The sequence below is a fragment of the Amycolatopsis kentuckyensis genome, from assembly GCF_041679295.1.
Taxonomy (GTDB): domain Bacteria; phylum Actinomycetota; class Actinomycetes; order Mycobacteriales; family Pseudonocardiaceae; genus Amycolatopsis; species Amycolatopsis kentuckyensis_A.
Window position 1 is genome coordinate 843,502 of the sequence record NZ_JBGDMD010000004.1, and the last position, 113,056, is coordinate 956,557.

General features: G+C 72.2%; 105 protein-coding genes, 2 tRNA genes and 1 pseudogene (2 of these 108 running past the window's edge). 66 read left to right on the forward strand and 42 right to left on the reverse strand.

All coding sequences use genetic code 11. The annotated features are described in order from the left end of the window. Positions 1-2,239: the 5' portion of a PQQ-dependent sugar dehydrogenase gene (locus ACERZO_RS20490; protein WP_372666307.1), read on the reverse strand. The gene continues 50 nt to the left of window position 1, outside the view; 2,239 of the gene's 2,289 nt are visible here — the first part of the coding sequence; it begins with the start codon at positions 2,237-2,239; its stop codon lies off the left edge, out of view. 95 nt (positions 2,240-2,334) lie between these two features. Beyond that, complete coding sequence (locus tag ACERZO_RS20495) at positions 2,335-2,958, reverse strand: TetR/AcrR family transcriptional regulator (RefSeq protein WP_372666308.1); 624 nt, start codon at positions 2,956-2,958, stop codon at positions 2,335-2,337. 79 nt (positions 2,959-3,037) lie between these two features. Between ACERZO_RS20495 and ACERZO_RS20500 the strand changes: the two genes are divergently transcribed. The 5 genes from ACERZO_RS20500 to ACERZO_RS20520 all read left to right on the forward strand — a co-directional run bounded on the left by ACERZO_RS20500 (position 3,038) and on the right by ACERZO_RS20520 (position 8,535). Continuing rightward, positions 3,038-3,877 carry an NAD(P)H-binding protein gene (locus ACERZO_RS20500; RefSeq protein ID WP_372666309.1) on the forward strand — a complete coding sequence of 280 codons (840 nt, stop codon included), beginning with the start codon at positions 3,038-3,040 and terminating at the stop codon, positions 3,875-3,877. A 43-nt stretch (positions 3,878-3,920) separates the two neighbouring features. Further along, positions 3,921-4,442 carry a PadR family transcriptional regulator gene (locus ACERZO_RS20505; RefSeq protein WP_372666310.1) on the forward strand — a complete coding sequence of 174 codons (522 nt, stop codon included), beginning with the start codon at positions 3,921-3,923 and terminating at the stop codon, positions 4,440-4,442. Then, entirely contained in the window at positions 4,439-5,119 is a 681-nt protein-coding gene (locus ACERZO_RS20510; protein ID WP_372666311.1) for an ABC transporter ATP-binding protein, read from the forward strand. The genes ACERZO_RS20505 and ACERZO_RS20510 overlap by 4 nt, the downstream gene beginning before the upstream one ends. Positions 5,120-5,318: 199 nt before the next feature. Beyond that, the gene (locus tag ACERZO_RS20515; RefSeq protein WP_372666312.1) at positions 5,319-7,544 is read left to right on the forward strand and encodes an FtsX-like permease family protein; all 2,226 of its coding nucleotides are present in this window, start codon (positions 5,319-5,321) and stop codon (positions 7,542-7,544) included. Between the two features lie 172 nt (positions 7,545-7,716). Next, positions 7,717-8,535: a hypothetical protein gene (locus ACERZO_RS20520; protein WP_372666313.1), complete on the forward strand. Its 819-nt coding sequence runs from the start codon at positions 7,717-7,719 to the stop codon at positions 8,533-8,535. A 15-nt stretch (positions 8,536-8,550) separates the two neighbouring features. Here the strand turns inward: ACERZO_RS20520 and ACERZO_RS20525 are convergent, their stop codons facing one another. Next, positions 8,551-9,399 carry an alpha/beta hydrolase fold domain-containing protein gene (locus ACERZO_RS20525; RefSeq protein WP_372666314.1) on the reverse strand — a complete coding sequence of 283 codons (849 nt, stop codon included), beginning with the start codon at positions 9,397-9,399 and terminating at the stop codon, positions 8,551-8,553. A gap of 789 nt (positions 9,400-10,188) precedes the next feature. On the opposite strand from ACERZO_RS20525, the gene ACERZO_RS20530 reads away from it, so the two are divergent. The 13 genes from ACERZO_RS20530 to ACERZO_RS20590 all read left to right on the forward strand — a co-directional run bounded on the left by ACERZO_RS20530 (position 10,189) and on the right by ACERZO_RS20590 (position 24,301). Then, entirely contained in the window at positions 10,189-11,193 is a 1,005-nt protein-coding gene (locus ACERZO_RS20530; RefSeq protein WP_372666315.1) for a LacI family DNA-binding transcriptional regulator, read from the forward strand. Beyond that, positions 11,190-12,134 carry a carbohydrate ABC transporter permease gene (locus tag ACERZO_RS20535; RefSeq protein WP_372666316.1) on the forward strand — a complete coding sequence of 315 codons (945 nt, stop codon included), beginning with the start codon at positions 11,190-11,192 and terminating at the stop codon, positions 12,132-12,134. The genes ACERZO_RS20530 and ACERZO_RS20535 overlap by 4 nt, the downstream gene beginning before the upstream one ends. Further along, positions 12,134-12,961: a carbohydrate ABC transporter permease gene (locus ACERZO_RS20540; RefSeq protein ID WP_372666317.1), complete on the forward strand. Its 828-nt coding sequence runs from the start codon at positions 12,134-12,136 to the stop codon at positions 12,959-12,961. The genes ACERZO_RS20535 and ACERZO_RS20540 overlap by 1 nt, the downstream gene beginning before the upstream one ends. 32 nt (positions 12,962-12,993) lie before the next feature. Continuing rightward, the gene (locus ACERZO_RS20545; RefSeq protein ID WP_372666318.1) at positions 12,994-14,274 is read left to right on the forward strand and encodes an ABC transporter substrate-binding protein; all 1,281 of its coding nucleotides are present in this window, start codon (positions 12,994-12,996) and stop codon (positions 14,272-14,274) included. 13 nt (positions 14,275-14,287) lie between these two features. After that, on the forward strand, positions 14,288-15,442 hold the full coding sequence (locus tag ACERZO_RS20550) for an ADP-ribosylglycohydrolase family protein (protein ID WP_372666319.1): 1,155 nt from the start codon (positions 14,288-14,290) through the stop codon (positions 15,440-15,442). Further along, the gene (locus ACERZO_RS20555) at positions 15,439-16,731 is read left to right on the forward strand and encodes an ADP-ribosylglycohydrolase family protein (RefSeq protein WP_372666320.1); all 1,293 of its coding nucleotides are present in this window, start codon (positions 15,439-15,441) and stop codon (positions 16,729-16,731) included. The genes ACERZO_RS20550 and ACERZO_RS20555 overlap by 4 nt, the downstream gene beginning before the upstream one ends. Then, a complete protein-coding gene (locus tag ACERZO_RS20560; protein ID WP_372666321.1) occupies positions 16,728-17,654 on the forward strand; it encodes a ribokinase in 927 nt (308 codons plus the stop codon). Before ACERZO_RS20555 ends, ACERZO_RS20560 begins: the two co-directional genes overlap by 4 nt. Next, the gene (locus tag ACERZO_RS20565) at positions 17,651-19,498 is read left to right on the forward strand and encodes a formylglycine-generating enzyme family protein (RefSeq protein WP_372666322.1); all 1,848 of its coding nucleotides are present in this window, start codon (positions 17,651-17,653) and stop codon (positions 19,496-19,498) included. The genes ACERZO_RS20560 and ACERZO_RS20565 overlap by 4 nt, the downstream gene beginning before the upstream one ends. Further along, complete coding sequence (locus tag ACERZO_RS20570) at positions 19,495-20,703, forward strand: CaiB/BaiF CoA transferase family protein (RefSeq protein ID WP_372666323.1); 1,209 nt, start codon at positions 19,495-19,497, stop codon at positions 20,701-20,703. Before ACERZO_RS20565 ends, ACERZO_RS20570 begins: the two co-directional genes overlap by 4 nt. After that, complete coding sequence (locus ACERZO_RS20575) at positions 20,700-21,515, forward strand: HpcH/HpaI aldolase/citrate lyase family protein (protein ID WP_372666324.1); 816 nt, start codon at positions 20,700-20,702, stop codon at positions 21,513-21,515. Before ACERZO_RS20570 ends, ACERZO_RS20575 begins: the two co-directional genes overlap by 4 nt. A gap of 42 nt (positions 21,516-21,557) precedes the next feature. Next, entirely contained in the window at positions 21,558-21,980 is a 423-nt protein-coding gene (locus ACERZO_RS20580; protein WP_372666325.1) for a MarR family winged helix-turn-helix transcriptional regulator, read from the forward strand. Between the two features lie 48 nt (positions 21,981-22,028). Continuing rightward, a complete protein-coding gene (locus tag ACERZO_RS20585) occupies positions 22,029-23,012 on the forward strand; it encodes a zinc-binding dehydrogenase (protein WP_372666326.1) in 984 nt (327 codons plus the stop codon). Between the two features lie 62 nt (positions 23,013-23,074). Continuing rightward, the gene (locus ACERZO_RS20590) at positions 23,075-24,301 is read left to right on the forward strand and encodes a hypothetical protein (protein WP_372666327.1); all 1,227 of its coding nucleotides are present in this window, start codon (positions 23,075-23,077) and stop codon (positions 24,299-24,301) included. Here ACERZO_RS20590 and ACERZO_RS20595 read toward each other — a convergent pair. After that, on the reverse strand, positions 24,298-25,269 hold the full coding sequence (locus ACERZO_RS20595; RefSeq protein ID WP_372666328.1) for an ArsR/SmtB family transcription factor: 972 nt from the start codon (positions 25,267-25,269) through the stop codon (positions 24,298-24,300). The genes ACERZO_RS20590 and ACERZO_RS20595 overlap by 4 nt on opposite strands. A 68-nt stretch (positions 25,270-25,337) precedes the next feature. Between ACERZO_RS20595 and ACERZO_RS20600 the strand changes: the two genes are divergently transcribed. After that, positions 25,338-26,525 carry an MFS transporter gene (locus ACERZO_RS20600; RefSeq protein WP_372666329.1) on the forward strand — a complete coding sequence of 396 codons (1,188 nt, stop codon included), beginning with the start codon at positions 25,338-25,340 and terminating at the stop codon, positions 26,523-26,525. Here the strand turns inward: ACERZO_RS20600 and ACERZO_RS20605 are convergent. From ACERZO_RS20605 to ACERZO_RS20615, 3 genes are all read right to left on the reverse strand, one after another. Next, on the reverse strand, positions 26,510-27,820 hold the full coding sequence (locus ACERZO_RS20605) for a jacalin-like lectin (protein WP_372666428.1): 1,311 nt from the start codon (positions 27,818-27,820) through the stop codon (positions 26,510-26,512). The two genes, ACERZO_RS20600 and ACERZO_RS20605, sit on opposite strands and share 16 nt — an antisense overlap. A gap of 105 nt (positions 27,821-27,925) precedes the next feature. Then, positions 27,926-28,126 carry a hypothetical protein gene (locus tag ACERZO_RS20610; RefSeq protein WP_372666330.1) on the reverse strand — a complete coding sequence of 67 codons (201 nt, stop codon included), beginning with the start codon at positions 28,124-28,126 and terminating at the stop codon, positions 27,926-27,928. Further along, entirely contained in the window at positions 28,123-28,545 is a 423-nt protein-coding gene (locus tag ACERZO_RS20615) for a DUF6010 family protein (RefSeq protein ID WP_372666331.1), read from the reverse strand. Before ACERZO_RS20615 ends, ACERZO_RS20610 begins: the two co-directional genes overlap by 4 nt. Before the next feature lie 125 nt (positions 28,546-28,670). Between ACERZO_RS20615 and ACERZO_RS20620 the strand changes: the two genes are divergently transcribed. From ACERZO_RS20620 to ACERZO_RS20680, 13 genes are all read left to right on the forward strand, one after another. Then, the gene (locus tag ACERZO_RS20620; protein WP_372666332.1) at positions 28,671-29,321 is read left to right on the forward strand and encodes a TetR/AcrR family transcriptional regulator; all 651 of its coding nucleotides are present in this window, start codon (positions 28,671-28,673) and stop codon (positions 29,319-29,321) included. Between the two features lie 67 nt (positions 29,322-29,388). Further along, complete coding sequence (locus tag ACERZO_RS20625; protein WP_372666333.1) at positions 29,389-30,861, forward strand: amidohydrolase family protein; 1,473 nt, start codon at positions 29,389-29,391, stop codon at positions 30,859-30,861. Then, entirely contained in the window at positions 30,858-31,979 is a 1,122-nt protein-coding gene (locus ACERZO_RS20630) for a M20 family metallopeptidase (protein WP_372666334.1), read from the forward strand. The genes ACERZO_RS20625 and ACERZO_RS20630 overlap by 4 nt, the downstream gene beginning before the upstream one ends. A 32-nt stretch (positions 31,980-32,011) precedes the next feature. Then, a complete protein-coding gene (locus ACERZO_RS20635; RefSeq protein WP_372666335.1) occupies positions 32,012-32,896 on the forward strand; it encodes a GNAT family N-acetyltransferase in 885 nt (294 codons plus the stop codon). Next, complete coding sequence (menC, locus tag ACERZO_RS20640) at positions 32,893-33,999, forward strand: o-succinylbenzoate synthase (protein WP_372666336.1); 1,107 nt, start codon at positions 32,893-32,895, stop codon at positions 33,997-33,999. The genes ACERZO_RS20635 and menC overlap by 4 nt, the downstream gene beginning before the upstream one ends. Further along, positions 33,996-34,148 (forward strand): hypothetical protein, encoded by a 153-nt coding sequence (locus ACERZO_RS20645; protein WP_372666338.1) that lies wholly within the window; start codon positions 33,996-33,998, stop codon positions 34,146-34,148. The genes menC and ACERZO_RS20645 overlap by 4 nt, the downstream gene beginning before the upstream one ends. 118 nt (positions 34,149-34,266) lie before the next feature. Beyond that, complete coding sequence (locus tag ACERZO_RS20650; protein WP_372666339.1) at positions 34,267-35,646, forward strand: serine hydrolase domain-containing protein; 1,380 nt, start codon at positions 34,267-34,269, stop codon at positions 35,644-35,646. After that, the gene (locus tag ACERZO_RS20655) at positions 35,643-36,533 is read left to right on the forward strand and encodes a serine hydrolase (RefSeq protein ID WP_372666340.1); all 891 of its coding nucleotides are present in this window, start codon (positions 35,643-35,645) and stop codon (positions 36,531-36,533) included. The genes ACERZO_RS20650 and ACERZO_RS20655 overlap by 4 nt, the downstream gene beginning before the upstream one ends. Next, complete coding sequence (locus ACERZO_RS20660; RefSeq protein ID WP_372666341.1) at positions 36,530-38,119, forward strand: ABC transporter substrate-binding protein; 1,590 nt, start codon at positions 36,530-36,532, stop codon at positions 38,117-38,119. The genes ACERZO_RS20655 and ACERZO_RS20660 overlap by 4 nt, the downstream gene beginning before the upstream one ends. Next, entirely contained in the window at positions 38,116-39,096 is a 981-nt protein-coding gene (locus ACERZO_RS20665) for an ABC transporter permease (protein WP_372666342.1), read from the forward strand. The genes ACERZO_RS20660 and ACERZO_RS20665 overlap by 4 nt, the downstream gene beginning before the upstream one ends. 4 nt (positions 39,097-39,100) lie before the next feature. Continuing rightward, complete coding sequence (locus ACERZO_RS20670; RefSeq protein WP_372666343.1) at positions 39,101-40,984, forward strand: dipeptide/oligopeptide/nickel ABC transporter permease/ATP-binding protein; 1,884 nt, start codon at positions 39,101-39,103, stop codon at positions 40,982-40,984. After that, positions 40,981-41,910: an ABC transporter ATP-binding protein gene (locus ACERZO_RS20675; protein ID WP_372666344.1), complete on the forward strand. Its 930-nt coding sequence runs from the start codon at positions 40,981-40,983 to the stop codon at positions 41,908-41,910. The genes ACERZO_RS20670 and ACERZO_RS20675 overlap by 4 nt, the downstream gene beginning before the upstream one ends. Before the next feature lie 26 nt (positions 41,911-41,936). Continuing rightward, complete coding sequence (locus tag ACERZO_RS20680) at positions 41,937-45,284, forward strand: serine hydrolase (RefSeq protein ID WP_372666345.1); 3,348 nt, start codon at positions 41,937-41,939, stop codon at positions 45,282-45,284. Here the strand turns inward: ACERZO_RS20680 and ACERZO_RS20685 are convergent. Beyond that, positions 45,274-46,188 (reverse strand): quinone oxidoreductase family protein, encoded by a 915-nt coding sequence (locus ACERZO_RS20685; protein ID WP_372666346.1) that lies wholly within the window; start codon positions 46,186-46,188, stop codon positions 45,274-45,276. The two genes, ACERZO_RS20680 and ACERZO_RS20685, sit on opposite strands and share 11 nt — an antisense overlap. A gap of 74 nt (positions 46,189-46,262) precedes the next feature. On the opposite strand from ACERZO_RS20685, the gene ACERZO_RS20690 reads away from it, so the two are divergent. Continuing rightward, positions 46,263-46,670, forward strand: coding sequence for a MarR family winged helix-turn-helix transcriptional regulator (locus ACERZO_RS20690; RefSeq protein ID WP_372666347.1), 408 nt, complete (start codon positions 46,263-46,265; stop codon positions 46,668-46,670). A 645-nt stretch (positions 46,671-47,315) separates the two neighbouring features. On the opposite strand, the gene ACERZO_RS20695 is transcribed toward ACERZO_RS20690, so the two are convergent. Continuing rightward, complete coding sequence (locus tag ACERZO_RS20695; protein ID WP_372666348.1) at positions 47,316-48,764, reverse strand: DHA2 family efflux MFS transporter permease subunit; 1,449 nt, start codon at positions 48,762-48,764, stop codon at positions 47,316-47,318. Positions 48,765-48,945: 181 nt separating this feature from the next. On the opposite strand from ACERZO_RS20695, the gene ACERZO_RS20700 reads away from it, so the two are divergent. Together ACERZO_RS20700 and ACERZO_RS20705 are read left to right on the forward strand one after the other, a co-directional pair. After that, positions 48,946-49,020, forward strand: a tRNA-Val gene (locus ACERZO_RS20700). Between the two features lie 38 nt (positions 49,021-49,058). Beyond that, positions 49,059-49,130: transfer RNA gene (locus ACERZO_RS20705), tRNA-Val, on the forward strand. Positions 49,131-49,328: 198 nt separating this feature from the next. Here the strand turns inward: ACERZO_RS20705 and ACERZO_RS20710 are convergent. Further along, positions 49,329-49,928 (reverse strand): TetR/AcrR family transcriptional regulator, encoded by a 600-nt coding sequence (locus ACERZO_RS20710; protein ID WP_372666349.1) that lies wholly within the window; start codon positions 49,926-49,928, stop codon positions 49,329-49,331. Positions 49,929-50,005: 77 nt separating this feature from the next. Here ACERZO_RS20710 and ACERZO_RS20715 point away from each other — a divergent pair, with 77 nt between their 5' ends. Together ACERZO_RS20715 and ACERZO_RS20720 are read left to right on the forward strand one after the other, a co-directional pair. Then, complete coding sequence (locus tag ACERZO_RS20715) at positions 50,006-50,788, forward strand: class I SAM-dependent methyltransferase (protein WP_372666350.1); 783 nt, start codon at positions 50,006-50,008, stop codon at positions 50,786-50,788. 77 nt (positions 50,789-50,865) lie between these two features. Further along, the gene (locus ACERZO_RS20720) at positions 50,866-51,117 is read left to right on the forward strand and encodes a DUF4287 domain-containing protein (RefSeq protein ID WP_372666351.1); all 252 of its coding nucleotides are present in this window, start codon (positions 50,866-50,868) and stop codon (positions 51,115-51,117) included. Positions 51,118-51,497: 380 nt separating this feature from the next. On the opposite strand, the gene ACERZO_RS20725 is transcribed toward ACERZO_RS20720, so the two are convergent. Continuing rightward, on the reverse strand, positions 51,498-52,940 hold the full coding sequence (locus ACERZO_RS20725) for an MFS transporter (RefSeq protein ID WP_372666352.1): 1,443 nt from the start codon (positions 52,938-52,940) through the stop codon (positions 51,498-51,500). Between the two features lie 102 nt (positions 52,941-53,042). Between ACERZO_RS20725 and ACERZO_RS20730 the strand changes: the two genes are divergently transcribed. After that, positions 53,043-54,248, forward strand: coding sequence for a cytochrome P450 (locus ACERZO_RS20730; protein WP_372666353.1), 1,206 nt, complete (start codon positions 53,043-53,045; stop codon positions 54,246-54,248). A 6-nt stretch (positions 54,249-54,254) separates the two neighbouring features. On the opposite strand, the gene lexA is transcribed toward ACERZO_RS20730, so the two are convergent. Further along, the gene (gene lexA, locus ACERZO_RS20735; RefSeq protein ID WP_372666354.1) at positions 54,255-54,908 is read right to left on the reverse strand and encodes a transcriptional repressor LexA; all 654 of its coding nucleotides are present in this window, start codon (positions 54,906-54,908) and stop codon (positions 54,255-54,257) included. Between the two features lie 259 nt (positions 54,909-55,167). Between lexA and ACERZO_RS20740 the strand changes: the two genes are divergently transcribed. From ACERZO_RS20740 to ACERZO_RS20750, 3 genes are all read left to right on the forward strand, one after another. Further along, positions 55,168-55,680 carry a lytic polysaccharide monooxygenase auxiliary activity family 9 protein gene (locus ACERZO_RS20740; RefSeq protein ID WP_372666355.1) on the forward strand — a complete coding sequence of 171 codons (513 nt, stop codon included), beginning with the start codon at positions 55,168-55,170 and terminating at the stop codon, positions 55,678-55,680. 114 nt (positions 55,681-55,794) lie between these two features. Beyond that, on the forward strand, positions 55,795-56,448 hold the full coding sequence (locus ACERZO_RS20745) for a HEAT repeat domain-containing protein (RefSeq protein ID WP_372666356.1): 654 nt from the start codon (positions 55,795-55,797) through the stop codon (positions 56,446-56,448). Next, entirely contained in the window at positions 56,442-57,434 is a 993-nt protein-coding gene (locus tag ACERZO_RS20750) for a HEAT repeat domain-containing protein (protein WP_372666357.1), read from the forward strand. The genes ACERZO_RS20745 and ACERZO_RS20750 overlap by 7 nt, the downstream gene beginning before the upstream one ends. A 4-nt stretch (positions 57,435-57,438) precedes the next feature. Here ACERZO_RS20750 and ACERZO_RS20755 read toward each other — a convergent pair whose 3' ends face one another. After that, complete coding sequence (locus ACERZO_RS20755) at positions 57,439-58,674, reverse strand: serine hydrolase domain-containing protein (protein ID WP_372666358.1); 1,236 nt, start codon at positions 58,672-58,674, stop codon at positions 57,439-57,441. Between the two features lie 382 nt (positions 58,675-59,056). Between ACERZO_RS20755 and ACERZO_RS20760 the strand changes: the two genes are divergently transcribed. Then, a complete protein-coding gene (locus ACERZO_RS20760) occupies positions 59,057-60,328 on the forward strand; it encodes an FAD-dependent oxidoreductase (protein WP_372666359.1) in 1,272 nt (423 codons plus the stop codon). Positions 60,329-60,385: 57 nt separating this feature from the next. Here ACERZO_RS20760 and ACERZO_RS20765 read toward each other — a convergent pair whose 3' ends face one another. Further along, positions 60,386-60,997 carry a TetR/AcrR family transcriptional regulator gene (locus ACERZO_RS20765; protein ID WP_372666360.1) on the reverse strand — a complete coding sequence of 204 codons (612 nt, stop codon included), beginning with the start codon at positions 60,995-60,997 and terminating at the stop codon, positions 60,386-60,388. A 105-nt stretch (positions 60,998-61,102) separates the two neighbouring features. On the opposite strand from ACERZO_RS20765, the gene ACERZO_RS20770 reads away from it, so the two are divergent. The 3 genes from ACERZO_RS20770 to ACERZO_RS20780 are packed head-to-tail and all read left to right on the forward strand — an operon-like array spanning position 61,103 to position 63,225. Beyond that, on the forward strand, positions 61,103-61,699 hold the full coding sequence (locus tag ACERZO_RS20770; protein WP_372666361.1) for an NADPH-dependent F420 reductase: 597 nt from the start codon (positions 61,103-61,105) through the stop codon (positions 61,697-61,699). A 4-nt stretch (positions 61,700-61,703) separates the two neighbouring features. Then, complete coding sequence (locus tag ACERZO_RS20775) at positions 61,704-62,705, forward strand: alcohol dehydrogenase catalytic domain-containing protein (protein ID WP_372666362.1); 1,002 nt, start codon at positions 61,704-61,706, stop codon at positions 62,703-62,705. 58 nt (positions 62,706-62,763) lie between these two features. Beyond that, positions 62,764-63,225: a nitroreductase/quinone reductase family protein gene (locus ACERZO_RS20780; protein ID WP_372666363.1), complete on the forward strand. Its 462-nt coding sequence runs from the start codon at positions 62,764-62,766 to the stop codon at positions 63,223-63,225. Between the two features lie 103 nt (positions 63,226-63,328). On the opposite strand, the gene ACERZO_RS20785 is transcribed toward ACERZO_RS20780, so the two are convergent. The 13 genes from ACERZO_RS20785 to ACERZO_RS20845 all read right to left on the reverse strand — a co-directional run bounded on the left by ACERZO_RS20785 (position 63,329) and on the right by ACERZO_RS20845 (position 73,542). Then, complete coding sequence (locus tag ACERZO_RS20785; RefSeq protein ID WP_372666364.1) at positions 63,329-63,817, reverse strand: flavin reductase family protein; 489 nt, start codon at positions 63,815-63,817, stop codon at positions 63,329-63,331. Continuing rightward, a complete protein-coding gene (locus ACERZO_RS20790; RefSeq protein WP_372666365.1) occupies positions 63,814-64,881 on the reverse strand; it encodes an LLM class flavin-dependent oxidoreductase in 1,068 nt (355 codons plus the stop codon). Before ACERZO_RS20790 ends, ACERZO_RS20785 begins: the two co-directional genes overlap by 4 nt. Then, a complete protein-coding gene (locus tag ACERZO_RS20795) occupies positions 64,878-65,231 on the reverse strand; it encodes a 4Fe-4S binding protein (protein WP_372666366.1) in 354 nt (117 codons plus the stop codon). Before ACERZO_RS20795 ends, ACERZO_RS20790 begins: the two co-directional genes overlap by 4 nt. Further along, positions 65,228-66,688, reverse strand: a complete 1,461-nt coding sequence (locus ACERZO_RS20800) for an FAD-dependent oxidoreductase (protein ID WP_372666367.1) — start codon at positions 66,686-66,688, stop codon at positions 65,228-65,230. The genes ACERZO_RS20795 and ACERZO_RS20800 overlap by 4 nt, the downstream gene beginning before the upstream one ends. Beyond that, positions 66,685-67,383, reverse strand: a complete 699-nt coding sequence (locus tag ACERZO_RS20805) for an ABC transporter ATP-binding protein (RefSeq protein WP_372666368.1) — start codon at positions 67,381-67,383, stop codon at positions 66,685-66,687. Before ACERZO_RS20805 ends, ACERZO_RS20800 begins: the two co-directional genes overlap by 4 nt. Next, positions 67,380-68,348, reverse strand: a complete 969-nt coding sequence (locus ACERZO_RS20810; RefSeq protein ID WP_372666369.1) for an aliphatic sulfonate ABC transporter substrate-binding protein — start codon at positions 68,346-68,348, stop codon at positions 67,380-67,382. Before ACERZO_RS20810 ends, ACERZO_RS20805 begins: the two co-directional genes overlap by 4 nt. Positions 68,349-68,357: 9 nt before the next feature. After that, positions 68,358-69,158 carry an ABC transporter permease subunit gene (locus ACERZO_RS20815; RefSeq protein ID WP_372666370.1) on the reverse strand — a complete coding sequence of 267 codons (801 nt, stop codon included), beginning with the start codon at positions 69,156-69,158 and terminating at the stop codon, positions 68,358-68,360. Further along, positions 69,155-70,132, reverse strand: a complete 978-nt coding sequence (locus tag ACERZO_RS20820; RefSeq protein WP_372666371.1) for an ABC transporter substrate-binding protein — start codon at positions 70,130-70,132, stop codon at positions 69,155-69,157. The genes ACERZO_RS20815 and ACERZO_RS20820 overlap by 4 nt, the downstream gene beginning before the upstream one ends. A gap of 100 nt (positions 70,133-70,232) precedes the next feature. Then, a complete protein-coding gene (locus tag ACERZO_RS20825) occupies positions 70,233-70,955 on the reverse strand; it encodes a DsbA family oxidoreductase (protein ID WP_372666372.1) in 723 nt (240 codons plus the stop codon). 2 nt (positions 70,956-70,957) lie between these two features. Further along, complete coding sequence (locus ACERZO_RS20830) at positions 70,958-71,386, reverse strand: cupin domain-containing protein (protein WP_176170426.1); 429 nt, start codon at positions 71,384-71,386, stop codon at positions 70,958-70,960. A gap of 10 nt (positions 71,387-71,396) precedes the next feature. Then, on the reverse strand, positions 71,397-71,819 hold the full coding sequence (locus ACERZO_RS20835; protein ID WP_372666373.1) for an RrF2 family transcriptional regulator: 423 nt from the start codon (positions 71,817-71,819) through the stop codon (positions 71,397-71,399). 8 nt (positions 71,820-71,827) lie between these two features. Next, positions 71,828-72,436 (reverse strand): alpha/beta hydrolase, encoded by a 609-nt coding sequence (locus tag ACERZO_RS20840; protein ID WP_372666374.1) that lies wholly within the window; start codon positions 72,434-72,436, stop codon positions 71,828-71,830. Next, positions 72,433-73,542: an LLM class flavin-dependent oxidoreductase gene (locus ACERZO_RS20845; RefSeq protein ID WP_372666375.1), complete on the reverse strand. Its 1,110-nt coding sequence runs from the start codon at positions 73,540-73,542 to the stop codon at positions 72,433-72,435. The genes ACERZO_RS20840 and ACERZO_RS20845 overlap by 4 nt, the downstream gene beginning before the upstream one ends. Before the next feature lie 156 nt (positions 73,543-73,698). On the opposite strand from ACERZO_RS20845, the gene ACERZO_RS20850 reads away from it, so the two are divergent. Continuing rightward, the gene (locus ACERZO_RS20850; protein WP_372666376.1) at positions 73,699-74,841 is read left to right on the forward strand and encodes an acyl-CoA dehydrogenase family protein; all 1,143 of its coding nucleotides are present in this window, start codon (positions 73,699-73,701) and stop codon (positions 74,839-74,841) included. Positions 74,842-74,910: 69 nt separating this feature from the next. Here ACERZO_RS20850 and ACERZO_RS20855 read toward each other — a convergent pair whose 3' ends face one another. Then, positions 74,911-75,660, reverse strand: a complete 750-nt coding sequence (locus ACERZO_RS20855; RefSeq protein ID WP_372666377.1) for an SDR family oxidoreductase — start codon at positions 75,658-75,660, stop codon at positions 74,911-74,913. A gap of 129 nt (positions 75,661-75,789) precedes the next feature. Between ACERZO_RS20855 and ACERZO_RS20860 the strand changes: the two genes are divergently transcribed. Beyond that, entirely contained in the window at positions 75,790-76,119 is a 330-nt protein-coding gene (locus ACERZO_RS20860; RefSeq protein WP_372666378.1) for a winged helix-turn-helix transcriptional regulator, read from the forward strand. Here the strand turns inward: ACERZO_RS20860 and ACERZO_RS20865 are convergent. Continuing rightward, positions 76,106-76,735, reverse strand: a complete 630-nt coding sequence (locus ACERZO_RS20865; RefSeq protein ID WP_372666379.1) for a TetR/AcrR family transcriptional regulator — start codon at positions 76,733-76,735, stop codon at positions 76,106-76,108. The two genes, ACERZO_RS20860 and ACERZO_RS20865, sit on opposite strands and share 14 nt — an antisense overlap. A 67-nt stretch (positions 76,736-76,802) precedes the next feature. Here ACERZO_RS20865 and ACERZO_RS20870 point away from each other — a divergent pair, with 67 nt between their 5' ends. Both ACERZO_RS20870 and ACERZO_RS20875 read left to right on the forward strand, forming a co-directional pair. Continuing rightward, positions 76,803-77,189: a Dabb family protein gene (locus ACERZO_RS20870; RefSeq protein ID WP_372666380.1), complete on the forward strand. Its 387-nt coding sequence runs from the start codon at positions 76,803-76,805 to the stop codon at positions 77,187-77,189. A gap of 165 nt (positions 77,190-77,354) precedes the next feature. Continuing rightward, positions 77,355-78,167, forward strand: coding sequence for a hypothetical protein (locus ACERZO_RS20875; protein ID WP_372666381.1), 813 nt, complete (start codon positions 77,355-77,357; stop codon positions 78,165-78,167). Between the two features lie 56 nt (positions 78,168-78,223). Here ACERZO_RS20875 and ACERZO_RS20880 read toward each other — a convergent pair whose 3' ends face one another. The 3 genes from ACERZO_RS20880 to ACERZO_RS20890 all read right to left on the reverse strand — a co-directional run bounded on the left by ACERZO_RS20880 (position 78,224) and on the right by ACERZO_RS20890 (position 81,498). Continuing rightward, on the reverse strand, positions 78,224-79,393 hold the full coding sequence (locus ACERZO_RS20880) for a S8 family peptidase (RefSeq protein WP_372666382.1): 1,170 nt from the start codon (positions 79,391-79,393) through the stop codon (positions 78,224-78,226). Positions 79,394-79,517: 124 nt separating this feature from the next. Next, a complete protein-coding gene (locus ACERZO_RS20885) occupies positions 79,518-80,633 on the reverse strand; it encodes a hypothetical protein (protein ID WP_372666383.1) in 1,116 nt (371 codons plus the stop codon). A gap of 7 nt (positions 80,634-80,640) precedes the next feature. Next, complete coding sequence (locus ACERZO_RS20890) at positions 80,641-81,498, reverse strand: TIGR03620 family F420-dependent LLM class oxidoreductase (RefSeq protein WP_372666384.1); 858 nt, start codon at positions 81,496-81,498, stop codon at positions 80,641-80,643. Between the two features lie 90 nt (positions 81,499-81,588). On the opposite strand from ACERZO_RS20890, the gene ACERZO_RS20895 reads away from it, so the two are divergent. Both ACERZO_RS20895 and ACERZO_RS20900 read left to right on the forward strand, forming a co-directional pair. Continuing rightward, entirely contained in the window at positions 81,589-82,425 is an 837-nt protein-coding gene (locus ACERZO_RS20895) for a LysR family transcriptional regulator (protein WP_372666385.1), read from the forward strand. Further along, positions 82,418-82,906 carry a GNAT family N-acetyltransferase gene (locus ACERZO_RS20900; RefSeq protein ID WP_372666386.1) on the forward strand — a complete coding sequence of 163 codons (489 nt, stop codon included), beginning with the start codon at positions 82,418-82,420 and terminating at the stop codon, positions 82,904-82,906. The genes ACERZO_RS20895 and ACERZO_RS20900 overlap by 8 nt, the downstream gene beginning before the upstream one ends. Here the strand turns inward: ACERZO_RS20900 and ACERZO_RS20905 are convergent. After that, positions 82,893-83,393: a winged helix-turn-helix domain-containing protein gene (locus tag ACERZO_RS20905; protein WP_372666387.1), complete on the reverse strand. Its 501-nt coding sequence runs from the start codon at positions 83,391-83,393 to the stop codon at positions 82,893-82,895. The two genes, ACERZO_RS20900 and ACERZO_RS20905, sit on opposite strands and share 14 nt — an antisense overlap. 140 nt (positions 83,394-83,533) lie before the next feature. Here ACERZO_RS20905 and ACERZO_RS20910 point away from each other — a divergent pair, with 140 nt between their 5' ends. Genes ACERZO_RS20910 through ACERZO_RS20970 form a run of 13 tightly spaced genes read left to right on the forward strand, consistent with a single transcriptional unit; the run spans position 83,534 to position 96,882 of the window. Next, positions 83,534-84,553, forward strand: a complete 1,020-nt coding sequence (locus tag ACERZO_RS20910) for an isopenicillin N synthase family dioxygenase (protein WP_372666388.1) — start codon at positions 83,534-83,536, stop codon at positions 84,551-84,553. Further along, entirely contained in the window at positions 84,550-85,836 is a 1,287-nt protein-coding gene (locus ACERZO_RS20915) for a bifunctional o-acetylhomoserine/o-acetylserine sulfhydrylase (protein ID WP_372666389.1), read from the forward strand. Before ACERZO_RS20910 ends, ACERZO_RS20915 begins: the two co-directional genes overlap by 4 nt. Next, a complete protein-coding gene (locus ACERZO_RS20920; RefSeq protein ID WP_372666390.1) occupies positions 85,829-86,632 on the forward strand; it encodes an alpha/beta fold hydrolase in 804 nt (267 codons plus the stop codon). Before ACERZO_RS20915 ends, ACERZO_RS20920 begins: the two co-directional genes overlap by 8 nt. 28 nt (positions 86,633-86,660) lie before the next feature. Continuing rightward, positions 86,661-88,214 carry an ABC transporter substrate-binding protein gene (locus tag ACERZO_RS20925; RefSeq protein ID WP_372666391.1) on the forward strand — a complete coding sequence of 518 codons (1,554 nt, stop codon included), beginning with the start codon at positions 86,661-86,663 and terminating at the stop codon, positions 88,212-88,214. A 1-nt stretch (position 88,215) separates the two neighbouring features. Continuing rightward, positions 88,216-89,166 (forward strand): ABC transporter permease, encoded by a 951-nt coding sequence (locus ACERZO_RS20930; RefSeq protein ID WP_372666392.1) that lies wholly within the window; start codon positions 88,216-88,218, stop codon positions 89,164-89,166. Further along, a complete protein-coding gene (locus ACERZO_RS20935; protein WP_372666393.1) occupies positions 89,163-90,008 on the forward strand; it encodes an ABC transporter permease in 846 nt (281 codons plus the stop codon). Before ACERZO_RS20930 ends, ACERZO_RS20935 begins: the two co-directional genes overlap by 4 nt. Continuing rightward, positions 90,005-90,802, forward strand: a complete 798-nt coding sequence (locus ACERZO_RS20940) for an ABC transporter ATP-binding protein (protein ID WP_372666394.1) — start codon at positions 90,005-90,007, stop codon at positions 90,800-90,802. Before ACERZO_RS20935 ends, ACERZO_RS20940 begins: the two co-directional genes overlap by 4 nt. Next, a complete protein-coding gene (locus tag ACERZO_RS20945) occupies positions 90,799-91,581 on the forward strand; it encodes an ABC transporter ATP-binding protein (protein ID WP_372666395.1) in 783 nt (260 codons plus the stop codon). The genes ACERZO_RS20940 and ACERZO_RS20945 overlap by 4 nt, the downstream gene beginning before the upstream one ends. Continuing rightward, positions 91,578-92,525, forward strand: coding sequence for an LLM class flavin-dependent oxidoreductase (locus ACERZO_RS20950; RefSeq protein ID WP_372666396.1), 948 nt, complete (start codon positions 91,578-91,580; stop codon positions 92,523-92,525). The genes ACERZO_RS20945 and ACERZO_RS20950 overlap by 4 nt, the downstream gene beginning before the upstream one ends. Next, complete coding sequence (locus ACERZO_RS20955; protein WP_372666397.1) at positions 92,522-93,451, forward strand: LLM class flavin-dependent oxidoreductase; 930 nt, start codon at positions 92,522-92,524, stop codon at positions 93,449-93,451. Before ACERZO_RS20950 ends, ACERZO_RS20955 begins: the two co-directional genes overlap by 4 nt. Continuing rightward, on the forward strand, positions 93,448-94,551 hold the full coding sequence (locus tag ACERZO_RS20960) for an NtaA/DmoA family FMN-dependent monooxygenase (RefSeq protein WP_372666399.1): 1,104 nt from the start codon (positions 93,448-93,450) through the stop codon (positions 94,549-94,551). Before ACERZO_RS20955 ends, ACERZO_RS20960 begins: the two co-directional genes overlap by 4 nt. Beyond that, positions 94,548-95,882, forward strand: a complete 1,335-nt coding sequence (locus tag ACERZO_RS20965) for an LLM class flavin-dependent oxidoreductase (RefSeq protein ID WP_372666400.1) — start codon at positions 94,548-94,550, stop codon at positions 95,880-95,882. Before ACERZO_RS20960 ends, ACERZO_RS20965 begins: the two co-directional genes overlap by 4 nt. Continuing rightward, complete coding sequence (locus ACERZO_RS20970) at positions 95,872-96,882, forward strand: P1 family peptidase (RefSeq protein WP_372666401.1); 1,011 nt, start codon at positions 95,872-95,874, stop codon at positions 96,880-96,882. Before ACERZO_RS20965 ends, ACERZO_RS20970 begins: the two co-directional genes overlap by 11 nt. A gap of 157 nt (positions 96,883-97,039) precedes the next feature. On the opposite strand, the gene ACERZO_RS20975 is transcribed toward ACERZO_RS20970, so the two are convergent. Continuing rightward, positions 97,040-97,588 (reverse strand): YceI family protein, encoded by a 549-nt coding sequence (locus tag ACERZO_RS20975; RefSeq protein ID WP_372666402.1) that lies wholly within the window; start codon positions 97,586-97,588, stop codon positions 97,040-97,042. Positions 97,589-97,670: 82 nt separating this feature from the next. On the opposite strand from ACERZO_RS20975, the gene ACERZO_RS20980 reads away from it, so the two are divergent. Continuing rightward, entirely contained in the window at positions 97,671-98,855 is a 1,185-nt protein-coding gene (locus tag ACERZO_RS20980) for an LLM class flavin-dependent oxidoreductase (protein ID WP_372666403.1), read from the forward strand. Here ACERZO_RS20980 and ACERZO_RS20985 read toward each other — a convergent pair. From ACERZO_RS20985 to ACERZO_RS21020, 8 genes are all read right to left on the reverse strand, one after another. Further along, complete coding sequence (locus tag ACERZO_RS20985) at positions 98,815-100,197, reverse strand: NtaA/DmoA family FMN-dependent monooxygenase (RefSeq protein ID WP_372666404.1); 1,383 nt, start codon at positions 100,195-100,197, stop codon at positions 98,815-98,817. The two genes, ACERZO_RS20980 and ACERZO_RS20985, sit on opposite strands and share 41 nt — an antisense overlap. Before the next feature lie 10 nt (positions 100,198-100,207). Beyond that, the gene (locus ACERZO_RS20990) at positions 100,208-101,380 is read right to left on the reverse strand and encodes an LLM class flavin-dependent oxidoreductase (RefSeq protein ID WP_372666405.1); all 1,173 of its coding nucleotides are present in this window, start codon (positions 101,378-101,380) and stop codon (positions 100,208-100,210) included. 18 nt (positions 101,381-101,398) lie between these two features. Beyond that, the gene (locus ACERZO_RS20995; RefSeq protein ID WP_372666406.1) at positions 101,399-102,517 is read right to left on the reverse strand and encodes an MsnO8 family LLM class oxidoreductase; all 1,119 of its coding nucleotides are present in this window, start codon (positions 102,515-102,517) and stop codon (positions 101,399-101,401) included. Between the two features lie 155 nt (positions 102,518-102,672). Continuing rightward, positions 102,673-103,836 carry a hypothetical protein gene (locus ACERZO_RS21000; RefSeq protein WP_372666407.1) on the reverse strand — a complete coding sequence of 388 codons (1,164 nt, stop codon included), beginning with the start codon at positions 103,834-103,836 and terminating at the stop codon, positions 102,673-102,675. An 874-nt stretch (positions 103,837-104,710) separates the two neighbouring features. Then, positions 104,711-106,195, reverse strand: coding sequence for a radical SAM protein (locus ACERZO_RS21005; RefSeq protein ID WP_372666408.1), 1,485 nt, complete (start codon positions 106,193-106,195; stop codon positions 104,711-104,713). Positions 106,196-106,239: 44 nt separating this feature from the next. Then, positions 106,240-109,104, reverse strand: a complete 2,865-nt coding sequence (locus ACERZO_RS21010) for an ATP-binding protein (protein WP_372666409.1) — start codon at positions 109,102-109,104, stop codon at positions 106,240-106,242. Continuing rightward, the gene (locus ACERZO_RS21015; RefSeq protein ID WP_372666410.1) at positions 109,104-110,951 is read right to left on the reverse strand and encodes a toll/interleukin-1 receptor domain-containing protein; all 1,848 of its coding nucleotides are present in this window, start codon (positions 110,949-110,951) and stop codon (positions 109,104-109,106) included. Before ACERZO_RS21015 ends, ACERZO_RS21010 begins: the two co-directional genes overlap by 1 nt. A gap of 236 nt (positions 110,952-111,187) precedes the next feature. Beyond that, a complete protein-coding gene (locus ACERZO_RS21020) occupies positions 111,188-112,090 on the reverse strand; it encodes a DUF4231 domain-containing protein (protein ID WP_372666411.1) in 903 nt (300 codons plus the stop codon). A gap of 200 nt (positions 112,091-112,290) precedes the next feature. On the opposite strand from ACERZO_RS21020, the pseudogene ACERZO_RS21025 reads away from it, so the two are divergent. Continuing rightward, positions 112,291-113,056: pseudogene (locus ACERZO_RS21025) on the forward strand (IS701 family transposase); it runs 356 nt beyond the window's last position.

The following is a 113,056-nucleotide window of genomic DNA, read 5'->3' on the forward strand; positions in this document are numbered from 1 at the left end:
CGGAAGCCGCCGGGGCGACGATGTTCTGCGTCCGCGGCCCGCCATGCGCCCAGCTCGAGAAGGCGTACTTGAGGTTGAGCGGCGGCAGGTTCTGCGGGCTGTCCGCGCTGATCGAGTTCGTCGAACCGGCGATCACCGTCCGGGAGAACGGTGTCCGCTGCTGCGTCCCGCCGACCGTCAGCAGGGCCTGGTCGGGGGTCGACGTGAAGTTCAGCGTCACCGTCTTCGGCTGCAGGTCGATCGTCTTCGAGCCGGTGCGGCCCGTCGAGTCCGTCGCCGTCACCGTGAGCTGCAGGTACGACGGGTACTCGTGGTCCGGCGCGACGAACGTGCCCGCCGCGACGCCCGGGAAGTCCTGGACGTTGTGCGTGTGGCAGGTGCCGTTGGCGGCGCAGTGCCGGATCGCGAGCCGCCACGACAGCGCCGAAGGCGGCAGCTCGCCGTCCTGGGCGTCGATCGCGCGACCGGAGAAGGCGACGGTCTGGCCCACCGACCAGGTCAGCGCCGCGGTGGGGGCGTCGATGACCGGGACCGGGTCGAGCCCGGCCGGGGTCCCGACCGTCACGCGGACCGTCGTGGTCGCTGTCGCGCCGTGGGAGTCGGTCACGCGCAGCCGGGCGTCGACCGCGGCGGCCGTGGTGTAGGTCCACGTGGGCCGGGCGGCGGCCGAGTCGTCGTACGCGCCGTCGCCGTCGAGGTCCCAGGCGTAGGACAGCACGTCCCCGGCGTCCGGATCGGTCGAGCCGGTGCCGTCGAACTGCACGGTCAGCGGGGCGGGCCCGCTCGACGGCGTCGCCGTGGCGGCCGCGACCGGCGGCCGGTTGGTGCCGCCCGGGTAGCTCACGCGCCGCAGCTCGCCGCTGCCCAGCGCGACGTAGAAGAGGTCACCGCCGGGGCCGGTGAGCACCTGCACCGGCGTGCTCGCCCCGGTCACGAACGGCACCAGCAGGCTCGGGCTGGGCTGGCCGTTCGCCGTCTGCATCGCCCAGATGCAGCCGCGTGAGGAGTCGGCGAAGAACAGCGCGCCGGCGTACGCGGCGGGGTAGTTGCTGCCCGACTCGAAGGCGATCCCGCTGATCGACGAGCCGCCGGTCGGACACGGGTCGCTCGCGACGACCTTGGCGTTGTGGTTGTAGGCGTAGAACGGCGCGGTCTGGCCGCCGGCGGCGTACAGGGGTTCGCAGCGGTCGAGGTTGGCGCCGTCGTAGCCGGCTTGGCGGGCGGTGCCTTCGAAGCACGGCCAGCCGAAGTTCTCCGCCACCGCGTCGCCGGCGTTCGCCACGCGGTTGATCTCCTCCCACGTGTTCCAGCCGACGTCGCCGGCCCACAGCTCGCCGGTCCCCGGCCGGAACCCGAACCGGAACTGGTTGCGCGCGCCGTAGGCGATCACGCGGCGGGCGTTGGCGTCGGCGCTGCCGGCGAAGGGGTTGCCGGGCAAGCCGTCGCCGGTGTCGGGGTCGATCCGCAGCAGCGTGCCGTTGAGCAGGACGGGCTGCCCGGCCGCGCGGCGTGGGGACTGCGACCGCAGCGCGCCGCCTTCGGCGGCCGGCGGGGTGAGGTTCGTCCCGGCGGGGGACGGCGGGTCGGCGCAGGGGTTGCCGGTCTGGCCGTAGTCGGCGTAGTTGAAGCTGGCGCCGTCGCCGCCGCCCGCGTACAGGGCGCCGTCCGGGCCGAAGGCGAGCGAGCCCACCGAGTGGCTGGGGAACTGCTGGCACCAGCCGGTGACGAGGGGCTTTTCGCTGATGGCGGTGCCATCCGCGCCCATGGTGAGCCGGGAGACGCGGCCGGTGACCACGCAGCCCTGGTCGGTCGCGCCGGGCGGCGTCGGGCAGGCGTCGCCCCAGCGCGGCGCGGTGCCGCCGGGCACGGCGTCGAGCGTGTAGGAGACGTAGACGTACGGCCGGGCGGGGAACGCCGGGTCGACGGCCAGCCCGAGCAGGCCGCGGTCCCAGAAGTCCTGGGTCGGCGTCCGCAGGTCGGCGAACACCGTCGCCGTCGGGTCGGCCAGGGAGTCGAAGACCTTGACCAGGCCGCTCTTCTCGGCGACGAACACGCGGCCGTCGGGCGCGAACGCCGCGGCGGTCGGCGACGTCAGGCCGCCGATGGCGACGGTGTCGGCGAAGCCGGTGGGCACCGCGGCGGCGGGGGCCGCGACGGCCACCGCGAGTGCGGCGGCGACCGGGACGACGACCGCCGCGGCCAGCGCGCGGCGCGATCTTCGGGGGGACGGGAAAGGCATCATTCGGACTCCTGGTGCGCGGGGACCGGACCGTCCCCTATGGCGCCGGAAATCCGATACTTGTTACATCCGGACGGAAAATGCACACGAACCGCTCAGTCGCGGTCGAGCCACTCCCGCAGGAGAGCGCGCTCGGCGCCGGTGAGCGCCGGCAGGTCCGGCGGGACGGCGGGCGGGGCCGGCGCGTCGGTCAGGATCCGGGCGGCCACGGCTTCGTACATCGCGTCGGCGAGGCCTTCGGTGGGCCGGCTCAGCAGCGCGAGCACCGCGCCGGTGCCGGCCGCGTGGATCAGTTCGACCGCGAACGGTTCGGGGATGCGGAGCCGGCCGGTCTCCGCGACGCGGTGCACCCGGGAGCGCAGGACGGCGAGCCCGGCTTCGGCCGCCGGGGACGTCCGGCCGGGCGTCACCAGCAGGCCGAACAGGGCCGGGTTGGCCAGGCCGAAGCCGATGTGCGCGGCCCAGCCGGCGCGGAGGTCGTCGACCGGGTCGCTGTCCTCGTCGGCGGTCTTCGCGCGGACGTAGGCGGCGAAGACGTGCTCGGCGACCGCGTCGAGCAGCGCGTCCTTGTCCTCGAAGAACCGGTAGAGCGCGGGAGCCTGCAGGCCGGCGGCCTGGGCGACCGCGCGGATGGTGAGCGCGGCCGCGCCTTCGTCGTGCAGGAGCCGCGCGGCGGTCTCGAGGATGTGCGCCCGCGTCTCGCCCCGGTCCTTCGTCACGGTTCCGATGATATCTCATGGTTGCTATCAGTGGTGCTAACGTGGTTAGTATCAGTGGTAACCAGGGAAGGGATCGACCATGATCGTGATTACCGGGGGAACCGGCAAGCTGGGCTCGCAGATCGTCGAGGAGCTGCTTCGGCGCATGCCGGCCGAGGAGATCGGCGTCAGTGTGCGAGAGCCTGGCCGCGCTGCCGGCCTCGCTGGACGCGGAGTGCGGGTCCGGCGCGGCGACTTCGCTGATCCGGAGTCGCTTGCTCATGCTTTCGAGGGCGCTTCGCAGGTCCTCGTCGTCTCGACGGACGAATCGGGGGAGACGGCCGTCCGGCGTCATGTCGCGGCGATCGACGCCGCGCGGGACGCGGGCGCCAAGCGCGTGCTCTACACGAGCCACCAGGGTGCGGCCGAGGACTCGCTCTTCGCGCCGATGCCCGATCACGCCGCGACCGAGCGGCACCTGGCGGCGGGGGTGTTCACCGCGCTGCGCAACGGTTTCTACGCGAGCACCGTTCCGTTGCTGGTCGGCCGGGCGCGGGAGACCGGTGAGCTGGTCGCGCCCGCCGACGGGCCGGTGTCCTGGACCGCGCACGCCGATCTCGCCGAAGCCGCCGCGCTCATCTTGGCCGACGAGGGCCGGTTCGACGGTGCGACGCCGCCGTTGACCGCGCCGGTCGCGTACGACCTGGCCGACGTCGCGGACATGCTGAGCGATCTCGGCGGACGGACGATCCGCCGGGTGGTCGCCGACGACGACGAGTGGGTGGCCGGCCTGGTCGGCCACGGCGTTCCGGAAGACCGGGCCGCGCTGTTGCTCGGGATGTTCCGCGCCGCCCGCCGCGGGGAGTTCGCGGTGACCGGTCCTGAGCTGGAAGACCTGATCGGACGGCCCGCGACCCCGCTGCGATCCCTGATCGGGTGATCACTATGCACTCCGGCTATACACCTCGTGTAGAGTTCCCGGCATGTCGATCGGACACACCCTGCTCGGGTTGCTGGAGAACGGGCCGCGGCACGGCTACGACCTGAAGCGCGCCTACGACGACCGGTTCGGGCACGACCGGCGCGTCCACTACGGGCAGGTGTATTCGACGCTGGCCCGGCTGCTGAAGCAGGGGCTCGTCGAGGCCGACGGCACCGAGGCGGGCGGCGGGCCGGAGCGGAAGCGGTACGCGATCACCGAGGCCGGGGTCGCCGACGTCGGCACCTGGCTGGCGACCCCGGAGAAACCCGAGGCGTACCTGCAGAACACGCTGTACACGAAGGTGGTGCTGGCGCTGCTGTCCGGGCGTCCGGCCGCCGACGTCCTCGACGTCCAGCGCACCGCCCACCTCGACGCGATGCGCGAGCTGACCCGTCGCAAGACCGGCGGCGACCTGGTCGACCAGCTGGTCTGCGACCACGCGCTGTTCCACCTGGAGGCCGACCTCCGCTGGCTGGAGCTGACCACGGCCCGGCTCGACCAGCTGGCGGAGGAGGTCGCGTGAGCACGGTGCTGCTGGAGGCAGCCGGCGTCCGGAAGGCGTACGGCTCGACGGACGCGTTGACGTCGGCGAGCCTGCGGGTGTGCGCGGGGGAGGTGGTGGCGTTGATGGGCCCGTCCGGGGCGGGCAAGTCGACGCTGCTGCACTGCCTGGCCGGGATCGTCCGGCCGGACGAGGGCGCGGTTCGTTACCAGGGGCAGGATCTCGCGAAGCTGCCGGACCGCGCGCTGTCGGCGTTGCGCCGCACCGACTTCGGGTTCGTGTTCCAGTTCGGCCAGCTGGTTCCCGAGCTGACGTGCTTGGAGAACGTGGCCCTGCCGCTGCGCTTGAACGGCGAGCGCGGCCGGGTATCGGCCCGGCGCGCGCGGGAGATGCTGGCGGAGCTCGGGCTGACCGACATCGCCGGCCGCCGCCCGGGCGAGGTGTCCGGCGGGCAGGGGCAACGGGTCGCGGTGGCGCGGGCACTGGTGACGGGGCCCCGGGTGGTGTTCGCGGACGAGCCGACGGGGGCGCTGGATTCGTTGAACGGCGAGCAGGTGATGCAACTGCTGACCGGGGCGGCCCGCGACCGCGAGACGGCGGTGGTCCTGGTGACGCACGAACCCCGGGTGGCGGCGTATTCGGACCGCGAAGTCGTGGTGCGGGACGGGCGAACCCGGGAGCTGGAGGTGATCCGGTGACGGCTGCGGTGCGGGGAGGGCTGAGCCGGCAGCGGGGAGCGGCAGTGGCTTCGCGGGAGTCCGGGCTTGCGGCATGGTCCGGTCGTGAGGCTGCTCTGCGCGGCGGCAGATTCGGGATCCGGTGCGTGGCGGCGGCCGAAGCTCGTGGCCGCCGGGCCGCCTCGCGCGGTGGCAACCCCGTTACCTCCCAGGTGATCCCGTGATCCGCCGCTGGATCGCCGACCTGCTCCTCGGCATGCGGCTCGCCCTGGGCGGCGGTGGCGCACGCACCGCGCTGGTGCGCCTCGCCCTCACTGCCACCGGGGTCGGGCTCGGCGTCGTCGTCCTGCTCACCGCCACCTCCGTCCCCCACCTCCTCGGCGCCCGGGACGATCGGGCCGGCGGCCGCGTGCTCGACTTCGCCGCCACCACTCCCGGCGTCGATCCCGTCTACGCCCTCGCCCGCGTCGACGAGTACCGCGGCCGCGGTCTCGGCGGCTACCTCGTCCAACCCACCGGCCCGCACCAGCCCGCCGCTCCCGGGGTCGATCGGCTGCCCGGCCCCGGGGAAGCCGTCCTGTCGCCGGCGCTCGCAGACCTGCTGCAGTCGCCCGAAGGCGAGCTGCTGCGCCCGCGGTTTCCGCAGCGCGTCGTCGGCACCATCGGCGACGCCGGGCTCACCGGCCCGCACGAGCTCTTCTTCTACGTCGGCTCCGCCACCGTCGCGCAGCTGCCCGACGCTGCGCCGGTGAGCCGGTTCGGGGCCGAAACCCACCGGCGGGCCCTCACTTCGCTCGAACTGCTGCTCGTCGTCGTCGGCGCGACCACCTGCCTCGTCCCGGTGTTCGTCTTCGTCGTCACCAGCACCCGGCTCGCCGCGGCGGCGCGGGACCGGCGGCTCGCCGCGCTGCGGCTGATCGGCGCCGACCGCGGGCAGGTGCGCCGGATCGCGGCCGGCGAGGCCCTGCTCGGCTCGTTCGGCGGCCTGGTCGCCGGGCTGGCGCTGTTCCAGCTCGTCCGCGCGCTCGTCCCGCGGATCACCGTGACGGCCTTCCGCGGCGGCCTCTTCGGCACCGACCTCGTCCCCGACTGGCGGCTCGGCATCCCGGCCCTGCTGGTGCTGCCGGTGCTCGCGTGCGCGGCAGCGGTGTTCGCGCTGCGGACCGTCGTCATCGAGCCGCTGGGCGTCGTGCGGCGCGGGACACGGATCCGGCGCCGGTTGTGGTGGCGCCTCCTGCCCGCGGCCGCCGGCTGGGCGCTGCTGTTCACCGGTGCCGACGACGCCGAAAGCCCCGGCGTGATCGCCGGCATCGTCCTCATCCTCACCGCCGTGCCCCTGCTGCTGCCATGGGTCGTCGAGCGGGTCGCCGGCCTGCTGCGCGGCGGGTCGCCCGCCTGGCTGCTGGCCGTCCGCCGCCTCCAGCTGGACAGCGCGACCGCCGCGCGCCTCGTCAGCGGCGTCGCCGTGGTGCTGGCCGGATCCATTGCGCTGCAAGGGGTCTACTCGCGCACCGAGAGCGACCGGCCCGCGCCGCAAGAGGTCAAGGTCCTCGCCAGCTACCACGCCACCAGCTACGCCGACAGCGAGGCGTTCGCCGCCGCCTTCCGCGCGCTGCCCGGGCGGCGCGACGCGCCGTTGCGGACGCGCGGCCTGATCGAGAACGCCGCGGGAGAGCGGGCCTCGATCACCGTCGGGACGTGCGCCGACCTGCGGGCCCGGGCCGGGCTCGCGGACTGCCGCGACGGCGACGTCTACGCCACCGGGGCCGGGGGTTACCTGCCCGCCGCCGGCGACCACGTGTGGTTCTCCGCGGCCGGCCCGCGCACAGCTCCACAGTGGACGGTCCCAGCGGTCCATCGCGTCGCCGGCGCCCGCGACGAGACGGCGGCGCTGCTCGTCACCCCGGCCGCCCTCGCGACGGCGTCCGGCGTCGGGCTCACCGTGGACGCGGACGTCCCCACCGCCGACGCGGACCTGGTCGAGCGCGTCCGGAACACGGTGGGGTGGAACGGAACCGTGTACTCGCTCGGCACCGAAAGCGACGGCACGTACGCGCTCATCACTCGCGCGCTGTCGATCGGCTCGGTGCTCGTGCTGCTGTTCGTCGCGGGCAGCCTGCTGGTCGCCGCGTGGGAGCAGCTGCGGGAACGGCGGCGCAGCCTCGCCGCGCTGATGGCGGGCGGTGTCGGACGCGGAGTGCTCGCGCGGTCACTGGTGTGGCAGCTCGCGATCCCGGTGGCGGTCGCGGTGGCCGTCGCCGTGCCGGCCGGGCTCGCCCTCGACTGGCTGGTGCTGACCCTCGTGGTGCACCGGCCGATGGTGGTCGACGCGCCGGCCATCGCGGTCCTGACGGCGACGGCGATCGCGGCGGTACTGATCGTCACCGCGCTGACACTGCCCGCATTGTGGCGGACGACGAGCCTGGAGAATCTGCGGGAGGAATGAGCGGGCAAGGTGGCCGGTCCGGTTGTTTCCGGATCGGCCCGCCGCTCGGAAAGCCTTTTCGGGCAAGCAAATCCTGCCCGAAAAGGCGCCCCATTCGCCCTGGCGGAGTTTTCCGTTTTCGGACATCCTGAATACGCCGATATTCGCCGATCCACGATTCCGAGGCGATCCGATGCGTATCATGTACGACGCGGTCACCGCGCGAAACATCATCAAGAAGGACCGGCGGCCCGCGCTCGTGGCCGGGTACATCGACCGGATCAAGCTCGCGCCGTGGACCGCCGCGGACTGGGCGCTCTTCCCGGACGCGCTGAAGGTGGAGATCGTCAAGAAGGCGTCGACCAACGACGGGCACGTCCTCGACGTCGAGCCGGGCGACGCCACGCCCGCCGAGGCGCCGGGCTGGGCCAAGATGCGGCGGCGGTCGGGGTTCGCGCACCCGGTCATCTACTGCAACCGGTCGACCTGGCCGAAGGTGAAGGCGGCGTTCGCGGAGCAGGGCGTCGAGCCGCCGCTGTACTGGATCGCCACGGCCACCGGCAAACCCGAAATCCCCGCCGGCGCGATCGCCGCGCAGTACCTGCTCGACGTCGCGCCCGGCATCGACATCTCCGTCGTCGCGGACTACTGGCCCGGCGTGGACACGCCCGCGTCGCTGACCACCGAACCGGAAGTGGAGCTCATGGAACGCATCACCGTCACCCCGCCCAACGCCGGGCAGAACACCGTGCGGCTCAACCTGTCCGGCAGCGCCGGCGCCGCCATCGTCGTCCGCCCCCGGATCAACCGGGACGGCGTGTCGAAGCCCATGTGGGTCGGCAACATCTTCGCGTGGGGCTCCGACAAGACCGGCGTCGGCCACAACCCGAAGACCGACCCCAACTACGACGACCGGCTGACGTCCCACCGCCGTTTCGCCCTGCCGGGCGCGGTGTGGGCCGACCTCGAGTACAGCGCCGCGGAGGCGTTCGAGATCGACGTCGTCGGCTGAGCGCCGCTCAGTCGGTCAGCCGTCCGCCGCGAGGTGGTTGCGGAGGAACGCGATGCCGGCGTCGGTGACCTGCTCGAGCTTCCGCTCGCCGTAGAAGTGGCCCGCGCCGTCCAGCCGGATCAGGTCCGCGTCGGCGCCCGCGCGCCAGTAGGCGGCGACGAGTGCTTCGCTGTGGGCGATCGGGATGCCGGCGTCGTCGGTGCCGTGGGCCAGCAACAGCGGCGCCGCGGTCGCCGACGCGTGCAGCAGCGGGCTCGCCGTCGGACCGGGGAGCCAGTCGTGCGGGTCGTGACCGCTGCTGTGCAAGAGAGAACCCGCCGGCGGCGGCGGGATGTGCGTGAAATCCGTCGGCGGGCTCCACGCGATCGCTGCGCCGAGCCGGCTCGACGGGCCGGTGATCCCGAGGTCGCCTTCGAAGTCCGGGTCGTCGGCGGTCACCGCCAGCATGGCCGCGAGGTAGCCGCCCGCCGAATGTCCCCACGCCGCGACGCGGCCGGCGTCGAGCTCCAGCTCGGCCGCGTGGTGGCGGACCCAGCGGACCGCAGCCTTGACGTCGTGCACCTGCGCGGGGAAGGGCGCTTCGCGCCCGTGCCGGTACTGGGCCCGCGCGACGGCGAACCCGGCCGCCACCAACCGATCCGTGACGCGGTCGCCCAGCCGGCTGTGCTTGTGCGACCCGGCCGCCGGCGCGCCGCCGTAGAGGTAGACCACGACGGGATGGCTGCCACCGCCGGCCGGGACGACGAGGTCCAGCAGCAGCGGCCGGTAACCGGCGAGGGGAGCGACGAGTGCGTCCCGATAGGACACTCGCGACCCGGTCCGGTCGGCCCGGGGGAGGGTGAACGGGGCACGGGAAGTGAGCACCCGACCACTATCGGGGCATACCGGTCACCGCGGCCAGCCGTATCAGGATGCGGGAGCGGCCCCCGACTGCGACCGCGCGGCGCTGCCCGGCCGACTCCCGCACCGAGTCCGCGCGCGCCGCCCGAGCTTGCCCGCCGCCCGCGCCGCTGCTCCGGCCAGCCTGTGCTCCCGCTCGGGCTGTCCCGCGGTGCCGCGCCGGCCATCCCGCGCCGATGCTCCGGTCATTTTGCGCCACCGCGCTTGCCATCCCGCGCCGCTGCTCGGGTCGGCCTGCGCTCCCGCTCTGGCTGTCCCACGCTGCTGCGCTGGTCCTCCTGCGCTGCTGCTCCGGCCATGCCGCGCTGCTGCGCTGGTCCTCCTGCGCTGCTGGTCCGGCCACGTCGCGCTGCTGCGCTGGCCGTCCTGCGCTGCTGGTCCGGCCACGTCGCGCTGCTGCGCTGGTCCTCCTGCGCTGCTGCTCCGGCTACGCCGCGTTGCCGCGTTGGCCCTCCTGCGCTGCTGCTCCGGCTACGCCGCGTTGCCGCGTTGGCCCTCCTGCGCTGCTGCTCCGGCCACGCCGCGCTGCCGCGCCGGCCCTCCTGCGCCACCGCGCTGGCCGCCCCGCGCCACTGCTCCGGCCACCCCCGCGCGCCGCGCCGGCCGTCCCGCGTAACCGCCCGCGCGCTCTCCGTGCCGTGTTGACACGCGCGCCGAGCGGGTGTCAGTATCTGGATTAATCCGATTGGAAACGTTTCCAACTCCGTCTTCCGCACTTGGAAACGTTTCCAAACCCGCACACCGAGGTAGCCGATGACGTCAACACGGGCCACGCTGCTCCAGGTCGCCGAGCGGGCCGGGGTTTCCCTGGCCTCGACCTCGCGCGCCCTGCACGGCACCGGTGCCAGCCCCGCGATGGTCGAGCGCGTTCGCGCCGCCGCCGCTGAGCTCGGCTACAGCGCCGATGCCATCGGGCGGTCGCTGCGGCTGAAGAAGACCTTTCAGGTCGCCTTCGCCGTCGCTGACATCGGGAACCCCGTCTACGTCGAAATGATGCGGGCCATCCACGAAGTCCTCGCGCCGCACGGGTACCGGGTCGTCGTCATGTCCACCGGGGACACCGCGTCCTCGACCACCGAGCTCGTGCGCAGCCTCAACAGCGGGTTCGTCGACGGCATGATCGTCAGCCCGCTGCGCACCGACGACCGGCTGATCCAGGAGATCCAGCAGGCCCCCGTCCCGGTCGTGGTGATCGGGCGGGCGCTGGACGACCGCGGCATCAGCTCCGTCTCCACGGACTCCGCGGGCGGGATCGGCGCGGCCGTCCGCCACCTGCACGCCCTCGGCCGCCGCCGGGTCGGGTTCCTCAACGGTCCGCTCGACACCACGCCCGGCGCCGCCCGCCAGCGCGGGTTCGACGCCGCCACCGAAACCACCGCCTTCGACAGAACCGACCAGGAGGTCGCCGCCGACTTCACCGTCACCGCCGGGCTCGAAGCCGCGCGGAAGCTGCTCGCCCGCGAACGCCTCGACGCGCTCGTCGCCGCGAACGACCTGCTCGCCATCGGCGCGATCCGGGCCGTGCGGGAAAGCGGCCTGTCGGTCCCCGGCGACGTCGCGATCACCGGCATGGACGACACCGAGCTCGGCCGGGTCTTCCAGCCCAGCCTGACCAGCGTGTCCCTCGGCTCGACCGAACGCGGGCGGGCGGCCGCGCGGATCATGCTCCGGCTCGCCGACGACCCCGACCACGCCGCGCAGCAGGTCGCCGTCGGTCCCGAACTCAAGGTGCGCGAGTCGACCGGAGGTGCGCAGTGACCGCGACCCTGACCCGCCCGGCGCCCCCGGCCGGGAAGAAGAAGCCCGCGCTGGCCCGCACTCGGCGGCGCGAGGCGATCGCGCTGGTGCTGCCGTCGCTGATCCCGATCCTCGTGCTCAGCGTCGCCCCGCTCGTCGTCGGGATCTTCCTCGCCTTCACCGACGCGCGGCTCGTGCGCCACCCGGACTACGGCTTCGCGGGCATCGACAACTTCACGAAGCTGGCCGGCAACACCCTGTTCTGGGACTCGCTGCGGATCGGCATGATCTGGACCGTCGGCGTGACGCTCCTGCAACTGGCCGCCGCGATGGGCCTCGCCCTGCTGCTCAACTCCGGTCTGCGGCTGCAGGGCCTGACGCGGGTGCTCGCGCTCGTGCCCTGGGCGATGCCGCCGGTCGTCGTCGCGATCATGTGGCAGATGATCTACTCGGCCAACGGCGGCCCGCTCAACGCCGTCCTCGGCAGCGTCGGCCTGCCGGACGACATCAACTGGCTCGGCGACTTCTCGGTCGCGCTGCCCGCGGTGATCGTCGTCGGCGTCTGGGTCGGCATGCCGCAGACGACGGTGACGCTCCTGGCCGGCCTCCAGCAGATCCCGGCCGAACTGCACGAAGCCGCGTCGGTGGACGGTGCGGGCGCCTGGCGGCGGTTCACCGCGGTCACCTGGCCGAGCCTGCGCCCGATCGTCACGTCGATCACGTCGCTGAACTTCATCTGGAACTTCAACTCGTTCTCGCTGGTCTACGTCCTCACCGCGGGCGGACCCGGCGGCAAGACGATGGTGCCGGTGCTGTTCATCTACCTCGAAGCCTTCAAGAACCGCGAAATCGGCTACGCCGCCGCGATGGGGCTGGTGCTCGTCGTCGTGGTCGTGCTCATCCTCGCCGTCTACCTGCGGTCGCAGTTCCGCGACGACCGCACCGCCGGGAAGGGGCGCTGATGCGGGTTCTCGTGCGCCCGGCCCAATACGCGGCCCTCGCGCTCTACATCCTGTTCCTCGGCTTTCCGTTGCTGTGGCTGATTTCCGCGTCGGTCAAGTCGTCGGGCGAGCTGAACTCGCTGACGGTCAGCCTGCTGCCGAGCGAGTGGCACTGGGACAACTACGCCGAGGCGCTGAACAAGCAGGGCCTGGTCCGGTCCGCGGCCAACAGCCTGATCGTCGCGCTCGCGTCGACCGCGCTGTCGGTCGTGATCGCCGTGCCCGCCGCTTACGTGCTCGCGCGGCTCAAGGGCAAGATCAGGGCCGCCGGCGTCGGCTGGATCCTGGTCAGCCAGGTGTTCCCGGTGGTGCTGATCATCCTGCCGCTGTTCCTCATCCTGCGGACGCTCGGGCTGGCCGACAACCTTGCCGGCCTGACGCTGGTGCACACGACGTACATGCTGCCGTTCGCGCTCTGGATGCTGCAGGGCTACGTCTCCGCGATCCCGGTGGAACTCGAGGAAGCGGGCGCGATGGACGGCGCGAGCCGGCTGACCGTGCTGCGCACGATCGTCTTCCCGCTGCTCGCCCCGGGCGTCGTCGCGACCGCGATGTTCAGCTTCGTCTCGTCGTGGAACGAATTCTTCTTCGCGCTGGTGCTGCTGCAGTCGCCGGAGAACTACACCCTGCCCATCACGCTCAACATGTTCGTCGGCGGCGAGGGCAAGGTCGCCCTCGGCCCGCTCGCCGCGGGCGCCGTGCTCGCCGCGATTCCCAGCATCGTCTTCTTCGGCATCCTGCGCCGGAAGCTCACCAGCGGCCTGATGGCCGGGGCGGTGAAGGGATGAACCCCACCAGAGAACACTCGAAAGGTCGGTCGATGAAGACACGACGCATGATCGCCGCCGCCGCACTGACGGTCGCCGGCCTGCTGCTCAGCGCGTGCGGGAGCGGCGGAAGCGGGGACGGCGGGAACGGGCCGGTCACCCTCACCTTCCAGTCCCTGTCGGACCAGCCCGCCGCCATCGCCGCGACGCAGAAGATCGTCGGCGACTGGAACAAGGCGCACCCGGACGTCCAGGTCAAGATCGTCCAGGCGGGCTGGGACGGCGTCTACGACAAGCTGATCACCCAGTTCAACGCGGGCACCGCGCCGGACATCGTGCACTACGAGGCGGCTGGCATCGCGCCCTTCGCCACCGACGGCTACCTCGCGGACCTGTCGCAGTACCTGCCGGAGGCCAAGCGCGCGGACATCCCGAAGGGTGTCCTGGACTCGGTGACCGTCGACGGCAAGGTGATCGCCGTCCCGACCGAGCTGCAGTCCTATGTGGTCTTCGCGAACAAGACCCAGCTGCAGCAGGCGGGCGTCACGATCCCGACCGGCGCCACGATGTCCTGGGACCAGCTGCGCGACATCGCGAAAGCGACCACGAAGGACGGTAAGTTCGGCCTCGGCTGGGGCCTGTCGAGCCCGACGGCGGCGTTCGTCGCGCTGGCCCCCGGCTTCGGCGGCAAGTACTTCGAGGGCACCGGCGACAAGGCGCAGCTGAGCGTCGGCCAGGGCGAGCAGGCGCTGCCGCAGCTCGTCGACGCGATGGCGCACCAGGACCACTCGATCCTCCCGGTCACGCTGACGCAGTCCGGCACCAAGGCGCTCGCGCCGTTCTACGCGGGCCAGATCGCGATGACCGTGCAGGGTTCCTACCAGGCCGCCAACATCGCGAAGGACGCGCCGAAGGGCTTCGACTGGGTCGTGCTGCCCCCGCTGGCCGGCTCGGCCGGGCCCGCGCAGGCGGCCAACCCGCAGACGCTGTCGGTCAACAAGGACTCCGGCCACGTCAAGGAAGCCGCCGAGTTCGTCGACTTCTTCACCAGCACCGAAAACCTCGCCGCGATCAACGAGGCCGACGCGCTGATCCCGCCGACGACGTCCGCGCGGCAGGCGCTGACCACCAAGCTCGGCGCGAAGAACGGCTGGAAGGAAATCCTCGCTTCGGGGGAGTACCTGACCTCGGCCCCCTACCTGTTCGCCGGCAAGTACGCGCAGTGGAAGGACACCGTCGCGACCCCGGCGTACCAGCAGTTCCTCGGGCAGAAGATCGACGCCGCCGGCCTCGCGAAGCAGCTCGAGGACGGCTGGAAGAGCGTCAGCAAGTGACAGGAGCGAATTGGTGACCTGGCTTCAAGACCGGGCCGTCGCGGTGATCACCGGTGCGGCCGTCGGGGACGCCCTCGGCGGCGCCACCGAAGGGTGGACGCCCGAACAGATCGAAGAACGGCACGGCGGCCGGGTGACCGGCGTCGTCGGACCGTGGTACCCGGACTGGCGGACCGCGCGGCCCATCGCGCCGTACCACAAGGGCGACGGGCACATCACCGACGACACCCTCATGACGCGGGCGCTCGTCGAGGTGTACGCGAAGCGCCGCGCGCACCTCGACGCGTACGCGATGGCCGAGGACCTGGTGCCGCTGATGATCGGCGAGCCGCGCTGGGTGCCGGAGCTGGAGTCGACCGCGTTGCTGCTGCAGCGGGTCTTCCTGGCGGAGAAGTGGATCGTCGCGAGACTCCACTACGGCCACGTCGACCCGCGGGAGGCCGGCGTGGGCAACGTCGTCAACTGCGGCGCGGCGATGTACGTCGCCCCGGTGGGTGTCGTCAACGCGGGTGATCCGCGGGCGGCCTACGCCGAGGCGATCGACCTCACCGGCGCGCACCAGTCCAGCTACGGCCGGGAGGCGGCGGGCGTGCTGGCCGCGATGGTGGCGGCCGGTGTCGCGCCGGGCGCGTCGCTCGACGACGTCGTCAGGGCCGCGTTGGACGTGGCCCACGACGGGACCGCGGCGGCGTTGCGCGCGGTCGTGGAGACCTTCGGTGGCCGGTCCGTTCCCCCGGCCACCGACGGGGAAGAACGCGCGCTGGCGGCTCTCGTCCGCGAGACCGTCGCGCCGTTCGACTCGGTCGGGCCGCACTACCGGGAGATGTCGATGGACGCGCGGCGCCCGTCGCGGACCAAGTCCATCGAGGAGCTGCCGGCCGCGCTGGCGTTCGTGCTCGCGCACCGGGGCGACTTCCGGGGCGCGGTGCTCGCGGCCGTCAACTACGGCCGGGACGCCGACTCGATCGCGGTGATGGCGGGCGCGGTGTGCGCCGGCCTCGGCGGGACGGCGGTCGTGCCGAAGGACTGGGTCGACGAGATCGGCGAGGCCAGCCGGATGGACCTGCGGGAGACCGGGCACCTGCTGGCGTCGGCGGCCGCGGACATCCTGAAGGCCGACCGCGAGCGGGCCGCGGCCCGGGCGGAGTTCCTGGAGGGGACGGCGTGAGGCTGACCTGGGCCCAGCCGGAGGACCTGCTCCCGCACGAGCTGGTGCAGTCGCTCGCCGAGGGCAAGGACGTCACGGCGGTGCGGGAGCGGTGGATCGCGGCGGGCGGGTCGCCGACGCCGGCCGTGAGCGGCGCGGGCCCGGCGGCTCTCGCGTTGCGGCCCTTGGCGCGGGAACTGCTGGACTCGCTGGGCGCCCCTCCCGCCGATCCTTCGTGGGACGCGCTGGAGCTGGCGCCCGCGGCTTCGCTGCCGCGCGGGTCGCGGGGGCGCGAGCTGGCCGCGTGGACCGGCCGGGCCGCGGGGTGCCTGCTGGGCAAGCCGGTGGAGAAGATCCCGCGGGAGGGCATCGAGGAGATCCTGCGGGCGACCGGCCGCTGGCCGTTGACCGGCTGGTTCACCGCGATTGGATTGCCTTCTGAAGTCGCTGCGCGGTGGCCGTGGAACCGCCGGTCGGCGCCGACGTCGCTGGAAGAGAACATCGACGGGATGCCCGAGGACGACGACCTCAACTACCCGATGCTCGCGTTGTCGCTGCTGGAGGAGCACGGCCGTGCGTTCACGACGGAGGACGTGGCCCAGCTGTGGCTGGACAACCTGCCGGCCGGGCGGGTGTTCACGGCGGAGCGTGCGGCGTACCGGAACCTCCTGGACGCCCGCGTCGATCCGGCGACGCACCACAACCCGTTCCGCGAGTGGATCGGCGCGCTGATCCGCGCGGACGTGTTCGGCTGGGTGTCCCCGGGCGACGTGGTTTCGGCGGCCCGGCTGGCCTGGACGGACGCGCGGCTGAGCCACACGCGCAACGGGGTGTACGGCGCGATGTGGGCGGCGGCGCTGGCGTCGGCGGCGATGGTGTGCGAGACGGTCGACGAGGTGCTCGACGCGGCTTCGACGGTGCTCCCGGTCGGCTGCGACCTGGCGGCGGCGGTCCATTTTGGACGCTCGGCGGCCGAATCGGGGGATGTCGCGAGTGGACTCGACCGGTTGCACGAGGCTTACGGGCATTTGCATTGGGTGCACGTGCTGAACAACGCAGCGGTGATCGCTTACGCGCTGGCGGCGGGTGGCGGCGAGTTCGGGCCGAGTGTGGCGATCGCGGTGACGGCGGGCTGGGACACGGACTCCGCGGCCGCGACGGTCGGGGGAGTGGTCGGCGCGGTGAGCGGAGTGGACGAGTACTGGAGCAAGCCGCTGGACGGCCGGATCGCGACGTCGCTGCCGGGTGGCGAGCGGCGGATCGCGGACTTGGCGGCTCGAACGGCGGCGCTGGCGGAGGCCGGCCGATGACCGGCCGGCCGGTGCCCGACGGTCGGGCCGAAGGGCGCAAGGACACGCATGCCGCCGGGCGGGTCGTGGTCGTCGGGTCGGCCAACGTCGACCTCGCCGTCGATGTCCCTCGCCCGCCCAAAGCCGGCGAAACCATCCTCGGCGATCGCCTCCGCCGCAGTCCCGGTGGCAAAGGCGCGAACCAAGCCGTCGCCGCCGCGCTCGCCGGGGGTGCCGACACCACCTTCGTCGGCGCCCTCGGTGAGGACGAAGGCGCCGACCTGCTCCTCGTCTCCCTCGGCGGCGCCGGTGTCCGGACCGATCTCGTCCAACGAGCCGACGCGCCCACCGGTACCGCCTTCATCACCGTCGCCCCCGACGGCGAGAACGCCATCGTCGTCGCTCCCGGCGCCAACGACCACGTCAAGATCGGCGCGGCCCAAGCCGACCGCATCGCCGAGGCCGACGTCGTGCTCGCCCAGCTCGAAATCCCCCTCGACGTCGTCGCGGCCGCCGCCGCGGCCAGGCGGTCCGGGGCCCTCATGGTCCTCAACGCGGCACCCTCTCGCGAGCTGCCGGACTCGCTCTGGCAAGTCCTCGACCTGCTCGTCGTCAACGAACACGAGGCCGCCGACCTCGCCGGCGAACCCGAAAAGCTGCTCAAACGTGTGCCCGCTGTGGTCGTCACCCTCGGCGGCGAAGGCTGCGTTGTCCTGCAGAGGGACCGCGAACCCGTGCGGATCACCGGCGTCGGTGTCGACGTGGTCGACACCACCGGTGCCGGCGACACCTTCTGCGGCGTGCTCGCGGCCGCGCTCGCGCAAGGCGAAAACCTCCCCGAAGCCGCCGGACGCGCGACGACAGCCGGCGCGCTCGCCGTCACCAAGCCCGGCGCCCAAGCCGCCGTCCCCACCGCCGACGAGGTCGCAGGAAAGACGTCATGACCTACCAGTTCGACCCGCTCGTCCCACGGCCGATCGACCGGCCCACCGAGGTCCGCGGCCCGCTCGCCGACCTCGACGACGCCAAGATCTTCGCGGCCCCGGCCGATCCCGCGGATCGTCCGGCCTGGCGGGCGAAACTCCGCGAGTGGCGTGAGGACGCCCGGAGCCGGCACGGCTACACCGGCAAGGCATATGAACGTCCACCAGCGACTTGGGCCGCGACGTGCTACGCCGTCGCCCAGGTCTGGCTCTGGGACGAACTGCTCTACGACTTCGGCGAGCACCGCTTCACCCCGGACCGCTTCCTGGCCGACGCACGCGACCGCTTCGGCGGCCTCGACGCCGTCGTGCTCTGGCACGCCTACCCGGTGATCGGCCTCGACGACCGCAACCAGTGGGACTTCTACCGTGACGTCCCCGGGCTCACCGACCTCATCGAAACCCTGCACGCCGAGGGACTCCACGTCTTCGTCGACTACAACCCCTGGGACGTCGGCACCCGCCGCGGCGACGACGACCTGACCGAGCTGGCCGCCCTCGTCAAGGACCTCGAGGCGGACGGCGTCTTCCTCGACACGCTCAAGAAGGCCGAGCCGGACTTCGTCGACCGCCTCGAAGCCGCCCGGCCCGGCATCGTGCTCGAAGGCGAGTCCAAGCTCCCGGTCGAGCGGATCGAAGACCACCCGGCGTCCTGGGCCCAGTTCTTCGCCGACTCGCCCGTCCCCGGCGTCCTGCGCGCCCACTGGTACGAACGCCGGCACATGCAGCACCACGTCCGCCGCTGGCACCGCGACCACAGCGAAGAACTCCAGTCCGCGTGGCTCAACGGCGTCGGCGTGATGGTCTGGGAGGTCGTCTTCGGCGTGTGGGTCGGCTGGTCGCCGCGCGACGCCGCGACCGTCCGCCGCATGGTCACCCTCCAGCGCGCGGCCGAGGACCTGCTCCTCGAAGGCGCATGGACACCCCTCGCCGAGCTTCCGGACGAGGCCGAAGCCGCCGGTGTGTATGCGTCCAAATGGGAGCTGGACGGCCGGACACTGTGGACGCTCGTCAATCGCGGCGGCACCGACTACCACGGCCCCCTGCCCGGAACCGACCTGCTGGGCGGGGTTCCGGCTCGGGGTATCGGGGCCACCGTCGAGGGATGGCTGCCGGACCTCCCGCCGTTGCCCCACGACCCGGATGCCCGGTTCCCGCACCGGATCGCGAAGCGCGTAAGTCCACAAAGGACCATCGGAACGCCCGACGACGACGTCGTCACGGTCCACAGCGGACCGTACGTGCTGACCGTTCGCTACCGCGCGCGGGAGACCGGCATGTACCAGGGAGCGCCCTACGTGGACGAGTGGAAACCGCTCCCGCCGCGCCTGCACGACGCCCGCACCCTGCAGCGCGAAGGCGAGCTGACCACGGCCGTCGCGATCGCGGCCACCGAAGTGACCAACGCCCAGTTCGCGGAGTTCGCGGCCGCCACCGGCCACGACTGGACCCCGAAGGGCGCCCCGGACGAGCCCGCCACGTACGTCGACCTCGACGACGCCCGCGCGTACTGCGCGTGGCGCGGCGGCCGCCTGCCCACCGAAGACGAATGGCAGCTGGCGGGGGACAAGCTCCGCCGCGGCACTCCCGCCGTCTGGAACTGGACCGAGAGCGAACACTCCGACGGCCGCACGCGGTTCGTGATGCTCAAGGGCGGCAGCGACTACCACGCCGAAGGCTCCGAGTGGTACGTCGAAGGCGGCGTCAAGGACCCGGACTACACCGTGAAGCTCCTCCTGCCCGGCCTGGGGCTCGCCCGCAGCGCGACGGTCGGCTTCCGCTGCGCGTGGGAGGTGCCGGCATGACGGTCTCCCGTGACCCCTCGGCCGGGGCGCTGGCCGGGCTGCGCGTCGTCGACGCTTCCACGCTCTTCGCCGGTCCGATGGCCGCGATGCACCTCGGCGACATGGGCGCCGACGTCATCAAGGTCGAACACCCGCGCAAGCCCGACCCGTCGCGCACCCACGGCGCCGCGAAGGACGGCGTCAACCTGTGGTGGAAGACCCTGGGCCGCAACAAGCGCACGGTGACCGCCGACCTCGGCAGCGAAGGCGGCCGCGAGGTGTTCCTCGCGCTGGCCACCACCGCCGACGTCGTGATCGAGAACTTCCGCCCGGGCACCCTCGAACGCTGGGGGCTCGGCTACGACGAGCTGGCGAGCTGGAACCCGGAGCTCGTGCTCGCCCGCGTCACCGGGTTCGGGCAGCTCGGCCCGTACCGGTCCCGGCCCGGCTTCGGCACGCTCGCCGAGGCGATGAGCGGGTTCGCGGCGACCACCGGGGAGCCGGACGGGCCGCCGACACTGCCGCCGTTCGGGCTCGCCGACGGCGTCGCGTCGCTGGCCACGGCGTACGCGATCATGGTCGCCCTCGCCGCCCGCGCGAACACCGGACTCGGACAGGTCGTCGACACCGCGATCATCGAGCCGATGCTCGCGATGCTCGGCCCGCAGATCACGCGCTGGGACCAGCTGCGCACGGTCCAGCCGCGCACCGGCAACCGCTCGACCAACAACGCGCCGCGCAACACCTACCGGACCGCCGACGGCCAGTGGGTCGCGGTGTCCACGTCGGCCCAGTCGATCGCCGAGCGCGTGGTCCGGATGGTCGGCCGGCCCGACCTGGTCGACGAGCCGTGGTTCGCCGGCGGAGCCGAACGGGCCCAGCACGCCGACGAGCTCGACGAAGCCGTCGGCAAGTGGATCGGGCAGCGCACCCGCGACGAGGTGGTGGCCGCGTTCGAGCAGGCGCAGGCGGCGGTCGCGCCGATCTACGACGCCGCCGACATCGTCGCGGACCCGCAGTTCCGCGCGCTCGGCACGATCCACGAGATCGACGACGCCGAGCTCGGCCCGATGCTGATGCAGGGGCCGCTGTTCCGGCTGTCCGGCCACGACGGCGTCATCGGCTTCACCGGCCGCCCGCACGGCGCGGACACCGACGCCGTCCTGGACGAGCTGGGGTTCTCGCCCGAGCGGGTCGCCGAACTGCGCGAGCGGGGTGCGGTGTGACCCCGCCGCTGACGTTCCTCTACACGCCGGCCGACCGCCCGGACCGGGTGGCCAAGGCGCTGGACTCGGCCGCCGACGTCGTGCTCGTCGACCTCGAGGACGCGGTCGCGCCGGCCCGCAAGGACGACGCCCGGGACAACGCCGTGCGGCTGCTGGCCGACGTGGCGAGGCCGGTGCAGGTGCGCGTCAACCACCCGAGCACGCCGTGGCACGACGCCGACCTCGCGGCGGTCGCGCGCCTGCCGCTCCCGGTCGGCGTGCGGCTGCCGAAGGTCGAGACGCCGGAAGAGATCCTGGCGGTCGAGGCCGTGCTGCCGGGTCGCGCGCTGCACCCGCTGATCGAGTCGGCGCTCGGCGTCGAACGGGCCCTGGCGATCGCGACGGCGTCACCGGCGATCGCGTCGATCGGGCTCGGCGAGGCCGACTTGCGGTCGGATCTCGGCGTGGCCGACGACGCCGGCCTGACGTGGGCGCGCAGCCGCGTGATCGTCGCGGCGCGGGCGGCCAGGCTCGCGCCGCCCGCGATGTCCGCTTACGCGAACGTCTGCGACCTCGACGGGCTCGCGGCGTCGTGCCGGGCCGGCCGCGCGCTCGGCTTCCGCGGCCGCACCGCGATCCACCCGGTCCAGCTCGACACGATCCGGGCGGCGTTCCTGCCGACCCCGCAAGAGGTTTCGCGCGCCCGCGAGGTCCTCGCGCGGGTCGCCGGCGCGACGGCCGCCGGGGTCGGCGCGATCGCGTTGCCCGACGGCACTTTCCTCGACGTCGCCATGGTGGAACAGGCGCGGACGGTGCTTTCGCTGGCCGACTAGTGGTGAAGCAACTCCGGGAGTACCTCAAGTTAAGCTCGGTGCATGGCGGTCGATGAGCTCGCGGCTTCGTTGCTGTACCAGGTGACGGCCCTGGCCGGAGAGGTCGCCGGCCGGATGCACGACGGCCTGGAGCGGCTGGAGCTCACCGGGCCGACGGCGAACCTGCTGTGGATCCTCGATCCGGATGCCGAGCCGCAGCCGCTGCGCAAGCTGGCCACCCTCATGCGGTGCGACCCCTCCAACATCAGTCTGCTCAGCGCGCAGCTGGAGGAACGCGGGCTCGCCGAGCGGCGCCCGCATCCGCGGGACGGGCGCGTCCGGACGCTGGTGCCGACCGCCGAAGGCCGGAAGGTGCGCGAGCGGCTCCTCGCCGTCGTCGCCCGGCACTCGCCCTTCGCTCACCTCGGCGAAGAGGAACAGCTGCTCCTGCAGTCCCTGCTGGCCAAGGCACTCGCCGACCGGTAGCCGAAACTAGTTGAGTAGTTCCTTGAGATTCTCATGTACCTTGACAGCATGACCACTGCGGCAGGCGCGAGACGGGTACGACTGACCTCCACGGGAGGTCCCGAGGTGCTCCGGGTGGAGGCCGTGCCGGTGCCGGAGCCAGGCCCGGGACAGATCCTGATCACCACGGAGGCCGCGGGAGTGGCGTTCCACGACATCTCGACCCGCCGGGGCCTCACCCCCGGCACCCTCCCGGAGGTCCCCGGGTTCGACGTCGTCGGGCACGTCGCACGGATCGGCGCCGGCGTCCCGGAATTCACCGTCGGCCAGCGCGTCGGCGCCCTGATCGGCGCCGGCGGGTACGCGACGCATGTGCTGGCACCGGCACTGCGGACCGCCCCGCTGCCCGAGGGACCGCCCGCCGAACACCTCGACGCGCTGATGCTCAACTACCTCACGGCCTGGCAGATGTTCCACCGGGTGGCCAGGCCGGCGCCCGGCGAGGCCGTGCTGGTGCTCGGGGCCGCCGGCGGAGTGGGGTCGGCGTTGTCCCAGATCGCCCGGTCGGCAGGGGTCGAGGTCTACGGCACCGCCGGCCCGGGCAGGCGTGGCCGGGTCGAGGCCGGCGGCGCCACCTGGGTCGCGGACCAGGCTGCGGTGCCCGTGCCGGTCGCGGCCGCGTTCGACCCGGTGGGCGGCCCTTCGCTGGCGCGCTCCCGGCGCGTCACGAAACCGTCGGGGGTGGTCGTGTCGTACGGGTTCAGCTTCGCCACCGGAGCCGGCTACTCCAAGGCCGGCGCCATGGCGCGCACCGTCGGCGCCCTCCTGCGGGCAAAGCTCACGCCGGGTCCCCGGGTGGTCGTGCACACCGTGGCCCGCGCGGTCGACAAGGATCCGGCCGGGTTCCGCGCCGACATCGCGGCACTGGTCGGGCAACTGGCGGCAGGCACCATCGAGCCCGAGGTCGTCACCCTGCCACTGGAGCAGGCCGCAGAAGCCCACCGCCGCCTGGAGAACCGCGAGGTCGAAGGCAAAGTGGTACTGGTTCCCTGACCACCACCCGCTAGTACGAGCGTTGTACGAAATTTGGATCCGCCTCTGGCGCAATGCAGTCCATGCGAATCCGAAAAGCCCTCCTCCTCGCGCTGGCCGTGGCGGCCGGCGCACTGGCGCTGCCCGGGACGGCGAGCGCCGCCTACAGCGACCCGCTCACCACCACGACCAAGCAGAACCTGGTCTGGCACGCCACGCCGGCCGCCGCGCTGACGGCGCTGGACAACGCGCTGCCGAACGTCAGCCTCAACACCGTCGTCAACGACCCCAGCTACGCGATGACCGGCTGCACCACCGCCGAAAAGGCCGCGCTGCCCAAGGCACCGGTGGCCACGAAGTCGCTGTGCTGGGACTCCGAACGCGCGGCCAGCACCACCTGGGTCCCGCAGGGCATCACGACCTCCGGCGACGCCGACGACGACGGCATGTGGGGCGCGGACAAGATCATCCTGTCCGGCTGGCACGGCACCGACGCGCTCGGCCGCTACAACGACGCGCGGATCCAGGCCGTCAACTACAACGATCCCGCCTCGGCCGCGCACCGGATGATGTACCTGGCCGTGCCGAACAGCACCGGCAGCAGCTTCACCGCCGCGCAGGCGCACATGGGCGGGATGGCCTGGTACGGCGACAAGATCTACGTCACCGCGGAGGGCAACACCGCCACCGCGATCCGGGTGTTCAGCACCAAGCACATCCTGCAGCTGACCGACACGACGTCCAACGCGATCGGCAAGACCTCGGGCGGGTATGCGGCGTACACGTACAAGTACGCGATGATGCAGGTCGGCTACTACACCTACGCTGGCGGCACGTGCAGCATGGACTCCGACACCGGGGTGCCGTGCTTCTCGTCGATGTCGCTGGACCGCAGCACGACCCCGGCGTCGATCGTGACGACGGAGTACTTCTCCGACCAGAGCCTGCACGGCCGCCTCTACCGCTTCCCGATGGGCACGGACTACCTGCTGACCGGCACCGCGTCCGAGGCGTTCCGCAGCTACGTCGGCAACATGCAGGGCGTGCTGTCCCACGACGGCAAGTGGTACGTGGCCCACAGTTCCGCCACGATCAACGGCCAGCTCTGGGCCCAGACGACGGCCGCGAGCACGTCCGCGACCTGCGGCTCCACGACGGCCTGCTGGGCAGTCCACCCGGAGGCGCTGACGTACGACTGGTCGACGGGGCTGGTGTGGTCGCAGTCGGAGTGGTCGACCGCGGACTGCACGGCGAAGAACCAGGTCTGCGGCCGGTCGGTGTTCGCGGTGCCGCTGACTTCGCTGGGCTAGCCGCCGAGCAGGGACGTTCCGAGCGCCGTGCTCAGGTAGAGGACTTGGCGCCCGGAACGTTGCCGGTCCACCAGGCCGTTTTCGCGCAGCACGGTCAGGTGCTGCGACACCGCGCTGGGCGTCACGCCGAGCGCGCGGGCCAGCTCGGTCGTGGTGGCGGGGGAGCGGAGGGCTTCGAGGAGCCCGGCGCGGGCCCGGCCGAGCAGCCGCACGGTGCCGCTCGGCAGGGGGTGCGTTCCCGCCGTCCACAGGGCGCCGCGGCCGCGGGCCGGGTAGCGGACCGTCGTCTGCGTGGACGTGCTCCGCTTGACCAGGACGTGGGGGCAGCCGAGCACGACGGGGATGAGGACGAGCCCGCCGGGGCCGAGGTGCACCGGGCCGCGGTCGCCGGTCAGCAGCAGCCGGCCGCCGCGCCACTCCAGTTCCGGGTGCAGGCCGTCGAACAGCTGCGCGGCGCCGCCGGTGGCGAGCGCCCGGGCGCGGTGGGCGACGTCGGCGTCCAGGACGGCCCGGATCCGGGGCCAGTGCGGGGCGATCAGGCGGTCGTGCGCTTCCCGCAGCTCGCCGGCGATCGCCTTCAGTCCTGCCGCCGGCCGCTCGGCGAGTTCGGCGGTCGTCCCGCGCAGTTCCGCGCCGAAGACCCGGCCGAGACTGCGCCGGACCTGCCGCGCGGTGGTCCGCCGGAGCGCGGCCAGATCGTCCTCTATGGACGGACCGGAACCGCGGGGCGCGGGTACCAGGAACTCCGGCCAGCTGGGCCGGTCGCTGACGATCAGCGGCCACGTCCACGGCAGGTCCAGTGGTACGCGGGCGAGTTCGTCGGCCGCCCAGCGCAGCCACGGCAGCGCGCTCGCCTGCCGTTCGCGGCCGCCCAGCTGTCGCAGGCACGCGACCGTCTCCGACAGCGGGGAGATCGCGACGCGGGTAGCCGCCAGTTCCGCGACGTCGAGTTCGATCGTCAGGACCATGATCCCGAGTATGTAGCACGGCGCTAAAAGGTGTCCCGGTGCCGGTGCGGCCCGCAGGATTTCCGGCCATGACCTTGCCGCAGGCGTACCGACGGCTCTGGTGGGCCACCGGCGTCGACCACCTCGGCACCGGCGCGTTCACGGCGGCGGTGCCGCTCCTGACCGTCACGGTGACCCACGACCCGAGGCTCGTGTCGCTCGTCTCGGCCGCGGCCTACCTGCCGTGGCTGCTGCTGTCCCTGCCCGCCGGGGCGCTGGCCGATCGCCACGACCGGGCCGCCCTGATGTGGCGCGCGCAGGCGGTGCAGGCCGTGCTGGTCGCCGTGACCGCGGTCCTGGCCGCGGGCGGCGCGGCCGGGGTCCCGGTCCTCGTCGTCACGGCGTTCGGGCTCGGCGCGGGGGAGGTCGTCTTCACCATGGCGGCCCAGGCGATCCTGCCGGACCTGGTCGCGCAGCCCCTGCTGCCGCGCGCCAACGGCCGTCAGCAGGCGGTCACGACCGTCAGCGAGCAGTTCGCCGGCCCACCGCTGGGCAGCCTGCTGTTCGGCGTCACGGCGGCGCTGCCGTTCGCGCTCGACGCCGTTTCGTTCGCGCTGTCCGCGGTGCTGGTGGCGACGCTGCCCCGGCGAACCCACGTCGTCCGGACGCGGTCCGCTGTCCGCGAGGGTTTGTCGTGGCTCTGGCGGCACCGGCTGCTGCGCACGCTGGCGATCCTGGTGGGCGTCAACACCTTCTGCGGGCAGCTCGCCTTCGCGACGCTGGTGCTGCTCGCCACCGAGGTCGTGCACCTCGACGCGGGCGGCTACGGCCTGCTGCTCGCCGGGGCGGCGCTCGGCAGCGTCCTCGGCGGCCTGGTCAACGCGCGCGTGGTGGCCCGGATCGGGGCGAGGGCGGCGCTCCTCACCGCGCTCGCGGCCAACGTCGGCGCGTTCGCGGGCGTCGGCCTGAGCCGCGATCCCGTGGTGCTCGGCGGGTTCCTCGCCGTGACCGGCTTCGTGACGACCCTGTGGAACATCGTCACCGTCGGCCTCCGCCAGCAGCTCGTACCGGCCGCGCTGCTGGGCCGCGTCACGAGCGCGTACCGCCTGCTCGGCTGGGGCCTGATCCCGGTGGGCACGCTGGCCGGCGGGCTGGTGGCCCACCAGCTGGGGCTGCGGGCGCCGTACCTCGTGGCGGCCGCGGTGCGCGGGATCGCCCTGCTGGCGGTCCTTCCCGTGCTGATCAGTCCGTTGTGGACTGATCAGCGGCGCGTGTAGATCAGGCCCAGCTGGTCGACCTCGTCACCCGCCCGGCCGTGGAAGCCCGCGATCTGCCACCCGTCGGGAGCGGTCGCCGTGGTGCAGTCCGCCGTCTTCGTGCCGCCCGCCAGCGTGCCGCCCCGGTTCGTCGTGAAGCGGGCGGAAAAGATCCGCGTGTGCCCGTTGTAGGTCCCGCGGCACAACTCGGCGGACACCGCGTACTCGCCGTCGGCCAGCTGGTAACTCCGTGCCGTACCGCCGCTTCCGCCGTGGCCGAGGGAGCTGCCGTCGGCGAGCGTCAAGCCGATCCGGTCGACCCGGCTGCCGGCGCTCAAGGTCAGCGCCGTGGCGCGGGCGGCCGGCGGCACGCGGTCCAGGTCGGTGAACGGCGTGCCGTGCGGGCCGCCGAAGCGGTCGCTCAGCCGGTACGCGGGATCGGCCGACCAGCCGAACCGCACGGTCACCGGATCGTGGTCCGACAGCATCGCTCCCGACGCGTCGAGGAACGCGTTGTGCTCGTTGTTGTAGTACGTCGCGTCGAGGGAGATCTGCTTGTTGCCGTGGTAGAGCACCTTGTCGACGATCTCGCAGGCGTTGGTGACCGCGGTTTCGTCGCACACCAGGGGATCGCTGCCCGCCGCGGGCGGGACGCCGCCGCGTTCGAGCCGGACCCACGCGTCCGTCAGGCCGTTGTCCGCGGCGAACGCCCGAATCGTGTCGGCGGCCCGTGTGTAGCGCGTGTTGGTGTCGCCCATGACGACGACCGCGTTGCCCGCCGAATGCGTGGCGATGTACGCCGTCAGCTGGCGCAGGTTCGCCGCGCGTGACGCGAGATCGCCGTCGCTGGTGCCCGCGTTCGGGTGGATGTTGTACGCGTCGACGTAGACGCCCTCGGCGAGCCGCAGCCGGGTGAACGTGAAGCCCTTCGGCGTCAGGCAGTCGCCGGAGTCGAACTGGCACGACTCCCAGCGGACGCGCTCCAGCTCGTCGAACGGCACGGACGACAGGCTGTTCAGGCCGCTCCCGAACCCGGCGCCACCACTGGTCGGCGTCCGGTACGGGTGGGCGTCGGCCGCGTAGAGGTCGGCGTGGTAGTTGAAGTCCTCCTGGACGTGCACCACGTCGTACGGGCCGAGGCGCTGCCCGATCGCGGTCGTGCTCGGCGCGCGCGGGGTGGGCGCGCTGGAGATGCCTTCGGGCAGCCCGGCGACGTTGTAGGTCAGCACGCTGAAAGTGCCGCCGGCGGCGGCGGGGAAGGTGGTGGCGGCGAGCCCGGAGGCGGCCAGCAGGGCTGTCGCGAAGGCGGTGAACACTCTGCGCAAGGCGGTGTTCCTTCCGTGGCGGGGGAGCGGGAACAACCGGCAGTTTCGTGAAGATTTCTCACGTTAGCCGGTTGTTCGCGCTCACACAACCGCCGCTCAGCCCCCGGGGTGCCCGCACGCGTAGACCGACGCCGACGCCAGCCGGACGCACGCCGGGCAGGTGTTCACCGGCCGGTCGCGGCGCCCGTAGTACGGGTGCCGGGCGCCGCACAGCGCGGTGAGCACGTCACCCGGTTGCGGGTCGGGGTGGCACCGCGGGCAGAAGGCGTGCGCGGCGCGTTCGACGTCGGTGCTCATGCTCCCCCGGATACCCGCGGCTCCGGCGCGCCAACCCGCCGGAGCCGGGACCACACCGACCGGCCGCCGGTGAAGCACCAGATCGCGATCACCGGGTCGCAGAAGGCGCAGCCGAACGACGAGTCGTGCGCGAACGGCAGGATCGGCTGGCCCTTGAGGTGGTGGACGACGTCCCAGCCGGTGTGCAGGAGCCAGCCGATGCCGATGAACGTCCAGGAGTCGAGGCCGCGGAAGGCGACGTACGTCATGACCGCGCAGAAGAGCAGCTCCCACGGCCCGAGCGCGCCGCCGGAGAGGTAGGCCGCACCCGCGCCGCCGACCATGACGGCGTTGAACTTCCGCCGGTGCGGCTCGGCGATGAGGGAGTTGAGCACGACGTAGAGGAGGCCGATCAGGATCGGCGCGAGCACTGCGATCATGATCGACCACGCTAGGAACGCGGCACCCCGGCGGCCAGTGGCTGTTCTGCCACGGTCCGCCGATTTCTCGCCAGCGCGGCGGCTCCGTAAGGTGGGGGGCCAGTGGATGATCAGGTGGTTTCGAAATGAACGTGAAGGCCGCCCGCGCGAGCGCGACGCGGGAAAGCATCCTCGTGACGGCGGAGCGGCTGTTCGCCGAGCACGGGGTGCAGGTGGTGTCCAACCGGCACATCAGCGAGGCCGCCGGGCAGGGCAACAACGCCGCGGTCAACTACCACTTCGGCACGAAGGTCGACCTGGTGCGCGCGATCGTCCGCCGGCACGCCGAGCGCATGGAGCGGCTGCGCGCCGAGCTCGTCGAGGCGATCGACGGCGACGGCGACCTGCGGGCGTGGGTGGCCTGCCTGGTCCTCCCGAGCACGACGTACCTGCGCGAGCTGGGCGCCCCGACGTGGTTCGCCCGGTTCAGCGCCCAGGTGATGACCGACCCGGCGTTGCGCGAGATCATCGCCGAGGAGTCGCTGTCCTCCCCGGCCCTGGCCCGCGCGGTCGAGGGCCTGAACCGCTGCCTCGACGGCTTGCCCGCGGACGTGCGGGCGGAGCGCAGCGACATGGCCCGCCAGCTGATGATCCACATGGTGGCCGAGCGCGAGCGAGCGCTGGCGGAGGGCACACCGACCCCCCGCGCGACGTGGGACGACGCGGGGACGGGGCTGATCGACGCGATCACCGGCATGTTGCTGGCCCCGGTGACCCCGGTTCGTCCGCACGGCTGAACCACGCCGCCCCGATTCGTCGCCACGGACGAACGGCCCCGCCGGAAATCCTCCTAACGTCAGCCCGATGCGGACACTCTTGCGGGGCGGGCGGGTCGTGGACCCCGGCAACGGCTTCGACGGCATCGCCGACGTCCTCCTCGACGACGGCCGGGTAGAGGCCGTCGGGCCGGACATCGAGGCGCCCGAGGCCACCGAGGTGGACGTCCGAGGGCTCGTCGTCGGGCCCGGGTTCGTCGACCTGCACAGCCACGTGCACTCCGTCGCCGGGCAGCGGCTGCAGGCCATGGACGGCGTCACCACCGCCCTCGACCTCGAAGCCGGCCTGATGCCGATCGAGCGCGCCTACGCCGAAGCCGCGAAAGCCGGACGTCCGCTGCACTACGGCTTCTCCGCCTCCTGGGGCGCCGCCCGGGCGCAGGTCCTCGCGAACATCGCGCCCGACGCGAGCATCGACAGCGGCCTCGCGATCCTCGGGAACCCGCAGTGGCAACGGAGTTCGTCGAAGAGGGAACTCGCCGCGTGGCTCGCCCTGCTCGAAGGCGAACTGGCGCAGGGAGCTCTCGGCATCGGCATCCTCATGGGCTACGCGCCCGCCACCGATCCCGCCGAATTCGTGGCCGTCGCGCGCCTCGCCGCGAAGGCCGGCGTGCCGACCTATACCCACGTCCGCGAGCTGGTCGAGGTCGACCCCGCCATCCCGGTCGACGGCTCCGTGGAGATCGTCGCCGCCGCGGGGGAGACCGGGGCCGCGATGCACCACTGCCACGTCAACAGCACCTCCGGCCACCACATCGACCGCGTGCTCGCCACGCTCGAAACCGCCCGCAGCGAAGGCTCGCGCGTCACCGTCGAGGCCTACCCCTACGGCGCGGGCAGCACCGCCGTCGGCGCCGCCTTCATCGAGCCGGACCGCCTGCGGCTCAAGGGGTTGAAGCCGTCGAGCGTCGTCATCCTGGAGACGGGGGAGCGGGTCCGCGACGAAGCCCGTCTGCGGCAGCTGCGCAAAGAAGACCCGGGCGCGCCCTGCCTGCTCGAGTTCCTCGACGAGGCCGACCCCCGCGATCGCGGGCTGCTGCACCAGGCGCTCGCCTTCCCCGACGCCGTCGTCGCCAGCGACGCGATGCCCGTGTACTGGAAGGACGGCCGCACCGAGAGCACCGAGTGGCCGCTGCCCCCGGGCGGCACGACGCACCCGCGGACCGCGGGCACCTTCGCGAAGACCCTGCGCCTGATGGTCCGCGAAACCGGCACGTGGAGCTGGCTCGAAGCGTTCCGCCGCTGCTCCTACCTGCCCTCGCGGCTCCTCGACGACGTCGCGCCCGCCGCGCGCGGCAAGGGCCACCTCGGTGCCGGCGCCGACGCCGACCTCGTCGTCCTCGACCCCGCCGCGATCACCGACACCGCGACCTACACCGACCCGACGCGACCGTCGGCCGGCGTCCGGCACCTCTACGTCGCCGGGGTTCCCGTGGTCAGCGACGGAACCCTGAACACCGACGCGTTGCCCGGCAAGCCGCTGCGGGGTGAGCCGCGGTGATCGACGACATCGAGACGCTCGTCCGCTGCGAGTCGCCGTCGCACGACCACGAAGCCGTCGCGCGCAGCGCGGAAGCCGTCGCCGGGATCGGCCGCCGCCTGCTCGGCGCCGAGCCCGAACGGATCGTCACCGACGGCTGCACGCACCTGCGCTGGCGGTTCGGCGACGGCGACCCGCGCGTCCTGCTGCTCGGCCACCACGACACGGTGTGGCCGCTGGGATCCCTGCGCACGCACCCGTTCGAAGTCCGCGACGGGATCCTGCGCGGACCCGGCTGCTTCGACATGAAGGCCGGGGTCGTGATGGCCCTGCACGCCGCCGCGGCGCTGCCCGACCGCGACGGCCTCTCGATCCTCGTCACCGGCGACGAAGAAATCGGCTCGCCGCGGTCCCGCAGCCTGATCGAAGAGGAAGCCAAGAGCTGCGACGCGGTCTTCGTGCTCGAAGCCTCGGCCGACGGCGGCGCGCTGAAGACCCGCCGCAAAGGCGTTTCCCTGTACCGCGTCGAGGTCGAAGGCCGCGCCGCGCACGCCGGGCTCGAGCCGGAGAAGGGCGTCAACGCGGGCATCGAGGTCGCCCACCAGATCCTCGCGATCGCCGCGCTCGCCGACCCGGACCTGGGCACCACCGTCGTGCCGACCGCGCTGACGGCCGGGACGACGACGAACACCGTGCCGGCCAAGGCGAGCGTCGCCGTCGACGTGCGGGTGTGGGACGCGGCCGAACAGGAGCGCGTCGACCGCGCCATCAGAAGCCTTGCGCCGGTGCATGAAGAAGCCCGGATCCGGATCGCCGGGGGCATCAACCGCGCGCCACTGGACGCAGGGGCGTCTTCGGAGTTGTTCCTGCTCGCGAACGAACTCGCGGCCGGGACGCTCACCGAGGCCGCGGTCGGCGGCGCGTCCGACGGCAATTTCACCGCGGGACTGGGCATTCCGACCCTCGACGGCCTCGGCGCGGTCGGCGGCGGGGCCCACGCCGACGACGAACACGTCGTCGTCGCCGAACTGCCCCGCCGCACCGCGCTGCTCGCCGCGCTCGCCGAAACCGTGCTGGCGCAACGGAGTTCGTCCGCGCCGACGAACGCGCGGGGCGAAACCGGTGCGGGACAACGGTGACCCGCGGGGAGTCTCCGGCCAGGATCGGAGACGTGACAGAAGTCGTGACGAACACAGCCCCGCCGCTGCGGGCCGAGGCGGCCGCCGCGGCGACCGCCGCCGCCACGGCCTCGGGGGTCGAAGTCCGGACCCTGGCCGAGGTCGCCGACCTGACCGCCGTGACCCGGCTCTTCGAGTCGATCTGGCGTCCCGCGCCGGGAAACCAGCCCGTGACGCCGGAACTGCTGCGGGCCATGGTCTCGGCGGGCAACTACGTCGCCGGCGCCTTCGACGGGCCCGAACTGCTCGGCGCCTGCTTCGGGTTCTTCGGCGGGCCGGCGAAGGGGGGACTGCACAGCCACATCGCCGGCGTCGCCACCGCCGGGCACGGCCGCGGCATCGGCTTCGCGCTCAAGCTGCACCAGCGCGCGTGGGCGCTGCGCCAGGACGTCCCGGTGATCTCGTGGACGTTCGACCCGCTGGTGCGCCGCAACGCCCACTTCAACCTGACGAAGCTCGCCGCCCTCCCGGAGCAGTACCTGCCCGACTTCTACGGCCCGATGAACGACGGCATCAACGGCGCCGGCGACACCGACCGCATCATGGCGGTGTGGCACCTGGCGAGCACCGCCGTGCGGTCGGCCGCCGACGGCGCACCCGCGCCCTTCGACGCGGCGGCGTTGCGAAGCCAGGGTGCCGCGGTCGCGCTGGCGGCGGACTCCGGCGGCGGCCCGGTCACCGGACCGGCCGACGCGCCGCTCGTGCTCGTCGCCGTGCCGGCGGACATCGAGGCGCTCCGGCGCACCGACCCCGGCCGGGGCCGGGCGTGGCGGGTGGCGCTGCGGGAGGTGCTCGGCGGCCTGCTCGCCGACGGCGCCTCGGTTCTCGGATTCGATCGGGCCGGCTGGTACGTCGTCGCGAAGGAGCAGTCGTCGTGAAACTCACCGGGGTGGAACTGCTGCGCGTCCGGATGCCCCTCGTGGCACCGTTCCGGACGTCGTTCGGCACGCAGGCCGAACGCGAACTCCTGCTCCTGCGCGCGGTGACGTCCGAAGGCGAGGGCTGGGGCGAGTGCGGGGCGATGGTCGACCCGCTCTACTCGTCGGAGTACGTCGACGGCGTCGAGCACGTCCTGCGGACCTTCCTCGTGCCCGCGCTGCTCGCCGCCGGCGACCTCACCGCGAACAAGGTCGCGCCGCTGCTGGCCAAGTTCAAGGGCCACCGGATGGCCAAGGCCGCGCTGGAGATGGCGGTGCTCGACGCCGAGCTGCGCGCCCACGGCGTCTCCTTCGCGACGGCGCTGGGGTCCACAAAGGACTCGGTGCCGTGCGGGGTGTCGGTCGGCATCATGGAGACGATCCCGCACCTGCTGGACGTCGTCGGCGGCTACCTGGACGCCGGGTACGTGCGGATCAAGCTGAAGATCGAGCCGGGCTGGGACGTCGAGCCGGTGCGCGCGGTCCGCGAGCGCTTCGGCGACGACGTGCTGCTGCAGGTCGACGCGAACACCGCGTACACGCTCTCGGACGTGCCGCAGCTGCAGCGGCTCGACCCCTTCGAGCTGCTGCTGATCGAGCAGCCCCTCGAAGAGGAGGACGTGCTCGGCCACGCCGAGCTCGCCAAGCACATCCGGACGCCGATCTGCCTGGACGAGTCCGTCGTGTCCGCGCGCTCGGCCGCCGACGCGATCAAGCTGGGCGCCTGCCGGATCGTCAACATCAAGCCGAGCCGCGTCGGCGGGTACCTGGAGGCGCGGCGGGTGCACGACGTCTGCGCCGCGCACGGCGTCCCGGTGTGGTGCGGCGGGATGATCGAGACCGGCCTCGGCCGCGCGGCCAACGTCGCCTTGGCGTCACTGCCCGGCTTCACCCTGCCCGGCGACACCTCGGCGTCGGACCGGTTCTACACCAGCGACATCACCGAACCGTTCGTCCTCGAAGGCGGCCGGCTGCCGGTGCCGTCCGGTCCCGGCCTCGGGGTCACGCCGATCCCGGAGCGGCTGGCCGAGGTCACCACCGCGAAGTCCTGGCTCGCCTCATGACCACGGTGGACGCGGTGGCCGCGCGGGTCCGGGAGTACGCGCTCAAGGCGGCGGTCGCCACGTCGAAGGTGCGGGTCCGGGCCGCGGTGGCGTTCGCGGCGGTGCGCGCCGCGCCGTCCCGGCGGTTCCGGCCGCGCGACCCGCGGTGATTCGTCCCCCGCGATGAAAGTTCCGCCGGGTCTCGTCGAATTCGACGAATCGGCCGCCCCGGTCCCCGCCCTAGCATCCCCGCAACGCCGGTTCCCCACCGTCGGACGAGAGGCAACCATGTCGAAACTCACCGAACTCGCCGCCTGGCTCGAAAGCCGGCTCCCGGCCGTCCTGGCCGAGCACGACGTGCCCGGCGCGGCCGTGGCCGTGTACGCCGGCGGCGAGATCATCGACCACGCGGCCGGGGTGCTCAACAAGGGCACCGGCGTCGAGGCCGACGCCGACTCGCTGTTCCAGATCGGGTCGATCACGAAGATCTGGACGACCACGCTGGCCCTGCAGCTCGCCGACGAGGGCCTGCTCGACCTCGACCAGCCGGTCCGGAAGTACCTGCCGGAGTTCAAGATCCTCGACGAGGACGCGGCCGCGTCGATCACCGTCCGGCAGCTGATGTGCCACACCTCGGGCTTCGAGGGCGACATCTTCACCGACACCGGCCGCGGCGACGACTGCGTCGAGAAGTACGTCGCCACCCTCGGCGACGTCCCGCAGCTGTTCGCGCCCGGCGAGATGTTCTCCTACAACAACGCCGCCTTCTGCGTGCTCGGCCGGGTCGTGGAGGTGCTGCGCGGCAAGTCCTACAACGACTGCCTGGCCGACCACCTGTTCGTCCCCTTGGGACTGACGCACGCCGCGGCCAGCCCGTACGAGGCGATCCGCTTCCGGGCCGCGCTCGGCCACCTCACGCCCGAGCCCGGTGCCGACCCGCAGCCCGCCGGTGTCTGGGCGCTGGCGGCGTCCAACGCCCCGGCCGGCTCGATGCTCGCCATGCGCGCGCGTGACCTCGTGACGTTCGCGGGCATGCACCTGCGCGACGGCGAAGGCCCGGAGGACACCCGGGTGCTCAGCGCGGAAAGCGCCCGCGCCATGCGGGAACGCGTCGTGGAGCTGCCCGACCTCGGCCTGATGGGCGACGCGTGGGGTCTCGGCTGGTCGCTGTCCGAGGGCGGCGCGGTCGTCGGCCACGACGGCGGCACGATCGGCCAGTCGGCCTTCCTGCGCCTCGCGCCCGAGCACGGCGTCGCCGTCGCAGTGCTGACCAACGGCGGCAACCCGATCGCCGTCTACCACGAAGTCGTCGGCCACCTGCTGAAGGAGCTGACCGGCATCGAGCTCACCGCGCCGCCGGTGCCCGACCCGGCCGCGCCGCGGATCGACGCCACCCGGTACGTCGGCGAGTACTCGTCGTCCGTCGCGGACATCACGGTCAGCCAGGACGACGACGGCCGCGTCTGGGTCGAGCGCGTCCCGAAGGGGATCTTCGCCGAGCTGGCCAAGCCGGAGAAGACCGAGCTGGTCGCGATGAACGGCGACACGCTCATCCTGGCCGAGCCGATGCAGGGCATGTACCTGCCGCACGCGTTCGTCGGCGACGACGGCACCGGCCGCGCGCTGTACCTGCACACCGGCCGCGCCGACCGGCGGGTGAGCGCGTGAGCAAGGTCGAACGGCGGATCGCGGACGCCTTCCTGGCGGCCGGCGCGCGGGGTTTCCTGCACGCGCGGGAGATCGGGGGCGCCGGCGAGGTGGCCGTCCGCGCGGACGAGCCGGTGGTGCTGGCGTCGGTGTTCAAGATCCCGGTCGCCGTCGCCTACGCGCGGGAAGTCGTGGCCGGCCGGCTCGACGAAACCGAACGCACCCGCGTCGGGAAGCGCTACCGCATCGGCGGGATCGGCACCGCCGGCTGCGCCGACGACGTGGAAATGAGCTGGCGCGACCTCGCGCTGTTCATGCTGACCATGAGCGACAACGCGGCCACCGACGTCATCTACCACCGCGTCGGCCAGGAAGCCGTCGACCGCGTCCTCGCCGACCTCGAGCTGCACCGCACCCGGCTGATCGGCTGCTGTGAAGACCTCTTCGCCTCCGTGCTCGCCGACTTGGGTGCGGGCGAGGACGCCGACCTCGACGCCGTGTTCGCCGGCGCGACGCCCGAGCAGACGTGGAAGCTCGCGGTGCTCGACCCGGAGCGGACGACGGCGTCGACGTCCCGGGAAATCACCACCCTGCTCGAAGCGATCTGGACCGACCGCGCCGGCGAGGCGGCCGCGTGCGAGCGCGTCCGCACGATCATGGCCCAGCAGATCTGGCCGCACCGGATTTCCTCCGGCTTCGGCTCCGACGTACGGATCGCGGCCAAGACCGGGACGCTCCCGGCGGTCCGCAACGAGGCCGGCGTCCTGTCCTACCCCGACGGCCGCCGGTTCGCCGTCGCCGTCTTCACCCGCGCGGACTCCCTCGCCGAGCGCCAGCCCGGCGTCGACGCCGCGATCGGCAAGGCCGCCCGCCTCGCCGTGGACCACCTCCGGAAGGAAACACCATGACCAGGACACGGACGGCGGGGGTCGTGCTCGGGGTGCTCGCGCTCACCGCGACCGCCTGCGGGGGATCGGGCGGCGGCGCCGCGACCGGGGACGGGACCCCGGTGGACGGCAAGACGTTCGGCCTCGGCGTCGGCTCCGACCCCGGCAGCCTCGACCCGCACATGACGGTGCTGTCGGTGGCCATCCAGGTCGACCGCTTCCTCTACGACACGCTGCTGAACATCGACGACAGCGGCAAGCCGGTCGCCGGGCTGGCCGCGAAGTGGGAGGCGTCGACGACGACCGCGTCCTTCACGCTGCGCCCGGGCCTCACCTGCGCGGACGGCAGCCCGCTGACCGCCGCCGACGTCGCGGCCAACATCAACTTCATCGGCGACCCGGCGAACAAGTCGCCGATCGCCGGGCTGTACATCGCGCCGGGCACCAAGGCGACCGCGGACGCGGCCGGCACGATCAGCGTCACCAGCGGGAAGCCGGACGCGTTCCTGGCCCGCAACGTCGGCGGCGTGCCGATCGCCTGTGCGAAGGGGCTCGCCGACCGGAAGCTGCTCGCCAAGGGCGAGGCCGGCACCGGGATGTTCACCGTCAGCGAGGCCGTGCCCAACGACCACTACACGTTCACCCGCCGCAAGGACTACACGTGGGGCCCGGGCGACTGGAAGGCCGAAACCGGCCTGCCGGAGAAGGTCGTCGTGCGGGTCATCCCGAACACGACGACCGCCACGAACCTGCTGCTGTCCGGCGAGCTGAACGCGGCCCAGATCAACGGGCCGGACCGGCAGCGGCTGGAGGCGCGCAAGCTCTTCCACACCGACTTCACGGCCCCGATGGGCGAGATCTTCTACAACCAGGCCGCCGGCCGGCCCGGCCAGGACGAAGCCGTCCGCCGCGCGCTCACCCAGGCCCTCGACCTGCCGCAGCTCGGCAAGGTGCTGACCAGCGACGCCGGCCGGCCGTCCAAGGGCATGATCACGAACGAGCCTGAGGTGTGCCCCGGCGACACGGTCACCGGGAACCTGCCGGCCCACGACCCGGCCGCGGCGGCGTCCGCGCTGGACGCCGCGGGCTGGACGAAGGGTGCGGACGGCGTCCGCGCGAAGAACGGCAAGAAGCTTTCCCTGACCGTCCTCTACGGCACGCAGCTCGGCCCGACGATGGCGCCGACCGCGGAACTGGTCCAGCAGCAGTGGAAGTCCCTCGGCGCCGAGGTCACGCTCAAGGCCGTCGACAGCCCCGGCCTCAGCCAGGTCCTGTTCGGCACCGGCGAGTGGGAGGTCTCCCTCGGCCCGGTCGGGTTCTCGCTGCCGAGCCAGCTGGTGCCGTTCGTCTCCGGCCCGGCCGCGCCCGACGGCACGAACTTCGCCCACATCGCCAACCCCGGGTACGAGCAGGGGGCGCAGGCCGCGGCGGCGAAGCCCGGCGACGCCAGCTGCGCGGACTGGAACGCGGCGGAGACCGCGCTGATCAAGCGGGTGGACGCGGTGCCGTACTTCGACTCCGTCGTCCCGTTCTACGCCAGTGGCGCCAAGTTCTCCCTCAGCCAGGGCAGCCTGACGCCGACCTCGATCCGGATGTTCGCGAAATGACCACGGCGGCGGCGCCCGCCGGCCTGCGGGGCAACCCGTGGCCGGCGTTCGCCGCGCGGCGGCTGGCCCGGTTCGCCGTCTCGCTGTGGGCGTTGCTCACCGCGGCGTTCCTGATGATCCACCTGGTCCCCGGTGACCCGGTGCGCGCCTCGCTCGGCATGACCGCGCCCGCCGCCCTGGTGGCTGCGAAGCGGGCCGAGCTCGGCCTGGACGACCCGTTGTGGGTGCAGTACGGGCACTACGTGCGCGGCCTGTTCACCGGCGATTTCGGGACGTCGATGGCGAGCGGGCAGCCGGTGGCGCAGGTGATCGGCGACCGGCTGCCCTCGACGTTGCAGCTGGCGGTGCTCGCCTTCGCGGTCGTGGTGGCCGTCGCGGTCCCGCTCGGCGTCTGCTTCGCGGTGCTCACGCGCGGCGGCCGCCGCCGGGGCGCGGAGCTGGGTTTCACGTCGGTGAGCGTGTTCGTCGCCGCGATCCCCGAGTTCCTGATCGGGGTCGGGCTGGTGGCGCTGCTCGCCGTCGGGCTCGGCTGGTTCCCGGTGGCGGGCACCGACGACGCGAGTGCGTACGTGCTGCCGGTCGCGGCACTGGCGATCGGGCCGGCGGCCGTGCTGGCCCGGATCATCCGCGTCGAGCTGCTTTCGGTGCTGGGCGCCGACTTCGTCCGCACCGCGCGGGCGAAGCGGCTGCCCGCGCGGCTGGTCTACGTCCGCCACGCGCTGCCGAACGCCCTCACCGCGACGCTCACCCTGGGCGGCCTGATGCTGACCGCGATGGTCGCGGGCACGGTCCTGGTGGAGAACGTGTTCGCCTGGCCCGGCCTCGGCTCGACGATCGTGCAGTCGATCGTCACGAAGGACTACCCGCTGGTGCAGGGGATCGTGCTGGTCTACGGCGTCGGCGTGCTGCTGGTCAACCTGCTGGTCGACGTCGTGCTCGGACTGCTCGACCCCCGCTCGGCGATTCGGGAGGCCTGAGAAGATGCGACGACGTGGATCGGCGTGGGCGGCGGCCGTGCGCACCCCGGTGGGCGCGTGCTCGGCCGTGCTGCTGGCCGTGGTGGTCCTGCTGGCGGTGATCGCCCCGCTCGTGTGGGGCGACGGCGCCGCGGCGATCGACACCGACGCCATCGGCCAGGGCCCGTCCGGGGCGCACCCGTTCGGCACCGACTCCCTCGGCCGCGACCTGCTTCTCCGCACGCTGGTCGCGACGCGGCTCTCGATCGGGCTCGCCCTCCTCTCGACCGCGATCGGCGTCGGCATCGGGATCGTGCTCGGAACGCTGCCGTCGGTGCTGCCGAGGTGGGCGGGCCGGCTGGTCGTCGCCGCCGTCGACATCGCGGTCGCGTTCCCCGGGCTGCTGCTGGCGCTGTTCTTCGCGGTGATCTTCGGCGTCGGCACGCAGGGCGCGGTGCTCGCGATCGCGTTCGCGATGGCGCCGGGGTTCGCCCGGCTCGTGCAGACGCTGTCGGCGTCGGTGAGCGGCCGCGACTTCATCGCCGCGGCCCGGATTTCCGGCGTCGGCCGGACCCGCCTGCTGGTCCGGCACGTGCTGCCCAACATCGGCGAGCCCCTCGTCGTCAACGCGACGATCGGGGCCGGCTCGTCGCTGCTCGCGTTCGCCGGGCTGTCGTTCCTCGGGATCGGCGTGCAGGCCCCGGACTACGACTGGGGCCGGCTGCTGCGCGAAGGCCTGGACGGCATCTACGTCAGCCCAGTGGCCGCGCTCGCGCCCGCCGCGGCCGTGGTGCTCGCCGGGCTGGCGTTCAACCTCGTCGGGGAGACGGTCGCCGGGGTGGTCGGGGTCCGCACCCGCGCGTCGCGGCGCACGGCCGGACCGCTGCCGGCCGTGACCGCGGCGGTCGCGGCCGAACCCGCCGCCGACGCGGTGCTGGTCGTCGAGAACCTCCGGGTCGCGTTCCCGGGCCCGGGCGGGTGGACCGTGCCGGTGCGCGGGGTGAGCTTCAGCGTCCGCCCGGGCGAGGCGATCGGCGTGGTCGGCGAGTCCGGCTCCGGCAAGAGCCTGACCGCGCTGGCGGTGTCGCGGCTGATCGAAGCACCCGGCGTGGTCACCGCGGACCGGCTGGAGTTCGACGGCAAGCCCGTGGACAAGGCGCCGGACCGGGAGCTCGGCACCTCGCTCGCGATGGTGTTCCAGGACCCGATGACGTCGTTCAACCCGGCCCGCCGGGTCGGGCGGCAGCTCGCCGAGGTGTCCGAACAGCACCACGGCCTGTCGCGGCGGGCGGCGTTCGCCCGCGCGGTCGACCGGCTGGCCGCGGTGCGCGTCCCGGCCGCGGCCCGGCGCGCCCGGCAGTACCCGCACGAGTTCTCCGGCGGCATGCGGCAGCGGGCGATGATCGGGATGGGCCTGATGGGGCAGCCGAAGCTCGTCATCGCCGACGAGCCGACGACCGCGCTCGACGTCACCGTGCAGCGGCAGGTCCTGCGCCTGCTCGCCCGCACCCGCGAAGCCGAGGGCGCGGCGATCCTGCTCATCAGCCACGACATCGCCGTCGTTTCCCAGACGTGCGAACGGATGCTGGTGATGTACGCCGGACGCGTGGTCGAGGACCTGCCGGCCGGCAGCCCGGCCCAGCACCCGTACACGCGGGCGCTGCTGGCCACGACGGTCGACCTCGACACCGACCGCGACGAGCCCCTGGAAGTGATCCCCGGCCGCCCGCCGGAGCCGGACCAGGTGCCCGACGGCTGCGCGTACGCCGCCCGGTGCCCGCTGGCCTCGGACCGGTGCCGGACCGAGGACCCGGCGCTGGAACCGGCCGCCGAAGGTCACCGGGTCGCCTGCTGGCACCCGCAGGTGAGCGTCCTTTCCGGACAGTCCCACGAGGAAGGGGCGGCATGAGCGCCTTGGAGTTCGACGCGGTGAGCGTCCGGTACGGCAAGCTGACCGCGGTCGACGGGGTGAACCTGACCGTCCCGTCCGGACAGGTCGTCGGCCTGGTCGGCGAGTCCGGCTCGGGCAAGTCGACGCTCGCCAAGGCCGCGGTCGGGCTCGCGCCGGTGAGCGCCGGCCGGGTGCTGCTCGACGGCGTGGACGTGCGGCGGCTGCCCCGGCGGCGCCCGCTGCAGATGGTGTTCCAGGACCCGTACTCGTCGCTGGACCCGCGGATGGCGATCGGCGAGTCGATCACCGAAGCCATGCCCCGCGGCACCGCCCGCGCGGCCCGCCGCGCCGAGGTGGCCCGGCTGCTGGAGCTGGTGCACCTCGACCCGGACCGCGCCGGGATGCTGCCCGGGCAGCTGTCGGGCGGGCAACGCCAGCGCGTCGCGCTCGCCCGGGCGCTGGCCGGGCAGCCGGAGGTGCTGATCGCCGACGAGATCACCTCGGCGCTCGACGTCTCGGTGCAGGGCGCGGTGCTCAACCTGGTCCGCGACGTCCAGCGGCGGCTGGCGCTGTCGATGCTGTTCATCTCGCACAACCTCGCCGTGGTGCGGTACGTCAGCGACGTCGTCGCCGTCATGTACCTCGGGCGGATCGTCGAGGCCGGGCCGGCCGAGCAGGTGCTCACCGACCCGCAGCACCCGTACACGCGGGACCTGCTCGCCTCGGCGCCGTCGGCGCACCGCAGCCTGCTGGCCGACACCGACGACCCGCTCGCCGACACCGAACCCGCCGACCCGCACCACCCGCCCGCCGGGTGCCGCTACCACCCGCGCTGCCCGATCGGCCCGCTCGTGCACACCGACCGCACGCTGTGCACCCAAGCCGACCCGGCCGACGACGCCGCCCACCGGCCGCACCGCGCGGCCTGCCACTTCGCCGCGTGAAACCGTTTCCCACAAGGAGATCCCGCATGACCCGACGTCTGGGCACCGACGACCTGTACGCCCTGGAGTTCCCCGAACAACCGGCGATCTCGCCCGACGGCGCCCGGATCGTCTACGCCGTGCGCACGGCGGACCGCGAGAAGGACACCGACACCCGTTCGCTCTGGCAGGTCGCCACCGGCGGCGGTGAGGCTCGCCGGCTGACCCGCGGCCAGGCCGACGCGGCCCCGGTGTGGTCGCCGGACGGCACGCGGATCGCGTTCCTGCGCGCCCAGGACGGCCCGGCGCAGCTGTGGCTGCTGCCCGCCGACGGCGGCGAGCCCGAGCAGGTCACCACGTTGCCGCTCGGCGCGGGCACCCCGGTGTGGCGGCCCGACGGCGCCGAGATCGCGTTCAGCGCCCCGATCGACCTCGCGGCCGAGGAAGGCGAGGACGACGGCGCGCAGGGCCGCCGCGCGAGCGCCCCGGTGGTCGCCGACCGCCTCGACTTCAAGGCCGACGGCGCCGGCCTCCTGCGCACGCTGCGCAAGCACGTCCACGTCCTCGACGTCGCCACCGGCGAGGTCCGGCGGGTCACGGCGGGGGACTGGCACGCGGGCGACCCCGCGTGGTCGCCGGACGGCGGCCGGCTGGCCTTCCCCGCGGCACGCGACGCCGACGCCGACCTCACGTTCCGGTCCGGCGTCTACGTTCTCGACCCCGGCGACCGCACCGCCGAACCGCGGCCGGCCGGCTCGGCCGACGGCATGGCCGGGACCGTCACCTGGACCGCGGACGGCGAAGCCCTGCTCGTCATCGGCCGCCTCGACACCGCGCCGGGCCACCTCGGCCTGCTTCGCGTGCCGCTGGACGGCGGCGAGACCGTCGACCTCGCCGCGTCGCTCGACCGCAACGTCATGCCGGGCGGCCCGGGCTACCCCGGCGCGGTCCCGCGGCTCGCCGGCGACGGCTCGACGGTCCTGTTCTGCGTCCGGGACCGCGGCTGCACGCACCTGTACGCCGTCGACGTCACCGGCGGCGAGCCGCGGCGCGTCCTCGGCGAGGCCGGCACCGCCGTCGACGGGCTGAGCGTCGCCGGGACCACCGCGGCGGTCGTGCTGACCACGCCGACGTCCTTCGGCGAGGTCGCGACCGTCGACGTCGCCGGGGGAGAGGCGCGGGTGCACACCACCCTCGGCCCCGCCGAGATCGAACTGTTCGTCCGCGAGGAGCGGGAGTTCACCATTTCCGACGGCACGGTCGTGCAGGGCTGGCTGCTGCGCGACCCCGCCCGCACCGGCCCGCTCCCGCTGCTGCTCGACATCCACGGCGGCCCGCACAACGCGTGGAACGGCACGGCCGACGCCGTGCACGTCCACCACCAGGAGCTCGCCGCCCGCGGCTGGGCGGTGCTGCTGCTCAACCCGCGCGGCAGCGACGGCTACGGCGAAGCGTTCCTGACCGCCGCGGTCGGCGCTTGGGGCGTCGCCGACGCCAAGGACTTCCTCGAGCCGCTCGACGACCTCGTCGCCGAAGGCGTGGCGGACCCGCGGCGGCTCGCGGTGACCGGCTACAGCTACGGCGGCTTCATGACCTGCTACCTCACCAGCCGCGACGACCGGTTCGCCGCCGCGATCGCGGGCGGCGTGGTCAGCGACCCGGTGAGCATGGCGGGCACGTCCGACAGCGGGCACTACCTCGGGGTCGCCGAGCTCGGCGCCGTCCCGTCGGAGAACCGCGCGCACTACGCGGCGCTTTCCCCGCTGGCGCAGGTGGAAAAGGTGCGCACGCCGACGCTGGTCGTGCACGGCGCCGACGACGACCGGTGCCCGGCCGGGCAGGCCGAGCAGTGGTTCACCGCGCTGCGCGAGCAGGGCGTGCCCACCCGGCTGGTGCTCTACCCGGGCGCGTCGCACCTGTTCATCCTCGAAGGCAAGCCGTCGCACCGCGTGGACTTCAACCGCCGCGTCGTCGACTGGGTCGAGCAGTACGCGGGCGAGCCGGGCAAGCCGGCGCGGATCCCGCTCGACGCCGCGCACTGGCGCCGGCGGCTGGCCGAGCTCGCGCGCAAGCACCGCGTCCCCGGCGCGGCGCTGGGCATCCTGCGCCTCGACGGCGACGAGGTCGTCCAGGTCAGCCACGGCGTGCTGAACAAGGCGACCGGCGTCGCGGTCACCGACGACTCGGTGTTCCAGATCGGCTCGATCACCAAGGTGTGGACGGCGACCGTCGCGATGCAGCTGGTCGACGAAGGGCTGCTGAAGCTGGACGCGCCGATCATCGACGTCCTGCCCGAGCTGCGGCTCGCCGACCCCGACGTCACGAAGAAGGTGACGCTGCGGCACCTGCTGACCCACACCAGCGGCATCGACGGCGATGTCTTCACCGACACCGGCCGCGGCGACGACTGCCTCGAGAAGTACGTCGCGATCCTCGACCAGGCCGCGCAGACCCACCCGCTCGGCGCGACGCTGTCCTACTGCAACTCGGGGTTCGTCCTGATCGGCCGGGTGATCGAGAAGCTGACCGGCAAGACCTGGGACGCGGCCCTGCGCGAGCGGCTGTTCACCCCGCTCGGCCTCAAGCGGACGACGACCCTGCCGGAGGAGGCGCTCCTGCACCGCGCGGCGATGGGGCACGTCGCGGCCGGGGACGCCGAGCCGGAACCGGCGCCGGTGTGGGGCCTGCAGCGCTCGGCGGGCCCGGCCGGGCTCATCACGGCGTCGACCGACGACGTCCTGGCGTTCGCCCGCCTGCACCTGACCGGCGGCCTCGGCCCGGACGGCTCGCGCGTGCTCTCGGCCGAGTCCGCGCAGGCGATGACCGAAGAGCAGTTCGAGATGCCGGACAAGGACACCCTCGGCGATTCGTGGGGCCTCGGCTGGATCCGCTTCGGCTGGGACGGCCACCGCGTCTACGGCCACGACGGCAACACGATCGGGCAGGCGGCCTTCCTGCGGATCCTGCCCGGGCACGGGCTGGCGGTCACGCTGCTCACCAACGGCGGCAGCACCCACGACCTGTACGAAGAGCTCTACCGCGAGATCTTCGCCGAGCTGGCCGGTGTCGCGCTGCCGCAGCCGCTCGAACCGGCCGTGCCGGCCCCCGACGTCGACGCCTCGGAGTTCCTCGGCGTCTACGAGCGGGAGTCGGTCCGCACCGAAGTCCTCGACCGGGACGGGAAGCTGTGGATCCGGCAGACCGTCACCGGCCCGCTGGCCGAGCTGGTGCCGGAGCCGACGACCGAGGACGAGCTGGTCCCGGTCGGCCCGGCGCACTTCGCGTACAGCCCGGCGGGCATGCGCGGCTGGGTTTCGGTGACGTTCTACGAGCTGCCGACGGGGGAGCGGTACCTGCACTCCGGCGTGCGGGCGACGCCGAAGGTCAAGGAGTGACGACGACGCGCTGAGTCGTTCCGGTGTCCCGCCAGGCCTGCTCGACGTCCTGGAGGGACACCGGACGCGCGTCGATGCGGAAGCTCTCGATTTCGGGCACGAGCGCCCGCAGCTCGGCGACGATGTCCTTGGTGGGCACCGAACCCTGCCCGCTGCCGACGAGCTGCAGGCGCGCCGCCCGGAGCGCGGCCGACGGGAGTTCGATCGCCGGCCCGGCCACCGAGCCGATCTCCACCCACGTCAGCGGGCGGCCCCGGTCGGCGCGTTCGGTGACGATCGTGCGCAGGGCCTCGGTGGTCGGCGGGCCCCAGACGTAGTCGAGGACGACGTCGACGTCGGCGGCCTTGCCCAGTTCGTCGAAAGTTCGGGTTTCGTCCGCCTCGGCCGCGGCGAGCCGCTCCGGATCGCGGCCGGCGGCGATCACCCGGCCGGCGCCGAGGTGCTTCGCGACCTGGACGGCGAGCCGTCCCGCGTTCCCGGTGGCGCCGAGGACCAGGACGTCCTGCCCGGCGGCGAACTCGATCCGCCGGCGCAGGGCGATCCACGCGGACATCGCGGGGTTCATGCCCGCGGCGACGGCGATGGGGTCGGCGTCCGCGGGCAGCACGACGCTGCGTCTGACATCGACGACGGTCCGTTCGGCCATCGAGCCCAGCGACGTGTCGGGCAGGACGAAGTAGCGGAGGGTGCCGTCGGGAGCCCGGCCGACGCCGTCGATGCCGGGAACGAGCGGAAGCTCACCCGTTCCGGTGTAGTGCGTGCCGCCGGCCTGGGAGCGGACCCGGGGGTGCAGCCCGGCGGCGAGGACGTCGACGACGACCTCGTCTTCGGTGCGGGGCTGGGGATCGGCGAAGTCCCGGCAGGTGGGCGGAGTACCGAACTCGGTGACGACGGCTGCGCGCATGACGGCTCCTATTAGTTGGGAATGCCCACTACTTTAGATGGTATTACCAACTAGTTCAAGGTAGTCTCGACGGCATGACCGAACCCGACGAGGTGCTGGACAACCTCGCCCAGGTGTCCTTCGCGGTGATGGCGGTGCTGAGCCAGGTCGCGGCGGCGCACGAGCTTTCCCTGACGCAGCTGCGGGTGCTGGGCATCCTGCGCGACCGCACGCCGAAGATGGCGGAGCTGGCGACGCACCTGGGCCTGGACCGGTCGTCGGTGAGCGGGCTGGTCGACCGGGCGGTCCGCCGCGGGTTGGTCGCCCGAGAGGCCAGCCGCGACGACGGGCGTTCGGTACGCGTCAGCCTGACGCCGGCGGGCGTCGCGCTGGCTCGCGAACTGACGGCGGAAGTGGCGCGGGGGATGGCCCCGCTGACGTCGGGGCTGGGCACGGCCGACCGCAACCGGCTGGGCGTCCTGCTGGGGCGGATGCTGGCATGAGCCCCGTCACGTCGGGAACACCTGCGTGGCCGGGGCGTTGTAGTGGGTGTCGGTACGGTGGAGCCCCCGGGCCTCACCCCTTGCCTTCACGGAATGCCAGTCCGGCTGGAGCCGTGTAGCGCCTTTCGCCGCGAGGCGACCCCCGTACCGGCCTCGAACTCCCGTTTCCGCTCGCAGGTTCCCCCCAGCCTTCGCCGAGCGGAAGCGGGACTTTTTTGTCCTCAGTGGACGGTGGTGGCCGGGTGCGCCTGACGTGAATGACTCATTCCTGTCGCCACACGACATGAATGAGTCATTCAGGACAGTCGGGGCGGGGCGACGTGGGGCTGCGGGGCGGGGCAGCTGTTCTGCGATAGCCCTTCCGGCACCCCGAAGCTGTCATGGTGACTACGGCCGGCAACACCGCGTCAAGGCGGGAAAGATGCCTTGACCCGGTGCTGCCGGCCGTGTTGTGGCTTCGGATCGGGGTGCGGGGGAGTCTGGGTTCTCGTCGGTGCCTGTTCTCGGGGCCTCTCGCCTGGGGGACCGGCGTTGTGCGTGTGGGTGGGTGGTCGGGTTGGCCGTTCCGCCTTGGTTGCCCCGCCGGGCCAACCTCGCGCTTCTCCCACCCGGAGCTTGCTGCGAACCCGGCAGCGCTCGCCGGTGTCAGTGGTGCGGCGCGGCCGTCGCTCCCGGCGTCGACTTCCGGATGAACCAAGTCCCCGCGAAGGCCAGCAACCCGATCACCCCGGCCACCACGAACGCCGCCCGCAGCCCGGAAGCGTCCGGCCCTGCCGCCGCCCCGTCCGCGCTCCACAGCGTCGCCACGCTCACGAACACCGCCGTCCCCAGCGCGCCCGCCACCTGCTGCAGCGTCGACAGGATCGCGCTCCCGTGCGAGTACAGGTGATCCGGCAGCACGCCCAGCGACTCCGTGAACAGCGGCGTCATCATCAGCCCCAGCCCGGCCATCAGCAGCACGTGGATCCCGATCACCGCGATCAGCGGCGAACCCGGCCCCAGCGTCGTGAACAGCCACAGCGACACCGCCATCGCCGCCGCGCCCGGGATCACCAGCGGGCGCGCGCCGACCTTGTCGAACAGCGCCCCCACCGGCCGGCCCAGCAGCCCCAGCACCAGCCCGCCCGGCAGCACCGCCAACCCGCTCACGAACGTGCTCGTGTGCAGCACCGTCTGCAGGTACAGCGGCAGCAGGATCGCCGCCGCGCCGATCAGGCACACGAACAGCAGCGCCGTCAGCACCAGCGCCACCACGAAACTCCGGTGCGTGAACGGCCGCAGGTCCAGCAACGCCCGGTCGCGCCGCTGCAGCCGCAGCTGCCGCCACGTGAACACCGCCAGCGCCACCACGCCCACGACGATCGGCACCCACGCCGGCACCAAGGGCTCCGCCCCGGCCTGCTCGCCGCTCGACGACAACCCGTACAGCACCCCGCCGAACCCGATCGCCGACAGCAGCACCGACGGCACGTCCAACGGCACCCGCCGCGTCTCGCTGTCCAGCCGCAGCTGCAGGGCACCGGTCACCAGCGCCGCCACCGACAACGGCAGCACGATCCAGAACATCCAGCGCCAGCCCAGCGAAGACAGCACCGCGCCACCGATCGTCGGCCCGATCGCCGGCGCCACCGCGATGACGATCGTGATCGTCCCCATCGTCGCGCCGCGCCGCTCCGGCGGCACCAGCCGCATCACCGTCGTCATCAGCAGCGGCAGCATCACCGCCGTCCCGCACGCCTGCACCACCCGCCCCGCCATCAACATCCCGAACCCCGGCGCGAGCGCGCTCAGCAAAGTGCCCAGGCTGAACGCCGACAGCGAGAACAAGAACACCTGCCGCGGCGAGAACCGCTCCAGCAGGAACCCCGTCGTCGGGATGACCACCGCCATCGTCAGCAAGAACCCGCTGGTCAGCCACTGCACGGTCGTCGTCGGCACCCGCAGGTCGACGGTCAGGTCACGCAACGCGACACTCAGGATCGTCTCGTTCAGGATCATCACGAACGCGGACAGCACCAGGACCCCGATGAGGAGCCCCGGCCGCGCCGGAGCGCGATCCAGGTCGGCGGGCGGAGTGGACACGGTGTCGGTCATCGGGGCGAAAGCTCTCCTGATCGGGCGCGGCCGCCGGCGACGGCAGGCGGTCTCCCTGCAGTCTGCCCGTTCCGTCGCCTTCGTGTCACGGCGGTTTCGGCAGTGCCCGCCGTCACAGGGGACCCCCTGCTGACGCTCCGAAACTGTCCGATATGCTTCAGCAAGTACGGAGTTCCGCAGCGCGCGATTAGCTCAGCGGGAGAGCGCTTCCCTGACACGGAAGAGGTCACTGGTTCAATCCCAGTATCGCGCACCACGAGCCCACCCCCGGGAACTCGTGGAAGTCCGTACCGCGGGCGATTAGCTCAGGGGGAGAGCGCTTCGTTCACACCGAAGAGGTCACTGGTTCGATCCCAGTATCGCCCACTCGATTCGGGGTAGCCCCTGTTCGCGGAATGCGCGAACAGGGGCTCTCTCGTTCTGTGTCTTGTGGGGGCCGAGCCCCCACGCCCCCGCCGGGGGCAAGCCCCCGGACCCCCCTGCGCGTGGCCGGGTTCTCGTGCCGGGTGGCCCTGCGCGTGGCTGGGTTCTCGGGCCGGGTGGCGGTTTGTCCTTAGTGGACTTTTACAGCAGGCGGCGTTGTAGTGCGTCGGCTATTACTGTGCTCACCAGGTTTTCCAGCTCTGTGGGGTCTGGGAGCGTGTGCCTCCTGCGGCCGGCGAACAGCAGGTGGCTTGCTCCGATCAGGGACAGCGCCAGGGAGTCCACGTTCGCGTCCGCCGCTATGCGGCCCTGGGCTCGCTCTGCCTTCAGGTAGGTCGACAGCATCTCCCTCGCCTCCGCCAGGAACGGCAGGCCGTCGCCTGGGCGGCGTAGGCGCTCTCTCAGCTCGTCGCGGAAGAACACCAAGCTCGTCAGCGCTATCGAGACCGGGTCGAACAGCTCTGTCAGGGCGTCCGTCAGGTTTGCCGCCACCGTTTGCGTTCCTGCCGAGGCCTCCAGGATCGCGGACTGGTCCGTCAGGCGGGCTATCCGGTCCTTCACCAGCTCCGCCAGGAACTCGTCGAAGTCCGTGAAGTGCCGGTGGAGTACGCCCTTTGCCACGTCTGCCTCGGCCGTCACCGCTCGGCTCGTCAGGGCGTTCGGGCCCTCGCGGAGCAGGACCCGCTCCGCCGCCTCGAACAGCTGCTTGCGTACGTCGCGCAAGTGGACCCCGGTCGGCATGACCCCATTCTCCGTTACGCCCGGCGCGAACGCTCGGGCGGTTGCCTGAGTGGGCGCGTGCCCATTAGAGTGGGCGCATGCCCACTCAGCCTCATCAAGCCCGCCACTTCGCCGAATCCTTCGGGGTCGACGCCGAACGCTACGACCGTGCCCGGCCCGAGTATCCCGCCGAACTCGTGCGGCGTGTTGTCTCTGAAAGTCCTGGTCGTGACTTCCTCGACGTCGGTTGTGGCACTGGCATCGAGGCTCGGCAGTTCCGGGACGCCGGGTGTCAGGTGCTCGGCGTCGACCCCGATCCGCGCATGGCCGGCTTCGCTCGCGGGACCGGCATCGACGTCGAGGTCGCGACGTTCGAGGACTGGGACACTGCGGGACGGACCTTCGACGCCGTCGTCGCCGGCCAGGCCTGGCACTGGGTCGATCCGGTGGCCGGTGCCGCCAAGGCGGCCGGTGTCCTGCGGCCCGGCGGCCTGCTTGCCCTGTTCGCGCACGTGTTCCAGCCGCCGGCGCCGGTGGCGGACGCCCTTGCCGCCGGCATCCGGCGGGTGCTGCCCGATTCGCCGTTCGCGGGGGAGTCCAGGACCGCCGCCGAACTCTACGAAGTCATGTTCGCCAAGTTCGCCGACGGCATCCGCGAATCCGGTCGGTTCGGTGAGCCCGAGCGGTGGTCGTTCGCGTGGGAACGGACCTACACCCGCGGCGAATGGCTCGACCTCCTGCCCACGACCGGCGGCCTGACGCGCCTTCCGTCGGACGCCCTCGCCGGCGTGCTCGCCGGCGTCGGTGCGGCCATCGACGCGCTCGGCGGTGGCTTCACGCTGTCGTACTCGACATTGGCGGTGGCCGCAAAGAAGGCTTGACAAGAAAAGTTGTCGGTGAGACCTTGGTGGCAAGCACGAGCGACCGATGAACCTTCGGTCCGAACCGGGAGTCACCTATGTCTTTTCAGGCTTACCTCGACAACGCCGAGCGGCAGACCGGCATCACCCCGCGCGGTTTCCTCGACCTCGCCGCGGAGAAGAACCTCACCAAGCACGGCGACGTCGTCGCATGGCTCAAGACCGAGCACGCCCTCGGCCACGGCCACGCGACGGCGATCGCGCGCCTGATCACCAAGGGGCCCGACTTCGTCGCCGCGCACCACACGGAAGGGGTGCTGCACCTCGACGGGGTGGCCGCCCGGAAGTGAGCGCCCTCGGTCGCGCAATCGCGCGGCTCGCAGATGGCCGGGGTCGGCCGGCCTTGGCCAACATCGGGCGCTTCGCCGCCGAGACCCCGCGCGGCCGGACCACCTCGGCCAACAATGGGTGTCTCGCCGCCGAGGCGCCCGAACGGCCGGCCTGCCACGCGAGGCCGACCAGCCTCGACCAGCCTCGACCAGCCTCGGGTGCCTCGCTGCCGAGGCGTCCGAGTGGCAGGCGCGCCCCGGGGCCGCCAGCCCGTGCCGCATCACCCGATTGGGCCGAGGTGCGTGCCACCCGAAACATCGAGCGTCCGGCCGGTGATCCATCGGCCGTCCGGCCCCGCCGGGAACCCGACCACGCCCGCCACGTCCCGTCCGGGCGATGGTCAGCGGCCGACCGCGACGGGTTCCGGACTCGCCGGCACCGGCGAACGCCGCGGCAGGAAGGCGGCGACGCCCAGCGCGATGAGCGCCGCGGCCGACCCCATGCCCAGCACGAGCCGGAACCCGTTCTGCGACGGCAGTTCCACCGGTCCGAACCGGACGGTCAGCCGCGCGAGGACCAACCCGGCCGTGGCGCTCGAGACCGACGTCCCGATCGAGCGCATCAGCGTGTTGAGGCTGTTCGCGGCCGCGGTCTCCGACACCGGCACGGCGCCCATCACGAGCGACGGCATCGCGCCGTAGGCGAGCCCGATGCCGGCGCCGATGACGCTCGACACCAGCACCAGGTGCCAGGTCGCGCTCATCAGCACGATGCCCAGCGCGTACCCGGCGGCGACGACCACCGCGCCGAGCATCAGCGTCGTCTTCGGGCCGCGGGTCGCCGTGATGCGCGCGGACACCGGCGCCAGCGCCATCATCACCAGCCCCGACGGCGCCATCACCAGGCCCACCACCAGCATCGACTTCCCGAGGCCGTACCCGGTGGCGGCCGGCAGCTGCAGCAGCTGGGGGAGCACCAGCGACATCGCGAACATCGCGAAGCCGAACACGGCCGACGCGATGTTCGTCAGCAGGACCTGGCGCCGCGCGCTCGTCCGCAGGTCCACGAGCGGCCGCGGTGTGCGCAGCTCCCACCGGCCCCACAGCAGCAGGACGACGACCGCCGCGGCGAACAGGCCGAGCGTGGCGGCGCTGCCCCAGCCCCAGTCGGCGCCCTTCGAGATGGCCAGCAGCAGACACACCAGGGCGACCGAGAGCCCGGCCGCGCCGAGGACGTCGAACCGCCCGCCGGTGCGCACCGGCGACTCCGGCACGAGCGCGACGACCAGCGCGGTGACGACCAGGCCGAGGCCGGCCGCGGTCCAGAAGAGCACGTGCCAGTCGGCGTTTTCGGCCAGCAACGCCGCCGCGGGCAGACCGAGCGCACCGCCGACGCCGAGCGACGCGCTCATCAGGGCCGTGGCCGAGCCGAGCCGTTCGGCGGGCAGCTCGTCGCGCATGATGCTGATCCCGAGCGGGATGACGCCGGCGGCCAGCCCCTGCAGCGTCCGGCCGGCGACCATCGGCACGAGGGTGTCCGAGAGCGCGCCGATCGCCGAGCCCACGACGAGCGCCCCGAGGCTGACGAGCAGCATCCGCCGCTTGCCGTACATGTCGCCGAGCCGGCCCATGGTCGGCGTCGCCACCGCGCCCGCGAGCAGCGTGGCGGTGATCGCCCAGGTGGCGTCGGCGGCGGAGGCGTGCAGCAGCCCCGGCAGGGCGGGGATCAGCGGGATGACCAGCGTCTGCATCAGCGAAACGGTGATGCCCGCGAGCGCGAGGACTCCGACGACGAGGTTCGCGCGCGGCGACGCCTCTCCGGCGGGCGTGGATGGGTCGGGCACGAGGAGTCCTCCGTGGGGATGTCCGAATTAAATCAGTCGCTTGACTTAGCGTAGAAGCCTTCGGTTGACTGATCACGAACTGAAGGCCACCGCGGAGGAACGATGACGAGCACCGCCGAGATCCCCGAGTTCCCGATGACGCGCGCCGCCGGCTGCCCGTTCGACCCGCCGCCCGCGGCCCGCGCGCTGCAGGCGGAGGCGCCGCTCGCGCGGGTCCGGCTGTGGGACGGCAGCACGCCGTGGCTGGTGACGCGCTACGCCGAGCAGCGGACGCTGCTGGCCGATCCCCGTGTCAGCGCGGACATCACCCGGCCCGGCTACCCGAGCCCGGCCCCGCTGCCGAAGGGCGGCACCGGGATCAGCTTCATCCTGATGGACAACCCGGAACACGCGCGGCTGCGCAAGATGGTGACCGCGCCGTTCACGATCCGGCGCACGGCCGCGATGCGCCCGGCGGTGCAGAAGATCGTCGACGAGCAGCTCGACCGGCTGCTGGCCGGCCCGAAGCCGGTCGACCTCGTCGAGGCGTTCGCGTTGCCGGTGCCGTCACTGGTGATCTGCGAGCTGCTCGGCGTCCCGTACGCCGATCACGACTTCTTCCAGGAGAACAGCAAGGTCATCATCCGGCGCGACGCGAAGCCCGAGGAGCGCGCGGCCGGTCACCAGGCGCTCGTCGGCTACCTCGACCGGCTGGTGGGCGAGAAGCTGGCGGCGCCGGCCGACGACCTGCTGTCCGGGCTCGCCACCCGCGTCCGCGCGGGCGAGCTGTCCCGGACCGAGGCGGCGCAGATGGGCGTGCTGCTGCTGATCGCCGGCCACGAGACGACGGCGAACATGATCGCGCTCGGCACCCTGGCCCTGCTGGAGCACCCGGACCAGCTGGCCCTGCTGCGCGCGTCCGACGACCCGGCCCTGGTCGCGTCGGCGGTCGAGGAACTGTTGCGGTACTTGAACATCACGCACAACGGCCGCCGCCGCGTGGCGCTCGAGGACATCGAAGTCGCGGGCGAGACCATCCGCGCGGGCGAGGGCCTGATCATGGCGAACGACGTCGCCAACCGCGACCCGTCGGTCTTCCCGGACGGCGACCGGCTCGACGTCACCCGCGACTCGCACCGGCACGTCGCGTTCGGGTTCGGCGTCCACCAGTGCCTGGGTCAGCCGCTGGCCCGGCTCGAGCTGCAGGTCGTCTACAGCACGCTGTACCGCCGGATCCCGACGCTGGCGCTGGCCACCGAGGTCGACCGGATCCCGTTCAAGCACGACGGGTCCGTGTACGGCGTCTACGAGCTGCCGGTCACCTGGTGAAGCGGGTCAGACGCTCCGCAGCACCGAAACGACCACGCCCAGGATCGCCGCCCGGTCGCCGTCGATGACGGCGTACGCCGGGTTGCGGGGCTCGAGGTAGACGTGACCGTCGCGGCGGCGGTACACCTTGACCGTCGCCTCCTCGTCGATCATCGCCGCGACGATCTGGCCGGAGTGGGCCTCGGTCTGCTGCTTGACCACGACGATGTCGCCGTCGCAGATGGCCGCGTCGATCATCGAGTCGCCGCGCACGCGCAGGCCGAAGACGGTGCCGCGGCCGGTGAGGTCGCGCGGCAGCTTGAGGACGTCGTCGACGTGCTCCACGGCCGAGATCGGCGTGCCGGCGGCGATGTCGCCGACGACCGGCACGGGCACGGAGTCGGCGTCCCCGGCGGGCGCGCTGCCGTGCAGGAACGCGCGGACGTCCATCGGGCGCGACACCGTGGCGCCGCGGCGCAGGAAACCCTTGTCCTCCAGGCTCGCCAGGTGCTTCGACACCGACGACGTCGACTGCAGGCCGACGGCCTCGCCGATCTCCCGGGTGCTGGGGGAGTAGCCGTGGCGGACCACCCAGTCGCGGATCACGACCAGGATCTTCTGCTGCCGCTCCGGCAGGGCCGAGGCGTCGAGGTGCTCGAACGTGTCGTCGTAGGTGGTCACCGGCGGAATCCTAGAGGCAGGCGCGGCGCGCGGTGCGGCCTGGTCGCCCCGGCGGGTCCCGCTGGCCGGAACATCGAGTGACAGTTGGCGTCTTACCAACATGAACCTCGACTTTGCCATCTGTTGACCTGGTGTCCGATTCGCCGTATGGTCTAGACCACAATTTTCCTTCGCTCGAACCCCCTTCCCGGCGCGGTGGGCACCCCCTGCCGCGAGTTCGTCGTACCCGGGAAGCGAGCCTGTCCCCGAAGGAGCTGGTATGAACCGCAAACTGGTCGCGGCCGCGGCGGGCGCACTCCTGGCGCCGGTCCTGGTGGTGCTGAACCCCGCCGGCATCGCGAGCGCGCACGGTTACGTCAACGCCCCGGCGAGCCGCCAGGCCCAGTGCGCACAGGGCACGGTGGCCTGCGGCAACATCAAGTACGAGCCCCAGAGCGTGGAAGGCCCGAAGGGCCTGAAGTCCTGCAACGGCGGCAATTCCCAGTTCGCCGAGCTGAACGACAACACCAAGGGCTGGAAGGTCTCGCCGGTCGGCCGCACGGCGACGTTCACGTGGACCTTCACCGCCCGCCACAGCACGGCGAACTACGAGTACTGGATCGGCAACGACAAGGTCGCCGACATCAGCGGCAACAACCAGCAGCCGCCGCAAACCGTGTCGCACCAGGTGAACCTGGGCAACCACACGGGCCGCCAGACGGTGCTGGCGGTGTGGAACATCGCGGACACGACGAACGCGTTCTACAGCTGCATCGACCTGCAGGTGAGCTGAGACCACCGTCCACCCGGGAGCGCGCGGCTCCCGGGTGGACGGTTCTCGTGGTGCGGCCGCCGCTTGACCTTGACACAGTGACAAGGTCTTCACTGGCGGCAGGAGGTACTTGCGATGAACCACAACCCGGACCCGCGCCTGCTCGCCGCACTCGCGGCCGGCGACGCGTCCACCCGCTTGGAAGCCGCGCTCGCCGCCGGCACGCACGCCGATCCCGGGCTCGCCGAGGCGCTCGTCGCCCGGTGCGCGGTCGAGCCGGACTTCTTCGTGCGCGACATGCTCACCTGGGCCCTGACCCGGCTGCCCGCGGAGAGCACCGTTCCCCGGCTGCGGACCGAGCTCCGGTCGAAGACCGCGCAAGCCAGGAGCCAGGCGCTGCACACGCTCTCGAAGATCGGCGACCGCACCGCGTGGCCCGCCCTCACACCGGCGCTGCTCGACGACGCCGACGACGAGGTCAAGCGCAGCGCGTGGCGGGCCGCCGTCGTCCTCGTGCCCGACGGCGACCGCGGGGAGCTGGCGGTGCGGCTGGCCGCCCAGCTCGGGCGCGGCGACCGGGACACACGGCTGAGCCTCAGCCGCGCCCTCGCCGCCCTCGGGGACGCGAGCGAGCCGGCCCTGCGGCCCGCGCTCGCCGCCACCGATCCGGCGGTGCGCGCGCACGCCCGCGCCACCGAACGGCTCCTGCGCGACCCCGACGCCGGCTTCGACCTGAACGTCGAAGCGGCGAAACGGGTCGCCGCGCTCGGCCCGGAGCGCGCGTGCTGATCGGCGAAGTGGCCCGCCGGTCCGGGGTGAGCACGCGGATGCTGCGGCACTACGACTCTCTCGGGCTGGTGCGGCCGACCGGCCGCACCGTGGGCGGCTACCGCGAATACTCCGAGGCGGACATCCGCCGGATCTTCCACGTGGAAGGCCTGCGGTCCCTCGGGTTGTCGCTGCGGCAGATCGGGACCGCGCTGGCGGACCCGGACTTCCCGCCGTCCGTGCTGGTCGGTGACCTCATCCGGCGGACCGAGGACCGACTGAAGCGGGAACAGGAGCTGCTCGAGCGGCTTCGGGCGATCGACGCCTCGGCGCCCGACGGCTGGCCGGACGTCCTGCGCGTCGTCGAGCTGCTGCACGGGCTCGGCTCGCCGCACGCCGCGCGGCGGCAGCAGGCCGTCCTCGCCCCGGCCGAGGACGGCCCGGTCCCCGCCGACGTGCTGGCCAAGGCCGTGCTCGCCGAGTCCGACCCGAACGTCGCCGGCGCGCTCCGGTGGGCGCTCGCGCGGGCCGGCGACGGCGGCGTGGCGAGCCTGGCCGCCGGCCTGCGCTCGCCCGACGCCGGCATCCGGCGGCGAGCGGTCCTGGCGATCGCCGAGCTGCCCGGCGACGAAGCGACGTCGGCGCTCGTGGGCGCCCTCGACGACCCGGACCCGGCGGTGCGCCGGCGGGCCGCGCTGGCCGCGGGCGGCCGGGGCGGGAGCGCGGCCGTGCCGATCCTCGCCGGCATGGTCGTCGAGGGCACGAACGACGTCGAGGCCGCCGAGGTCCTGAGCCTGCTGGCCACCGACCACGGCTGCGCGGACCAGGTCATGAGCGCGATCGCCGGCGAGCTGGCCGACACCGGGGACCAGGCGGCGCGGATCCGCCTGACCCAGGCGCTGGCCGAGCTGCCGCCGCCCCTCGCGCGCGACGCCCTGCGGCAGCTGGCCGGCGACGACGACCCGGCTGTCGCCCGCGTCGCCGCCGCCCTCGTGGCCCTCCGGTGACCCCTCAGCCGAGGCAGGCGCGGACGGCCTTGGCGAGGTTCGCCGCCCGCGGGTCGTCGGGCCGGTAGTTCCAGAGGTTCGTGACGTAGCCGAAGCCGACACCGGCGTGGGGGTCGCCGAAGGCGATCGAACCGCCGGAGCCCGGGTGGCCGAACGAGCCCGGCCCGGCCATCGGCAGCGGCGGGCAGGCCCGCCAGAAGCCGAGGGACATGTTGAAGGAGCGGTCGGCCGGGATGTCCAGGCCGGCCGGCACGCCGTACATCGTCGTCTTGTCGGTCTGGATCGCGGTCATCGTCTCGACGGTCGCCGGGTCGAGCAGCCGCAGCCCGTCGACCTCGCTGACCGTGGCGGCGTACATCCGCGCCAGCGAGTGCGCGTCCGCCACCATGTTCGCGGCCGGGAACTCCGCGGCGCGCCAGGCCCGCGTGCGGAAGTAGCCCGTCGAGGGGTCCAGGGCGCCGCCCAGGACGCCCGTGTGCATCTGGATCGCGTCCGGCGTCCACATCGACTCGACCCACCGCGTGACCGTGTCCGCGTCGAGGCCGGTCGTCGCGATCATCCCGGCGAGCAGCTCCTCCACGGTGAACGGCGCGGCGTCCTCGAACCGCGCCACCCGCGGCTCGTGCTCCTCGGGCAGCCCGATCCACGCGCTCAGCCCGAGCGGGGCGGCGACCTCCTCGGCGAAGAACGTGCCCGGCGACTTGCCGGTGATCCGGCGCACGACCTCGCCGACCAGGAACCCGTAGGTCACGGCGTGGTAGACGTGCCGGGTGCCCGGCTCCCACAACGGCTTCTGCGCTTCGAGCGCGTGGATGACCGGCTCCCAGGCACACGCCTGCTCGAAGGTCAGCGGCCCGTCGACGACCGGGAGGCCGGCCTGGTGCGACAGCAGCCAGCGCACCGGGATCTCCTCCTTGCCCGCCGCGCCGAACTCCGGCCAGTACTCGACGACCGGGGCGTCCAGGTCCAGCCGGCCGCGCTGGGCCAGCAGGTGGGCGCAGATCGCGGTGGCGCCCTTCGTCGTCGAAGCGACCTGAGCGACGGTGTCTTCACCCCAGGGCCGGTTCGCCTCGCGGTCGGCGAGGCCGCCCCACAGGTTGACGACGGGGCGGCCGGCCACGTAGACGCTGCACGCCGCGCCGATCTCGCCGGGGTGGTCCGCGAAGTTCGCGCGGAACGCGTCGGCGACCTTTTCCCAGCCCTGCTCGACGTAGCCGCCCTCGGCGGGGATGTCAGCCATGATGTGGTCCTTTCCCGGATTCGAAGATGCGCCCACGATCCCGGGCCGCTCTGACACCGGGCAGCCACCGCACTGACACGGTTGGGAGATCTCGCGGAGTGCCGGAACCGATCGGCCCGGACGTCGCCGCCTTCCGCGACGACCTGATCAAGACCCACCGCTGAGACTCAACCTCTCGGCGGCCTGCGAGCTGGACCGTGTCATCGGACTCGTTCGCGCCGGTATCGGTCGTGGCCGATCGGGCGGCGCGACCGGAACGTTCGTGCGGCGAAGCTGCCCTGAATACTCTCGTCCGCGCCGCGGGCCCGAGGCCGCGGCCGGGCCGGGTGTAGAAGGGGGTGGGGTCGCCGCGGGCAGGCGGTCGACGGGGGGACAGGACACTGTGGAACGGACGACGTGTTGCGTCGTGGGCGGGGGTCCCGCGGGCATGGTGCTGGGCTTGCTGCTCGCGAGGGCCGGGGTCGAGGTCACGGTGCTGGAGAAGCACGAGGACTTCCTGCACGACTTCCGCGGCGACACCGTGCACCCGGCGACCCTGCAGCTGCTCGACGAACTCGGGCTGGGGGAGCGCTTCGCGCGCCTGCCGCAGACGCGGATCACCGACGTGGTCCTGCCCGACGGTGACGGCGGGGTCCGGCGGATCGGTGACTTCGGTGCGTTGCGCAGGTGGGGAGTGCGGCACCCGTACGTGGCGATCGTTCCTCAGTGGGACCTGCTGAACCTGCTCGCCGACGCCGCGCGGGCGGAGCCGGCGTTCCGGCTCGAAACGGGGACCGCGGTGACCTCGCTGATCCGGGAGCGCGGCCGGGTCGCCGGGGTCCGCTACCGCACGAGCGGGCCCGGCGGCGAGGAGGTCGGCGGCGAGATCCGGGCCGACCTCACGGTGGCGTGCAACGGCCGGAATTCGGTCCTGCCCGCGGCGGCCGGGCTGGGGGTGACCGAGTTCGACGTTCCGTTCGACACCTGGTGGTTCCGGCTCTCGCGGCGCGAAGGCGAGCAGGTCGACCAGCTGACCCGGCGGCCGGGCCGGGGCCGGTTCGCGATCGTCATCCCGCGAGAGGGCTACTTCCAGATCGGGTACGTCGCACGCAAGGGCACCGACGGCCGGCTGCGGGCCCGCGGCATCGACGCGTTCCGGCGCGACGTGGCCGAGCTCCTCCCGGAGTACGCCGACCGGGTCGGCGAGCTGGTCTCGATGGACGACGTCAAGCTCCTCGACGTCCGGCTCAACCGGCTGCGCCGGTGGCACGTGGAAGGCCTGCTGTGCATCGGGGACGCCGCGCACGCCATGTCGCCGGTCGGGGGCGTGGGCATCAACCTCGCGGTCCAGGACGCCGTCGCGACCGCGGCCGTGCTGGCCGGGCGGCTCCGGCGGGGTGCGGTGCGGGGGGCCGACCTCGCCCGGATCCGGCGGCGCCGGTTGCCGTCGCTGCTGCTGGTGCAGGCCCTGCAGCGGATCATGCACGCCGACCTCGCCGGCCCGATCGTGTCCGGGAGGCAAGCGGGCCCGCCGGGCTGGATCATGACCGCGGCGCAGAGGGTGCCGATCCTCCGGACGCTGGCGGTGTACCTCGTCGGCGTGGGGCTGCGACCGGAGCGAGCCCCGGCGTCCGCCCGGCGCGGCGTCACGCCGGAAGATCAGTTCGCCGCCTGACGCGACAAGGGGCCGCCGGGCCGGAGTTCAGCTCGCCGGCCACGAAAACGACGTCGGTCACAGCTTCTTGAGCCGCCGCCGGTTGACCATCAGCACTTCGTCCGACAGGTCCGGGGCGGCGTCGGCGATCGCCCGGGAGAGGAGCAGCGCGCCGACCATCTGGCTGAACAACGCCACCGCGCGCTCGCGGGCTTCGGCGGGAGTGAGTTCGGCGCCGGACTGGCGTGCGCGGTCGAGCAGCATGTCGGTGATGGCGGCGAAATAGCCGTCGAGCCCGCGCCGGTATTCAGCCTGGGCGGCGGCGCTGTGGCGGCCGGCGTCGGAGACGAGGGCGGCCGAGGCACAGCCGGTCTCGGGGTGGTCGCGGTGCTCGGCGTCGAGGTATTCGTCGACCATGTCGTGCAGGGCCGCGCGCGCCGAGCGGGGATGCGCTTCGCGGATGGCGTCGAGGACCTCGAGCGAGTCGGTGAAGCCCTGGCGGAGGACTTCGAGAGCGAGGTCGTCCTTCGAGGCGAAGTGGTTGTAGAACCCGCCGTGCGTCATGCCGGCCGACTTCATCAGCTCCTCGATGCCGATGCCGTCGATGCCGCGCAGCCGGAACCCCGCGCCGGCCGCGTTGACGATCTTCTCGTGGTTGAGCCGTTTCTGCTCTTGGGTGATGCGGGGCACGTCGACGTCCTTTCCGGCGGGCTCGCTGCCGTTACCGATGTTGACAGTCAATGATGACGACGGCAATCTTAAATTATGATGACGGACGTCATCGAAAGGACGGTCATGAGCTTCGGAACCATCGGCGCCGGGACGGTCGCGCAGGCGATCGCGGGCCACCTCGTGAAGGCCGGCCACAAGGTGACGCTCAGCAACAGCCGCGGCCCGGACACGCTTCTCGACGTCGTGACCCGGCTGGGGCCGCTCGCGAGCGCGGGCACACCCGCGGAAGCGGCCGCCGCCGACCTGGTCTTCCTCACCGTGAGGTGGCCGCAGGTCGGCGCCGCGCTGGCCGGGCTGCCCGGCTGGAACGGCCGCATCCTGGTCGACACCACCAACAACCTCGAGTCGATGCGGCCGTCCGTCGCCGATCTCGGGGTGGCGACGGCGAGCGAGTACGTCGCGGATCGTGCGCCGGGCGCGCGTGTCATCAAGGCCTTCAACACCCTCTACGCCCAGTACATCGCCGCCGATCCCCGGCACGCGGAAGGACGGCAGCTGCTGTTCTACGCCGGTGACGACCAGGCCGCCAAGGCGGACTTCCGCACCGTCGCCGACGCCCTCGGCTTCGCGCCGGTCGACGCCGGGACGCTGCGTGACGGCGGTCGCCTGATGCAGATCGGTGGCCCGCTCTCGGCGCTGCACGCCCTGAAGCAGGACTGAAGCCGTGAAAGCCTTGGCCTATGAGAAGGCACACGCGCTCGACGCGTTCGCCATCACCCTGACCGAAGTCGCCGAACCTCGGCCACGGGACGGTGACCTGCTGATCGAAGTCCGGGCGATCGGCATCAACCCGGGCGAAGCCGCGATCCGGCAGACGCGCAGCGCCGAGCCCGGCGGGCGGGTCGTCCTCGGCTGGGAGTTCGCCGGGGTCGTCGCCGAGGTCGGACCCGCGGCCACCGGATTCGCGGCCGGGGACCGGGTGCTGGGCACCGGCGACTTCACCCGCGACGGCTGCTGGGCCGAGCGCGTCGCGGTCGACCACCGGGTGGTGGCCAAGATCCCGGACGGGCTGGCGTTCACCGACGCCGCATCGCTGCCCATCGGTGTCCTCACGGCCTGGGAATCGCTGTTCCGCGACCAGGACGCGCTGCCGCCCGGTGTCGGCCGCGTGCTCGTCGCCGGCGGAGCCGGTGGCGTCGGGTCGATGGCCACGCAACTGCTCAAGGCCACGACGCCGGCGTTCGTGGTCAGCACGGCCTCGCGGCCCGAGTCGCGGACGTGGGCGACGGCGATGGGCGCCGACCTGGTCGTCGACCACCACGGCGACCTGGCCGGACAGCTCCGCGCGGCGGGGGTCGACCACGTCGACCTGGTGTTCTCGACCGCGGGCACCAGCGGCCGCCTGGGGACGATCGCGGAGGTGCTGCGCCCCTTCGGGCACCTGGCCGCCATCGACCTCACCGGCCCCTTCGACCCGGAGGCCTTGACGGGCAAGTCGCTGTCGCTGCACAGCGAGATGGTGTTCAGCAAGATCGTGGCCGGCGGTGATGTCGGCAGCCAGGGCCGGATTCTGGCCCGGGCGGCGGAAGACGTCGCGGCGGGCCGGCTCCGCCCGATCGTCACCACTGTTCTCGAGGGTCTGACCGCCGAAAGCATGAAGACGGCGCACACCCTCGCCGAGAGCGGCCGGACCATCGGGAAGACCGTGATCCGGGTTGGCGGCTGAAGCCGGTGCACCAGGGCGGCGCGTGAAAGCCGTCCTCGACGAAAGGAAGTCTCCGACAATGACAACGGATCTGCTCGAGGGTGAGTACGTCCCCAGCGCCGACGCGGCGACCCGTGGCCAGGTCGAGCTCTACGAGCGCACCGACGGCCGCGAAGGCGCGACGACGGGCGGTGGCCCGGTGGTCGTGGTGACCATGCGCGGTGCCCGTTCGGGCAAGCTGCGCAAGGTCGCCCTGATGCGCATCGAGCGTGACGGCGTCTACGCCATCGGCGCGTCGGCCGGCGGCCAGGCCCGCAATCCGGGCTGGTTCCACAACCTCGTGGCGCACCCGACGGTGCAGCTGCAGGACGGTCCGGAGCGCCGGCTGATGACCGCCCGGGTGGCCGAGGGCGCGGAGCGCGAGAGCTGGCTGGCCTACGCCGACGAGCTCTACCCGTTCTTCGCCGGGCTCCGCGCCCGCGCCGTCGAGGCCGGCAACCGCGAGGTGCCACTGATCCTGCTCGAACCCGCCGAGAGCTGACCGGACGCCACGGGCGTCCGGGTTTCACCCGGGCGCCCGTCACCCGGGACCGACGAGGAGCGGCAGCGCACGCCGGAGTTCGTCGCGCGGCTCGGCTGGGGCGTCACACCGCGGCGAGCCGGCGGAAGCGGCTGCCGTGGAAGACCAGGGGTGGGTTTTCGGCGGTGCGCAGGCCGTGGATCCGCAACAGCGCGATCAGGTGGTCGCCGGCCGGCACCTCCTCGTGCAGCGAGCACTCCAGCCACGCGCTCGAGCCGCTGATGAACACGCTGCCGTGGGGGCCGGGTTCCCATCCGACGTCGCGGAAGCGATCCCCGTGGCGGGCCGACAGACTGAGGCACGCGTCGTCCTGGCCCTCGGCCAGGACGCTCAGGCCGAGCCGCCGGTCGCGCAGCCGCGGCCACGTCGATGACGTCCGCTGGATGCAGATCGACACCAGCGGGGGCGCCAGCGAGACCGACGTGAAGGAGCTGGCGGCCATCCCGTGCGGGACGCCGTCGATGAGGGCGCACACGGCGGTCACGCCGGACGGGAAGCAGCCGAAAGCTTCGCGCAGACGGCTTTCGGACGTCACGGGCTGCAAGGCGGTCATCGCTGTCCTCGTGCGCCGACGGTGACGGCGTCCGCGCGCTCCCGGACCAGCCGTACGAGGGTGCCGTAGTCACGCGCGTCGGCCAGGGGCGAAAACCCGCGGATCAGCAGCGTGCCGACGCCGAGCCGGACGTAGTCCAGCAGGGAGTCCGCGACCTGCTCGTAGCTGCCGACCAGCGCGGTCGAGTTCCCGGCGGCGCCGGTCGTCTTCGCCACCGCCGTCCACAGGCGCTCGTCGACGACGTCCCCGGTCGCCGCGGCTTCCAGGAGCCGCTGCGAGCCGACGGCCTCGCTGGAGTCGCGGCGGCCCTTGAACTCGCCGACGCGCTCCTGCGTCAGCCGCAGGATGTCCCGCGCGCGCTCCCACGCTTCGGCTTCGGTGGCCGCGGGGATGGGCCGGAGGCTGACGCTGAACGCGATGTCCCGGCCGGCGGCCGCCCGGACCTGCTCGATGCGCTCGGCGATCCCGGCGAGGGGCTCGCCCCAGAACGCGTAGACGTCGGCGTGCTTGGCGCCGACCCGGATCGCGTCCTCCGACGCGCCGCCGAAGTACACCGGGATCCCGGCGGCCGGCCGGATGTCCGAGAGCGCGCCGCGGACCCGGTAGAACTCGCCTTCGTGGTCGAAGGGCGCGGCCGAGTCCCACGTCCGGCGCACGACCGAGAGGAAATCGTCGGTGCGGCGGTAGCGGGTGGGCTTGTCGGTGAAGTCGCCGTCGCGCGCCTGGTCGGCGTCGTCGCCGCCGGTGATCACGTGCAGCGCGATCCGGCCGGGGTGGAACGCGTCCAGCGTGGCGAACTTGCGGGCCAGCTGCGTCGGCGCGACGAACCCGGGGCGGTGGGCGAGCAGGACGCCGAGCCGCTCGGTGGCGGCGAGGACCTGGTCGGCGAGCACGAACCCGTCCGGGCTGCTCGCCGACTGCGCGATCAGCACCCGGTCGAACCCGGCTTCTTCGTGCGTACGGGCGACTTCGCGCAGGTAGCCGGGCTGGATGATCGGGCCTTCCGGCGCGATGATCTCGCTGGCCTGGCGGCCGGCGGCGTAGCCGATGAATTCGAGCGTCACGGGGTCTCCTGTCCGAGGGCGCGGGCGGCGGCGAAGATGTCGCTCATCCGCCAGCTTTCGTTGGCGTGGGTGCGGCGCGCCCGGCCCCAGCCGGAGTCGCGCCGGTACTGCGCGGGCCAGTCCGCGGCCCGGACGGCGGTTTCGTCGACGCTGACGGGGGTGCGGCAGTCGGGGTCGACGAACAGCGCGTCGACCGGGCAGTACAGCTCGCAGAGGAAGCACGTCTGGCAGTCGCTCTGGCGGGCGATGACCGGCGGGGCGTCCGGGACGGCGTCGAAGACGTCACTGGGACACACCTGGACGCACTTGTCGCAGGCGATGCAGCGGTCGGCGAGGACGAGTTCGATCACGCGGCGGCCTCCTGCTCGTCGGTGCGCCAGTGCATGCCGAGCGACGCACGCCTGCGCAGCGCCGCTTCCTTGACCCAGCGGCCCATGGCCACCAGTGACGCGGTTTCGCGCGCGGTCACGGCGTCGCGGCCGGTGCCGGTCAGGCCCGCCTCGACGTCCGTCCACAGGGAATCCAATGTGGACAAGGAGCCGCGGAGACCGGCGTCGTCGCGGAACATGTTCTTGTCGTAGGCGTTCAGCTCCTCCCGGACGACGTCGACCACGGCCGTGGTGTCGACCGCGGCCCGGCGTCCGCTCGGCCGGATCCCCGCGCGGCCGGCCGGACGCAAGGGAGCCGTGCCGGCACCGCGCGCGTGCCGGACCGCGGCCCGCCCGGCCCAGGTGCCCGACGACACCGCCCACGCCGAGTTGGGCGAGCCGCCGCCGGAGATCGCGCCCACGACCGGCATCCGGCTCGCGACATCGCCCGCGGCGAACAGCCCGGGCACATCGGTGGCGCAGTCCGGCCGGGTGACGAGCCCGCCGACGCCGCGGATCGTGCCTTCGCCGAGCAGGGTGACCTCGAACCGGTCGCGGTACGGGTCGATCCCGCGGCGGGTGAACGGCAGCAGGAAGTTCGGCTGGACCACGGGCATCTTCCGGCGCACCCAGTCCGGCGCGCGGTCGAGCGTCGTGAACACCGGTCCGCGCAGCATGGCCGCGCCGAGAACCCGGTTGCGGTCCGGGCCGGACGGCAGCTCGATCTCGCGGCCGTCGACATCGGTGTAAGTGCCGAACAGGTACGTCATCGACCGCGCCATCGTCGAGAACGCCGGGGCGAGGGTGTAGTAGTTCGAGAACTCCATGCCGGACACCCGTGCCCCCGCCTCGACGGCCATCAGGTGCCCGTCGCCGGTGTTGCCGCGGGAGCCGAGCAGGTGGGAGCGGAACGCCGTGCCGCCGGTGGCCAGCACCACCGCGCCCGCCTGGACCTGCCAGTTCCCGCCCGCTTGCCGCCGGACGCCGGCCGCGCCGCCCACCGAGCCGTCCGGGCGCAGCAGCAGTTCCAGCGCCGGGTGGTGGTCGAGGATCCGGACGCCGGCGCGGTGGACGAGCCCGCGCATCGCCCGCAGGTACTCCGGCCCGCGCACGTTGTTCGTGCGGTCCGGCTGCCCGTCGCGCACCGGGAAGGGGTAGTACCGGTCCAATGTGGGCAGTCGTTCCCACGTCGTGCGCAGGACCCGCAGTGCCTGCTCGGGATCGGCGAGCCCGCCCGCGTGCGCGTGGCGCTCGGCGACCGCCTCCTCGTGCCGCTCGGGAGGCACGAACCAGTGCGTGACCCCGGCGGTCGCGGTGACGCCGCTGGTGCCGCAGTAGCCCTTGTCCACCAGTACGACGTCCCCGCCGGCCTGGGCCGCGGCCAAGGCGGTCCAGGTCGCGGCGAGGCCGCCGCCGATGACGAGCACGTCGGCGTTCACCGGGTCTCGGCCAGTTCGGCGACGCCGAGCTCGGCCAGCAGCCGGTGCCGCAGCTCGTCGAACTCCGGGTTGCGGCGGCTGCGCTCGCCCTCGAAGCCGACGCGGTGTTCGGCGGCGAGCCGGCCGGACCGCATCGCGACCACGCGGTCGGCGAGCAGGATGGCCTCGTCGACGTCGTGGGTGACCAGCAGGACGGCCGGGCGGTGCGCGGCGACGAGCTGCCGGACCAGCGCGTGCATCTTGATCCGGGTCAGCGCGTCCAGCGCGGCGAACGGCTCGTCGAGCAGCAGCAGCCGGGGCTCGCGGACCAGCGCCCGGGCGAGCGCGACGCGCTGGGCTTCGCCGCCGGACAGCGTGACCGGCCAGGCGTCGAGGTGCCCGGCCAGACCGACCTCGGTCAAGGCGCGGGCCGCGGCCTCGCGGGGAAGGCCGACGGCGACGTTCTGCCACACCCGCCGCCACGGCAGCAGCCGGTGTTCCTGGAACACCACCATCCGCTCGGCCGGGGCTTCGAGGTCGCCTGCGTCGGCGGTGTCGAGCCCGGCGAGCAGCCGCAGCAACGTCGTCTTGCCGCAACCGCTTTCGCCGATGAGCGCGACGAACTCGCCGGGCGCGATGTCGAGGTCGAGGCCATTCAGGATGGTCCGATCGCCGAAGCTCTTGGTCAGCCCGCGCACGCGGACGGCGGTCGTCACAGCTTCACCGCATGGTCGGCGATGGTGATCGGCCCGCTGAGGACCTTGCGCTGGGTGAGCCAGTCGGCGCCGCGCTGGAGCTGGGCGATGCCGTCGTCGTTGATCAGCGCCAGCTTGGTCTGGACGTTCTTCGCGGCCATCTTGTCCAGCACCGCCTGCGGGTAGTGGGACACGGCGTTGCCGATGTCGAGCGACTCCTTGTAGTGCTGGTTCTGCCACTCGTAGTCGGCCTGGAACGCGGCGATCACCTTCCGGATCGTGTCGGCGTTCTGCTCGGCGTAGTCGCGGCGGACGAGGTAGCTGGTGAAGTCGATCTGGAAGTCCAGCTCGTCGCCGTCGACGAAGATCGGCTTGGCGCCGTACTGGACTTCGGCGATCTCGCGGAAGCCCTGCCAGATGGCCCAGGCGTCGATCTTCCCGGCGCCGAACGCGGCCGACGCCTCGGGCGGGTTGAGGTAGGTGACCTTCACCGAGTCGCGCGGGACCTGGTACTTCTCGAGCGCGGCGACCAGCAGGAACTCGCCGAGCCCGGCCTTGTTGACCGCAACCGTCTTGCCGGCGAGGTCAGTGACCTTCTCGATGCCGGTGTGGGCCCCGGCGACGATGGCGGTGGTCCGTGGCGTCGACGCTGCCCAGGCGACGTAGACGAGGTCCGCACCCGACAGGATGGCCTGGTCGGCGGGGGTGGTGCTGCCGCCGAAGCTGAAGTCGGCCGTGCCGCCGACGACGGCCTGCAGTGTCGGTGCGTGGTTGGGGAACGGACCCACCCACTCGACGGTGATGCCCTGGTCCTTGAGCGTTTTTTCCAGCACACCGCGGGCCTTCGGGACGGAGATCGTGCTGTAGGTCAGCCGGACCTTGCCCTGGGTGGCGCCACCGGCCGAGCCGGTGGCGCACGCGGCGAGCGGGGCGGCCAGCGCGGTGAGCCCGGCAGCGGTCAGGAACGTGCGGCGGGAGAGTGTCATGGCGGGTCCTCAGGCGGTCAGGCGGGCGTAGGTGGGGTGCCAGCGCAGCAGGCGGCGTTCGAGGAGACGGGTGACGAGGTCGCAGAGGATCCCGATCACGGCGTAGATGAGCACGACGAGCACGATCACGTCGGTCTGCAGGAACTCGCGGGCGTTGGTGGCCATGAACCCGAGCCCCGCGTCGGCACCGAGGGTTTCGGCGATGACCAGCGCCAGCCAGGCCGCCGTCAGCGACAGCCGAAGCCCGCCGAGGATCGACGGCAGCGCACCCGGCAGCACGACCCAGCGGATCTGCGCGGCGCGGCCGAGGCCCACGACGTCGGTCATTTCGAGGAGCTTCGGGTCGATCTGGCGGATGCCGAGCACGGTGGTCAGGTAGAGCGGGACGGCGGTGCCGAGCGCGATCAGGAAGATCTTCCCGGCCTCGCCGATCCCGAACCAGACGATCACCAGCGGCAGGATCGCGAGGAACGGTACCGCGCGGACCATCTGGATGCTGCGGTCCAGCAGTGCTTCGGCCACTTTGGACAGTCCGACGAGCAGGCCGAGCCCGAGCCCGAGGCTCGCGCCGATGGCGAACCCGGTCGCCGACCGCTGCAGGCTGGCCAGCAAGTTCGACGGCAGCTCGCCGTCTTCGACCAGATCGCCCGCCTTGGCCAGCACGCTGCTCGGTGCGGGCAGCACCTGCTTGGGCAGGATCCCGGTCTGGGCCAGCAGTTCCCACAGGGTGAGCACGGCGATCGGCGTCAGCCAGGACACGGCCCGGTACGGGAAGCGGACGACGACGGGCCGGGCGACGGCGCGGGTCATCGCGGATCGAGGCGTGCGTCGATGTACTCACTGAGCTTCTTGCCGCCGGGGAACAGGCCTTGCTGAACCCAGGTGTCGTAGGTCTTCTGCAGCTGGGCGGCGAGCGCGGCGTCGACCGGGATGCGCTGGTAGTTCGTCTCGTCCGGCCGGACCTGGGCGGCGATCTCCAGAGACTGGTGCGCGAATCCGGCGTACCACTTGTCGAAGGCGTCGGGGTTGTCCTTCGACCACGTGTAGCTCTTGTCGACGCGGCTCGCGAAGTCCTGGATGGCCGTACGTTTGCGCGGGTCGCCCAAGGCCTTGTCGGTGGCGGACAGCACGTTGAGGCCGGAGTTGATGCCCGCGCCGTCGGACAGCACCCGCGCGCCCAGTTCGCCGCGGGCGCGGGCGGCGTAGACGCTCCAGGTGGCCCAGGCGTCGATGTTGCCGGTGGAGAACGCGCCGTTCGCTTCGGAGGGCGCGAGGAAGTTGAGCGTGACGTCCTTGTCCGACAGCCCGGCCTGCTTCAGCGCGCCGATCACGAGGTAGTGCGCGACGCTGCCGCGGGTGGTGGGGGAGATCCGCTTGCCCTTGAGGTCGGCGACCGTGCGGGCGGGGCTGTCCTTCGGCACCAGCAGGTAGGTGCCCTTGCCGCCGTTGCTCCAGGCCGCGGCGACCTTGATCTTGGAGCCGCCGGCGATCGCGGTGACGGTGGGGGAGTCGTTGGCGCCGCCGATGTCGATCGCGTCCGCGCGCAGGGCCTCGTGCAGGTTGACCGCCGCGGCGAACTGCGACCACTCGATCTTGTAGGGCAGGTTGTCGAGCAGCCCGGCGGCCTTGAGCCGGGACTGCGTGGCACCGGTCTGGTCGCCGACGCGCAGCACGACCTCGCCGGAAGCGTCCGAAGTGGACGATCCGCACGCCGTGAGCGCGGTGAGGCCGAGCAAGGCGGCCACGAGCAGGGCGAGCCGGGGTTGCCGGGATTTCGAGGGCATGCGGAACTCCCCAATGCGGTGTCGGCCGCGGAGATTCGGTGGCGGCGCCGGGCTAAATGGTCACCGGCGTGTGTCTATTTTCCCCCGCGCCCGGGGAGAGTCAACGCCCGCGGCCGGGTTCCCACGAGCCGGGAAGAGATCCACTGTGGACCGTCGCGGCGCGCGCGGCGTCGAAGTACTCGCGCAGCGGACGCCAGCCGGGGACGACGAACCGGCCGCCGGGACCGGTGAAGGTCAGCGTCGGCAGGGCGTAGCGGACGTGGTGTTCGAGGTGCTTCGCGCGGCCGCTGTGCGGTCCCGGCGCGGTGATGTCGAGGACTTCCGGGCACGGGTTGCGCGTCTCGCGCCAGTCGTCCCGGACGGCCTGGCGGATTTCCCCGCTCGCCATGGCAGTGCGCAAGGCATCGACGTCGAGGCCCGGCACGCCTTCGACGGCGGCGAGCACGCGCTCGGTGTCGTCGGCCGGGGTGCCGAGCAGGAAAGTCGTCTCACGCAGGCGGGTCAGGACGAGCTCGGCGACGGTTTCCCCTTGCGCCTCCGCGGCTTTCGCGGCGAGCGAGGCCGGCCAGCTCGTGCGGGCCACCCACGACAGGTGGGGTGGCTTCGGGGCGCCGGTGTGCTCGGTGACGCCGTCGATGAACTTCGCGTACCAGGCGGCTTCCGCGGCCGGGTCCGGCGCGGGGTCCTCGTCGTCGTCGAAGAGGATGCCGAAGACCCGGCGCCACCGGGCCTCCGGCAGCTCCGCTCGCAGGCGGCGGAACTTCGGCTCCGACCCCCACGCCCAGGGGCAGGCGGGATCGGTGTATTCGACGACGTCGAGCACGGTCAGTCCTCGGGCACGTCGACCGGGGACCACAGGCTGGGCAGGTTGACCACGATGCCCTCCTGGCTGCTGCGGGCGATGATCACGACGGCCTCTTCGTCGGTCGGGTTCTCCTCGCGGTGCGGCACGTACGGCGGCACGAAGATGTAGTCGCCGGGTCCGGTCTCGATCCGGATCTCCTCCTCGCCGTCGGCGAAGACGAACACGGGGTGACCCGACTTGACGTAGATCGCGGTTTCGGCCTCGCCGTGGTGGTGGTCGCCGGAGTTGGTGACCGGCGCGACGTGCGTCTCGCCCATCCACACCTTCGACGACCCGACGGTCTTGCCGGAGATGGCCTCCAGCCGGGTCATCCCGGTGGTCTGGTTGGTGTCGCCGGTCAGGTCGGCGCCGCGGATGTGCCGCAGCGGCTGGTGCCAGAGGTCGCTCATGGAAGTCCCTTCAGGTCGCGACGCGGGCCGGGGCGGCGTCGGTGAGGAGGTCGGCGATCGTCGTCGCACGCAGGATCGCGTCGAGCCCGGCTTCGACGTCCGACCAGAACGGCGTCAGGCCGGCGGCGGTGCCGTGGTAGCTCAGCGCGGGGCGGGGCTCGCCGCGGACGGAGAGGAACTCGCCGTCGACCGCCACGACGGCGTCGCGCACGGTGACCTCCCCGGCGGGGCGCGCGAGCCAGTAGCCGCCCTCGCAGCCGCGCTGGCTGCGGACCAGCCCGGCCTGGCGCAGGTCGCGGATGACCGCCTTGATGAACCGGGCGGGGATGTCCTGGGTGGACGCGACGGCTTCGCACGTGATCGGCCGCGTGGTGTCCGCGGCGAGCTCGAGCAGCACCCTGATCGCGTAGTCCGCCCTGGCCGAGATGCGCATGCCCGCCATCATCCCCGGACCAGCGCCGGGGCGCGCTTCCCGGCGCGCAGCCATTCCAGGAACTGGACGATCTCGGCGGCGACGCTGCGGTGGTCGACGTCGTTGAGCACGTCGTGCCGACCGCCGCCGACCAGCACGAACCGGCCCGCGGGCAGGGTCTCGGCGAACGCCCGGGCGGTCTCGGGAGAGGCCACGCGGTCGGTCTCGCCGTGCAGGACCAGAACGGGAACGTCCGGCGCGGCGGCCCGGCCCGGCACCGGTCCCCGCAGCGCTCCGGCGGCGAACCGGTCGTCGCGGTCGAGCAGGGCGCGGTGGACCGGGCACGCCGTCCGCGCGTCCAGCTCGTCGGTCCAGCCGCCCGGTTCGCCCAGCGGTAGCCCACTGGCGACGACTGCGGCGACGGGGTGCTCGGCGGCCAGCTCGAGGGCGCGGAGCGCGCCGGTGTCGTGGCCGAGCAGCACCACCGGTCCGGAGTCGAGCTCCGTGGTCACCCGGTACCCGTCGAACGCGAGCCGGGTGGCGAGCCGGTGGTACAGCGCCGGGTGCTCGCCGCGGCCGGGCAGCAGCACGACCGTGCCGCGGACGGGCACCCCGCCGGCCGGTGCCGCGAGCGTCATACGGCGGCCGCCGTGGCGGGCTGCCGCTCGCGGCGGGCCAGCTCGGAGCGCACCAGCGGCAGCAGGTGCCGGCCGTAGTCGATCGCGTCGTCGAGCGGGTCGTAACCGCGGATCAGCAGCGTGGTGACGCCGATGTCGACGTAGTCCAGCAGTGCCTTGGCGACCGTTTCGGGCGTGCCGACGAGCGCGGTGGAGTTGCCGGCGGCGCCGGTCGCGGTGGTCAGGGGAGTCCACAGTGCACGGTCGTGCCGATCGGCCTTCGCGGCCGCGGCCAGCAGGCGGACGCTGCCGACGTTCGTGGGCGGCCCGCCGTCACGCCATTCGCGCGCCGCTTTGGCAGCGCCGGTCGCGGTGACCTTGTCGAGGATCCGCTCGGCGCGTTCCCAGGCCAGCTCCTCGGTCGGGGCGAGGATGGGCCGGAAGGACACGCTGATCCCGGGCGGGGTCAGCCGTCCGGCCGCCTTCGCCGCCGCCCGGACGGACGCGATCTGCTCCGCCGTCTCCTTCAGCGGTTCGCCCCAGAGCGCGAACACGTCGGCGTGCTTGCCGCCGACCCGGTAAGCCGCCTCGGACGAACCGCCGAAGTAGAGCGGGATCCGCGGGTTCTGCACCGGCCGCACCTGCGGGGTGTAGTCGTCGAGCCGGTAGTGCTTGCCGTGGTGGGAAAACGCCGACCCGGACGTCCAGGCGCGCTTGAGGATCTCCAGGTACTCGTCGGTGCGCTCGTACCGCTCGTCCTTGGGCAGGTAGTCGCCGTCGCGAGCTTGCTCGACGTCGCTGCCGCCGGTGATGGTGTGCACCGCCACGCGCCCGCCGCTGAAGTGGTCGAGGGTGGCGAACGCGCGTGCCGCCAGTGTCGGCGCGACGAACCCGGGGCGGTGGGCGACCAGCACCCCGAGGCGCTCGGTGTGGGCCGCGGTGTAGGCGGCGACCTGCTGGCCCTCCGGCCAGCCCGCGCCGTAACCGATGAGCACGCGGTCGAACCCGCCGTCCTCGTGCGCCCGGGCGAACCGGCGGACGTAGGCCGGGTCGACGACCGGCCCTCTCGCCGGCCGGGTCTCACTCGCGTCCTGGGTGCCGATCATGCCGACGAACTCGACGGGCATCTGCTTTCCTTTCACCGCAAGAAGAAGGCTCAGCCAGGGAACGGCACTCCGGCCCGCGCTGTCAATTGGGCATCTCCAGGTGTCCAATTGCTGGACGCCTCTGGCCTCCGGCGAGCCGGGCGGCTTATCGTCGGCCCGACCGTCCGGGAGGATTTCGTGACCACGACCGTCGCCACCGTGCCGCAGCCGGACCTCGCCGCGCTGCCGTCGATCGTCGCCGCGCTGGCTTCGCGGGCGGGCGAGCACGATCGCGAGGCGAGCTTCCCGCACGAGGGCGTCGAACTCGTGCACCGGGCCGGGTTGCTGACGACGACCGTGCACCCGCGCTACGGCGGTCCCGGCGCCGGCGTGCTCGACACCGCGCGGCTGCTTTCCGAGCTGGGCCGCGGTGATCCGTCGGTCGCGCTGGTGACCGCGATGACGCTGTTCGTCCACGCGGGCCAGGGGATCGACCCGACGTGGCCGGACGAGGTCTACCGCGAGGTGCTCGCCGAATCCGCCGAGCGGCCGGTGCTGATCAACGCGCTGCGCGTCGAACCGGAACTGGGTTCGCCGACGCGCGGCGGCCTGCCCGCGACGATCGCGCGCCGGAGCGCGGACGGCTGGCGCCTGTCCGGCCGCAAGATCTACTCGACGGGCTCGGTGGGCCTGCGGTGGCTGGTGGTCTGGGCGCGGACCGACGAGCCCGAACCGCGCGTCGGCGGCTTCCTGGTCCGCGGCGACGCGCCGGGCATCACGATCGAGCCGACCTGGGACCACCTCGGCCTGCGCGCGAGCGCCAGTCACGACGTGGTGTTCGCCGACGTCCCGGTCGCCGGGGGCGCGACCGCCGGACTGTCCACACCGGACACCCAGCGGCCGCCGGTGCTGACGTTCCCGTTGGCGCTGCCGGCGCTCTACCTCGGCGTGGCTCGCAATGCCTTGGACTGGCTCACCGGGTTCCTCCGCGAGCGCGTCCCGAGCGGGCTGGGCAAACCGCTGTCCACGTTGCCGCGGTTCCAGACCGGGGTGGGGGAGATCGCCGCGCGGATCACGGGTGCGCAGGAAGTCCTGTTCGGACTGGCCCGCCGGGTCGACGAAGGCGATCCGGACGCTCCCGCGCACGCGGGGGTCGCCAAAGTGCTTGCGACCCGGCTGCTCATCGAGGCCGTCGAGCAGGCGGTCGCGCTGGCCGGCAACCCCGGGCTGACGCACGGGAACCCACTGCAGCGCCACTACCGGGACGTGCTGTGCAGCCGCGTCCACACCCCGCAGGACGACGCCGTGCTGACCGGGCTGGGCCGCTCGATCCTGGCCTGAACCTCCCGAGCCGGTCGCCGCCGCACGGTAGCGGCGTGCGCTACCGCACCGCTCGATGCCGGCCCCCGGTCAGCTCGCGGGGCCGCCGACCAGCACGCCCCAGCCGCCGTCGACCCGCAGCGTGGTTCCCGTGGCCGCGTGGAGCGCGGGGTCGGCGGCCAGTGCGACCGCCGCAGCTACGTCGTCGGGTTCGAGCACGCGACCCAGCACGGATTCGCGGGCGAGGACCGCGCCGCGGTCGCTGTCGAGCACCTCGGCCGTCGCCGGGGTCCGTACCGCGCCGGGCGCCACCACCAGCACGCTGACCCCGTCGTGCGCGCATTCCGCGGCCACGTGCCGGGCGAACGTCGCCAGCGCCGACTTCGCGGTGCCGTGCGCCAGCCGTCCGGCGCCGACGTAGTCCGCGGCGGTGCTCCCGATGTAGACGATGCGGCCGTGACCCTGCGCGCGCATCGGTTCGAGAACCCGCCGGGTGATGTGGAAAGCACCGGCCAGTTCGCCGGTGACCTTGGCCGCGAAGGCGGCCCAGGACATTTCGGCCAGGGACGCGAACGGCGGCGGCGCGGTGTTGGCGTTGACGACGAGCACGTCGATCCGCCCGATCCCGGCCACCAGCGCGTCGACGGCCGCCGGGTCGGTGACGTCCGCCTGGGCGCTGGACGCCGTGCCGCCGGCGGCTTCGATCTCCCGGACGACCCCGGCCGCTCCCGCGGCGTCCGTGCGGTAGTTGACGAGCACGTGGTGGCCCCGGGTGCCGAGGCCGCGGGCGATCGCGGCGCCCAACCCGCGCGACGCCCCGGTGACGAGTGTGGTCGGCACGTTTCCTCCCGGTGGTCGTGAGCTGGTCGCTAACCTAGGGAGAGTCCGCTCGACCGGGAAGGCGCTCACCTCGGCGTGAGCGGCTCACCCGCCGGTGAGCGCGCAGGCCGGAGACCCGCGGGAGGCGTGGTGGGTGACGTGTTCCACAAGGACTGCCCGGCCCGGGAGGTGCTCGGGCACCTCGCCGGCCGGTGGGCGATCCTGGTGCTGACGGCGTTGCTGGAGCGGCCGCACCGCTACCACGAGCTGCGCGCGGTGGTGGCCGGGATCAGCGACAAAAGCCTGGCCTCGACGTTGAAGTCGTTGCAGCAGCACGGTTTGGTGCACCGCGAGGCCGGCTCCGGTCAGCCGCCTCCGGTGACGTACTCGGTCACCGATCTGGGCCGCGGCGCGGCAGCGGCGCTGGCTCCGCTGCTGGACTGGATCCGCGCGAACGCCGCGGAGATCACGGCTCGCTGACTCGAGTGCCGAACGCCCGCGCGATCGTCGCGGCCGCGTGGTCCGCGACGGCGTCGACCTCGCTGCCCGTCAGGTGGTGGGTGCCGAGCCGGGAGCGGCTTTCCAGCGGTCCGGACAGCAGCGCCAGGAACTGCTCGGCGATCAGCGCGGGGTCGTCGTGGCGGAGCCGCCCGGCGACGATCAGCCGGGCCAGGCGGTCGGCGAGGACCTCGGCCAGCCGCCCCGCGGTGACGGCGTGGACCTCGGTCAGCAGTTCGGGGAACCGGCCCAGCTGGGCGTAGGTCAACGCGCGCAACGCACGGGACTCTTCGTCGCAGCAGCGGCGAGCCAGTGCCCGGGCCGCGCGGGTGAGTGTCCGGCGGGGATCGCCGTCGGGGGTGATGCGCTCCACCGCCGCGAGGTTGGCCGCCGCGACCCGCTCGGCCGCGGCGGCGAGTGTGGCTCGGAACAGGGTTTCCTTGTCCTGGAAGTGGTTGTACACGGTCGGCTTCGCGACACCGGCTTCAGCCGCTATCTCCTGAACGCCCGCCGCGTCGTAGCCGGTCCGTGCGAAGACGGCGAAGGCGGCGGCGAGGATCGCCTCCCGTTTGTCGATCCGGCCGCGGGTGGTGGTCATGGATGGAGTTTACAACTGACTCGCCGGTTCGCTAAATTGAACCCACAAGTTCAATCTGGAGGACCTCATGATCGTCAACCTGCTTCGCTTCCGGTTCCGCGACGACGTCACCGAAGCCGGCCGGGACGCCGTGCTCGCCGCCATGCGCCGGACGGCCGGGGTCGAGTCGGCCGCGTTCGGCACGGTCGGCCGGGACCTCGGCGACCCGGCCGAGGGGTACACGCACGCCTACTGCGTCGGCGTCCCGGACCTCGCCGCGCTGGAGCGGTACCTCCACGACCCCGTGCACCTCGCCGGGGACGACGTCATCCTGCCGAGCCTCGCGCGGCTTTCGGCCGTGCGGTTCACCGACGACGCCGACCCGGAAACCGGCGCGAAGATGGGCGAGCTGGTCCGCGCGAAGCTCGAGAAGTACCCGGACTGGGAGCGGCAGCTGAAAGCCATCCCCGCCTGAAACCGGTTCATGATTCGGACATCGTTGACACTTCACGCACGCCTTCTTACTTTCGGTGCATGGTAACCGGACGGGAAGTCACGCGACCGTGTCCGACGGTGCGGGTGAACGGGATCTGTTGTCGCTGACCGCATCCGAGCGACCGACCCCTCCCGAGGAGTCCCCATGCGCCGCACCGCCGACCGTTCGGCCGATCTCGAGCGCCTGCTCGCGGACGGCCCGTTCCCGGCCGCGCTCCGCGCGGCCATCACCGAGAGCGGGCTGTCCCTGGACCGCATCCGCCACCGCCTCGCGCGGCGCGGGCTGTCGGTCAGCGTGCCGACGCTGAGCCTGTGGCAGTCGGGGCGCCGCCGCCCCGAACGGGCGGAGTCACTGCGCGTCCTAGTCGGCTTGGAGCAACTGCTGGAGCTGCCCGCCGGCTCTTTCGGTGCGCTGCTGGGACCGCCGAAACCGCGCGGCCGGACGCCGCTGCCCGGCCACCTGGTCGCGGTGAGCCAGCACGACCGCGCGGACATCGACGACCACGGCCGGCTTTCCGCCGTCCACGCGCGGGTCGTGCTGCGCGCCGGCGGGGCGGGGCTCGAGCACTGGCCGGTGCGCTGGGACCTCGAACCGGGGGTGACCCCGAAGATCCTCGCCGAGCGCAATTGCCGGGTCGCGGGTGTCGAGCACGACCTGGATCGCAGCCGCCTGACCGCCGACCTCGTGCTGGACGCCGCACCGGCACCGGGGGAGTCGGTCATCGTCGAGTACCGCGCGACGTTCCCGGCCCGCCCGGCGGCCCGGCGGTTCGTGCGCACCCTCGACCGGCCGGTCCGCGACTACCTGCTCGAAGCCCGGTTCGCGGTGCTGCCGGCGCTGTGCGTGCGGGTGCGCGACGCCGGGCCGGGGCGGGAGCTGAGCCCGGATTCCGGCGGGACCGTGCACGTCACCGAGGCCGACGCGGTCGGGCGCATCGGAATCCGCTGGGAGTCGTGAAAGCGAGCGGGGCCCCGGCGCGTTGCCGGGGCCCCGCCCTCCTTTCCGGTGCGGCGTCAGGGGGCGATGTAGAGCGTGCGGTTCGGGGTGCCGCTGCCCGGGTTCTTCACCAGGTTGGGGGTGGCCGCGGTGACCAGCGCCTGGCTCACCTGGGCCGCGGTGGCCGTGGTGTGGGTCGCGAGGTAGATCGCGGCCGCGCCCGCGACGTGCGGCGACGCGAACGACGTGCCGTTGCCGGTGTAGGTCGCCGTGTCGTTCGTGTTCCACGCCGAGGTGATGCCGACGCCGGGCGCGAACAGGTCGACGCCGGCGCCGTAGTTCGAGAAGGACGCACGGGTGTCGGTCTTGTCCGCGGCGGCCACCGTGATCGCCTCGGTGACGCGGGCGGGCGAGGACGTCGAGGCGTTGGCGTTGGAGTTGCCCGCCGCGACCGCCCACGTGACCCCGGAGCCGATCGAGTTCCGGACCGCCGTGTCGAGCGCGGTCGAGACCCCGCCGCCGAGGCTGGCGTTGGCCACGGCCGGCTTCTTCGCGTTGGCGGTGATCCAGTTGACGCCGGCGATCACGCCCGAGGTCGTCCCGCTGCCGTCGGAACCGAGCACCCGCACCGGGTACAGCTGGGCGCCCTTCGCGACGCCGTACTGCGAGCCGGCGATCGTCGCGGCGACGTGCGTGCCGTGCCCGTAGCCGTCGTCGGCGTTCGTGTCGTTGTCGATGAAGTCGTAACCCTGGTGCACGCGGCCGCCGAAGGTCTGGTGGGTCGCGCGGATCCCGGTGTCGAGCACGTAGACGTTCACGTTCGACGCCGTGGTGCTGTAGGTGTACTGGTTGTTCAGCGGCAGGTTCCGCTGGTCGACCCGGTCCAGCCCCCACGACGGCGGGTTCTGCTGGACGGCGTCGGCGCGCACGGTCTTGTCCTGCTCGACGAAGGCGACGGCGCTGTCCGCGGCGAGGCGCTTGGCGTGCTTTTCGTCCAGGCGCACGGAGAACCCGGCCAGGTTCCGCGTGTAGACCCGGCTCACCGTGCCGTCGTACCGGCGGGCCAGCGAGCCGCTGTCGGTGTTCTTCGCACTGTCCTTCAGCACGACGATGTAGCTGCCCTCGATCGCGCCGGCGTCGGCGGCGCCGAGCACGACGCCTTCCGCGGCCTGGGCGGGGGTGACGCCGGTGAAGACGACAGCCGCCGCCACGGCGACCGCGGCTCCGGTGAATCTCGCTGCACGCATTTCCTGCTCCTCGGGGAAGGGGACGCTCCGAGGACGAAGTTAAGGTGGCGGCTGTTTTCTCGGCAGGCGCGGTTTTTTGCGGTTTTGCGGCGGTTTGCGTTGTCCTACCGGGCGATTTCCTCCCCTACGAAAGGATGTTCTCGTGAGGTGGACTCCCGGCGACCAGCGGGACGACGTCGCGGATGACGCGCTCGGCGTCCTCGGGCAGGACCGCCGGCCGGAGCCGGACGCCGGCGAGCCCGTGCTCGTCGCGCCACCCGGTCAGGACTTCGGCGAGCTCGCCCGGTGAACCGGTGAAGATGCCCGTGTCGGTGGTCCACGGCGCGCCGGCGGCGCGGTCGAGCCGGGCGAGCCGTTCCCGCGCGTGCTCGCCCGTGTCGCCCAGCACCACCGCGAGGTCCGCGTAGACCGCGGTGGGCGTGGCGTCCGGGGTCAGCGCTTCGATCTGCCGGAAGGCGGCCAGCACCGCCGGCAGCGGGTGCTCCGCGGTCGGCGTGAGGAACACGCGGTCGGCCGCCGCGGCGGCCAGCCGGTAGGGCTCCAGGGCGTGGTGGGCGAGCGTGACGACCGGAGGCGACGCGGATACGGGGACGTTCAGCGGCCCGGCCGGGCCGTCGCCGGGCAGCGGTCCGACCCGGCCGGGCCGCCAGAACTCGTCGCCGGAGCCGAGGGCGTCGGCGGGGAACGTCGTCCAGAGGTCACGCACGGTCTGTACGTGGGATTCCGCGTCGCGGAACAGATCCCGCAGCCGGCGGGCGATCCGCGTCGGGACGTAGATGTCGTCCGGGTGCAGCCGTGGTGTCGGGGTCCCGCCGACCACCACGGCGTCGCCGGCGTTCGCCGACACCTGGGGCCGCCAGGCGACCCGGCCCGGCCCGATCGCGGCCAGGGAAGCCAGCTGGGTGGCGGTGTGGAAGGGGTTGGCGTGCGTGACGTTCCGGGTGACCACGACCTCACCGATGTCGGAGGCCGACAGCAGGACCGCGGCGGTGACGACCGGGTCGAGCCGGCCGCGGACCCGGCCGCCCGGATCGCCGGGGGCGGCGCCGAATTGCTCGGTCTGGGCGGTCAGGCCGTCTTCGAGGGTGAGGAAGCCGATGCCGCCGGCCGCGCTCGTCCGGCCCCAGCCGGCCCAGTAGCGGCTGCCGAAGAGTTCGGCGGGCTCGGTCACCGATGACGCCCGCCAAGCGGCCGGATGCCATCCCACGCCGTCCAGGGCCAGTCCCAGGTGAAAGGTCATGGACCGATCAAAGGACCTTCACACTGGTGTGAGGGTCAACGGTTCCCACGGCTTGGGCGACGGCGAGGAGCGTGGCGATCGGGTCGTCGCCGAGCGGGTAGACGCCGACGTGGTCCGCGCCCGCGGCGCGGTGGGCCAGCAGCCGCGCCGCGACGGTGGCCGGGGCGCCGTGGGCGACGAGCGCGTCGACGAGGTGGTCGCTGCCGGAGCCGGCGAGGTCGTCGTCGGTGAAGCCCAGCCGGCGGAGGTTGGCGGCGTAGTTGGCCACGCCCAGCGCGGTGCCCGGCGGTGCCGACCGCGCGATCGCGCGAGCCCGCTCCGGATCGGGCTCGACCAGGGCGAAGTGACCCGGCAGCACCAGTTTGCCGGCACCCAGCACCGCTCGGGCCCGCCGGGTGTGTTCGGGGGTCACCAGGCACGGAACGGTTCCGGCGGTGCGGTCGCGGGCCAGGCGCAGCATCCGCGGCCCGAGCGCGGCGAGCACGACCCGCTCGGCCGGGACGCCCGCGGCGGCGAGACGGTCCAAATAGGACACCAGCGTGTCGTGCGGCGAAGCCCACTCGGTGTGGACTTCGCGATGCCCGATCCCGACGCCGAGCAGGAACCGGCCGGGGTGCTTGCCTTCGATCCGGTGGTAGGACGCGGCGACGGCATTCGCGTCGGCGGTCCACACGTTCACCACGCTCGTGCCGACGACCAGCCGCGTGGTGGCGTCGAGCAGCTCGTCGGCGAAGGCGAGTTCGGCGGGCGGCGACGCGTCCAGCCACAGCGTGCCGTAGCCGGCCCGCTCGACTTCCGCGGCGGTTTCCGGGGTCACTTCGTGCTCGCGCAGGTGCGCGCCGAGCAGGCCGAGGTCGAGGTTCATGATCCGACTCCAGCACCGCCGGCAGTCGAGAACCAGGCCCAGAGCTGACGCGCAGCGATAACCTGGCGGCATCGTCGCAGGGGAGGACCCGTGGAACTTCGGGCGTTGCGCTATTTCGTCACCGTCGCCGACGAGCTGCACTTCGGCCGCGCCGCGGACCGGCTGCACATCGCCCAGCCCGCGGTCAGCAGGCAGATCGCGCGGCTGGAACGCGAGCTGGGAGAGCGGCTGTTCGACCGCTCGCCGCGCCGGGTCCGGCTGACCGCGGCCGGGCACCGCGTGCTCGTCGCGGCCCGGGAGGCGCTCGCGGCCGCCGACCGCGTCCGCGGTGCCGCGGCCGGTCCCGCCGGGGCCATGCGCATCGGCACGGCAGCCGGGGTGACCGCCCGGCTGGAGCGCGGGATCGACGCGCTGCGGGCGCAGTCCCCGGCGTTCGACGTCGTGCTCGTCGACCTGCCGTCGGACGCGCGCCTGAACGCGGTGCGGCAGGGGGAAATCGACCTGGCCTTGGCCCGCGGGGTGGAGACGGCACCGGGCGTGCGGGTGCTGCCCGCGTGGACGGAGGCGCTGCACGCCGTCGTGTCCACCCGCCACCCGGCCGCGGGCCGGGCTGAGGTGAGGGTGGCCGAGCTGGCCGGCGGTGACTTGCGCACCCCCGAACCGGCCGTGCTCGCCGTACTGCTGGAAGCGGGCGGCGCGGTGCGGCCCGGCCGTCCGGCGGGGACGGTCCAGGACACGCTCGTCGAGGTCGGCTCGGATCCCCGGGCCTGGACGGTGCTGACCGCCGACCAGGTGGCGGAGATCAGGTCCACCCGGGTGAGCACGATCCCGCTCGCGCCGCGGACGACCGTCACCGGCAGCGTCGTGGTCCCGCACGACCTCCCGCACACCTGCGCGGCGGCCACGCGGACGGCGTTCGGTGACTGAGCCCAGGCTGGTAGTGCCCACCACGCGGCTGCACGCCGCCTGGCTCGACGCGCACGCGGAGTGGGGTCCGGGCCGGCACGAGGACGGCTTCGGGCTGCTGGATTCCGACGAAGTCCGCACCCGGGAGGGGTTTTCGGCGTGGGTCGGCCGGATGGGCAGGGACACGGCGTGCACGTACCGGTGGATCGCCGAGGACGGCGACGTGCTCGGCGGCATCGCCCTGCGGCACACCGGCCACGAGTCCGTCCCGCGCGCCGGACACCTCGGTTACGGCATCCGCCCCTCCGCGCGTGGACGTGGCCTGGCCGGGTGGGCGGTGGAGCAGATGCTGGCCGAAGCCCGCGACCTGGGCATGGACCACGTGCTCCTCGTTTGCGAGGCGGGCAACACCGCCTCGGCGAAGACGATCGAACGTCGCGGCGGCGTGCTCGAAGCCGCCGGCCGGACGTTGCGGTACCGGGTTCCGCTCAGACCACGCTGACCGAGGCCGCGCTCTCGAAGCGGTAGCCGACTCCGCGGACGGTGGTGATCGGATCGAGGTGCGGCTCGAGCTTGGCCCGCAGTTTCCGGACGTGCACGTCCACGGTCCGGTCGTTGCCCTCGCGCCGTGGCCAGAGCGCGTTCTTCAGCGCGGTGCGCGTGAACACGCGGTCCGGGTGCGTACCGAGGAAGTGCAGCAGGTCGAACTCCAGCCGCGGCAACGTGAGCGGCTTGCCCAGCAGCAGAGCCCGCCGTGAGGTCGTCTCGATGCGCAGGAGCGGCGCCGGCACGAGTCTCAGCCGGGGGCCCGGCTCCGCCGGATCGGGCTGGGGACCGGTGTCGACGACGTCGACGCTCGCGAGGCCGTCGAGCGCCGCGGCCAGCCGGGTGGCGATGGTGGCGGCGTCGCCGGCCCGGCTGAGCAGGTCGATCCGGAGGTGGACTTGCTGCGGTCCGGGGGAGAAGCGGGAATGCGGCGGGTTCGTCATGGCGGCGATTCTGAGCGCGGGCGCCCGTCAGGGGACAGCGCGCCCGCCGGTCGGAACGACTTGACGTGGCGTCGAGCGGTCCTGGTGCCCGCGATGTGGGAACGCCGTTCAAGGCCGAGGCCGGAGCTTAGGCTGCGGGCGTGACGACGCTTGACGAACCCGCGCTGCCGCTGATCGACATCTCGCGCTTCCGCGACCCGGGTGCCGACCGGGCCGCGTTCCTGGCCGAGCTGCGCCGGGCCGCGCACGAGGTCGGGTTCTTCTACGTCGTCGGCCACGGCGTGCCGGCCGAGCTGACCGCTGGCATCTTCGCTGTGGCCAAGGAGTTCTTCGCGCTGCCGGAGGACGAGCGGCTGGCGATCGAGAACATCCACTCGCCGCAGTTCCGCGGCTACACCCGCACCGGTTACGAATACACCGGCGGCACGCCGGACTGGCGGGAGCAGATCGACATCGGCCCGGAACGCGAGCCGGTCACCGGCGACGGACCGGCGTGGCAGCGGCTGATCGGTCCCAACCAGTGGCCGAAAGCGCTTCCCGCACTGCGGGAGACGACCTTGGCCTGGCAGGCCGAGGCCCTGCGCGTCAGCCGTGAAGTGCTCCGGGCGCTCGCCGCCGCGCTCGGTCAGGACGAGAGCTACTTCGACGCCTGGTTCGACGAGGAAGCGTCCACGCACGTGAAGATCGTCCGGTACCCGGGCCGGCCGTCGGCGGAGCAGGACCAAGGCGTCGGCGCGCACAAGGACTACGGCTACCTCGCGCTGCTGCAGCAGGACGACGTCGGCGGTCTGCAGGTCCGGGCGGCCGACGGCAGCTGGATCGACGCCACGCCGGTCGCGGGCAGCTTCGTGTTCAACATCGGCGAGATGCTGGAGATCGCCACCCGGGGCTACCTGAAGGCGACCCACCACCGCGTCGTGAGCCCGCCCGCCGGGGTGGAGCGGTTCTCGGTGCCGTTCTTCCTCGGGCCGCGGCTCGACGCCGTCGTGGAGCCCCTCGAGCTCCCGGCGGAGCTGGCCGCCGAAGCGAAGGGCGTCAGCCAGGACGCCGACAACCCGCTGCACGCGGCGTTCGGGGAGAACGCGTTGGTCGGCTGGCTGCGCTCGCACCCGAAGGTGGCCGAGCGCTGGTGGAGCGACGTCCTCGCGGAGCGCGGATGACCACCTTCGAGACCCGGCAGATCCACGCCGGCGCCCGGCCCGACCCGGCGACCGGGGCGCGGGCGACCCCGCTGTACCAGACCACGTCGTTCACCTTCGCCGACGCGCACCACGCGGCCGAGGCGTTCGCGTTGCGGGACCTGGAAACGCACGCCTACACGCGGTTGTCGAACCCGACGACCGCGGTCGTGGAGGAACGGCTCGCCGACCTCGAAGGCGGGGTGGCCGCGGTCGCCGTGGCCAGCGGTCAAGCGGCATCGACCCTGGCGCTGCTGAACATCGCGCGCGCCGGCGGCCACGTCGTCGCGGCGGCCAGCCTCTACGGCGGCACGTACAACCTGCTCGCCTACACCTTCGCCGACCTCGGCATCGACGTCACCTTCGTGCGCGACCCCGACGACCTGGCGCAGTGGCGGGCGGCGGTCCGGCCGGAGACGAAGGCGTTCTACGGCGAGACCGTCGGCAACCCGCGCGGCAACGTCCTCGACATCAGCGCGGTCGCCGAAGTCGCCCACACCGCCGGGGTGCCACTGATCGTGGACAACACCGTGCCCACGCCCTTCCTCGCGCGCCCGCTGGAGCACGGCGCGGACGTCGTCGTGCACTCGACGACCAAGTTCCTGTCCGGGCACGGTACCGGGATCGGCGGCATCGTCGTCGACGGCGGGAAGTTCGACTACACCGCGGACCCGGACCGCTGGCCGCAGCTGACGAAGCCGGACCCCAGCTACCACGGCCTGGTCTTCGGGCGGGAGTTCGGCGAGCTGGGCTACAGCCTGCGGCTGCGCACGAAGCTCGTCCGAGACCTTGGCCCGGCGGTCTCACCCTTCAACAGCTTCCTGCTGCTGCAGGGCATCGAGACGCTGTCGCTGCGGATGGAACGACACGTCGAGAACGCCCGCGCGGTCGCGGGCTGGCTCGCCGAGCGTCCCGACGTCGAAGCCGTGCACTACGCCGGCCTGCCCGGCAGCCCGTGGTACGACGCGGCCAAGCGGTACCTGTCCCGAGGGGTCGGCGCGGTCGTCGCGTTCGAGCTGACAGGCGGCCTCGAAGCCGGCCGGCGGTTCGTCGACCGGCTGCGCTTGTTCAGCCACCTGGCGAACATCGGGGACGTGCGCAGCCTGGTCATCCACCCGGCCTCCACGACGCACGCCCAGCTGGACGAACAGCAGCAACGCGCGAGCGGCGTGACACCCGGCCTGATCCGGCTCTCGGTCGGGCTGGAAGGACTCGGCGACCTGCTCGCCGACCTCGCACACGGACTGGGGGACGACGATGCCTGAGTTCGCCGGCAGCCGCGGCAAAATCCACTATGGACACTGGAGCCCGCCGGAGCCGAAGGCGCTCGTCGTGTTCTTCCACGGCCTCGGCGAGCACATCGGCAGCTACGAGCCGCTCGCGGAAGCGCTTACCGGGGCCGGGTTCGCGGTCTGGGCCGCCGACCACGCCGGGCACGGCCGCAGCGACGGCGAGCGCGTCCTGATCGAGTCCGTCGACGACCTCCTCGCCGACGCCGCGACCCTCACCGATCTCGCGCGGGAAGCGCACCCCGGGCTGCCGCTGGTGATCGCCGGGCACTCGCTCGGCGCGACCGTCGCCACCCTGCTCGTCGGCGAGGGGCGGCTGCCGGACCGTCCGGTCGCGCTGGTGCTCGCCGGCTCGTCCCTGGTGCCCGCCGGCGAATCCGGGCTCGTCGCGCTGCTGGCCAGTGGCGTCGACCCCTGGGACCTGCGCAAGGACCCCGGCGAGCTGACCCGCCACCCCGGCTACGCCCAGCAGATCCGCGACGACCCGCTGACCTGGCAGGGCGGCCTGCGGCTGGAGACCCTGCGCGCGCTCGGCGAAGCGGCGCCCCGGGTCGCCGCCGTCCTGCCGAAGCTGGACCTGCCGGTGCTCCTGCTGCACGGCGCCGACGACGACCTCGCCCCGGCCGCCGGGGCGCGCAAGGTGGCGGAGCTGCTGCCGGACGCGAAAGCGGTCGTCTTCCCCGAAGACCGCCACAACATCCTGAACGAGCTCGACCGCGACGACGTCTTCCGCGTCTTCACCGAGTTCGCCGTCGAGCACGTCCGCGGCTGAGCCGCGCGCCCCGTCCCCGAGGAGAACCATGAGACACCGTCTTCCGCTCGCCGCTGCCCTGCTCACGGTGACCCTGCTGGCCACCGCGTGCGGCACGGGTGGCGCCGCGGACCCGGCCGCGTCGAGCGGAACCACCGCACAGGCGGCCACTCCGCCGGACGACCAGCTGAACACCGGCGCCACCGTCAACGTCCGGCTGGTCCTGGAACCCTCCAGCCTCAACCTCTTTTCGACGTCCGGTGCGGCGCTCGACCAGGTCCTGCTCGACAACGTCTACCAGAACCTCGTCTCGGTGAACCCCGAGGAGAAGGACAAGATCGTCCCGCAGCTGGCCACCTCGTGGGAGCAGGCGCCGGACGGTCTGAGCTACACGTTCCACCTCGCCTCCGGCACGAAGTTCCACGACGGCTCGCCGCTGACGTCCGCCGACGTCGTCTGGTCGCTGCAGCAGCAGGTCGCACCCGGTTCGAAGGCCGTCTACGGCGCCGAGTTCGCGGCGATCCAGGACGTCACCGCGCCGGACCCCGCGACCGTCCGCATCGGACTGAAGAGCCGCGACACCTTTCTGTTGTGGAACCTGACCCAGCGCGGCGGAGCGGTGTTCAAGCAGGGCACCGACTTCGCCGCCTTGGACGGTGCCGAAAACGGGTCCGGCCCGTTCAAGCTCACCCAGTGGAACCGCGGTTCCTCGATCACTCTCCAGCGCGACGACGCCTACTGGGGCGCCAAGCCGAAGGTCGCGAAGGTCGTCTTCCACTACATCACCGAGACCAGCGCGGCCAACAACGCCGAGCAGACCGGCCAGACCGACGTCGAGACCGCCGCCGATCCGACACTGCTGCAGCCGTTCACCATGGGTGACGCGTTCTCGGTGCTGAAGGGCACCACGACCGACAAGTACACCCTCGCCTTCAACGGCACCAAGGCACCCTTCACCAACCCGGACGTCCGGCACGCGCTGCGGCAGGCGATCAACAAGCAGGACATCGTCAAGGCCGTGGGCGCGGGCACGGTGATCGGCAGCTCGGTCCCGCCGCAGGACCCGTGGTACGAGGACCTCACCTCGATCGACGCGTACAACCCCGACGGCGCCAAGCAACTGCTCACCAAGGCCGGCTTCGCGAACGGCCTTCAGCTCACCCTCGACGTCCCGTCGATCTACCCGACGTCCATCACGGACGTCCTGGTGTCCAACCTCAAGCAGGTCGGCGTCACGCTCACCGTGAAGCAGGTCGAGTTCCCGGCGTGGCTGTCGCAGGTGTTCAAGAACCACGACTTCCAGCTCAGCCTCGTCGACCACGCCGAGGCTCGCGACATCGCCAACTACACGAAACCCGCGTACTACTTCGGCTACGACAACAAGCAGGTCCAGCAGTGGTACGGCCAAGCGCGCACCGCCTCGACCGACGCCGAACGCGACACGCTGCTCAAGCAGGTCGCCCAGCAGATCTCCACCGACGCCGCGAGCGACTGGCTGTTCCTCGGCGAAGCCCACACGGTCGTGCGCAAGGGCGTCTACGGCGTGCCGAAGGCCGAGACCAGCAACCGGTTCCCCCTGGCGAACCTAGCGGTCGGCAAGTGAGATGACGCTGTTCCTGCTCCGCCGGACCGGGCTGCTGGTGGTCGCGCTGGCGATCGCGAGCGTGCTCGTGTTCGTCCTGCTGCGGCTGCTGCCGGGCGACGTCGCCGCCACCATCGGCGGCTTCCGCGCGACTCCGGAGCAGCTCGCCTCGATCCGCGCGGAGCTCGGCCTCGACCGGCCGCTGCCGGCCCAGTTCGGCTCCTGGGTCACCGGCGTGCTGCACGGCGATTTCGGCCGCTCCCAGCTCAACGGCACGTCAGTGACCGGAGAGCTGGGCCGCAAGCTGCAGGTGACCGCGCCGCTGGTGGCGGGGTCGGTCGTCGTGGCGCTCGCGGTCGCGGTCCCGTTCGGCACCTGGGCGGCGCTGCGCCGTCGCGGTCCGGTCGGCACCGGCATCAGTGCGCTCTCGCAGGTCGGCATCGCGGTGCCGACGCTGTGGCTCGGGTTGGTGCTGGTGCTCGTGTTCTCGGTCGAGCTGGGCTGGCTGCCCGCCCAGGGCTTCCCCGCCGAAGGCTGGAGCGACCCAGGGCTCGCCATCAGGAGCCTCGTCCTGCCGTGGACAGCCCTCGGCCTCACCGAAGGCGCGGTACTCCTGCGATTCGTCCGCTCGGCGGTGCTCGGCGTCCTCGACGCCGACTACGTGCGGGCCGCCCGCGCCAAGGGCCTCACCCGCGGCCAGGCGCTGCGGCGGCACGGGTTCCGCAACGCCGCGCTGCCGGTCGTGTCGATCCTCGGCCTCCAGCTGGCGACGCTGATCGTCGGCGCGGTCGTCGTCGAGCGCGTGTTCACCCTGCCCGGCGTGGGCAGCATGCTGGTCGGCGACGTCGGCAACCGCGACCTGGTCAAAGTGCAGGGCGAGGTGTTCCTCGTCGTCGCCGCGGTCCTGGTCATCGGCTTCGCGATCGACGTCGTCCACCGGCTGATCGACCCCCGGCTGCGGGAGCCGCGGTGAACCGGCGGCGCGCGTTGTCCTCCCTGCTCCGGCGCCCGGCCGGAGCTTTCGGCTCGGCCGTCGCGCTCGTCCTGCTCCTCGCCGGCCTGGTTTCCCTGGTGTGGACGCCGTTCGACCCGCTGGCCACCGACCCGGGTCAGGCGTGGCTGCTGCCGTTCCAAGGCGGCCACCTGCTCGGCACCGACCGCATCGGCCACGACCAGTTCAGCCAGCTGCTGGCCGGCGCCCGCGAGACGCTCGTCGCGGCGGTGGCCTCCGCCGCCGTCGCGACCGTGGTCGGGTTGCTGCTGGCACTGCTCGCGGTGCTCACGCCACGCTGGGTGGGCGCCGGGGTCGTCCAGCTGATCGACCTGCTCGTCGCGTTCCCCGTGCTGCTGCTCGCGATGATCCTCGCGGCCGTGTACGGCAGTTCCCTGGCCACGGTCGTCGCCGCGATCGGCATCGGCTTCGGCGTCGCGGTGGCCCGGGTCGCGCGCGCCGAGCTGGTGTCGGCTCTCGGCAGCGACTACGTCCTGGCGGCCCGGGCGGGCGGCGCGCGCACCGCCCGGATCGTCCGGCGGCACCTGCTGCCCACCCTCGCCCCGACGCTGATCGTCCAGCTCTCGCTGGTGATGGCCCTCGCCGTGCTGGCCGAGGCGGCGTTGACCTACCTCGGCTACGGCAGTTCGCCGTCGTCGCCGTCCTGGGGCGGCATGCTCCACGAGCAGCAGGCCTACATCGCCGCGCGGCCGCTGCTGGTGATCTGGCCCGGCTTGGCGGTGGCGCTCACCGTGCTCGGCTTCAACCTCCTCGGCGACGCTCTGCGCGACGCCACCGACCCGAGGCTGGTGACGACCCGATGAGCCTCCTCGAGGTCGAGGACCTGACTGTCCACATCGGACCCCGGACCCTGCTCGAAGACGTCTCGTTCACGGTGGGAGCGGGGGAGCGGGCCGGGCTGATCGGCGCTTCCGGTTCCGGGAAGTCGCTCACCGCGCTCGCGGTGCTCGGCCTGCTGCCGGAGGGGATGACCACCCGGGGCAGCATCCGGCTCGACGGCACCGAGCTGCTCGGCCGGCCCGATCGGGCACTCTCGGCCGTGCGCGGCGAGCGGATCGCGATGGTGTTCCAGGACCCGCGCACCACCCTCGACCCGCTGATGCGCGTCGGCAAGCAGGTCGCCGAACCCCTGCGCGTGCACCGCGGCTTGACCCGGAAGGCCGCGGCGGCCGAAGCGGTCGCGCTCGCGGCGAAGGTCGGCCTGCCCGATCCCGAGCACGCCGTCCGGGCGTTCCCGCACCAGCTGTCCGGCGGGCAGCGTCAGCGCGTCGGCATCGCGATCGCGCTCGCCTGCCGCCCGGCACTCCTGCTCGCCGACGAACCGACGACCGCCCTCGACGTGACCGTGCAGGCCGGGATCCTCGACCTGCTGCGGACGCTCGTCGCCGAGGAGGGCACCGCACTGCTGTTCATCACCCACGACCTGGCCGTGCTGGCGCAGATCGTCCAGCGAGTCCTGGTGCTCGGCGGCGGCCGCCTGCTCGAAGACGGCTCGCTCGCCGACGTCCTGCACGCACCCCGGCACCCGGAAACCCGCGAGCTGCTGGAGAACGCGCGGGCCGGTGCCTTCCGCCGCTCCCGGGAGGTGACCCCGTGACCCTGCTGGAAGCCGCCGGCCTCCACCGGTCCTACCGGCTGCCCCGCCGCCGGCTCTTCGGCGAGACTCCGGTGCGGCACGCGGTCCGCGACGTCAGCCTGACGCTGGAGGACGGTGGCCGGCTGGGCATCGTCGGTGAGTCCGGCTCCGGCAAGTCGACACTGCTGCGCCTGCTGCTCGCCCTGGAACGGGCCGACGCCGGCGCGGTGCGCTACCAGGGGCGGCCGGTCACCGGCCGGGACCTGACGTGGTTCCGCCGCGACGTCCAGGTCGTGCTGCAGGACCCGTACAGCTCGCTCAACCCGCGCAGCGTCGTCCGGGACATCGTCGCCGAGCCCCTCGAATGCCTGCGCGTGCCCGGGAACCACGACGAGCGCGTCGAGGAGGTCCTCACCGCCGTCGGCCTCGAGCCGGACGCCGTGGAGCGCTACCCGCACGAGTTCTCCGGCGGGCAGCGGCAGCGGATCGCGATCGCCCGCGCGCTCGCGCCGCGGCCGAAGGTGCTCGTCGGCGACGAGCCGTTCTCGGCTCTCGACGCGGCCGTCCGCGCGCAGGTCATCGACCTGTTCGCCGGGCTGGCCGACACGATGGGCCTGTCGCTGATCCTCGTGTCCCATGACATCGGCGTGGTGCAGCAGCTGTGCGACCGGCTGCTGGTGCTCAAGGACGGCGTCGCCGTCGAACAGGGCACCACCGCCGACGTCCTGGCCGCACCGGCGCACCTCTACACCCGCACCCTGCTCGACGCCGTGCCCCAGCTGCCCGAGGAGGTCGGATGAGCTTCAAGCTGGGATTCCTCACCCACGTCCACGGGCCGGGCAAGGACCTGCGCACGGTCCTGCGCGACCTGCTCACGGTGTTCGCCGCGGCCGAAGACCTCGGGTTCGACGGCGGCTGGGTCGCCCAGCACCACTTCCGCACCGACTACGGCAGGCTGCCCTCGCCGCTGGTGTTCTTCGGCGCGGTGGCGGCCCGCGCCCCGAGACTGCGGCTGGGCACCGCGGTGACCGTGCTGCCCCTGGAGGACCCGATCCGGCTCGCCGAGGACGCCGCCGTGCTCGACGCGCTGTCCGGCGGCGCCCTCGAACTCGGGCTCGGCACCGGCGGCGCGAACACCGACGCCTTCGCCCGGTTCGGGCACGACCCGGCCGACCGGCACCGGCTCCACGACGACAACCTCGGCACCCTGCGCCTCGCCCTCGGCGGCACGGTCCTGCAGCCGCCCGCGCGGACCCTGGGGGACCGGCTCTGGCAGGCCACGTCCGACGTCACCCGCGCGGCGGCCATCGGCCGCGCCGGCGACGGCTTGTTGCTCGGCACCGCCGTCCACGATCCCCGCAAGGTGCAGCGCCCGCTGGCCGAGGCGTACACGGCGACGTCACCGAGGCCACGCTTCGGCATCGTGCGCGCGGTCTTCCCGGCGAAGGACCGCCAAGCGGCCGTGGCCGACCTCGCTCCGGCGCTGGACCTGCACCGGCGGAACTTCGCCGAGCTGACCGGGTTGGGCATCGAGGAGCACCTCGCCCGGATCAACGTGCACCACGGCACCGCCGGCGAGGTCACCGCGAGCCTCCGCGCCGATCCCGCAGTGCTCGACTTCCTGAATCCGGACAGCTGGTTCCTGCCCGTCGTGCAGCACGAACTGTCCGATGTGGACGCCGACATCGAGCGGCTGCGCGTGCTCGCCACCGAGATCGCCCCGGCACTGGGGTGGCGGCCGTGACCTTCCACCTCGGGTTCCTCACCCACGTTCACGGCGAAGGCGTCCCCGCCGGTCAGCTCTACCGCGATCTGGTCGAGCTGTTCGTCGCCGCCGAAGAGCTGGGTTACCAGTCGGGCTGGGTGGCCCAGCACCACCTGCAACCCGAGCACGGCCGCCTGCCGTCGCCGCTGGTGCTGCTGGCCGCGGCCGCCGAGCGGACCCGGCGGATCCACCTCGGTACCGCCGTCACCGTGCTCCCGCTGGAGGACCCGCTGCGGCTGGCCGAAGACGCCATCGTCCTCGACGCTCTCTCCGGTGGCCGCCTCGAACTGGGGCTGGGCAGCGGGACGCCGGCGGCCGACGACTTCGCCGTCTTCGGCCGGGACGTCGACGACCGGCACGCCGACTACGACCGCAACCTGAGCGTGCTGACCGACGCGCTGAGCGGGTACGAGCTGAGCGAGCGGCTGTGGGAGTCCAGCCTGCGCCCGCGGGTACTCGCCGACGCCGCGGCGGCCGGCCGGGGCCTGCTGCTCGGCGTGGGGCCGGCCGACGCCGTCCAGGCCGGCCTCGCGGCGACGTACCTCGACGCCGGCCCGGAAGTTCCGCGGATCGCCGCGGTCCGCGGGATCTTCCCCGGTCCGAGCCGCGCGGCCGCCGCCGCACAGCTGGAAGCCGACGTCGCCCGCTACCGGCCCCTGCACGTCCGCGCGGGCTGGGCGCCGCACGAGGACATCGGCGTGGCCGAACTGCTGCGGCTGATGAACGTTCAGCACGGAAAGCCGGAGGACATCGTCGAATCCCTGCGCGCCGACCCGGTGTTCGCCGGCCCGGGCACCCACCTGATCGCGGCCGTGCAGGCCGAAAGCTCCACCCTCGGCCAGGCCCTGGACCGGCTGGAGACCATCGCCACGAAGATCGCCCCGGAGCTGGGGTGGCGGCCATGACCCGGCACCTCGCGCTGAGCGCGCTCGTGCACGGCTCCGGCGGGCACCTCGCAGGCTGGCGCCATCCGGATGCCTACGCCGCGGGCCAGCTCGACTTCGCCTTCCACGCCGAGCTGGCCCGGCTGCTGGAGCGCGGCCGGTTCGACGCGTTCTTCGTCGCCGACGTCATCGCAGTCGACGGACCGCCGAGCCGGGCCGAGCGGTTCGAGCCGCTCAGCCTCCTTGCCGGCCTGTCCACGGTGACCACCCACATCGGACTGGTCGGCACCGCGGGCACGACGTACCACGAGCCCTTCCACATCGCGCGGAAGTTCGCGTCGCTCGACCACCTGTCCCACGGCCGCGCCGGGTGGCACGCCATCACCGCCACGCTCCCGGGGGAAGCCGCGAACTTCGCCGCCACCGGACACCCTGACGCGGGGGACGAATTCGTCGACCTCGTACGGCAGCTGTGGGACAGCTTCTCCGACAAAGCCGTCATCCGGGATGTGGCCGGAGCGCGGTACTACGACCCCGCTCAGCTCCGGACGCCGGAGCACCGCGGGGAGCACTTCCGCGTCCGCGGGCCGCTGAACATCTCCCGGCCGCCGCAAGGGCATCCGGTGCTGTTCGTGACGAGCACCGAACTGCCCTTCGCCGCCCGGCACGGCGAAGTGTTCTTCAGTGATCAGCCTGACGCCGGAAATACCGCGGACATCAAGGCCCGGGTCGCCGCGGCGGGCCGCGATCCCGGGCAGGTCCGCGTGTGGCCGGTGCTGTCGCCGCTGGTCGCCGACACCGAGACGGCCGCGCGCCGGAAGCTCGCCGAACTCGACGACCTGCTCCACGACGACGCCGCGCACCGGCCGGCGGAGCGGTTCTCGGGCGGCCCGATCGTCGCCGGGACACCGGAGCAGATCGCCGACCGGATGCAGCGGTGGTTCACCGAAGGCGCGGCCGACGGCTTCACCGTCTCGTTCCCCTACTTCCCGGGCCCGGCGATCGAGTTCGTCCAGCAGGTCGTGCCGATCCTGCGCCGCCGCGGTCTCGTCCCCGACGGCTACCACGGCACGACGCTGCGGGAAAACCTCGGCCTCGCCCGCCCGGAGGTGTCGCGATGACCCGGCAGCTGCACTTCACCGCGTTCTTGAAGCCACCGGGGGAGTACCTGGCGGCGTGGCGGCACCCGGACACCCGCGCGGACGCGGGGGTCGACTTCGACACCGTGCTGTCCTTCGCCCGGGCGGCGGAGGCGGCGAAGTTCGACGCGGTGTTCTTCGCCGATCTCGTCGGCGTGCCGCTGGAGAGCCAGGACGTGCTGTCGCGGGTGTCGGTGGTCAACGACTCGTTCGAGCCGACCACGCTGCTGGCGGCGCTCGCCGCGGCGACCAGCCGGATCGGGCTCATCGCGACGGCGTCGACCACCTACAACGAGCCCTACCACCTCGCGCGGACGTTCGCCTCGATCGACCACATCTCCGGTGGCCGGGCCGGCTGGAACGTCGTCACCTCGCTCAACGACGGGGAAGCGCTGAACTTCGGCCTCGACGCCCACGTCGGCCACGCCGACCGGTACGGCCGCGCCGAGGAGTTCTTCGACGTCGTCACCGGGTTGTGGGACAGCTTCGACGACGACGCCTTCCGCCACGACAAGCCGTCCGGGGTGTACTTCGATCCCGCGAAACTGCACGTCCTGGACCACGCCGGACCACACCTGTCGGTGGCCGGCCCGCTGAACATCTCCCGGCCGCCACAGGGCCGTCCGGTGATCGTGCAGGCGGGCGCTTCGGAAGCGGGCAAGCAGTTCGCCGCGCGCGTGGCCGAGGTCGTCTTCTCCGGGCAGCGTGACCTGGCCCGGGCCACCGAGTTCTACGCCGACATCAAAGACCGCGCCGCGGCTTTCGGCCGGAGCCCGGACGAGCTCAAGGTGTTCCCCGCGCTGTCGGTCATCACGGGCGAGACGCGCGCCGCCGCCGAGGCCAAACGCGACGCGTTGCGTGGGTTGATGCCGCCCCAGGTGGCGCTGGCCCACCTCGCCTACCTGCTCGGCGGGTTCGGTCTCACGGCGTACCCGTTGGACGGGCCGCTGCCGGAACTGCCCGAGTCCAACCAGTCGAAGAGCACGCAGCTCGACGTCTACCTGCGGGCCCGGCAGCGCGGGCTGACCATCCGGCAGCTCGCCGCCGAAATCAGCGACGACGCCGGCACGATCGTCGGCCCGCCGGAAGAGATCGCCGACCACATCGAACGCTGGTTCGCCGCGCCCGCGGCGGACGGGTTCACCCTCGTTTTCCCGTACCTGCCGGGTACCCTCGACGACTTCGTCCAGCTGGTGCTGCCCATCCTGCGCCGGCGGGGGCTGTTCCGGGCAAGGTACGACGGCACCACCCTGCGCGACCACCTCGGCCTCCGCCGACCGACCTCCAGGTACGGATCCCCTGATGGCAGCTGACACCGCGGGCGAGCACAACGCCCTGACCGACGTCCCCGGGGTGCGCGTCGGGCACGCCACCCGCATCGGCGACGGCGCGCTGACCGGCACGACGGTCGTGCTGGTGCCGCCGGGCGCGGTCGTCTCGGTCGACGTCCGCGGCGGTGGCCCGGCCACCCGCGACACCGCGGCCCTCGACCCCCGCCACCCGGCGCCGACGGTCGGCGCGATCACCCTCACCGGTGGCAGCGCGTTCGGCCTGGCGGCGGCCGGCAGCGTCCTGGAGTGGCTGGCCGAGCACCGCCCGGAGGCGACGGCGGTCGTCCCCGCGGCCGCGCTGTTCGACCTGGGCCGCGGCGGAGACTTCCACGCCCGCCCGCACGCCGGACTCGGCGCCGAAGCCGTCCGTGCGGCCACCGACGGGCCCCTCGCGCAGGGCAACGTCGGCGCCGGGACCGGTGCGGTGAGCGCGGAGATGAAGGGCGGCGTCGGCACCGCCAGCGCGGTGCTGCCGGACGGCACCGTCGTGGCCGCGCTGGCCGTGCTGAACTCGCACCACCCCGCGGTGGACCCGGCTTCGGGGTTGCCTTACGGGTACTCGCTGGGGCTGACGGCCGACGAGTTCCCGCGGACCGCCGCGGACGAAGCGGCCCGCACGGCGGCGCGGGAGCGGCTCGCGGCGTCGACGCGCGAACGCGACACCCGGACCCCGCTCAACACGGTGATCGGCGTGGTCGCGACGAGCGCGTCCCTCGACCCGGGGACGACGTACCGCCTGGCGGGCGCGGGCCAGGACGGCCTGGCGGTCGCGGTCCGCCCGGCCCACGGCGTCGCCGACGGGGACACGGTGTTCGCGGTGGCCACCGGAACGTCCGGCGCGGGCGCGAGCCCGGAGCTGTTCGCGGCCGCGTCGGACGCTTTCGCCCGCGCGATCGTGCACGCGGTGCTGGCGGCGGAGTCCGTGACGACGGACTGGGGGCACATCGCCGCCTACCGCGAGCTGTATCCCGGAGTGGGGTGACCTCGCCCGACCTGATCCTGCCCGGCGGTCCTCCGGCACGCGGCTCACCGGCGGATCGACGCGATCGAACAGGCCCTCCCCGACTCCGGGGAGCCGACCGTGCCACCGACGCGGCCGGGCACCGCGCGCGGCAGGCTCGTCACCGGCGTGCGGCGGGTCAAGCCTGCAGGACCGCCTCGACGTCCAGCTCGATCTTGATCTTGTCGGACACCACGGCCACCGGGATGGACGCGCCGACTTCGAAGGCCGCGCGGCTGATCTCCGTGTGCGCCGACACGCCGATCACCTTGCTGCCCGGGGTGAGACCGTCACCGAAACCGCCGATCTCGGCCGTCAGCGTGACCGGCTTCGTGACGCCGTGCAGGGTGAGGTCGCCGTCGATCAGGTAGTCCTCGCCGTCGACGCGGATGCCGGTCGAAGTGAACGTCAGCGTCGGAAGGTTTTCCGCGTCGAGGAAGTCGGCGCTGCGGATGTGACCGTCGCGCTGTTCGTTGGTCGTGCTGACGCTGGCAGCCTGGATGGTCGCGGTGACCGTGGACCCGAGAACGTCCTCGCCGGTCACGACGGTGCCTTCGAACGCCTCGAAGCGGCCGCGCACCTTCGAGACGCCGAGGTGCCGCACGGTGAACGTGACCGTCGAGTGCACCGGGTCGATCACCCAGGTGCCCGTGAGGTATCCGGGAATCGCGGTGGTGGAAGCGGACATGGTTGCTCTCCTCGGGGTGGTGCGGACTTCGGTGCCACGAAGCCAACTACGGAGTAGTTCAGAGTTCAACCAGTCTTGGTGGGTGGGACGCTCGGCGCCGTTCGGGCTCGTGGACGTGGTGCTGCGGCACACGGTGGATGCCGCCGCGACCTCAGCGGCACATCCTGAGCTGTGGAACACGTGGCGGCTTCCGGGTTCCGCCAATACCGTCCACGGCATCGAATTCCTCTGGTACATCCCGAACCAGGCCTCGCCCGGCCACCGCGGCGACGACGTCATCGCGGGGCACAACAGCCTGGACACCTTGACCGCCCAGGCGAAGGCGCTCGAAGCGCACGGCTGGGCGGGTGCACTGCTCGGCACCGGATGGGGACGGCCCGACACCTTCACCGTCGCCACCGCGCTGGCGGCGCGGACGAGCACCTTCCAGCCGCTCGTCGCCGTCCGGCCGGGCTACTGGCGGCCCGCGCAGTTCGCCGCCGCGGCCGCCACCCTGGACCACCTCTCCGGCGGCCGGCTGCTGGTGAACGTCGTGTCGGGCAAGGACGACCTCGCCGCCTACGGCGACGACGAAGGCGACCAAACCCAGCGCTACGCCCGCACCAAGGAGTTCCTCCGGATCGTGCGGCGGCTGTGGACCGAGGAGAACGTGACCCACGACGGCGAGTACTTCGGCGTCACCGGGGCCACTCTCGCCCAGCGGCCGGTCACGCGGCACGGCCGCCCGCACCCGCGGCTCTACTTCGGCGGCGCCTCCGCGGCCGCCGAGGAAGTCGCCGCGACCGAGGCCGACGTCCAGCTCTTCTGGGGCGAGCCCCTGGACGGCGTCGCCGAACGCATCGAACGGCTCGAAGACCTGAGCGCGAAGCTCGGCCGGGAGCACCCACCGTTGGAATACGGCCTGCGCGTCACCACCTTCGTCCGGGACACCACCGACGAGGCGTGGGCCGCCGCGGAGTCCAAAGTGGACGCGATGGCGCGGGGCGCGGTCGTGCGTGACGCCGACTGGTCCGCCGCGACGGGACAGCGCCGGTTGCTGGACCTGGCCGCGCGAGGTGACGTGCTCGACGACAACCTCTACACCGCGCCGGGCCGGTTCGGCGCCGCCGGTGCGGGTACGACCTGGCTCGTCGGCTCGGCGCAGGACGTCGCGAAGTCCCTGCGCAAGTACCGCGCGCTCGGCATCACCCACTTCGTCCTGTCCGACACGCCGTACCTGCCGGAGCTCAAGCGCCAAGGCGAGCAGCTGCTGCCGTTGCTGCGGTGACCGCCGCCGGCCCGATCCCGAGGTGCTCGCGCAGGGTCGTGCCGGCGTACTCGGTCCGGAACACACCCCGTTCCTGAAGCAGCGGAACGACTTTCGCCGCGAACTCGTCCAGGCCGCCCGGGGTGACGTACGGCGCGAGGATGAAGCCGTCGGCCGCGTCGGCCTGCACGAGGTCGTCGATCGTCGTGGCGACCGTCGACGGTGAGCCGACGAAGGTGTGACGGCCGGTGACCTCGATGATCAGCTCGCGGATGGACAGGTTCCCGGCCGCCGCCCGGTCGCGCCAGGCACGGGCGGTGCCGAGCGGGTCGCGGTACTGCCGGACGCCGGCCCGGCCGGGCGCGATCGTGTCGCCGAGGTGCGGATCGGCTTCCGGCAGCGGGCCATCCGGGTCGTAGGCCGACAGGTCGCGGTTCCACAGCTGTTCCAGTAGCCGGATCGCGGTCGGCCCGCTGACCTGGGCGCGGCGGACCTCGTGAGCCAGTTCGGCCGCGTCGGCGTCGGTGTCGGCGAGCACGAAGGTCGCCGCGGGCAGCACGACGAGCTGGTCCGGCGACCGCCCGTGCCGGGCCAGCCGGCCTTTGACGTCGGCGTAGAACGCTTGTCCCGCCTCGAGATCGGCGTGCCGGCTGAAGATCGCGTCCGCGGCCGCCGCCGCGAACTCACGCCCTTCTTCGGAGTCGCCCGCCTGGATGATCACCGGGCGCCCCTGCGGGCCGCGGGGCACCGTGAACCGGCCGGAGATCGCGAACTGGGCGTCGTGGTGCTCGAACTCGCCGGCGCGGGGATCGGACAGGAAGACACCGGACTCGCGGTCCGCGACGATCTCGTCGCCGTGCCAGGAGTCGAAGAGCTTCCCGGCCGCGTCGAGGAACTGCCGGGCGCGCTCGTAGCGCTGCTCCTCCGGCAGGAACCCGCCGCGCCGGAAGTTCTCGCCGGTGAAGGCGTCCCACGACGTGACGACGTTCCACGCCGCACGTCCGGCGGAGAGGTGGTCCAGGCTCGCGAACTGCCGGGCCACCTCGTACGGCTCGTTGAACGTCGAATTGATCGTGCCGGCCAGCCCGAGCCGGTCGGTGACCGCGGCCAACGCGGCGAGCACGGTGAAGGTGTCCGGCCGGCCGACGACGTCGAGGTCGTAGATGTCGCCGTGCTGCTCGCGCAGCCGCAGCCCCTCGGCGAGGAAGAAGAAGTCGAACTTGGCGGCTTCGGCGGTCCGGGCGAGATGGGCGAAAGAGCCGAACTCGATCTGGCTGCCGGCGTCGGGGTGGCTCCAGACCGTCGTGTTGTTCACGCCGGGGAAGGCCGCCGCCAGGTGGATCTGCTTGCGAGGCTTGGTCATCGGTGGCTCCTCAGGCGGCGTAGCGGTTCACGGGGCGGGCGAGCCCGAGCAGCCCGCGCAGGGTCGAGGCCTCGTACTCGCGGCGGAAGGCACCGCGCCGCTGCAGTTCCGGGACCAGGCCGCGAGTGATCGCGGTGAGGTCGTGCGGCACCGCGCCGGGGCGCAGCCGGAAGCCGGAGAGCCCGGCCTCGTGCCAGTCGAGGAGCCGATCGGCCAGTTGCGCGGGCGTCCCCGCGAAGACGTCGGCGTCGGACTGGTATTCGGCACCGGCCAGGTCGTCCAGCCGGGCTTTCCGCTCGGCCGCGTCGTCCCCGAGGAAGACGACGAGATCGGCGAAGACGTGCAGCGGGTCGTGCGTCCGCCCGGCGGCTTCCTGCTCGGCGCGGACCTCGCCGACGATCACCTCGGCGTGCTCGCGGTCGTGCGGCGTCACGTAGACGACGTCGGCGGCCCGGGCCGCGAGGCGGTAGGGGACCGTGGCGTGCGCGAGCGCGGTCACCAACGGCTGGCCCTGCGGTGGCCGTGGCGTGATGGCCGGGCCCTTGACCGAGAACCAGCGGCCCTCGAAGTCGATGTAGTGCAGCTTGTTGCGGTCGATGAACCGGCCGGTCGCGACGTCCCGGATCACCGCGTCGTCCTCCCAGCTGTCCCAGAGCCTCCGCAGCACTTCGACGTAGTCCGCGGCTTCGTCGAACAGGTCCACGAAGTGAGCAGGGAAATCGCCGGGTGCGGGCAGCCGGAATCCGGGGAACTCGCGGCGGCCGAAGTGGGCGGCTTCGCTCGGGCTGCCCGACACGCGGACGCGGACCCCGGCGCGGCCCGAGCTGACGTAGTCGAGCGTGGCGATCGCCTTGCTCAGGTGGAATGGCTCGGTGTGCGTGACCACGGCGGTCGGGACGAGCCCGAGGTGCCGGGTGTGCGGCGCGACGCGGGCGGCGACCAGGACCGCGTCCAGCCGGCCGCGGACTTCGTCGGTGCGCTCGTCCGGCCCGTCGAGCCGGCCGGACTGCGGGGCGAGGGAGTCTTCGATGGTCACGAAGTCGAGCAGGCCGCGCTCGGCTTCGGCCACTTGGCCGGTCCAGTAGCCGGCGGTGAACAGCTCGGCGGGCCGGGCGTCCGGGGCCCGCCAGGCGGCCGGGTGCCAGCCCGCGCCGTCGAGGGCGGCGGCCAGGTGCAGCGTCATCGCGGTTCTCCCTTCGCCTCAGCGGTTCCAGTGCTCGGCGAGCAGCTCGTAGGACCGCACCCGGTCGGCGTGGTCGTGGGTGATGGTCGTGATGACGAGCTCGTCCGCGCCGGTCGCGTCCTGCAGCTGCCGCAGCCGGGCGGTGACCGTGGCGGGCGAGCCGGCGAACTGGGTGTCGACGCGGTCGGCGACCAGTGCGCGGTCTTCGTCCGTCCACTCGTGGGCGGCGGCTTCTTCGGGCGTGGGGAAGGGGATCGCACCTTCGGCGCGGCGGATGCTGCGCACCCACAAGCCGTAGCCGGAGGCCAGTTTCCGGGCGGTGGCGTCGTCTTCGGCGACGACGACGTCGGCCGACACGGCGACGTGGGGCTTCGGGAGCGCGTCCGACGGCTGGAACGCCGCCCGGTAGGCGTCGACGGCTTCGAGCACGCTGGAGGGGCTGACGTGGTAGTTCGCGGCGAACCGCAGGGAGTTGCGCCCGGCCACGGACGCGCTCTGCCCGCCGCTGCTGCCGAGGATCCAGATCTGCGGCCGGGTGCCTTCGCCGGGTACGGCGTGGGCTTCGACGTCGTCGGCGGAGCGGTAGGTGCCGCGGAGCAGGGCGAGGATGTCGTCGACCTGCTCGCCGTAGTCGGGGGATTCGGCGCCGGGTTGCTGCAGCAGCCCGAAGGTGACGCCGATCCGGGCCGACCGGGCCAGGCCGCTGAAGTCGGGTTTCGGTGGGATGAGCAGGCCGTTCGCGGCTTGGGCCGGTGCGGTGGGCCGGGCGGCCGCGGCAGCGTATTCACGGACGAGCTGTTTGCAGCTGCGGCCGAGCCCGAGGTCCAGCCGTCCGGGGTGCAGCGCCTCGATGAGGCCGAACTCTTCGACGGTGGCCAGCGGGGTGCGGTGGGCGAGCTGGACGCCGGCGGACCCGAGGCGGATGCGTTCGGTGGCGCCGGCGACGAGGGCGATGAGGATCGGCGGGGACGCGCCGGCGACGCCGGGGTTGAGGTGGTGTTCGGCGAACCAGTAGCGGTGGTAGCCGAAGCGTTCGGCCTGCTGCGCGAGATCGACGGTGTTGCGGACGGCGTCGGTGACGGTGGCGCCGGAGCTGATCGGGACGAGGTCGAGTACGGACAAGGGGACTTCGGGCATGAGCGGTCCTTTCAGGCGGGCCACCCGGCTCGACGGTGACCTTGTCCTCGCGCCACAGCCGCCGGAACAGCTCGTAGCCTCCCGGGCTCGGTACTCCACAGCTAGCCCGAGCCGAGGCCGCACCGCACTCGTGTTCACGATGTGGGCGCGGTCGTCTACGAGACGGTGTCCTCGTGGAGGGTGAGGTAGACGGCGCGGACCGCGAGGGTGCGTTCGATCTCGTCGATGAGAGGGGCGAAGAACTGCTTGCGATGCTCGGTGTCGCTCATCGACGTGACGGCGAAGTACATGCTGCCGAACCCGGCGAGCAGGGTGGCGTTGCGCAGCAGGGCGACCGGGACGCCGGGCAGCAGCGGCGAGATCGCCGGCGTCGTGCCGATCCACTGTTCGGCCGCGGCGGGGGTCACGATGATCACGCCGAGGAGGACGAAGAAGGCGAACAGGGCGAGGCCGATGACCGCGGCCTGGACGAGCTGGCGGGTCGCGAGCATCAGCAGCAGGTTGCGTTTCTGGCGGCCGTTGAGGCTGACCGCCCGGACCGGGCCGTCGAGGGTGACCGCGCTCAGCGGCGTGCCGGCGCAGGCGGCGGTCAGCATGGGCGGGCTGAAGTCCTGTTCGACGCGGCCGATCTCCTCCCGTAGGCGGGCGGCCGCGGCGAGCACGGTGACGGCGCCGAACAGGGCGACGACCAGGGCGAGGCGCCACCAGTCGAGCTGGTTCATCAGCTGCCAGAGCTCCCCGGTGAAGAAGAGGAACAGGGTGACGAACAGCAGGACCGGCAGCGCCCGGCCGAGGACCTGGACGCTGTTGCGGAGGTCGGTGATCGCCTGCCGGATGGCTTGGCGCAGGAGGGTGCCGAAGCCGTAGGTGGTGGCGAGGTAGGTGGCCGCGAAGACGGCGGCGAAGAACACGAGAAAGGCGAGAACGCCCAGCGCGCGGGCGCCCGGGAGGGTGATGGCGCCGTCGAAGGCGAGCTGCAGCAGCGGGACGGCGACCGGCATGGCGGCGTAGGCGGCGAGGATGGCGATGGTCGAGCCGCGGGAGAAGCGGGGGAGGCGCCGGACGAACAACGAGATCGTCACCCAGGCGGCGACGGTCACCGCGACGACGACGCCGAGCAGGACCCACCGGCCCGAGCCGGCGGTCTTGAGCGGGACGAGCCAGGCGAGGCTGGCGAGCATGACGAAGGCGAGGGCGGGCAGCATCCGGGGCAGGATGTGTTCGGTGAAGCTGTACCCGGCGATCATCGTCGGGGTTCCGCGCCGGAGGAACCAGCGTTCGGTCCGCTGGGTCCGAGCCCGAGGTGACGATGTCGGCATGGACAGATGATCCCCGGCGGCGCCAGGCCGCCTCCGGGCAGGCCGGTCATCGATCGGCCATCGCGGGTACGCCGAAGGAGATTGGGGGACGGTCCACAAAGGAAGCCGTGAGTGATGATCATCACTCAGACGGCGGCCGGCCGAAGACGGGACGGACTGAAACCCTTGTGGACACGAGGTTGGTGGCGTTGTGCTGTCCACTTAGGAAGGTCATCCGCGGCGGCGGTCGAACTGCCGGATCCGGTCCTGGCGGCCGGCATGGGACGGGATCGATCGGGACGAGTCCGGTGCGGGGGAGCGGGGTCCGGAGCCCATCGCCATCTGACGACTGAAGCCCTGCCCCTCCGGGGAGGGACAGGGCTTCTGACCTGCAAGTTCAGGTGGTGCGCGATACTGGGATTGAACCAGTGACCTCTTCCGTGTCAGGGAAGTGTGGCGGCTGGATCGACCAGGTGAAGCGCGTTGTTGTGCAGGTCGTGCGTCTAGTTCCTTCTCGAAGGGAAGGCTTCGGCGTCGTTTGGTGCAGGTCGCCGTCGCCGAACGATCGCCAGCAAGTTCGGCGCCGCTAGCGGATTGCATGCTAGTAACCCATCGATCAGATGTCCGGCGCGCTGGCAGTGGCTTGGTTGCGTTAACCGGAGAGTTCTTAGCTGGACTCCGCACTCGAGGCACCGAGACCAGGCCGCACGGCTTGAGACTCGCTGCGTTCCGGAGTTATTGGAGCAGCCAAGTTGGCGATAACGAATTAGTAACTGTATGTTGCTTTCGTGAGGCTAACAGCGCATGGAGAGATTGCATCCGTGTGGGCTCTACTGTCTGATTGATCGTCTGTGGAGCAGACAGTCATGATCGCCTCCGGCGACCCGGTCAGCCCTCAGCCGGGATCGGGTCCTGCGTACTTGAGGAGGCGCAATCCCTCAAGGCGTACCGCTTCCGGGTAGATCGCACGGTAGATCCCGCAGTTGGGAGAGCGCAGGTCGAAGCGACCGGTGGCGCGGAACGTAGCTACCGAGCAGCCGCCCGAGCACCAGTTTTTCCACGTGCAGTCTCGGCAGCCTGGTTTCTCGTCCACGAGGAGGTTCTTGATCTTGCGCTCCGGATCGCGGACAGCCAGGACCGGATCCGTTTTACGGATGTCTCCCGCGGCGTCGTCGAGTTCCATGTGGCACTGGGCGATCCGGCCGCGCTGGTCGATCACCACGTAGTCGTCGCCGACCCCGCAGGACTGCTTTCTTGGCCGCAGGAGCTGGCCGCGATCGAGGATCGACCCCAACACGCTCCACCGAGGGAGCGTCCGCTCGATCTCGGCGAACGCAGTGCGCAATCCATCCAGGAGGGCGTGCTCCTCGTACTGGAGGTCCGTGAATGCAGCGGCGCAGTCGTTGTCGCGAAAGAAGTTGAAGCTGAAGGTCAGGTCGCGATCAAGGCTGAACCGGACAACTTCGGCGACAGCATCGACGTTGCGGCTCGTGATCGTGATCGACAGGTGTGGGGTCACACCCTCGCCGCACAGCTTGGCGATCGTCTGGAGTACTCGCGCCGAAGACGGCTTCCCTGTCAGGGTGGGCCGCTGCGCGTCGTGGGCCTCAGCGATCCCGTCCAGGGAGATCATCACGCGGATGTCCAGTCGCTTCAGCTCCTGCGCCAGCCGCCGAGAAATTGCGACGCCGTTGCTCAACAGCACCGCGCTGAGCTTCAGGCCGGCAGTGGCGCACTGTTCGGCGGCGTACTCGTGGAGTTCCAGCAAGACGCTGGCGTTCAGGCTCGCTTCGCCACCGGCGTACTTAAGACGAAGTGCCGAGAAGCCGTTCTTGGCCGCCGACCTGACCAGGGCGTCGACGGAGTCGCGCGCTGTGGCGGAGTCCATGGACTCACTCGACTTGTGCACGTAACAGTATGGGCAGCGGAGGTTACATTTGTTCGTGACGTGCAGCCATGCCGTCAATTCTCGACTTTTGGTGAATTCCTGCCGTGGTGGAGCGCCTGCAGGGTGTAATATGTCATGCGCCAGTAGTTTCCGGACCACAGTGTCTGATCCCGCGAGGTCGGCCGTATTGGCCGACGCGTGCTGTTGAGTGAAGTGATCGAAAACGGCACGTCCCTCGGTATTCAGCACCACGACACCGCCGTTCCCGGCCGGGCTGAACAGAGCGACGTGCTCGATGTCGATCGCAAGTTCCAGTACGCCTGCCGTCCGGACCAGCGGTCGCCCATCTGGTTCCGGTTCCGAATCGACGCGGTCCGATTCGCCGCCGGAGGGCGGGCACGCGCAGTCCTCGCAGCTGCGGACCAGCAGCTCCTGGGCACCGTCGATGTCCGATGCGGACAGTGCGAGTGCCCGGTGGGCAGTGGAATTCATGGGCGTGAGCCTCCCACGGCGGCAGTCGTCCGGGCGCACCCGGGTCAGTAAAGCTGCTCCAGTCGAGCCAGTAACGACGTGGATCTACTGCTCGTTTCCGGCGACGTCCACCGTTCTCTTAGCCGGGTGTACCACTCCGATTGCACATCCGGCGTCAACTTGGCGAACAACTGGTGGAATCGTTCGAATTCGGCGGCTATCGCCGCCGCCCCGTGGGACCCGATACGGGCGCCAGCGAGGATCAGGAAACCCCTGGAATAGTGGTCGAGAGCATTGTCGAGCAATGATTCCGACCCGTCCGCAGTCAGCGAGTCGTGCAGTTCGAGGTGGCCTTGAAGCAGTTGCCAGCGGGCTTCGAGATCGTCGAACTGGTAGTCTCGGATGGCCTGGGCGACGTCCTCGACGCGTGCGTGGATGAGCCTGCGGTATCTGTCCTCGCCGGTTTCGCACCAGGCACGATAGGTCAGTTCGAGGTATTCGATCAAGCTGGCAGACAGGAACCAGCCGTCGGCCAGCCGCCGGGCCTCGGCGATCGCGTGGTCGAGGTGGCGCAGCCCCGCGTCCGGGTCGTCTTCGCCGAAGATCCGGCCTGCCCGGTTGAGCGCGGACGGGTACCAGCGGACGCCGTAGTCACGGCAGATGTCGAGCGCGCTGCAGATCAACCGCCGTGCGTCCGCCATCGGCTTCTCGACCAGGTTCAAGCCTTCCTCGTGGGCCTGCATCAGGCAAATGGCCTCTTCCTGGTGGACAAGCCCGAGCCACGAACCGCTGTGCAGCTCGATGAAGAGTCCTTCGGCCTGCCGATACTGGTCCCAGGCCCGGCTGAACTTTCGCTCGTACCGGTAGACCTCCGCCGAGACACTCAGCGACACCGCGATGGCATGCTTGGTCCCCAGTTTCCGCCGTACGGCCAGCGCGGGCTCCACCAAGTTCCTGGCCTCGTCGTAGCTGCCCTGCAGCGCCTTGAGGTAGGCCCAGTTGGCCTGGATGGACGCCAGTTCCTCCCGGTCTCGGTCGGTTGCGCCGGGCCCGGCGCGCTTGACGATCACCTCGTAGGCATCGCGGTAGTACTGATCGGCTTCCTGCCACTTGCCGAGGTTGCGGCAGTAGAACCCCAGTTCCTTATAGCTCTGGGCCCGCAGGTGTTCCCGTTGCGGCGACGGGAGTCCGCCGGCGTACGCCAGTGCTTCGTCGAAGTACTCCTGCGCCCGCTCGACCTTGCCGGGGATGCCCAGCCAGGCGTTGCCCCGCTCGTTGGCGAGCCGGTACTTCAACGGGGTGTCCGCCTCGGCCTCGGGCAGTCGACTCAGCAACGCGAGCGCGGCCTCGGGCTGCGAGGCCTGCCGCAGGAACCGGGCGACATCCAGGCCGATCCCGAGGTAGCGCTGCGGCTGGCCGACGAGCCAGGCGCGAAACCGGTCGACGACCACCCCGATGGCGTCCTCCAACGGCGGTTGCGGTGTCGCCGGTGGGAGGAACCGCTCAAGCTCGTGGCAGGCGAGCTCCTGGAAGTGTACGTCGTCCCGCTTGGAGGCGGCGCCGAACTCGGTCGTGAACCGGGCGGTCCCTGCTTCGAAGTCGGTCAGCAGCCGGTAGTACAACCCGGCCGCGCGCAGCTGGTCCAGCTCCCGTTTCCGGACGTCCAGCCGCGCCACCTTCTCGAACAGGACGCGCGCGCTAGCCGCGGGCTCCTTGAACACCTGCGTCTGCGCCTCGATGACTTCGGAGTATTCCGCGTCGCAGAGGCTTTCGTAACTCGACGCGGCCGTTTTCCACTGATGCCGGCGCCAGCTCTCGTCTTGGTCGTGTAACGGGATCAGGCGGTGCGCGAGCTCTTCGGCGAGCGCATCATGCAGCGTGATATACCGCTCGTTCGCCCGCGGCCGGATCCACGGGCGGGCCAGCAGCTGCTGCCATGCGTTGGACCAGCCTCCGGCGTTGGGCGGCAGCTCGCGGTCGGCCATGAGCGCCCGCCAGAGCTGTTCGTCGATGCTGTGTCGGACTACCGACAGCCGCTTGATCGCTTCAGGCCAGAACTCGCTGCTGCGGTACGGGGTGACCAGGCGGCGCCGGAACGCTTCCCGCAGCTTGCCTCTCACCTGGTCGTCCCCGGCCATCTCAGGAGGGGGGTCGAAATGTTGCAGGTAGTCGACGGCGAGTGCGAGCCACAGGGGGTGCCCGCCGGTCAGCGCGACCAGCCGGCTTTTCTGGCCTCGGCTCAAGGAATCCGCGAGGATGCTGCGATCGAGGAAGGTGAGCGCGTCGGCTTCGTCGAAGCCGGCCAGGGTGATCTCGGCCGTCTCGAGTGCGCCGGGAGGGACCGCGAGCTGGTCGCGGATCGGGTCATGCGTCTCCCAACCCCACGCCGGGCGGCCGGACAGCACGAACAGCGTGCCCGGCAGTGCTTTCATCCACTGGGCTAGGGTGACCAGCAGGAACGTGCTACGCATGGTTTCCACGGTGTCCAGCGTGATGACGACGATCTGCCCCGACGAAGCGATGTAGTCCCCGTAACCTTGGCTGAACAGTTCGTTGCTGCGGCGGTGGTGGCTGGCCATCGCGGCTTTGCCGACCTGCTGGACCGACAACCCTGGCAGCCGGGTCGTGTGGTCCAGGAAGTCCGCGAAGTACCGCTGCTGCGGGTCGAGGCTCGCCACAATTGTGCGTTGGAGCCCCGCCAGTAGCCAGTACTGCGAATCGTCGATGTCGATCGGCCGGATCCAGCGCACCGCAGGATCGACGCCGTCGCGCGCGGCGAGCGCGCGCACCATCCGCGTTTTGCCCACCCCGCCCGGTCCGTAGAGTAGGACTGCGCGGCTGCGGCTGCTTGTGCGCACCAACCGGACCTGCTCGAGAACCTCGTTCTCCTCCCACCGCCGGACGTAGAACGTGCCGAAATCCGGGTCCATCAGGAACCTCCGGTGATCGTGTCGGCGATCGCGTTGAGAACCCGTTCGAAGAGTCCGTCGAACGGCATGACCAGCATTTCGAATTCAGCGTCGGCCCGCAGCCGTTCGGTGACGTAGTCGCGGTACTCGGACGGCTCGAGAATCTCAGGTCGTCGGAATTCTTCGACCAGTTTCACGGCGGTCCGGGGAAGCTCGTCTCGCACCGTGTCCGCGCTGGCGTGGATCAGCTTCGCGGTCTCGTGCCAGAGGCTCTCGACCAGGATTGCGCCCTGCTCGGCCCCAGCGCCTCGAACTGACCACTTCGCGTAGAACTCCCGCGCCTGCGTGTGACTGCGATGGCGGGATTCGGCGTCCGGGTAGTAGTAGTGGTAAAGCAATCGCCTGATCGGCCGGTGCAGCACCTGCCACGGTTCTTGCACTTGGCGGTTCTGCAGCGCGGTCTGGCCCATCGCTTGCCAGAGGTCGACCTGGGTCCAGCTCGCGGCCTCGAGCTGCTGCTGGAACCTGACATCGTTTTCGATATGATACCGCAGATGTGACTGGGTCAGCAGGCGGTACCGGACGGCGACCTTGAGCGCGGCCTCGAGCACCACCCGGCGTTTTGGTTCATCGCCAGCGAAGGGCAGCAGGCTCTCCGTGGCCAGCAGGTCGTCCTTGATGTAGGGGCGGGCGACCTGGTCGAAGACCGCCGGTGTTGCGGCTTCGCAGTCCTCGATGGCCAGGAAAGCGTCACCTTCCGCCCAGCGCAGGCCTTGGGCCAGCACCGCAGGTAGCCCCTCGCTGAGCCGGCAGAGCCCGTCCGCCCACCGGTCGAGGTCGTCCGAATTCAGGCCGCTCGCCAGCTCGTGCACGGCGAGGCGGACCACCTCTTCGGTGAACTCCGCGAGGGGAAGCTGTTCCAGGGGGATCGCGCCGCGCTCGCCCACCCCCTTCCAGCCTTCCTTTCGCCGGCTCGCGACGATTAGGCTCATCCGCGTCCCCCCGCCGCTGCGGCGTTTTACCAAGCGGTAAATGGCCGTCAGCGCGGAACGAAGCTTGACCGTGGTGGCTTCGTCGAGTAGGTCGGCGCTGTCAAGCAGATACAGCTGCGCGCAGTCGCGTTTGACCAGCGCTGCGGCCGCGGTCACGCAGGCGCTGTGGTCGAAGGTGGCCGATGGGGGGTCGGGGATGTCGAGTAGTTGGCAGAGGAGCTTGACCCAGTCGTGGCGGTCTCCGATCGGTAGGGAGCGCAGGTCGACGAGCTGGGTCCGACATTGCGGCTCCATCGTGTCGCGGCGTCGCAGAACCTCCTGCAGGAACCAGGTCTTGCCCAGTTTCGGCGGAGACACGATCAGCCAGAGATCGGGCGTGCCGACGGTGGTTATTGCGTTGATGAGCCGGCTCAGCTCGTTCTCCCGGTTCCGGAAGACCGTCCAGGGCGTCAAACCGGTACCGGGCGCAGGCGCACCATTCTTATCGAAGCCCAGCGCCGATAGCACTTTGGTGATCTTTTCCGAAGTTTGCGGCTCGAGCAGGTTGAGCCAGGCGGAACTGCGAAGGAAACCAGTTCCGGTCCTTGAGGTTTGCCGGACCTGGATGACGTAGACGAATTGCCTTTTCAGTTCGATCTGGCGGTGGTAGGCCGTGTGTCGTTCCAGCTTGCACCATTCCGACAGTGCGGCTTCTGGGGAGATCAGAGCGACGAAGTAGTCAGCTCGTTCCAGCTCCGCTTGGGTGTCCTTGACGAACTGCTTACCGGGGTGATCGCCGTAGTTATAGACCTCTGCGCCTCGTTGCGTCATGGCCTCGGTAAGGCGATCCGCGATCTCCCTGTCGGCTTGGGTGAAACTGAGGAAGATTCGCGTCATCGGCCAACCTCGACGTACGTGGTACCGGTCGACTCGGAGTCGTTTCCCCCTGGCCTGGCCACCTTGCCTCCGTCCGCCGACAGGTTCCAGTCGATCCACGAGTAGGTCGTCGCCAGTCTCGCTCCTGTTACGCGGTCCCGCGCAGTATACGTTCTTGTGACCACCGTCGACTCGGATCCACTCGGTCGGCCGCTCACTGACGGCGATTCGGTGATCTTTCGTGCGCTTTCGCGATCCTACTGTTGCGCTGGCCGGGCGGCGCTGCCCAGCTTCGCCATCCAGCCTTCGTTTTGGATCGAGATGACTCGCTCTGCTTCGGCCACGAATCTGTCGTCGGAGGTGCGGTTGGTCCTTCGCTCCGCTAGCAGGCGTTCAAGTTCGTCCGCCGTTCTGGTGAATTCGACCTGCTGATAAGCGTACCGCGCGGCGCTGGCGTGCGCGGTGATCGCCGTCGTGACCGTGGTCAGCACTCCGACCCAAGCCGCGGCCAAGATACCCGGGAATGCGGCGGCAAGTGACGCGAGTATGGCTGCTGCGGCAGCGAGGCCCGTCTCGCAGCGCTGGGCGAGGCGAACGCGTGCGGCCATCAGCAGTGACTTCGGGCGGTAGTAGTCGTCTAACTGACCACGCACTCGCACGGTGGTGTAGGTTTCTACGTCGCGGACGGGCGGCAGATCCCGGGGCGTCGGTACCACTCCGGTGGTGTGGCGTAGAAGATCTCCGGCCAGAGCGGACGTCTCGGTGAGTTCGCGCAGGGCAGCCTCGTCACGATCTGGCCCGCGGAATGCGCCGGCACCCGCGAGGTAGGTGTAGACGTCTGACTTCAAGGATTCCGAAACTGACCGCGCCCGAGTCCAGTCGCGGACGATGCCGGAAGCGGTGCCGCGTGCAGCGACCGCTGCCAGCGCCAGTGCCACGGCGGCCACCGCGGCGCAAACCCGCGCCGCAGACTGCGTTAGGCTTGCCGACGCCGCGCCGAATACGGCACCGGCGACGGTCAGGACGAGTACGAGAACGCGGGCTCGGGAGATCCGGATCTTTAGCCGATTCGCGGCTTGTGACCAGACGCTCTGCCGGTCCCATAGCAGCGCGATCGCTTCGGACGTCATGGCGTCATCTTTTCGCGACGGCTTGTTCATCGAGTCACGGAACGGCAACGGTTTCGAACGTGCTCGCAACGGCCTTCGATCATCAAGGCGCGTGCTCTGCCGCTGTTGAGTCGTGAGGTGAACTGTGTTGCTAGTTCGCCGCCTCGACCGACGCTGGGAGGCGATGTCGGTGTCGCCGACCAGGACTAGTACTGCAACGGCAGTTAGTGGTGTTGTGGTAGATCATCGTTGTGGTGGTCGATGTGGTGATGGGGCAGCTGGACTGGGTGCATGAGCGGATCGCGGGCCGGTTCACGCGGTCGGAGCCGCGTGCGAGGGCGCGGGAGTACATGTCCGGGCTGGTCGCAGGGTTGGAGCGGAAGAACGGTTGGACGCTGGCCGAGCAGGCCGGTGAGGTGTCCCCGGACGGTATGCAGCGGCTCCTGCGCTGGGCGGACTGGGACATCGACGGTGTCCGCGACGACGTGGTCGAGCATCTCGGTGAGCCGGGTGGGGTGCTGATCGTGGACGACACCGGGTTCCTGAAGAAGGGCATCCGCTCGGCCGGTGTGCAGCGGCAGTATTCGGGAACCGCCGGGCGGATCGAGAACTGCCAGATCGGGACGTTCCTGGCCTATGCCTCGGCTGGCGGGCATGCGCTGATCGATCGGGAGCTGTATCTGCCCGAGCCGTGGATCGCCGACCCGGATCGGTGCCGGCGGGCGGGGATTCCGGAGGGCACCGAGTTCGAGACGAAGCCGCGCCAGGCCATGGCGATGCTGGCGCGGGCGTTCGCCGCGAAAGTGCCGTTCGCGTGGGTGACCGCCGATGAAGCGTATGGGCAGGTCAAGTCTTTGCGGTTGTGGCTGGAAGCCCACGATGCCGCGCACGTACTGGTGACCAAGGTCAACGACACCTTGGTCACCACCGGCGGCCGCGAGGCCCGCGCCGACGAGCTGATCGCGGACCTGCCGGCCCGGTCGTGGCGGCGGCTCTCGGTCGGTGCCGGAGCACATG

Coding starts and splice junctions, on each gene's coding strand:
- ACERZO_RS20670 (WP_372666343.1), top strand. CDS start 39,101: ATGCGACGACGTGGATCGGCGTGGGCGGCGGCCGTGCGCACCCCGGTG.
- ACERZO_RS20685 (WP_372666346.1), bottom strand. CDS start 46,188: ATGCGCGCAGCCGTCGTCACCGAGTTCGGTACTCCGCCCACCTGCCGG.
- ACERZO_RS21015 (WP_372666410.1), bottom strand. CDS start 110,951: ATGACGCGAATCTTCCTCAGTTTCACCCAAGCCGACAGGGAGATCGCG.
- ACERZO_RS20785 (WP_372666364.1), bottom strand. CDS start 63,817: ATGACCGCCTTGCAGCCCGTGACGTCCGAAAGCCGTCTGCGCGAAGCT.
- ACERZO_RS20835 (WP_372666373.1), bottom strand. CDS start 71,819: ATGCGCATCTCGGCCAGGGCGGACTACGCGATCAGGGTGCTGCTCGAG.
- ACERZO_RS20875 (WP_372666381.1), top strand. CDS start 77,355: ATGCGCCGCACCGCCGACCGTTCGGCCGATCTCGAGCGCCTGCTCGCG.
- ACERZO_RS20580 (WP_372666325.1), top strand. CDS start 21,558: ATGGCGGTCGATGAGCTCGCGGCTTCGTTGCTGTACCAGGTGACGGCC.
- ACERZO_RS20730 (WP_372666353.1), top strand. CDS start 53,043: ATGACGAGCACCGCCGAGATCCCCGAGTTCCCGATGACGCGCGCCGCC.
- ACERZO_RS20540 (WP_372666317.1), top strand. CDS start 12,134: ATGCGGGTTCTCGTGCGCCCGGCCCAATACGCGGCCCTCGCGCTCTAC.
- ACERZO_RS20650 (WP_372666339.1), top strand. CDS start 34,267: ATGTCGAAACTCACCGAACTCGCCGCCTGGCTCGAAAGCCGGCTCCCG.
- ACERZO_RS21000 (WP_372666407.1), bottom strand. CDS start 103,836: ATGCCGACATCGTCACCTCGGGCTCGGACCCAGCGGACCGAACGCTGG.
- ACERZO_RS20610 (WP_372666330.1), bottom strand. CDS start 28,126: ATGAGCACCGACGTCGAACGCGCCGCGCACGCCTTCTGCCCGCGGTGC.
- ACERZO_RS20530 (WP_372666315.1), top strand. CDS start 10,189: ATGACGTCAACACGGGCCACGCTGCTCCAGGTCGCCGAGCGGGCCGGG.
- ACERZO_RS20680 (WP_372666345.1), top strand. CDS start 41,937: ATGACCCGACGTCTGGGCACCGACGACCTGTACGCCCTGGAGTTCCCC.
- ACERZO_RS20645 (WP_372666338.1), top strand. CDS start 33,996: ATGACCACGGTGGACGCGGTGGCCGCGCGGGTCCGGGAGTACGCGCTC.
- ACERZO_RS20940 (WP_372666394.1), top strand. CDS start 90,005: ATGAGCCTCCTCGAGGTCGAGGACCTGACTGTCCACATCGGACCCCGG.
- ACERZO_RS20595 (WP_372666328.1), bottom strand. CDS start 25,269: ATGGTCCTGACGATCGAACTCGACGTCGCGGAACTGGCGGCTACCCGC.
- ACERZO_RS20690 (WP_372666347.1), top strand. CDS start 46,263: ATGACCGAACCCGACGAGGTGCTGGACAACCTCGCCCAGGTGTCCTTC.
- ACERZO_RS20840 (WP_372666374.1), bottom strand. CDS start 72,436: ATGACGCTCGCGGCACCGGCCGGCGGGGTGCCCGTCCGCGGCACGGTC.
- ACERZO_RS20890 (WP_372666384.1), bottom strand. CDS start 81,498: ATGAACCTCGACCTCGGCCTGCTCGGCGCGCACCTGCGCGAGCACGAA.
- ACERZO_RS20505 (WP_372666310.1), top strand. CDS start 3,921: ATGTCGATCGGACACACCCTGCTCGGGTTGCTGGAGAACGGGCCGCGG.
- ACERZO_RS20770 (WP_372666361.1), top strand. CDS start 61,103: ATGAGCTTCGGAACCATCGGCGCCGGGACGGTCGCGCAGGCGATCGCG.
- ACERZO_RS20675 (WP_372666344.1), top strand. CDS start 40,981: ATGAGCGCCTTGGAGTTCGACGCGGTGAGCGTCCGGTACGGCAAGCTG.
- ACERZO_RS20920 (WP_372666390.1), top strand. CDS start 85,829: ATGCCTGAGTTCGCCGGCAGCCGCGGCAAAATCCACTATGGACACTGG.
- ACERZO_RS21020 (WP_372666411.1), bottom strand. CDS start 112,090: ATGAACAAGCCGTCGCGAAAAGATGACGCCATGACGTCCGAAGCGATC.
- ACERZO_RS20845 (WP_372666375.1), bottom strand. CDS start 73,542: ATGCCCGTCGAGTTCGTCGGCATGATCGGCACCCAGGACGCGAGTGAG.
- ACERZO_RS20570 (WP_372666323.1), top strand. CDS start 19,495: ATGACGGTCTCCCGTGACCCCTCGGCCGGGGCGCTGGCCGGGCTGCGC.
- ACERZO_RS20755 (WP_372666358.1), bottom strand. CDS start 58,674: ATGGCTGACATCCCCGCCGAGGGCGGCTACGTCGAGCAGGGCTGGGAA.
- ACERZO_RS20710 (WP_372666349.1), bottom strand. CDS start 49,928: ATGCCGACCGGGGTCCACTTGCGCGACGTACGCAAGCAGCTGTTCGAG.
- ACERZO_RS20520 (WP_372666313.1), top strand. CDS start 7,717: ATGCGTATCATGTACGACGCGGTCACCGCGCGAAACATCATCAAGAAG.
- ACERZO_RS20695 (WP_372666348.1), bottom strand. CDS start 48,764: ATGACCGACACCGTGTCCACTCCGCCCGCCGACCTGGATCGCGCTCCG.
- ACERZO_RS20995 (WP_372666406.1), bottom strand. CDS start 102,517: ATGCCCGAAGTCCCCTTGTCCGTACTCGACCTCGTCCCGATCAGCTCC.
- ACERZO_RS20585 (WP_372666326.1), top strand. CDS start 22,029: ATGACCACTGCGGCAGGCGCGAGACGGGTACGACTGACCTCCACGGGA.
- ACERZO_RS20745 (WP_372666356.1), top strand. CDS start 55,795: ATGAACCACAACCCGGACCCGCGCCTGCTCGCCGCACTCGCGGCCGGC.
- ACERZO_RS20620 (WP_372666332.1), top strand. CDS start 28,671: ATGAACGTGAAGGCCGCCCGCGCGAGCGCGACGCGGGAAAGCATCCTC.
- ACERZO_RS20590 (WP_372666327.1), top strand. CDS start 23,075: ATGCGAATCCGAAAAGCCCTCCTCCTCGCGCTGGCCGTGGCGGCCGGC.
- ACERZO_RS20880 (WP_372666382.1), bottom strand. CDS start 79,393: ATGCGTGCAGCGAGATTCACCGGAGCCGCGGTCGCCGTGGCGGCGGCT.
- ACERZO_RS20950 (WP_372666396.1), top strand. CDS start 91,578: ATGAGCTTCAAGCTGGGATTCCTCACCCACGTCCACGGGCCGGGCAAG.
- ACERZO_RS20780 (WP_372666363.1), top strand. CDS start 62,764: ATGACAACGGATCTGCTCGAGGGTGAGTACGTCCCCAGCGCCGACGCG.
- ACERZO_RS20720 (WP_372666351.1), top strand. CDS start 50,866: ATGTCTTTTCAGGCTTACCTCGACAACGCCGAGCGGCAGACCGGCATC.
- ACERZO_RS20985 (WP_372666404.1), bottom strand. CDS start 100,197: ATGACCAAGCCTCGCAAGCAGATCCACCTGGCGGCGGCCTTCCCCGGC.
- ACERZO_RS20740 (WP_372666355.1), top strand. CDS start 55,168: ATGAACCGCAAACTGGTCGCGGCCGCGGCGGGCGCACTCCTGGCGCCG.
- ACERZO_RS20560 (WP_372666321.1), top strand. CDS start 16,728: ATGACCGGCCGGCCGGTGCCCGACGGTCGGGCCGAAGGGCGCAAGGAC.
- ACERZO_RS20905 (WP_372666387.1), bottom strand. CDS start 83,393: ATGACGAACCCGCCGCATTCCCGCTTCTCCCCCGGACCGCAGCAAGTC.
- ACERZO_RS20885 (WP_372666383.1), bottom strand. CDS start 80,633: ATGACCTTTCACCTGGGACTGGCCCTGGACGGCGTGGGATGGCATCCG.
- ACERZO_RS20815 (WP_372666370.1), bottom strand. CDS start 69,158: ATGACCCGCGCCGTCGCCCGGCCCGTCGTCGTCCGCTTCCCGTACCGG.
- ACERZO_RS20660 (WP_372666341.1), top strand. CDS start 36,530: ATGACCAGGACACGGACGGCGGGGGTCGTGCTCGGGGTGCTCGCGCTC.
- ACERZO_RS20865 (WP_372666379.1), bottom strand. CDS start 76,735: ATGACCACCACCCGCGGCCGGATCGACAAACGGGAGGCGATCCTCGCC.
- ACERZO_RS20665 (WP_372666342.1), top strand. CDS start 38,116: ATGACCACGGCGGCGGCGCCCGCCGGCCTGCGGGGCAACCCGTGGCCG.
- ACERZO_RS20830 (WP_176170426.1), bottom strand. CDS start 71,386: ATGAGCGACCTCTGGCACCAGCCGCTGCGGCACATCCGCGGCGCCGAC.
- ACERZO_RS20565 (WP_372666322.1), top strand. CDS start 17,651: ATGACCTACCAGTTCGACCCGCTCGTCCCACGGCCGATCGACCGGCCC.
- ACERZO_RS20960 (WP_372666399.1), top strand. CDS start 93,448: ATGACCCGGCACCTCGCGCTGAGCGCGCTCGTGCACGGCTCCGGCGGG.
- ACERZO_RS20990 (WP_372666405.1), bottom strand. CDS start 101,380: ATGACGCTGCACCTGGCCGCCGCCCTCGACGGCGCGGGCTGGCACCCG.
- ACERZO_RS20715 (WP_372666350.1), top strand. CDS start 50,006: ATGCCCACTCAGCCTCATCAAGCCCGCCACTTCGCCGAATCCTTCGGG.
- ACERZO_RS20965 (WP_372666400.1), top strand. CDS start 94,548: ATGACCCGGCAGCTGCACTTCACCGCGTTCTTGAAGCCACCGGGGGAG.
- ACERZO_RS20930 (WP_372666392.1), top strand. CDS start 88,216: ATGACGCTGTTCCTGCTCCGCCGGACCGGGCTGCTGGTGGTCGCGCTG.
- ACERZO_RS20545 (WP_372666318.1), top strand. CDS start 12,994: ATGAAGACACGACGCATGATCGCCGCCGCCGCACTGACGGTCGCCGGC.
- ACERZO_RS20820 (WP_372666371.1), bottom strand. CDS start 70,132: ATGCCCTCGAAATCCCGGCAACCCCGGCTCGCCCTGCTCGTGGCCGCC.
- ACERZO_RS20925 (WP_372666391.1), top strand. CDS start 86,661: ATGAGACACCGTCTTCCGCTCGCCGCTGCCCTGCTCACGGTGACCCTG.
- ACERZO_RS20970 (WP_372666401.1), top strand. CDS start 95,872: ATGGCAGCTGACACCGCGGGCGAGCACAACGCCCTGACCGACGTCCCC.
- ACERZO_RS20500 (WP_372666309.1), top strand. CDS start 3,038: ATGATCGTGATTACCGGGGGAACCGGCAAGCTGGGCTCGCAGATCGTC.
- ACERZO_RS20600 (WP_372666329.1), top strand. CDS start 25,338: ATGACCTTGCCGCAGGCGTACCGACGGCTCTGGTGGGCCACCGGCGTC.
- ACERZO_RS20810 (WP_372666369.1), bottom strand. CDS start 68,348: ATGACACTCTCCCGCCGCACGTTCCTGACCGCTGCCGGGCTCACCGCG.
- ACERZO_RS20625 (WP_372666333.1), top strand. CDS start 29,389: ATGCGGACACTCTTGCGGGGCGGGCGGGTCGTGGACCCCGGCAACGGC.
- ACERZO_RS20915 (WP_372666389.1), top strand. CDS start 84,550: ATGACCACCTTCGAGACCCGGCAGATCCACGCCGGCGCCCGGCCCGAC.
- ACERZO_RS21010 (WP_372666409.1), bottom strand. CDS start 109,104: ATGGACCCGGATTTCGGCACGTTCTACGTCCGGCGGTGGGAGGAGAAC.
- ACERZO_RS20975 (WP_372666402.1), bottom strand. CDS start 97,588: ATGTCCGCTTCCACCACCGCGATTCCCGGATACCTCACGGGCACCTGG.
- ACERZO_RS21005 (WP_372666408.1), bottom strand. CDS start 106,195: ATGAATTCCACTGCCCACCGGGCACTCGCACTGTCCGCATCGGACATC.
- ACERZO_RS20870 (WP_372666380.1), top strand. CDS start 76,803: ATGATCGTCAACCTGCTTCGCTTCCGGTTCCGCGACGACGTCACCGAA.
- ACERZO_RS20615 (WP_372666331.1), bottom strand. CDS start 28,545: ATGATCGCAGTGCTCGCGCCGATCCTGATCGGCCTCCTCTACGTCGTG.